Origin of the sequence: Streptomyces kanamyceticus (assembly GCF_008704495.1) — a bacterium.
GTDB classification, from domain to species: domain Bacteria; phylum Actinomycetota; class Actinomycetes; order Streptomycetales; family Streptomycetaceae; genus Streptomyces; species Streptomyces kanamyceticus.
The window spans coordinates 3,385,962-3,501,304 of the sequence record NZ_CP023699.1 but is presented as its reverse complement, the minus strand read 5'-3'; the positions used below and the strand labels follow the sequence as shown (position 1 = coordinate 3,501,304).

96 protein-coding genes, 1 tRNA gene and 1 pseudogene (2 of these 98 cut by a window edge) are annotated in these 115,343 nt (G+C 71.2%); 36 read left to right on the top strand and 62 right to left on the bottom strand.

Going from position 1 to position 115,343, the window contains the following annotated elements; translation table 11 throughout:
* Nucleotides 1-134: the final stretch of a hypothetical protein gene (locus tag CP970_RS14115; RefSeq protein ID WP_157877798.1), read on the top strand. It extends 709 nt beyond the left edge of the window; the window shows 134 of its 843 coding nt (coding positions 710-843); the start codon falls outside the window, past its left edge; the stop codon is at nt 132-134.
* A gap of 91 nt (nt 135-225) precedes the next feature.
* Here the strand turns inward: CP970_RS14115 and CP970_RS14110 are convergent, their stop codons facing one another.
* Nucleotides 226-753, bottom strand: coding sequence for a CGNR zinc finger domain-containing protein (locus CP970_RS14110; protein ID WP_150493358.1), 528 nt, complete (start codon nt 751-753; stop codon nt 226-228).
* Between the two features lie 632 nt (nt 754-1,385).
* Here CP970_RS14110 and CP970_RS14105 point away from each other — a divergent pair.
* On the top strand, nt 1,386-2,189 hold the full coding sequence (locus CP970_RS14105) for an EamA family transporter (RefSeq protein WP_063806225.1): 804 nt from the start codon (nt 1,386-1,388) through the stop codon (nt 2,187-2,189).
* A 471-nt stretch (nt 2,190-2,660) separates the two neighbouring features.
* Here CP970_RS14105 and CP970_RS14100 read toward each other — a convergent pair whose 3' ends face one another.
* Nucleotides 2,661-3,473: a tyrosine-protein phosphatase gene (locus CP970_RS14100; protein ID WP_055554620.1), complete on the bottom strand. Its 813-nt coding sequence runs from the start codon at nt 3,471-3,473 to the stop codon at nt 2,661-2,663.
* Between the two features lie 118 nt (nt 3,474-3,591).
* On the opposite strand from CP970_RS14100, the gene CP970_RS14095 reads away from it, so the two are divergent.
* On the top strand, nt 3,592-4,227 hold the full coding sequence (locus CP970_RS14095; protein ID WP_055554622.1) for an HAD-IA family hydrolase: 636 nt from the start codon (nt 3,592-3,594) through the stop codon (nt 4,225-4,227).
* Nucleotides 4,228-4,269: 42 nt separating this feature from the next.
* Here the strand turns inward: CP970_RS14095 and CP970_RS14090 are convergent, their stop codons facing one another.
* Complete coding sequence (locus CP970_RS14090) at nt 4,270-5,244, bottom strand: aminoglycoside phosphotransferase family protein (protein WP_224058430.1); 975 nt, start codon at nt 5,242-5,244, stop codon at nt 4,270-4,272.
* A gap of 95 nt (nt 5,245-5,339) precedes the next feature.
* Between CP970_RS14090 and CP970_RS14085 the strand changes: the two genes are divergently transcribed.
* Entirely contained in the window at nt 5,340-6,266 is a 927-nt protein-coding gene (locus tag CP970_RS14085) for a sigma-70 family RNA polymerase sigma factor (protein WP_055554624.1), read from the top strand.
* A gap of 32 nt (nt 6,267-6,298) precedes the next feature.
* On the opposite strand, the gene CP970_RS14080 is transcribed toward CP970_RS14085, so the two are convergent.
* Together CP970_RS14080 and CP970_RS14075 are read right to left on the bottom strand one after the other, a co-directional pair.
* Nucleotides 6,299-8,413, bottom strand: coding sequence for an elongation factor G (locus tag CP970_RS14080; RefSeq protein ID WP_055554626.1), 2,115 nt, complete (start codon nt 8,411-8,413; stop codon nt 6,299-6,301).
* Nucleotides 8,414-8,579: 166 nt separating this feature from the next.
* A complete protein-coding gene (locus tag CP970_RS14075; protein WP_150493354.1) occupies nt 8,580-9,620 on the bottom strand; it encodes a CPBP family intramembrane glutamic endopeptidase in 1,041 nt (346 codons plus the stop codon).
* Between the two features lie 102 nt (nt 9,621-9,722).
* Between CP970_RS14075 and CP970_RS14070 the strand changes: the two genes are divergently transcribed.
* On the top strand, nt 9,723-11,858 hold the full coding sequence (locus tag CP970_RS14070; RefSeq protein ID WP_150493352.1) for a sensor histidine kinase: 2,136 nt from the start codon (nt 9,723-9,725) through the stop codon (nt 11,856-11,858).
* A complete protein-coding gene (locus CP970_RS14065) occupies nt 11,858-12,508 on the top strand; it encodes a response regulator (RefSeq protein ID WP_150493350.1) in 651 nt (216 codons plus the stop codon). Before CP970_RS14070 ends, CP970_RS14065 begins: the two co-directional genes overlap by 1 nt.
* A 177-nt stretch (nt 12,509-12,685) precedes the next feature.
* Here the strand turns inward: CP970_RS14065 and CP970_RS14060 are convergent, their stop codons facing one another.
* Both CP970_RS14060 and sodN read right to left on the bottom strand, forming a co-directional pair.
* Nucleotides 12,686-13,273 (bottom strand): DUF2867 domain-containing protein, encoded by a 588-nt coding sequence (locus tag CP970_RS14060; protein WP_055546682.1) that lies wholly within the window; start codon nt 13,271-13,273, stop codon nt 12,686-12,688.
* Between the two features lie 172 nt (nt 13,274-13,445).
* On the bottom strand, nt 13,446-13,841 hold the full coding sequence (sodN, locus tag CP970_RS14050; RefSeq protein WP_055546684.1) for a superoxide dismutase, Ni: 396 nt from the start codon (nt 13,839-13,841) through the stop codon (nt 13,446-13,448).
* A gap of 144 nt (nt 13,842-13,985) precedes the next feature.
* Here sodN and sodX point away from each other — a divergent pair, with 144 nt between their 5' ends.
* Nucleotides 13,986-14,420 carry a nickel-type superoxide dismutase maturation protease gene (gene sodX / locus CP970_RS14045; RefSeq protein ID WP_079043440.1) on the top strand — a complete coding sequence of 145 codons (435 nt, stop codon included), beginning with the start codon at nt 13,986-13,988 and terminating at the stop codon, nt 14,418-14,420.
* Here the strand turns inward: sodX and CP970_RS14040 are convergent.
* Nucleotides 14,303-14,953, bottom strand: a complete 651-nt coding sequence (locus tag CP970_RS14040; protein ID WP_055546686.1) for a CGNR zinc finger domain-containing protein — start codon at nt 14,951-14,953, stop codon at nt 14,303-14,305. The two genes, sodX and CP970_RS14040, sit on opposite strands and share 118 nt — an antisense overlap.
* A 91-nt stretch (nt 14,954-15,044) precedes the next feature.
* Between CP970_RS14040 and CP970_RS14035 the strand changes: the two genes are divergently transcribed.
* Nucleotides 15,045-15,830 carry a class I SAM-dependent methyltransferase gene (locus CP970_RS14035; protein ID WP_055546687.1) on the top strand — a complete coding sequence of 262 codons (786 nt, stop codon included), beginning with the start codon at nt 15,045-15,047 and terminating at the stop codon, nt 15,828-15,830.
* 109 nt (nt 15,831-15,939) lie between these two features.
* Here CP970_RS14035 and CP970_RS14030 read toward each other — a convergent pair whose 3' ends face one another.
* From CP970_RS14030 to CP970_RS14020, 3 genes are read right to left on the bottom strand one after another with little or no spacing between them, the layout of a single operon-like run.
* Entirely contained in the window at nt 15,940-16,701 is a 762-nt protein-coding gene (locus tag CP970_RS14030; protein WP_055546689.1) for an amino acid ABC transporter ATP-binding protein, read from the bottom strand.
* The gene (locus tag CP970_RS14025; protein WP_055546691.1) at nt 16,701-17,642 is read right to left on the bottom strand and encodes an amino acid ABC transporter permease; all 942 of its coding nucleotides are present in this window, start codon (nt 17,640-17,642) and stop codon (nt 16,701-16,703) included. Before CP970_RS14025 ends, CP970_RS14030 begins: the two co-directional genes overlap by 1 nt.
* A 34-nt stretch (nt 17,643-17,676) precedes the next feature.
* Entirely contained in the window at nt 17,677-18,633 is a 957-nt protein-coding gene (locus CP970_RS14020) for an ABC transporter substrate-binding protein (RefSeq protein ID WP_055546693.1), read from the bottom strand.
* Between the two features lie 493 nt (nt 18,634-19,126).
* On the opposite strand from CP970_RS14020, the gene CP970_RS14015 reads away from it, so the two are divergent.
* The 4 genes from CP970_RS14015 (at nt 19,127) to CP970_RS14000 (ending at nt 22,349) form a co-directional block, all read left to right on the top strand.
* Nucleotides 19,127-20,350, top strand: a complete 1,224-nt coding sequence (locus tag CP970_RS14015; protein ID WP_055546695.1) for an NAD(P)-dependent malic enzyme — start codon at nt 19,127-19,129, stop codon at nt 20,348-20,350.
* Nucleotides 20,351-20,537: 187 nt separating this feature from the next.
* Nucleotides 20,538-21,500: a zinc-binding dehydrogenase gene (locus CP970_RS14010; protein WP_150493348.1), complete on the top strand. Its 963-nt coding sequence runs from the start codon at nt 20,538-20,540 to the stop codon at nt 21,498-21,500.
* 61 nt (nt 21,501-21,561) lie between these two features.
* Nucleotides 21,562-21,771, top strand: a complete 210-nt coding sequence (locus CP970_RS14005) for a helix-turn-helix domain-containing protein (protein WP_150493346.1) — start codon at nt 21,562-21,564, stop codon at nt 21,769-21,771.
* Nucleotides 21,771-22,349 carry a Clp protease N-terminal domain-containing protein gene (locus CP970_RS14000; RefSeq protein ID WP_150493344.1) on the top strand — a complete coding sequence of 193 codons (579 nt, stop codon included), beginning with the start codon at nt 21,771-21,773 and terminating at the stop codon, nt 22,347-22,349. The genes CP970_RS14005 and CP970_RS14000 overlap by 1 nt, the downstream gene beginning before the upstream one ends.
* A 204-nt stretch (nt 22,350-22,553) precedes the next feature.
* Here CP970_RS14000 and CP970_RS13995 read toward each other — a convergent pair whose 3' ends face one another.
* The gene (locus CP970_RS13995; RefSeq protein WP_150493342.1) at nt 22,554-23,630 is read right to left on the bottom strand and encodes a PadR family transcriptional regulator; all 1,077 of its coding nucleotides are present in this window, start codon (nt 23,628-23,630) and stop codon (nt 22,554-22,556) included.
* Between the two features lies 1 nt (nt 23,631).
* Nucleotides 23,632-24,543: a DUF4097 family beta strand repeat-containing protein gene (locus CP970_RS13990; protein ID WP_055554436.1), complete on the bottom strand. Its 912-nt coding sequence runs from the start codon at nt 24,541-24,543 to the stop codon at nt 23,632-23,634.
* Between the two features lie 168 nt (nt 24,544-24,711).
* Between CP970_RS13990 and CP970_RS13985 the strand changes: the two genes are divergently transcribed.
* Nucleotides 24,712-25,536 (top strand): hypothetical protein, encoded by an 825-nt coding sequence (locus CP970_RS13985; protein WP_055554434.1) that lies wholly within the window; start codon nt 24,712-24,714, stop codon nt 25,534-25,536.
* Between the two features lie 396 nt (nt 25,537-25,932).
* Here the strand turns inward: CP970_RS13985 and CP970_RS13980 are convergent, their stop codons facing one another.
* The gene (locus CP970_RS13980) at nt 25,933-26,529 is read right to left on the bottom strand and encodes a TetR/AcrR family transcriptional regulator (protein ID WP_150493340.1); all 597 of its coding nucleotides are present in this window, start codon (nt 26,527-26,529) and stop codon (nt 25,933-25,935) included.
* 116 nt (nt 26,530-26,645) lie between these two features.
* Here CP970_RS13980 and CP970_RS13975 point away from each other — a divergent pair, with 116 nt between their 5' ends.
* Nucleotides 26,646-27,569 (top strand): TIGR03620 family F420-dependent LLM class oxidoreductase, encoded by a 924-nt coding sequence (locus CP970_RS13975; protein ID WP_055556624.1) that lies wholly within the window; start codon nt 26,646-26,648, stop codon nt 27,567-27,569.
* On the opposite strand, the gene CP970_RS13970 is transcribed toward CP970_RS13975, so the two are convergent.
* The 5 genes from CP970_RS13970 to CP970_RS13950 form a co-directional block, all read right to left on the bottom strand.
* The gene (locus tag CP970_RS13970) at nt 27,570-27,752 is read right to left on the bottom strand and encodes a DUF6104 family protein (RefSeq protein WP_055509879.1); all 183 of its coding nucleotides are present in this window, start codon (nt 27,750-27,752) and stop codon (nt 27,570-27,572) included.
* A gap of 138 nt (nt 27,753-27,890) precedes the next feature.
* On the bottom strand, nt 27,891-31,727 hold the full coding sequence (locus CP970_RS13965; protein ID WP_191094913.1) for a multifunctional oxoglutarate decarboxylase/oxoglutarate dehydrogenase thiamine pyrophosphate-binding subunit/dihydrolipoyllysine-residue succinyltransferase subunit: 3,837 nt from the start codon (nt 31,725-31,727) through the stop codon (nt 27,891-27,893).
* 276 nt (nt 31,728-32,003) lie between these two features.
* Nucleotides 32,004-33,083: a HAMP domain-containing sensor histidine kinase gene (locus CP970_RS13960; RefSeq protein WP_055555158.1), complete on the bottom strand. Its 1,080-nt coding sequence runs from the start codon at nt 33,081-33,083 to the stop codon at nt 32,004-32,006.
* Nucleotides 33,084-33,096: 13 nt separating this feature from the next.
* Nucleotides 33,097-33,837 (bottom strand): response regulator transcription factor, encoded by a 741-nt coding sequence (locus tag CP970_RS13955; protein ID WP_055555160.1) that lies wholly within the window; start codon nt 33,835-33,837, stop codon nt 33,097-33,099.
* A 66-nt stretch (nt 33,838-33,903) separates the two neighbouring features.
* Nucleotides 33,904-34,581 carry a spermidine synthase family protein gene (locus CP970_RS13950; RefSeq protein ID WP_055555163.1) on the bottom strand — a complete coding sequence of 226 codons (678 nt, stop codon included), beginning with the start codon at nt 34,579-34,581 and terminating at the stop codon, nt 33,904-33,906.
* Nucleotides 34,582-34,908: 327 nt separating this feature from the next.
* Here CP970_RS13950 and CP970_RS13945 point away from each other — a divergent pair, with 327 nt between their 5' ends.
* A complete protein-coding gene (locus CP970_RS13945) occupies nt 34,909-35,790 on the top strand; it encodes a rhomboid-like protein (RefSeq protein ID WP_224058428.1) in 882 nt (293 codons plus the stop codon).
* Here the strand turns inward: CP970_RS13945 and CP970_RS13940 are convergent.
* Both CP970_RS13940 and CP970_RS45960 read right to left on the bottom strand, forming a co-directional pair.
* Nucleotides 35,748-36,158, bottom strand: a complete 411-nt coding sequence (locus CP970_RS13940) for a hypothetical protein (RefSeq protein WP_224058426.1) — start codon at nt 36,156-36,158, stop codon at nt 35,748-35,750. The genes CP970_RS13945 and CP970_RS13940 overlap by 43 nt on opposite strands.
* On the bottom strand, nt 36,155-37,084 hold the full coding sequence (locus tag CP970_RS45960; protein ID WP_191094912.1) for an RNA polymerase sigma factor: 930 nt from the start codon (nt 37,082-37,084) through the stop codon (nt 36,155-36,157). The genes CP970_RS13940 and CP970_RS45960 overlap by 4 nt, the downstream gene beginning before the upstream one ends.
* Before the next feature lie 129 nt (nt 37,085-37,213).
* Here CP970_RS45960 and lon point away from each other — a divergent pair, with 129 nt between their 5' ends.
* Nucleotides 37,214-39,658 carry an endopeptidase La gene (gene lon, locus CP970_RS13930; RefSeq protein ID WP_055554955.1) on the top strand — a complete coding sequence of 815 codons (2,445 nt, stop codon included), beginning with the start codon at nt 37,214-37,216 and terminating at the stop codon, nt 39,656-39,658.
* A gap of 57 nt (nt 39,659-39,715) precedes the next feature.
* Here lon and CP970_RS13925 read toward each other — a convergent pair whose 3' ends face one another.
* Entirely contained in the window at nt 39,716-40,549 is an 834-nt protein-coding gene (locus tag CP970_RS13925; RefSeq protein ID WP_055554953.1) for a lysozyme, read from the bottom strand.
* A 258-nt stretch (nt 40,550-40,807) separates the two neighbouring features.
* Here CP970_RS13925 and CP970_RS13920 point away from each other — a divergent pair, with 258 nt between their 5' ends.
* Entirely contained in the window at nt 40,808-41,296 is a 489-nt protein-coding gene (locus tag CP970_RS13920; RefSeq protein ID WP_055554950.1) for a MarR family winged helix-turn-helix transcriptional regulator, read from the top strand.
* Nucleotides 41,297-41,345: 49 nt separating this feature from the next.
* Here the strand turns inward: CP970_RS13920 and CP970_RS13915 are convergent, their stop codons facing one another.
* Nucleotides 41,346-42,710 carry a hypothetical protein gene (locus CP970_RS13915; protein ID WP_063806231.1) on the bottom strand — a complete coding sequence of 455 codons (1,365 nt, stop codon included), beginning with the start codon at nt 42,708-42,710 and terminating at the stop codon, nt 41,346-41,348.
* 203 nt (nt 42,711-42,913) lie between these two features.
* Nucleotides 42,914-43,759 (bottom strand): protein phosphatase 2C domain-containing protein, encoded by an 846-nt coding sequence (locus CP970_RS13910; protein WP_055554947.1) that lies wholly within the window; start codon nt 43,757-43,759, stop codon nt 42,914-42,916.
* Between the two features lie 359 nt (nt 43,760-44,118).
* On the opposite strand from CP970_RS13910, the gene CP970_RS13900 reads away from it, so the two are divergent.
* From CP970_RS13900 to CP970_RS13880, 5 genes are read left to right on the top strand one after another with little or no spacing between them, the layout of a single operon-like run.
* Complete coding sequence (locus CP970_RS13900) at nt 44,119-47,058, top strand: sensor histidine kinase (protein WP_398655063.1); 2,940 nt, start codon at nt 44,119-44,121, stop codon at nt 47,056-47,058.
* 8 nt (nt 47,059-47,066) lie between these two features.
* Complete coding sequence (locus CP970_RS13895; protein WP_055547356.1) at nt 47,067-47,600, top strand: roadblock/LC7 domain-containing protein; 534 nt, start codon at nt 47,067-47,069, stop codon at nt 47,598-47,600.
* 11 nt (nt 47,601-47,611) lie between these two features.
* On the top strand, nt 47,612-48,028 hold the full coding sequence (locus CP970_RS13890) for a DUF742 domain-containing protein (RefSeq protein ID WP_055547357.1): 417 nt from the start codon (nt 47,612-47,614) through the stop codon (nt 48,026-48,028).
* Nucleotides 48,009-48,626 (top strand): GTP-binding protein, encoded by a 618-nt coding sequence (locus CP970_RS13885; RefSeq protein WP_055547358.1) that lies wholly within the window; start codon nt 48,009-48,011, stop codon nt 48,624-48,626. The genes CP970_RS13890 and CP970_RS13885 overlap by 20 nt, the downstream gene beginning before the upstream one ends.
* A 44-nt stretch (nt 48,627-48,670) precedes the next feature.
* Entirely contained in the window at nt 48,671-49,909 is a 1,239-nt protein-coding gene (locus tag CP970_RS13880; protein WP_055547359.1) for a styrene monooxygenase/indole monooxygenase family protein, read from the top strand.
* Here the strand turns inward: CP970_RS13880 and CP970_RS13875 are convergent.
* From CP970_RS13875 to CP970_RS13860, 4 genes are all read right to left on the bottom strand, one after another.
* The gene (locus tag CP970_RS13875) at nt 49,879-51,036 is read right to left on the bottom strand and encodes a C40 family peptidase (RefSeq protein ID WP_055547360.1); all 1,158 of its coding nucleotides are present in this window, start codon (nt 51,034-51,036) and stop codon (nt 49,879-49,881) included. The two genes, CP970_RS13880 and CP970_RS13875, sit on opposite strands and share 31 nt — an antisense overlap.
* Before the next feature lie 285 nt (nt 51,037-51,321).
* Nucleotides 51,322-51,594, bottom strand: coding sequence for a hypothetical protein (locus CP970_RS13870; RefSeq protein WP_055547362.1), 273 nt, complete (start codon nt 51,592-51,594; stop codon nt 51,322-51,324).
* A 22-nt stretch (nt 51,595-51,616) separates the two neighbouring features.
* On the bottom strand, nt 51,617-52,342 hold the full coding sequence (locus CP970_RS13865) for a TetR/AcrR family transcriptional regulator (RefSeq protein WP_055547364.1): 726 nt from the start codon (nt 52,340-52,342) through the stop codon (nt 51,617-51,619).
* 88 nt (nt 52,343-52,430) lie between these two features.
* Complete coding sequence (locus tag CP970_RS13860) at nt 52,431-53,369, bottom strand: AurF N-oxygenase family protein (protein ID WP_055547366.1); 939 nt, start codon at nt 53,367-53,369, stop codon at nt 52,431-52,433.
* 133 nt (nt 53,370-53,502) lie between these two features.
* Between CP970_RS13860 and CP970_RS13855 the strand changes: the two genes are divergently transcribed.
* The gene (locus CP970_RS13855) at nt 53,503-54,609 is read left to right on the top strand and encodes a ferritin-like domain-containing protein (RefSeq protein WP_055547367.1); all 1,107 of its coding nucleotides are present in this window, start codon (nt 53,503-53,505) and stop codon (nt 54,607-54,609) included.
* A gap of 24 nt (nt 54,610-54,633) precedes the next feature.
* On the opposite strand, the gene CP970_RS13850 is transcribed toward CP970_RS13855, so the two are convergent.
* From CP970_RS13850 to CP970_RS13820, 7 genes are all read right to left on the bottom strand, one after another.
* Nucleotides 54,634-56,091: a peptidoglycan D,D-transpeptidase FtsI family protein gene (locus tag CP970_RS13850; protein ID WP_055547369.1), complete on the bottom strand. Its 1,458-nt coding sequence runs from the start codon at nt 56,089-56,091 to the stop codon at nt 54,634-54,636.
* On the bottom strand, nt 56,088-57,479 hold the full coding sequence (locus tag CP970_RS13845) for an FtsW/RodA/SpoVE family cell cycle protein (protein WP_055547372.1): 1,392 nt from the start codon (nt 57,477-57,479) through the stop codon (nt 56,088-56,090). The genes CP970_RS13850 and CP970_RS13845 overlap by 4 nt, the downstream gene beginning before the upstream one ends.
* A gap of 75 nt (nt 57,480-57,554) precedes the next feature.
* Nucleotides 57,555-57,914, bottom strand: a complete 360-nt coding sequence (locus tag CP970_RS13840) for an SH3 domain-containing protein (RefSeq protein ID WP_055547374.1) — start codon at nt 57,912-57,914, stop codon at nt 57,555-57,557.
* Nucleotides 57,915-58,137: 223 nt separating this feature from the next.
* Entirely contained in the window at nt 58,138-59,451 is a 1,314-nt protein-coding gene (locus CP970_RS13835; protein WP_055547376.1) for a HAMP domain-containing histidine kinase, read from the bottom strand.
* Nucleotides 59,448-60,218, bottom strand: a complete 771-nt coding sequence (locus tag CP970_RS13830; protein ID WP_055547378.1) for a hypothetical protein — start codon at nt 60,216-60,218, stop codon at nt 59,448-59,450. The genes CP970_RS13835 and CP970_RS13830 overlap by 4 nt, the downstream gene beginning before the upstream one ends.
* A 51-nt stretch (nt 60,219-60,269) precedes the next feature.
* Entirely contained in the window at nt 60,270-60,929 is a 660-nt protein-coding gene (locus tag CP970_RS13825) for a class F sortase (protein WP_079043500.1), read from the bottom strand.
* A 37-nt stretch (nt 60,930-60,966) separates the two neighbouring features.
* Complete coding sequence (locus CP970_RS13820; protein WP_055547380.1) at nt 60,967-61,536, bottom strand: hypothetical protein; 570 nt, start codon at nt 61,534-61,536, stop codon at nt 60,967-60,969.
* 265 nt (nt 61,537-61,801) lie between these two features.
* On the opposite strand from CP970_RS13820, the gene CP970_RS13815 reads away from it, so the two are divergent.
* Nucleotides 61,802-62,611, top strand: a complete 810-nt coding sequence (locus CP970_RS13815; protein WP_055547382.1) for a nuclease-related domain-containing protein — start codon at nt 61,802-61,804, stop codon at nt 62,609-62,611.
* A gap of 22 nt (nt 62,612-62,633) precedes the next feature.
* Here CP970_RS13815 and CP970_RS13810 read toward each other — a convergent pair whose 3' ends face one another.
* The 3 genes from CP970_RS13810 to ligD form a co-directional block, all read right to left on the bottom strand.
* A complete protein-coding gene (locus CP970_RS13810; protein WP_055547384.1) occupies nt 62,634-63,062 on the bottom strand; it encodes a DUF4440 domain-containing protein in 429 nt (142 codons plus the stop codon).
* A gap of 104 nt (nt 63,063-63,166) precedes the next feature.
* A complete protein-coding gene (locus CP970_RS13805) occupies nt 63,167-64,060 on the bottom strand; it encodes an ATP-dependent DNA ligase (protein WP_191094911.1) in 894 nt (297 codons plus the stop codon).
* Entirely contained in the window at nt 64,057-64,953 is an 897-nt protein-coding gene (gene ligD / locus CP970_RS13800; protein WP_055547388.1) for a non-homologous end-joining DNA ligase, read from the bottom strand. The genes CP970_RS13805 and ligD overlap by 4 nt, the downstream gene beginning before the upstream one ends.
* Before the next feature lie 61 nt (nt 64,954-65,014).
* Between ligD and ku the strand changes: the two genes are divergently transcribed.
* Nucleotides 65,015-66,055 (top strand): non-homologous end joining protein Ku, encoded by a 1,041-nt coding sequence (ku, locus tag CP970_RS13795; protein WP_055547397.1) that lies wholly within the window; start codon nt 65,015-65,017, stop codon nt 66,053-66,055.
* Between the two features lie 34 nt (nt 66,056-66,089).
* Here ku and CP970_RS13790 read toward each other — a convergent pair whose 3' ends face one another.
* The 14 genes from CP970_RS13790 to CP970_RS13725 form a co-directional block, all read right to left on the bottom strand.
* Entirely contained in the window at nt 66,090-66,860 is a 771-nt protein-coding gene (locus tag CP970_RS13790; protein ID WP_055547389.1) for a thioesterase II family protein, read from the bottom strand.
* Between the two features lie 88 nt (nt 66,861-66,948).
* On the bottom strand, nt 66,949-72,054 hold the full coding sequence (locus CP970_RS13785) for a hypothetical protein (RefSeq protein WP_055547391.1): 5,106 nt from the start codon (nt 72,052-72,054) through the stop codon (nt 66,949-66,951).
* 113 nt (nt 72,055-72,167) lie between these two features.
* Nucleotides 72,168-73,427, bottom strand: coding sequence for a discoidin domain-containing protein (locus CP970_RS13780; RefSeq protein WP_150493336.1), 1,260 nt, complete (start codon nt 73,425-73,427; stop codon nt 72,168-72,170).
* Nucleotides 73,411-73,998 (bottom strand): phage tail protein, encoded by a 588-nt coding sequence (locus tag CP970_RS13775; protein ID WP_224059219.1) that lies wholly within the window; start codon nt 73,996-73,998, stop codon nt 73,411-73,413. The genes CP970_RS13780 and CP970_RS13775 overlap by 17 nt, the downstream gene beginning before the upstream one ends.
* Nucleotides 73,999-74,144: 146 nt before the next feature.
* Entirely contained in the window at nt 74,145-76,136 is a 1,992-nt protein-coding gene (locus tag CP970_RS13770; RefSeq protein WP_055546147.1) for a putative baseplate assembly protein, read from the bottom strand.
* A 6-nt stretch (nt 76,137-76,142) separates the two neighbouring features.
* On the bottom strand, nt 76,143-76,556 hold the full coding sequence (locus tag CP970_RS13765; protein WP_055546149.1) for a GPW/gp25 family protein: 414 nt from the start codon (nt 76,554-76,556) through the stop codon (nt 76,143-76,145).
* Nucleotides 76,557-76,613: 57 nt separating this feature from the next.
* A complete protein-coding gene (locus CP970_RS13760) occupies nt 76,614-78,533 on the bottom strand; it encodes a VgrG-related protein (RefSeq protein ID WP_055546151.1) in 1,920 nt (639 codons plus the stop codon).
* Entirely contained in the window at nt 78,530-79,279 is a 750-nt protein-coding gene (locus CP970_RS13755; RefSeq protein ID WP_055546153.1) for a CIS tube protein, read from the bottom strand. The genes CP970_RS13760 and CP970_RS13755 overlap by 4 nt, the downstream gene beginning before the upstream one ends.
* A gap of 1 nt (nt 79,280) precedes the next feature.
* Nucleotides 79,281-79,718, bottom strand: coding sequence for a phage tail protein (locus CP970_RS13750; protein ID WP_055546155.1), 438 nt, complete (start codon nt 79,716-79,718; stop codon nt 79,281-79,283).
* A gap of 65 nt (nt 79,719-79,783) precedes the next feature.
* Entirely contained in the window at nt 79,784-81,322 is a 1,539-nt protein-coding gene (locus CP970_RS13745) for a hypothetical protein (protein WP_150493334.1), read from the bottom strand.
* A gap of 2,077 nt (nt 81,323-83,399) precedes the next feature.
* Nucleotides 83,400-83,561, bottom strand: a complete 162-nt coding sequence (locus CP970_RS44185; RefSeq protein WP_098244778.1) for a DUF6760 family protein — start codon at nt 83,559-83,561, stop codon at nt 83,400-83,402.
* Nucleotides 83,558-84,022 (bottom strand): hypothetical protein, encoded by a 465-nt coding sequence (locus tag CP970_RS13735; RefSeq protein WP_055548984.1) that lies wholly within the window; start codon nt 84,020-84,022, stop codon nt 83,558-83,560. Before CP970_RS13735 ends, CP970_RS44185 begins: the two co-directional genes overlap by 4 nt.
* Nucleotides 84,022-84,465, bottom strand: a complete 444-nt coding sequence (locus CP970_RS13730; RefSeq protein ID WP_055548986.1) for a phage tail protein — start codon at nt 84,463-84,465, stop codon at nt 84,022-84,024. Before CP970_RS13730 ends, CP970_RS13735 begins: the two co-directional genes overlap by 1 nt.
* 86 nt (nt 84,466-84,551) lie before the next feature.
* Nucleotides 84,552-86,141: a phage tail sheath family protein gene (locus CP970_RS13725; protein ID WP_150493332.1), complete on the bottom strand. Its 1,590-nt coding sequence runs from the start codon at nt 86,139-86,141 to the stop codon at nt 84,552-84,554.
* A 1,369-nt stretch (nt 86,142-87,510) separates the two neighbouring features.
* Here CP970_RS13725 and CP970_RS13720 point away from each other — a divergent pair.
* Genes CP970_RS13720 through CP970_RS13710 form a run of 3 tightly spaced genes read left to right on the top strand, consistent with a single transcriptional unit; the run spans nt 87,511 to nt 93,865 of the window.
* A complete protein-coding gene (locus CP970_RS13720) occupies nt 87,511-90,825 on the top strand; it encodes an AfsR/SARP family transcriptional regulator (RefSeq protein ID WP_191094910.1) in 3,315 nt (1,104 codons plus the stop codon).
* A 53-nt stretch (nt 90,826-90,878) separates the two neighbouring features.
* Nucleotides 90,879-92,480, top strand: coding sequence for a peptidoglycan-binding domain-containing protein (locus CP970_RS13715; protein WP_055543655.1), 1,602 nt, complete (start codon nt 90,879-90,881; stop codon nt 92,478-92,480).
* Between the two features lie 53 nt (nt 92,481-92,533).
* Nucleotides 92,534-93,865 carry a hypothetical protein gene (locus CP970_RS13710; RefSeq protein WP_150493328.1) on the top strand — a complete coding sequence of 444 codons (1,332 nt, stop codon included), beginning with the start codon at nt 92,534-92,536 and terminating at the stop codon, nt 93,863-93,865.
* 66 nt (nt 93,866-93,931) lie between these two features.
* Here the strand turns inward: CP970_RS13710 and CP970_RS13705 are convergent, their stop codons facing one another.
* From CP970_RS13705 to CP970_RS13695, 3 genes are read right to left on the bottom strand one after another with little or no spacing between them, the layout of a single operon-like run.
* A complete protein-coding gene (locus CP970_RS13705) occupies nt 93,932-96,022 on the bottom strand; it encodes an ATP-binding protein (RefSeq protein WP_150493326.1) in 2,091 nt (696 codons plus the stop codon).
* Nucleotides 96,019-96,663 (bottom strand): DUF4255 domain-containing protein, encoded by a 645-nt coding sequence (locus CP970_RS13700; RefSeq protein ID WP_055551418.1) that lies wholly within the window; start codon nt 96,661-96,663, stop codon nt 96,019-96,021. The genes CP970_RS13705 and CP970_RS13700 overlap by 4 nt, the downstream gene beginning before the upstream one ends.
* The gene (locus CP970_RS13695) at nt 96,663-97,355 is read right to left on the bottom strand and encodes a response regulator transcription factor (protein WP_055551416.1); all 693 of its coding nucleotides are present in this window, start codon (nt 97,353-97,355) and stop codon (nt 96,663-96,665) included. The genes CP970_RS13700 and CP970_RS13695 overlap by 1 nt, the downstream gene beginning before the upstream one ends.
* 159 nt (nt 97,356-97,514) lie before the next feature.
* Between CP970_RS13695 and CP970_RS13690 the strand changes: the two genes are divergently transcribed.
* Nucleotides 97,515-98,276, top strand: coding sequence for an endonuclease domain-containing protein (locus tag CP970_RS13690; RefSeq protein ID WP_079043772.1), 762 nt, complete (start codon nt 97,515-97,517; stop codon nt 98,274-98,276).
* 298 nt (nt 98,277-98,574) lie between these two features.
* On the opposite strand, the gene CP970_RS13685 is transcribed toward CP970_RS13690, so the two are convergent.
* The 5 genes from CP970_RS13685 to CP970_RS13665 form a co-directional block, all read right to left on the bottom strand.
* Complete coding sequence (locus CP970_RS13685; RefSeq protein WP_079043771.1) at nt 98,575-99,744, bottom strand: DNA cytosine methyltransferase; 1,170 nt, start codon at nt 99,742-99,744, stop codon at nt 98,575-98,577.
* The gene (locus CP970_RS45955) at nt 99,729-100,220 is read right to left on the bottom strand and encodes a very short patch repair endonuclease (protein ID WP_079043770.1); all 492 of its coding nucleotides are present in this window, start codon (nt 100,218-100,220) and stop codon (nt 99,729-99,731) included. Before CP970_RS45955 ends, CP970_RS13685 begins: the two co-directional genes overlap by 16 nt.
* Before the next feature lie 646 nt (nt 100,221-100,866).
* Nucleotides 100,867-102,546, bottom strand: a complete 1,680-nt coding sequence (locus CP970_RS13675; protein WP_055551412.1) for a DEAD/DEAH box helicase family protein — start codon at nt 102,544-102,546, stop codon at nt 100,867-100,869.
* Nucleotides 102,543-104,972, bottom strand: coding sequence for an ATP-binding protein (locus CP970_RS13670; RefSeq protein WP_079043769.1), 2,430 nt, complete (start codon nt 104,970-104,972; stop codon nt 102,543-102,545). The genes CP970_RS13675 and CP970_RS13670 overlap by 4 nt, the downstream gene beginning before the upstream one ends.
* Before the next feature lie 169 nt (nt 104,973-105,141).
* Nucleotides 105,142-105,789: a hypothetical protein gene (locus CP970_RS13665; RefSeq protein WP_150493324.1), complete on the bottom strand. Its 648-nt coding sequence runs from the start codon at nt 105,787-105,789 to the stop codon at nt 105,142-105,144.
* 837 nt (nt 105,790-106,626) lie between these two features.
* On the opposite strand from CP970_RS13665, the pseudogene CP970_RS13655 reads away from it, so the two are divergent.
* Nucleotides 106,627-107,628: pseudogene (locus CP970_RS13655) on the top strand (tyrosine-type recombinase/integrase); the annotation flags it as partial.
* Nucleotides 107,629-107,725: 97 nt separating this feature from the next.
* On the opposite strand, the gene CP970_RS13650 reads toward CP970_RS13655, so the two are convergent.
* Together CP970_RS13650 and CP970_RS13645 are read right to left on the bottom strand one after the other, a co-directional pair.
* Entirely contained in the window at nt 107,726-108,355 is a 630-nt protein-coding gene (locus CP970_RS13650) for a hypothetical protein (protein WP_055551408.1), read from the bottom strand.
* A 252-nt stretch (nt 108,356-108,607) separates the two neighbouring features.
* Nucleotides 108,608-108,679 (bottom strand) — tRNA-Arg (locus tag CP970_RS13645).
* A 181-nt stretch (nt 108,680-108,860) separates the two neighbouring features.
* Here CP970_RS13645 and CP970_RS13640 point away from each other — a divergent pair.
* The 6 genes from CP970_RS13640 to thrB all read left to right on the top strand — a co-directional run.
* On the top strand, nt 108,861-109,424 hold the full coding sequence (locus CP970_RS13640; RefSeq protein ID WP_398655048.1) for a response regulator: 564 nt from the start codon (nt 108,861-108,863) through the stop codon (nt 109,422-109,424).
* A gap of 478 nt (nt 109,425-109,902) precedes the next feature.
* Complete coding sequence (gene nrtL, locus CP970_RS13635) at nt 109,903-110,952, top strand: ArgS-related anticodon-binding protein NrtL (RefSeq protein ID WP_150493320.1); 1,050 nt, start codon at nt 109,903-109,905, stop codon at nt 110,950-110,952.
* A gap of 19 nt (nt 110,953-110,971) precedes the next feature.
* Complete coding sequence (lysA, locus tag CP970_RS13630; protein WP_055543572.1) at nt 110,972-112,363, top strand: diaminopimelate decarboxylase; 1,392 nt, start codon at nt 110,972-110,974, stop codon at nt 112,361-112,363.
* A 94-nt stretch (nt 112,364-112,457) separates the two neighbouring features.
* Entirely contained in the window at nt 112,458-113,750 is a 1,293-nt protein-coding gene (locus tag CP970_RS13625) for a homoserine dehydrogenase (RefSeq protein WP_055543571.1), read from the top strand.
* 6 nt (nt 113,751-113,756) lie between these two features.
* Nucleotides 113,757-114,815 carry a threonine synthase gene (thrC, locus tag CP970_RS13620; protein WP_055543570.1) on the top strand — a complete coding sequence of 353 codons (1,059 nt, stop codon included), beginning with the start codon at nt 113,757-113,759 and terminating at the stop codon, nt 114,813-114,815.
* Between the two features lie 269 nt (nt 114,816-115,084).
* On the top strand, nt 115,085-115,343 hold the start of the coding sequence (gene thrB / locus CP970_RS13615) for a homoserine kinase (RefSeq protein WP_055543569.1). 659 nt of this gene lie beyond the right edge of the window; 259 of the gene's 918 nt are visible here — the first part of the coding sequence; it begins with the start codon at nt 115,085-115,087; the stop codon falls past the right edge of the window.

Here is a 115,343-nt window from a genome sequence, read left to right as displayed (position 1 = left end):
CCGGGGTGTGGTGGGTCGTCAGCGACGAGAAGCAGCGTGCCGACATCCGCCGCCACGCGGCGCGGTACGAGGCGGTGCGCGCGGACCAGGAGCGGCTGCGGGGGCGCGTCCGCGAGGTGCTCGGGGAGAAGTGAGGGGGGCGCGCCGTGCCCCGCGTGTGACGTGAGCCCAGTGACATGGGCGTGGTGACGTGAGCACGGTGGCATGGGCTCGGTGGCGGGTGGCTCAGCGGCGTCGTCTTTCGCGGTGGCGGGCGACCGCGTCGTTGTTCGCGCAGCGCACCGAGCAGTACGCGCGGCGGCCGTTGCGGGACGTGTCCACGAAGGCGATGCCGCAGGGCGTGCGGGCGCAGCGGCCCAGGCGGTGGGCCTCGGCGAAACAGACGACGTAGGCCAGGCCAGCCGCCGTGAGGGCGCGGACGTGGGCGGCCGGATCCGCGGCGGGGGCGCTGTAGTGGAAGTGCGGGTGGCCGTCGTGCAGGGAGATGCGGGGGCTGCTGGAGGCGCCTGCCAGCAGGGCGTTGACGCGGGCGCAGCGGTGCGGGAGGTCTTGCGGTCCGAAGCATTCCGCCAGCCGTACGGACCAGGCGCGGAGGTCGTCCTCCTGGGCGGTGGTGAGGTCGTGGTCCGTGATGCCGCGCGCGGCGAGGAGTGGGGCCAGTGGGGCCAGTGGGGCCACGGGGGTGGGGGAGTGGGAGTTGGCCAGGTCGGCGGCGAGCAGGGCCGCCTCGCCTCCGTAATGGTTGAAATGCATAAGGGCATGACATCACGCTGACGGGCGTGAGAGATGCGGCGCGGGACTTGGGGAGAAGCGGGGCGGCGGAGGGGCCGGGGAGGAGGGGAGCTGCGAGGGGCTCCGGGAAGAGAGGTGCTGCGGAGGAGCCGGGTGGGAGGGGTGTTGCGGGGGACTCCGGGAGGAGAGGCGCGGCAGGGGGCTTGGGGACGAGAGGCGCTGCGGAGGGCTCGGGGAGGAGAGGCGGGGCGGGGGGCTCGGGTAAGGGAGGCGCGGCGCGGGGTTCTGGGGGGAGAGGTGCTGCGGAGGGCTCGGGCGGGAGAGGCGGGGCGGAGGGCTCGGGTGGGAGAAGCGCGGCGTGGGGTTCGGGCAGGAGAAGCGCGGTGCGGGGTTCCGGGAGGAGAAGCGCTGAGGAGGGCTCGGGCGGGAGAGGCGGGGCGGGGGACTCGGGGAGGAGGGGCGCGGCGTGGGGTTCGGGCAGGAGGGGCGCGGTGCGGGGTTCCGGGGGGAGAGGCGCTGAGGAGGGCTCGGGTAGGAGAGGCGGGGCGGAGGGCTCGGGTGGGAGAAGCGCGGCGCCGGGTTCCGGGGGGAGAGGTGATGCGCAGGGGCCAGGGAAGAGTGACGGGCGGGCCGCTCGCGTCGCCGCCGGGCTCGTGCTCGCGCAGATCGTCAGCCTGCAGTTCGGTTCCGCGCTGGCCAAGGGAACGTACGGCCAGGTCGGGCCCACGGCGCTCGCCGGGATGCGGCTCGGGTTCGCCGCGCTCGTCCTGTGGGTCGTGGTCCGGCCGCGGCTCGCGCGTCTGACGGCCGCGCAGTGGTGGGCCGCGGCCGGGCTCGGTGTCGTCTTCGCCGGGATGAACGCCGCGTACTTCCAGGCGATCCGCCACCTTCCGCTGGGCGTCGCGGCGACCCTCGAACTCCTCGGCCCGCTGGCCCTCGCGCTCGCGCTGTCCCGCAGGGCCGCGCACCTCCTTTCCGGGCTGCTCGCGCTCGCCGGGGTACTGCTGCTCGCCGTGCCGGGCGGCGCGTTGCCCGGCGTCGGGGTCGTGGCGGGGGCGGCGGCCGCGCTCTGCAGGGCCGGTTACGTGGTCCTCAACCAGCGCGTGGGGCGGCTCTTTCCGGGCTGGGACGGGCTCACCGTGGCGCTCGGGATCGGGGCCTGCCTGCTGGTGCCGGTCGCGGCGGCCGTCGACGGGCGGTCCGTCGTCGCGCATCCGGCGCTGCTCGGCACGGGATTCCTGGTCGCGCTGCTCTCGTCGCTGATCCCGTACTCCCTGGACATGCTCGCCCTGCGCCGCATCGGCGCGCGGACCTTCGGCGTGCTGCTCGCGCTGGGGCCCGCGGTGGGCGCGGGCGTGGGTTTCGTCGTCCTCGGCGAACGGCTCGGGCTCCGGGAGTACGGGGCGATGGCTCTGGTGGTCGCGGCGGGGGCGTGGTCCGTGCGGACGGCAGAGTGAACCGGGTGGCTCAAGCCCGCCGGGCTCCAGGGGCCCGGCGGGCTTGAGCCTCTCGACTCCAGGGGGGCAGCTTCCCGGCCTTCCCGGCCTTCCCGGCCTTCCCGGCCTTCCCGGCCTCCCCGGTTTCCCGGGTTTTCGGCCTCCGGGCTCCCCGGAGCGCTGGCTCCGGGGCTTTTCCCTGCTTGCAGCGTTGATCGGCCTGGCCTCCGGGCCCTCGGCCCCGGATTCCGGGCCTCCCGACTTCCGGTTTCCCGGCTCCCGGCTCCCGGCTCCCGGCCTCCGGCTTCCGGGGCTCCGGGCTTCCGGGTTGTGGAGGTGGATCGGAGGGTGTTCTGTACGAGGGCGGGAAGCGGGGAAGCCGGGAAACCGGAAGTCGGGAGCTGGGAAGCCGGGAAGCCGGGAAGCCCAGAATCCCGGAGCTGGGAGTCCAGGAGGCGGGGCCGGGCGTCAAGGGCCCAGAAGTGCCGAAGCTCAGGCGCGGGGATCCTGAGGTTCGAACCCCGGAGCCCCCAGCAACGCCCCCCGCAGCACCTCCACGAACTCCCCATCCGTACCGAGGAGTTCATCGGCGTACCCCCGTACGGACCCGTACCGCTCCGCCAGTGCCCTGAGGAACAGCGTCATGACCTCCGCGGGCGCCTTGCCGTAGCCCGGCCAGAGGTTGGGGGCGTCGGGGTGTGCGGCCCGCCAGTCCGCGCGTAGGCGGGGCGACGCGTGGTCGGTGAGGGCGAAGTCTTCGATGATCACGTCGTCGGGGACGCCCAGCAGTGCCAGGACCAGGGCGGCGATCAGCCCGGTGCGGTCCTTGCCGGACGCGCAGTGGAACACGAGGGGCTCATCGGCCGCCGCCGATGCCGCGATGACGTCGAGGACGCCCCTGATCTCCTTGACGCCGTCGTGCGCCACCTCCAAGTACCGCTCGGCGAGATACGGTCCGGGATCGACGTCCGGGCCGAGCGCCGCCTGGTCGTAGGGCCGGTGCTCGATGCTCAGCTGGTGGTACGCGAGGTCGGGCAGCTCCGGCACCCGGCCCTTGGCGTCGATCTCCCAGTCGTAGCGCAGATCGACGACGGTACGTGGGCCGAGCGCGCGGAAGCGTGCCCAGTCCGCGCGCTCGGCCTCGTCCGCCCCCTCGTCGGCCCGCAGCTTGCCGAGCGAGTCGGCGCGGTACAGAAGCCCCCACCGCACCGCACGTCCGTCGGCGGTGCGCAGGCCCCCCAGGTCACGGACGTTGTGCAGGCGCGCGAACGGTATGTGTCTGTCGAGACTGTCGTGTCGGTTCACGTAACGGGACCTTAGACGGGACCTTGGACGGGACCTTGGACGGGACCTTGGACGGGACCTTGGACGGGTCCTTAGAGGGCGGGCCGCCCGGACCTCGCCCCCGTGATAGACACATGCGATGACGATCTCCGGCCGCGCGTTCGACGCCGTACTCAGCGACCTCGACGGCGTGATCCGCTTCTACGACATGGCGGAACTGGAGCAGTTGGAGCGTGAGGCGGGGCTCGCCGCGGGCAGTACCGCCGAGATCGCCTTCGCGCCCGAGACCGACCTGCCGCTGATGCGCGGCGAGATCACCAAGGACCAGTGGATCGACGCGATCGCGCGCGGGCTCGCCGACCGGGTGTCCCACGCGCGCGGCCGGGAGCTCGCCAGCACGCTCGCCGAGGCGAAGTTCCGCGCCGACGAGGTGGTCGTGGGAATGCTGCGGCGGGCCCGCGCCGCCGGTCTGCCCGTGCTGCTCGTCACCAACGCGACGCCGTGGTTGGCCGACGATCTCGCGCTGCTCGGGCTCACCGGGCCCAGCGGGCTCGTGGACGACGTGATCAGCAGCGCCGACCTCGGCATCGTCAAGCCGGACCGCCGCATCTACGAGACGGCGGCGGAGCGGGCCGGGGTCGCCCCGGCCCGCTGCCTCTTCGTCGACGACCGCCAGGAGAACGTGGACGCGGCCGCCGCGCTCGGCATGACCGGGCTGCTGTACCGCGAACACGCGGACCTGCGCGCGGTGTTGGAGCCGGCGCTCCAGGTCTGACTGACCCCGTGTGACAGCGAGAGACAGGGCAGCAGCTCGGAACTACCCCCCGTACGCCCGGAAATCCTCAAGCACCGCGTCCAGGTGCCGCAGCGACGCCGTCACCCGCGCGGGAACCGCGAAGAACGGGTCGTCGGGGACCGGCAGCGATCCGGCGAGCGCCAGGCCGCGGGCCCGTGCCCACGTCGCGTCGTCCTGGTCCACCGCCTCGCGGAACGTGTCCCGCGCCGCGGCGGGCAGGAACATCCAGGCCGGGATCAGATCGCAGGCCGGGTCGCCCACCGCGAGCGTCCCGAAGTCGATGACGGCGCTCAAGTGGCCCTCCACGGCGAGGAGGTTGCCGGTCGCGAGGTCGCCGTGCAGCCACACCGGGGGACGGTCCCACGCGGGCGCGGCGAGTGCCGCCTCCCACACCGCCGTCACGGCGTCCGTGTCGACGATCCCGGCCAGCTTGGCGATCTTCGCGCGTACGAGGGAGTCGGCGGCCAGCGAGTCGCACTCCGTGCCCACGCGCTCGCCCCGGAAGGCGTTGCTCAGGCAGGGGGCCGGGCCGCCGGTCGCGTCGATCCTCTGCAACGCCCTGATGAATCCGGCCAGTTCGGTGGCCGTGCGCACCGGGTCGGCGAGGCTTTCGGTGGTCGCCGCCTCGCCCTCCTGCCAGCGGCAGACCGACCACGGGAAGGGGTAGCCCCGGCCGGGCCGCCCCGACGCGAGCGGTGCGGAGATGGCGATGGGCAGTTGCGGGGCGAGCCACGGCAGCCAGCGCTGTTCGCGTTCGACCTGCCCGATCCAGCGCTCGTAGCGGGGCAGCCGGACCGAGAGGTCGTCGCCGAGCCGGAAGGTCGCGTTGTCCATGCCGGGCAGCGGCACGGACGAGACGGGCAGCTCCGCCCACCGCGGGAACTGCTCGGCGAGCAGCCCCCGGACGAGATCGTCGTCGATCAGCAAGTCGTCGTCGATCAGCAGGTCGTCGTCGATCAGCAAGTCGTCATCGGACGGCGAATCGTCATCGGTCAACAAGAGGAACTCCTGGTGAGAGCAGGGGGAAACGTCACACCGGAACGGTCCGATCCGTCATTGTCATGACGGACCGCGACGGGAGAATGTGACGCATGGACCAGAACGAAGCCGCTGCCGCTGCCGCCCTCGCGGCCCGGTTCGAGGAGCACAGGCCCCGCCTGAACGCCGTCGCGTACCGCATGCTCGGCTCCCTGAGCGAGTCCGAGGACGCCGTCCAGGAGACGTGGCTGCGGCTCAGCCGCTCCGACTCCGGCGCGGTGGAGAACCTCGGCGGCTGGCTGACGACCGTCGTGGGGCGGATGTGTCTCGACATGCTGCGCTCGCGGCAGTCCCGGCGCGAGGACTCCTTGGACGTGTCCCTGGGCGCCTCCTTGGACACGCACGTGCCGGACCCGGTGGTCGGCCGCATGGACGCGGTCGCCGACCCCGAGCAGGAGGTGCTGCTCGCCGACTCGGTCGGCCTCGCCCTCCTCGTCGTACTGGAGACCCTCGCGCCCGCCGAGCGCCTCGCGTTCGTGCTGCACGACATGTTCGCCGTGCCCTTCGACGAGATCGCGCCCGTGGTGGAGCGCTCGGCGGCCGCGACCCGGCAGCTGGCGAGCAGGGCCCGGCGCCGCGTGCAGGGCTCGGCGCCCGCCCCTGACACCGACCTCGCCAAGCAGCGCGAGGTCGTCGAGGCCTGGATGGCCGCGACGAAGGCGGGCGACTTCGAGGCACTGCTCGAACTCCTCGACCCGGACGTCGTGTTGCGCGCGGACACCGGCGAACTGTCGTCGGGCCTGTCGAAGCTGGTGCGGGGCGCGGCGACGGTGGCCGGGCAGGCGGCGATGTTCGCGCGGTTCGCGCCGGTCTCGCGCCTGGTCCTGGTCAACGGGGTGCCGGGGCTCGTCGCCGTCCCGGACGGCGAGCCGTTCTCCCTCGCGTCGTTCACGGTCGTGGGCGGCCGGATCGTGGAGATCAACATCATCGCGGACCGGGAGCGGCTCGCGGGGCTCGGCATTCCGTCGTTCGACGACTGAGTGGGACCCGCTCCGCGGGCGTGCGGACGGTGTCACGTGACCGGCTCCTCCCGGCTCGCGCCGGACGTGCGGCGCACCACCCGCAGCAGGTACTCCTTGCGGCTCAGCGGGTCGTGATCCGTCCGGCCGCGGGTGGGCGGGGCGCCCCGCACGGGCTCGTAGTGGTCGAAGGCGGACTCCAACTCGCCCTCGCCGCGCGTGAGTCCGGGCAGGAGCTGCTCCAGGGCGTGCACCTGCTTCGCGGGGATGTCCCCCTCGACGTGGTACGACGCTCCGCTCGTGGTCGGCGTGTGCGGTACCGCCCGCAGCCGCCCGAGCGCGGGCAGGACCGCGCCGAACGTGTCGCCCGGCACGTCGATCCTGAAGCGGTGCATCGGCTCGTGCACCACTGTGCCCGCCCGGCGCAGCGCGTCCATCAGGACCAGCGGCGTGAGGTTCCTGAAGTCGCCCGCGGTGCTCGACATGCTCTTGTCGAAGGTGCCGTGCGCGTGGCTCTGCCGGGGCCAGTAGCCGGAGTGCGTCATCGTGACCGTGCAGTCGGGGACGCGCCAGCCGTACAGGCCCTGGTGCAGGGTCTCCCTGACGGTCTCCTCGACCGCCCGGAAGAACGCGTACGGCATCGAACCGAGCTCGACCCCGAGCCGGAAATCCACCCCGGCGCCGAGCGGCGCGGGCGCCACCCGCAGGCCGACCGTGGCGAGGAACGGGTTGGGGTCCTTGTCGATGATCTCGAACGCCGCGCCCGTGCCGACGACCCGCTCCACACAGATCGTCGTGGTCTCGCGGAAGGAGACGTCGAGCCCGAAGTCCTCGGCGAGCGTCGCCTGGACGACCTCCTTCTGCACCTCTCCGTAGAGCGAGACCGACACTTCCTGGCGGACGGCGTCCTGCCGCAGGCCGATCAGCGGGTCCTGCTCGGCGAGCTGGGTGAGCGCGACGTGCAGGGCGCCCCGGTCGGACGGGCGGACCGGGGCGACGACCGTCTCCAGGGTCGGCGGCGCGAAGTGGTGCGCGCCGGGCTCGACTCCCTTGCGCGGTACGCCGATCACGTCGCCGATGCGGACGTCGCCGAGCCCCCAGAGCTTGCCGATCCACCCCGCGCCGACCTCCGCGTGCCGCACGTCCTTGCCCTGGTCGAAGACGGTGACGGCGGTGACCTTGCCCGCGCGGCCGCTGTCGGTGTCCTCGGCCGTCACGATGTCGACGAGGTCGCGCGTGCGGACCGTGCCGGAGAACATCCGTACGTAGGCGATCTTCTCCCCGGCCGCCCCGCGCTCCACCTTGAAGACGCTGCCGGAGACGGGGCCTTCGTGGTCACCGGCGTCCGAGGGCAGGAACTCCCTGATACCGGCCGCCAGTTCGGCGACTCCGACGCCCGTCACGGCCGAGCCGAAGAAGACGGGATGCACGAGCGCGCGGTGGGTCGCCCGGGCCAGTTCGGCGCGCAGTCGGTCGTACGAAAGGGATGCCGCGTCCTCGACGTACGCGGCGAGAACCGCGTCGTCGTGCGAGGCGAGCAGCTCGGTCAGGCGGGCGGTGAAGCCGCTGTCAGCGGCGCCGTCGGCGGTGAACGGGACGAAGCGCGCCTCGCGCGTGCCGAGGCCGGGGACCGTGCCCATCGGGACGATGTCCGGGGTGAGGCGCGCGGCGATGTGGTCGAGCACGCCCTCGTACCGGGCGCCGCGACGGTCCGTCTTGTTCACGAAGATCAGCGTGGGGATGCGCAGTCGGCGCAGGGTGCGCAGCAGGACGCGGGTCTGCGCCTGCACGCCCTCCACGGCGGAGATCACGAGCACCGCGCCGTCGAGCACGCTCAGGACCCGCTCCACCTCGGCGATGAAGTCCGGGTGGCCGGGGGTGTCGATGAGGTTGACCTTGACGCCGCCGCTCGCGTTGTCGCCCGCGCCGCCGCCCGCGTCGTCGCCTTCCGGGGCGTCGATCACGAAGGAGACGACCGCGGACTTGATCGTGATGCCGCGCTGTCGCTCCAGGGCGAGCGAATCGGTCTGCGTGCTGCCGTCGTCGACGCGTCCTGGCTCGTCGATGACACCGGCGGCGTGCAGGAGCCGCTCGGTCAGGCTGGTCTTACCGGCGTCGATGTGGGCGAGAATGCCCAGGTTCAGGGTGTGCGGAGCAGATGAATGCACGTACCGTCATGTCCTTAGAAGAGGGGTGACTTCCTTCCGGGATGGACATGCACGAACGCCGCATTTTCTCTCCTGACTCGGGCCTGGTTCGGGCCTGACGTAGTGGTGCCGGGCTCTCGCCGACTTGCCCCAGTGCAGCAGGCGGCCCGCGCGTGCGGCAACCGATTTACCGCGCGGTCCCCGGGGACACCGACCGGACCTCCCGTCGCCGCGCCAGCCACAGCACGACCGCCGCGTACGCGCAGAGCATCACGACGTCGACGGCCACCGCCGTCCAGTCCATGTCGGCCGCCGTCTCGTCGGAGGCGAGCGCCCCCGCGATCGCCGCCGAGACACCCATCGCGAGCAGGTTGTTGAGCACGTGCAGGCCGATCGCGGCCTCAAGTCCGCCCGTACGCACCGTCAGGACGCCCGCGACGAGGCCGAACACCACGAGGTCCGCGAACCCCCACGGCGTGCCCCACCCGTGGGCCGCGGCGAACAGCAGCGCCTGCGGCAGGATCGCCACCCACGGCGACCGGCACCAGGCGCCGACCGCCTGGGTGAGCCAGCCCCGGAACGCGTACTCCTCCGCCGCCGCCTGGAACGGCACGAGGACGCACACCATCGCGAGCCCGAGCAGGAAGTTCCCGAGCCCCGCCCACTCCGTGCCCTCCGGTCCCGCACCGCCCGTCTCGGGCAGCAGCAGCATGACCCCGAACGACCCCGCGACCAGCGGGAGTCCCACCAGCGCGCACCGTCCGAGCCAGCCCCACCGCAGCCGCCCGGTCACCGACGACAGCGTCCCCGCCGGACGCCGCTGCGCCCAGTGCGCGGCGGCCAGCACCACGGGAAGCAGCAGCGCCAGCGAGAGCAGGGCCTGCCCCGTCTCGCCGACGCCGCCCCACACCCGGAACCCGTCCTTGCCGGTGGGCCGGTTCAGGGCCGCGCCCACGATCTCGCCGCCGAGCAGCACCACGAGCGAGACGGCCACGGCCCCCGCGAGCACCAGACCGGTCCCGGCGAGCGGCCGCCACCACTGGTGGCGGCCCGTGATCAGGGCGAGGCGGTGGTAGGGGAGGGGCGGAGGGACGTAGGGGGTGTAGGGGACGTAGGGGGCGTGCGGCGGGTACTGGGCGTACGGCGGGTACTCGGCGTGCGGCGCGTAGGCGTACGGATCTGCCGGGTGTCGCTGCGGCGGACCGGCCGGCGGGGGCGTCGTCGTCATGCTTCTCAGCATTCCGGATCACCGCGCGCGCAAGCGTCGCCCGTCGGCACGATCAGGCTCTCTAACCAGGGATAGACGCCGCTCCGTATCCTTGGGGCCGATATGGAGCGGATACGGAACTGGCTGCTGCCCGTCCTCCTCGTGATGCTGCAGCTGGCCTACTGGCCGGGCCGCCTGCTGCGGGACGGCGATCCCGTCGGCGCCGACGGGCTGTTGGCGGGGCTCGGCGCGGCGGTCGCGGTCACCGTCGCGCTCGGCGTACGCCGAAGGCACCCCGTCGTCGCCGCGCTCGCCACCGAGGCCGTCCTGCTCGCGTGCCTGCCGCTGCCCGAGGACGCGTCGCTGCTGCACTCGGTGAGCCTGCTCGTGGCCCTGTACTCGGTCGCCGTGCGCTGCCCGGCACGGCGGGCCGCCCTCGTCGGGGCGGTGCTCGCCGGGTGCGAGACCGTCCGTGCGATGGTGCAGCTCGACTCCGCGGCCGCCGTCGGCGGCGAGATCCTGGTGAGCGGCGCGCTCGTCCTGACGGTCCTCGGCCTGGGCCGCGGCCGCCGCCGCAGGCACGCGGGACACCGGGCCGCCGCCAGGGACCTCGCGCGGGCCGAGGCGGACCGGGGCAGGGCCGCCACCACCGAACGGCAGCGCCTGGCCCGTGAACTGCACGACGTCAGCGCCCACCACCTCACCTCGGTGGTGGTCACCGCGGACGCCGCCCTGCGGCTCGGCGGGAGCAGGCCGGAACTGACCGCGCAGGCCCTGGAGCTCGCGGCGGACAGCGGCCGCGAGACGCTGGCCGCCCTGCACCGCCTGGTGGCGATGATGCGGACGTCGGCGGCGGACGAGGACAGCGCCCTCGCGGAACGCGTCGACGAACTGGCCGCCGGATTCGCCCGCCTGGGAGCGCGTCCGGCCGTCGACGTCGATCAGGACCTCGCGGCGCTGACGGGGCCGGTGGCGGACGCGGCGTTCGGCATCGTGCGCGAGGCCCTCACCAACGCGCTGCGGTACGCGCCGGGGGCCGCCGTCCGCGTACGCGTGGAGGTGGCGGACCGCGACGGGGCGGTGGACCTGACGGTCGAGGACGACGGGGCGCCCGAGGCGCACGGGGGCGCGGCAGGACCTGGGGCCGGTCAGCGGCTCGGCTCGGGGCGCGGCACGCTCGGCATGCGGGAACGGGCCGTCGCGCTGGACGGAACCCTGGAGGCGGGGCCGCGCGAGGACGGACCCGGCTGGGCCGTGCGCGCGCGGCTGCCGCTCGGCACGGGGGGTCCGCACGGCCGGATGGCGCGCCACCCGGCCGTGCGCGGCCTCGACGTGACCGACGGGGCGACCGTGCTCGCGGTCGCCGCGTTCCCCGTCTTCGCGGTGCTCGTCGAACGCCCCGCGGACTTCTGGACGGCCATCGGCCCCGTGCTCGCGCAGACCCTGCCGCTGCTGTGGCGGCGCAGGGCGCCCTGGGCGGTCCTGTGCGCGGCGCTCGCGGCGACCTGGTGCGCGCCGCTCGGCATCGCCTTCGGCGTGCTGGACCCCGACGTGGCGCTGTGCCTGATGGCGTCCGGGGGCGCGGCGGCGTGCGTGGGCGTGTACGCGGTGGCGGAGTACGCGGGTCCGGCCCGCTTCACCTGGCCCGTACCCGCGGTGGGCGCGGCCGGTCTCACGCTCGCCTCGCTCGCCCTGGCGACGGCCGACGGCATGCCGGAACTCGCGGCGGACGGCGACGGCCTCGGTCTCCTCCTCTTCCTGGCCTGCGCGATCGGCACGGTCTTCCTGTTCCCGCTGGCCGCGCTCTGGGGCATCGGCGCGGTGGTCCGTACCCGCCGCGAACGCATCAGGGCGTACGAGGACCACGCCCTCGCGGCGACGGTGCACTCGGCGGTCGTCGAGGCGTACGAGGAGCGCCGCCGCATCGCCGTGGAACTGCGCGGCGAGGTCCTGCGACACGCATCCGACGTCATCACCCGCGCCGAGGCCGGTGACCTGCGGTCCGTCGCGGACGCGGCGAGGGCGGCCCTGTCGGCGATGCGGGACCTCCTGAGCACCTTGAGGGAGACCACGGCGTCGGCTACGGGCCGTGCGGCGCACCAGGGCGCCGGGCGCCCGGGGGGCCCGGGTCCACCCCCGGTCCCCACACCCCCCACCACTACTCCGAAGGAGGCACCACCATCACCCCCCTCATTGCCGAGAGCGCGGACGGCGAAGACCGGACCGGCGGCGCGGACCGTGCTGGAACCGTCCGAGTGATGGTCGTCGACGACCAGGCGGTGGTCCGTGCGGGATTCGCGGCGATCGTCGACGCGGAGCCGGACCTGGACGTGGTGGGCGAGGCGGAGGACGGGGCGGCTGCCGTGCGGCTCGCGGGCGAACTCGCGCCGGACGTCGTCCTGATGGACATCCGCATGCCGGGCATGGACGGCCTGACCGCGACCCGCCTGCTCACCGAGGGACGGGGCGCGCAGGCCCCGCGCGTCCTGGTCCTGACCACCTTCGACCAGGACGCCTACGTCCACGACGCCCTGCGCGCCGGAGCGTCCGGCTTCCTGCTCAAGGACGCGCTGCCCGAGGAACTCCTCGCGGGGATCCGCGTGGTCGCATCGGGCGAGGCCATGCTCGCGCCCACCGTCACGCGCCGCCTGATCGCCGCTTTCGCCGACACGGCCCCCGCCCCGGACCCCGAACTCCTGGAGTCCCTCACGCCCCGCGAACGCGAGGTCCTGACCCTGGTGGCCGCGGGCCACACCAACGCGGAGATCGCCGAGGCGCTCGGCGTGACGACCGGCACGGTGAAGTCCCACGTCAACGCCCTGCTCGGCAAGTTGGGCCTGCGCGACCGGGTCCAGGCGACGATCCTCGCGTACGACCTGGGCCTCGCCAGACCTCGGCGTACGCCCTAGGGCCCTTCTGACGGATCTCCGCGGCGTCGCGACGCCCGGCACGCACCCTCGCCGCACGGCGCAAAGGGACAGGTGGCTCCGCCACATGACCCTTCACACCGCACGCCGAGGGCACGCACCGAACGCCGCTCCTTCTCCCACGGAGATCCGTCAGAAGGGCCCTAGCGCGCCGCGAGGTCACGGCCGGGGCGCCGACTCGTGCCAATCGCGCGCGATGCCGCGCATCATCGCCGGGTAGACGAGCAGGTACCTGAAGGGTGCGATCGCCGCCATGTACGCCTTGCCGAACAGGCCGTTGGGCTTCACGAGGACGGCCATCTGGCCGCGGAAGCCACCGGACCCGTCCGGGACCCAGCCCAGGTGCAGCACCGCGTGCACGGTGGAGTTGGCCACCTCCGCCGCCCACTCGTCGTCGGTCAGATAGACCGAGGTGAAGGGCAGCCGGTCGAACTCGGGTCCGGTCGGGCCTTCGCGCAGATCCCGCGGCAGCCGGTCGCGCAGGGTCGGGACCCGGGAGCCGAGGCCCGCCTTCGGGTCGTCCCAGCCGAACAGCTTCCCGAGCTTCCAGCGGATCGCGAAGAGCGTGCGGGCGATCCAGGAGGGGTTGCCCGTCGTGTCGCCCGCGGCCGTGTTCCGCACCAGGCGCGGGAAGTCGTCGGGGCCGCCGGGCGTCGGCAGCGCCCAGACGTCGTAGAGGCGGAAGTCGTGCGCGATCTCGTGGATCCGCCAAGGGCGGGACGTGTGCGCGGTGTCGGGCAGCTTCATGCTGACGTCGTCTCCTTCAGTGCGGGGAGCTACGAGGAGTACGGGGGAAGCCGGGGAAACGAGAACCGCACCCCGTCCGTCATGGACGCCGTGCTCGGCGACCCGCGGACCGGGTGCGGTCAAGTAGGCGATGCGACCCGCGCAACCACGGGTCGGACGGCCTGGCCGGAGATCAGGCCTTCTTGGTCTCCCAGAAGATCTTGTCGATCTGGGCGATGTAGTCCAGCGCCTTCTGGCCCGTGGCCGGGTCCTTCGAGGCCTTGGCGGCCGAGAGGGCCTTGAGGGCGTCGTTGACCAGCTGGTGCAGCTCCGGGTACTTCTCGAAGTGCGGGGGCTTGAAGTAGTCGCTCCAGAGCACCGAGACGTGGTGCTTGGCGAGCTCGGCGCGCTGCTCCTTGATGACCGTGGCGCGTGCCTGGAAGTGCACGTCGTCGTTGCCGGCCATCTTTTCCTGGACGGCCTTGACCGACTCCGCCTCGATGCGGGCCTGGGCCGGGTCGTACACGCCGCAGGGCAGGTCGCAGTGGGCGCTGACCTTCACCTTGGGGGCAAACAGGCGGGAAAGCATGTTGCTGTCCTTCCTCGTGATCGTCTTCTCAGGTGGGACATTACTCCGTGAGAGGCGGGTTTTTGCGGGTGCCCCCATGGGCTTAGGACAAAAGTCCAGGGTCAGACTGGGACTGGTGGAGGATAGGACCGGGGAGGTGCGGTGATGCCGGAGCTGTCACAGGAGACCGAGCGCGGAAGGGCCGTCTTGCCGTTTGGCGCGGCGGAGGTGACGGGGCCTTCGATGGTGCCCACGCTGCGCCACGGGGACCGGCTGCTCGTGCACTGGGGCGCGCGCGTGCGCCCGGGGGACGTGGTGGTGCTGCGCCATCCGTTCCAGCAGGACCTGTTGGTCGTCAAGCGCGCCACCGAGCGCCGTGACGGCGGCTGGTGGGTGCTCGGCGACAACGCGTTCGCGGGCGGCGACAGCACGGACTACGGAGTCGTTCCCGAGGACCTCGTCCTGGGGAAGGTGCGGTTCCGCTACCGCCCGCCCGCGCCGGGGCGGCGTTCGCCGTTCGCGGCGGTGCGCTGGGCGCTGTCCGCCGCGCGGCCCGTACCGGCCGACCGCTCCGTCTCCAAGCGCTTGCGGGCGCGGTAGGCGGCGACGTTGGCGCGGGTCGCGCAGCGGTCCGAGCAGTAGCGCCGGGAGCGGTTCGTCGAGGTGTCGAGGTAGGCGTTGCGGCACGGCGCCGCCTCGCACAGGCCGAAGCGGTCCACGCCGTGCTCGGTGAGGTGGAAGGCGAGGCCCATCGCGGCGATCGCGGCGTACCCCGCGGTCGCGTTCGACGAGTGGTCCGCCAGGTGCATGTGCCACAGCGGGCGGCCGTCCTCGTCCCGGTGGTCGTGGCCCGAGATCTGCGGGCTGACCGGGAACTCCAGGAGCAGCGAGTTCAGCAGGTCGACGGCGAGCGTCTCGTCGCCCTCGTCGGCCGCCTCGAAGACTGCCCTGAGCCTGGCCCGCACCGAACGGAAGCGCGTGAGGTCGGAGTCCGTGGCGCGGCGGGCCATCTGCGTGCTCGGCCCGAACAGCTCCTTGATGACCTCGACGGAGGTCAGCATGTCCTTGTCGCGGCCCGGCTCCTCACTGTTGACCAGGCGTACGGCGAAGTCTGAGTAATGGGCCAGTTCCACTTGTAGTCCTTACGGGCGCGGGCTATCGTCGAGTCGTCGGCCGGTAATGACCGATGGCGGTACCAGGGTATTACGAAGCGGAGGGGTTCTGATGGCTGGAACGGGGACCGGAACTGAGACCGGCGCCGAGGCGGGGACCAACTGGGGCGCCTGGCAGGACAGTTGGGACCGGCAGCAGCAGTGGTATCTGCCCGACCGTGAGGAGCGGTTCCAGATCATGCTCGACATGGTCGAGGCCGTCGTCGGCCCCGCGCCGCGCGTGCTCGACCTGGCGTGCGGTACGGGAAGTATTACGGACCGGCTGCTCCAGAGGTTCCCGGACGCCACCAGTGTCGGCGTCGACCTGGACCCGGCGCTGCTCACCATCGCCGAGGGCACCTTCGCCGGGGACGACCGGGTCACCTTCGTCACCGCGGACCTGAAGGACCCCGAGTGGACCGCCGCGCTGCCGTACGACTCGTACGACGCGGTACTCACGGCGACGGCGCTGCACTGGCTCTACAGCGAACCGCTCGCCACGCTCTACGGGCAGGTCGCCGGGCTCGTCCGCGAGGGCGGTGTCTTCATGAACGCGGATCACATGCCTGATCCGGCGACGCCGGGCATCAACGCGGCGGAGCGGGCGTTGCGCCACCGGCGGATGGACCGGGCCAAGGCCGAGGGCGTCCTCGACTGGAAGGAGTGGTGGCAGCTCGCCGCCGCGGATCCGGCCCTCGCGGCGCCCACCGCCAAGCGGTTCGAGATCTACGGGGAGCACGCGGACGGGGACATGCCTTCGGCCGAGTGGCACGCTCAGTCCCTCCGCGACGGGGGCTTCTCCGAGGCCCGTGTCGTGTGGGCCTCGCCGTCCGACTCGCTGGTGCTGGGCCTGAAGTAGCAGTGCTGAAGGGGCGGTACGGATCTGGATCCGTACCGCCCCTTCGCGTAGTTCTTCGAGTGCGGGCGCGTCGTGGTTGCTCGCGCAGTTCCCCGCGCCCCTTACGGGGCTAGAGAACCTTCGACAGGAACGACTGCGTCCGCTCGTGCTGCGGGTTCGTCAGGACGTCACGCGGGTGGCCCGACTCGACCACCACTCCCTCGTCCATGAAGACGAGACTGTCGCCGACCTCGCGGGCGAAACCCATCTCGTGCGTGACGACGATCATCGTCATGCCGGATTCCGCGAGGTCACGCATCACGTCGAGTACGTCGCCGACCAGCTCGGGGTCGAGTGCCGACGTCGGCTCGTCGAAGAGCATCAGCTTCGGGTCCATCGCGAGCGCGCGGGCGATCGCCACGCGCTGCTGCTGGCCGCCGGAGAGCTGCGAGGGGTAGTTGCCCGCCTTGTCGGCGAGGCCGACCCGTTCGAGCAGCTGCCCGGCGCGCTCCCGCGCCTGCGCTTTGGGGACGCCCTTGACCTGGACCGGCGCCTCCATGACGTTCTCGATGGCGGTCATGTGCGGGAAGAGGTTGAAGCGCTGGAAGACCATGCCGATGTCCCGGCGCTTCAGGGCGACTTCGCTGTCCTTGAGCTCGTACAGCTTGTCCCCCTTCTGCCGGTAGCCGACCAGCTCGCCGTCGACGTAGAGACGGCCCGCGTTGATCTTCTCCAGGTGGTTGATGCAGCGCAGGAACGTCGACTTGCCGGAGCCGGAAGGGCCGATGAGGCAGAACACCTCGCCCTGCTCGACCTGGAGGTCGATGCCCTTGAGGACCTCTACGTTGCCGAAGGACTTGTGGACGCCCTCGGACTTCACCATGGCGGTCATCAGCTCACCCCTCCGCCGCGGTTGCTCAGCGACAACATGTTGGCCTTGATCTTCTGGAACGGGGTGGCCGGCAGGGTGCGGGACGAGCCGCGCGCGTAGTAGCGCTCCAGGTAGTACTGACCGACGCTGAGGATCGACGTCATGATCAGGTACCAGCAGGCGGCGAGCAGCAGCGTCTCCACCGTCGCGCCCGACGAGGTGCCGATGTCCTGGGCGTACTTGAGGAGTTCGTAGTACTGGACGGCCGCGACCAGCGAGGTCGTCTTCAGCATGTTGATGAACTCGTTGCCCGTCGGCGGCACGACCACGCGCATCGCCTGCGGGAGCACCACGCGGCGCAGCGTCTTGCCGTGGCTCATGCCGAGCGCGTGCGACGCCTCGGTCTGGCCCTCGTCGACCGAGAGCAGACCGGCGCGGCAGATCTCCGCCATGTACGCGGCCTCGTTGAGGCCGAGGCCGAGCAGCGCCGTCAGGAACGGCGTCATGAAGTCCGACCACTCGTCCTTGTAGATCGGACCGAGGTTCACGTAGTCGAAGACGAAGCCGAGGTTGAACCAGACGAAGAGCTGGACCAGGACCGGCGTACCGCGGAAGAACCAGATGTAGAACCAGGCGATCGACGAGGTCACCGGGTTCTTCGACAGGCGCATCACCGACAGGATGACGCCGCCGACGACGCCGATGAGCATCGAGAGGAACGTCAGGATCAACGTCTCGCGGACACCCTTGAGGATGCGCTCGTCGAAGAAGTTGTCGGGGATCGCGCCCCAGTTGATGTCGCCCTGCGAGAAGGCGTAGACGATGGCGGCGAGGACGCCGATCGCGAGGACCGCGGCGACGTAGCGGCCGAAGTGGCGGACCGGGATGGCCTTGATGGCCTCCGCGGGGCGCGCCTTCGGGACGTCGTCCTCGGGGCCCTTCTTGGAGATGTCGGTGGTCACGGGAGTGGCCTTTCAGCGACTAGGAGGGACGCGGTCACTTGCCGCCGTTGACCTTGGCTTCCTTGACCGCGCCGGCCTCGACGCCCCACTTCTTGATGATCTTCTCGTACTCGCCGTTCTTGATGATCGCGTCGAGCGCGGCCTTGATCGCGTCGCGCAGCTCCGGGTTCTTCTTGGAGACCGCGATGCCGTACGGGGCGGCCTGGACCTGCTCGCCGACCAGCTGGAAGTCCTTGCCGCCGCCCGAGGTCTTCACCGCGTACGCGGCCACGGGGAAGTCGGAGGAACCCGCGTCCGCGCCGCCGGAGCGCAGTCGGGTCTGGGCCTGCTGGTCGTTGTCGAACTGCTCGATGGCGATCTTCTTGCCGCCCCCGCACTTCTTCGACTCGGCCTTGGCCAGGTCGTGCGAGACGGTGCCGCGCTGGACGACGATCTTCTTGCCGCAGAGGTCGGCCCAGGTCTTGATCCCCTGGTCCTCGCCCTTCTTGGTGTAGATCGAGACGCCCGCCGTGAAGTAGTCGACGAAGTCGACGCCGGTGCCGACCTTCTTGCCGGTGTCCTCGTCGACGCCCTCCTGACGGTTCTTGGTGTCCGTCATGGCCGACATGGCGATCTGGTAGCGCTTGGAGCGCAGGCCGCCGAGGAGGGTGTCGAAGGTGCCGTTCTCGAACTCGAAGTCCACGCCGAGCTGCTTGCCGAGCGCTTCGCCCAGGTCCGGGTCGATGCCGACGGTGTTGCCTGACTTGTCCTTGAACTCGACCGGCGGGTAGGCGATGTCCGACCCGACCTTGATGACGCCCTTGTCGCGGATGTCCTTGGGGAGCTTGTCGGCGAGCGGGGCGTTGCTGACCGAGTCGGACCCCTTGTCCTTGGTCTGGTCGCCGCAGCCGGACAGCAGCAGCGTGCCGGCGACCGCGAGCGCGCCGACCGCGACGATCCGGGACTTCGCGGACTTCGCTGCGGTCTTACGACAAAGGGAGCTTGCGGTCATGGTGGGTCCTCCGGCGGATGAGGGAGTTGCCGATGGGTCGGGCACACACCTTCGGGTGTCGCGACCTCGTGTGATGACGGCATCTTGCCATTCGGACCGTCCGATTCTGGGTGCCTGAGATGTCAAAATCGGATAACGGGAGGGCCTCGAATGGGAACAGCCCGGTACAGCAAGGGCTTATCGGTACGGGAGCGAATCGCCGTTAACCAAGTGAAAGACGATCTATCTCGCGATGCGGACAATGCAAATGCACTTTTCGGTAAAATCGGTCAAATGACCTAGGGTCGAAACAAATACAGCTCGTCGGCGGTCGGACCTATCCGGTAGAAAAGACGGTTACACCCCTCATCCGGGGCTCAGGGCGCGTGTGCGGCGCGCCCGCGTGTTCGTACCTCCCCCCGCCGACAGGCGGGGAACGGACGCGGTGCCCGCCCACTTCTCAACCAGGAGTGGACACCCTCAACTGATGAATAAGACTTAAGGGGTCAGACAAGTGGCAGCGGAGATCGTCAATCCTCGCAGCGACAGCGATACGGATCACGTGGGCCCTGCGGGTGCAGATGAGCCCTTCGATCCGGCATTCGCGCTGCATCGTGGCGGCAAGATGGCCGTGCAGGCCACCGTGCCGGTCCGCGACAAGGACGACCTGTCCCTCGCGTACACACCCGGCGTCGCGAAGGTGTGCAGCGCCATCGCCGAGCAGCCGGAGCTCGTGCACGACTACACATGGAAATCCAATGTCGTCGCCGTGGTGACCGACGGGACCGCGGTGCTCGGTCTCGGCGACATCGGCGCCGAGGCCTCCCTCCCCGTGATGGAGGGCAAGGCCATTCTCTTCAAGCAGTTCGGCGGCGTGGACGCGGTGCCGATCGCGCTCGCGACCACGGACGCGGACGAGATCGTCGAGACCGTGGTGCGGCTCGCCCCGTCCTTCGGCGGCGTGAACCTCGAGGACATCTCGGCCCCGCGCTGCTTCGAGATCGAGCGCAAGCTCCAGGAGCGGCTCGACATTCCCGTCTTCCACGACGACCAGCACGGCACGGCCGTCGTGACGCTCGCCGCCCTGCGGAACGCGGCCAAGCTCACCGGGCGCACGCTCGGCGACCTGCGCGCCGTGATCTCCGGTGCGGGCGCGGCCGGTGTGGCCATCGCCAAGTTCCTGCTCGAAGCGGGACTCGGGGACGTGGCCGTGGCCGACCGCAAGGGCATCGTGAGCCGGGACAGGGACGACCTGACGCCGGTCAAGCGGGAGCTCGCGGAGCTCACCAACAAGGCCGGTCTGAGCGGCTCGCTCGAGGCCGCGCTCGCCGGTGCCGACGTGTTCATCGGCGTCTCGGGCGGCACCGTCCCGGAGCCCGCGGTGGCCTCCATGGCGCCCGACTCCTTCGTGTTCGCCATGGCCAACCCGAACCCAGAGGTCCACCCGGACGTCGCGCACAAGTACGCGGCCGTGGTGGCGACCGGCCGCTCGGACTACCCGAACCAGATCAACAACGTCCTCGCCTTCCCCGGCATCTTCGCCGGTGCGCTGCAGGTCAGGGCATCGCGGATCACCGAGGGCATGAAGATCGCCGCCGCCGACGCCCTCGCGGGCGTCGTCGGTGACGAGCTCTCGGCGGACTACGTGATCCCCTCGCCGTTCGACGAGCGGGTCGCCCCGGCCGTCACGGCGGCCGTCGCGGCCGCGGCGCGCGCCGAGGGCGTGGCTCGCCGCTGACGTCCCGGCTCCGCCGTTCGTCAGGCGCCCATCCGTTTCCGGCTTTCAGCCGGACAACGGGTGGGCGTTTTCCGTGGGGCCCTCCGGGGCGGACGCGGGACGCGGGAGGCCGGACTCGGGGCGCGGGACGCGTGTCACAGTGGCGCATGGTTCCGTCGGGCCGCCCGGCCTGCCTATCGTCTGCGGCATGTTCGCTGCCTATGCCGCCCGAATCGACCGTGACCAGCCGCTCGAAGGACTTGAGTTGGGGGAGCGGCCAGCCCCCGGCGCGCGCCCCGGCTGGTCGACCGTGAACGTCCGCGCCGCCTCCCTCAACCACCACGACCTGTGGTCGCTGCGCGGGGTCGGCCTGGCCGAGGACAAGCTGCCGATGATCCTCGGCTGCGACGCCGCGGGCATCGACGAGGAGGGCAACGAGGTCGTCCTGCACTCCGTCATCGGCCAGTCCGGATACGGCGTCGGGCCCCGCGAGGGCCGGTCCATCCTGACCGAGAAGTACCAGGGGACCTTCGCCGAGCAGGTTTCCGTGCCCACCTGGAACGTACTGCCCAAGCCGAAGGAGCTCTCCTTCGCCGAGGCCGCCTGCCTGCCGACCGCATGGCTCACCGCCTACCGGATGCTCTTCACCAACGCCGGTGTGCGCCCCGGGGATTCGGTGCTCGTGCAGGGCGCGGGCGGCGGCGTCGCCACGGCCGCGATCGTCCTCGGCAAGGCCGCGGGCCTGCGGGTCTTCGCCACGAGCCGGGACGAGGCCAAGCGGAAGCGGGCCCTTGAGCTCGGCGCCGTCGAGGCCGTCGAGCCGGGCGCGCGGCTGCCGCAGCGGGTGGACGCGGTGATCGAGACGGTGGGCGCGGCGACCTGGTCCCACTCGGTCAAGTCGCTGAAGCCGGGCGGCTCGCTGGTGATCTCCGGGGCGACGAGCGGCGACAGGCCCTCGCACGCCGAGCTCACCCGGATCTTCTTCCTGGAACTGAAGGTCGTCGGCTCGACCATGGGCACCAAGGACGAGCTGGAGGACCTGCTCGCCTTCTGCGCCGCCACGGGCGTGCGTCCCGTCATCGACGAGGTGCTGCCGCTCGACCGGGCGCGGGAGGGCTTCGAACGGCTGGAGTCCGGCGGGCAGTTCGGGAAGATCGTGCTGGAGGTCTGAGGGGCCGCCCTGATGTCAACTCTGGTTGACGCGGAGTGCTTGTCAATGTAAGTTGACATGCATGAGCGAAGCAACGGACCTCGCCGAGCGTGCGGGTGATCGCGATCCACGGATCGGGCTGCGAGCCGTGTCCGCGCTGCGGAAGCTGGTGGAGCAGTTGGAGGCCGTGCAGGTGCGCAGTGCGCGCGTGCGGGGCTGGTCGTGGCAGGAGATCGCCGCGGAGCTCGGAGTGAGCAGGCAGGCCGTGCACAAGAAGTACGGGAGGCAGTGATGTTCGAACGGTTCACGCGCAGCGCCAGGGACGTCGTCAAGGGCGCGGTCGTCCACTGCGAACGGGCGGGGCACGACAGCGTCGAGGAAGGCCATCTCCTCCTCTCGCTCCTCGACCGCGAGGGCAGCCGGGCGTCCTTCGTCCTGGCCGCGCTCGGCGCGAAGGGGCGGCGGGACTCGATCGCCGCCGCCCTCGAAGAGGTACGACGCAGGGGCGGGATGAGCCGGGCGGACGTCGATGCCCTGGCGGGTCTCGGCATCGACCTCGGCGAAGTCGTCTCCCGGGTCGAACAGGCTCATGGCGCGGGGGCGTTGTCGGACGCGCGCCCCCGGCGCGGCCTCCTTGGCGTCGCGCGGTCCGGCCACCGCCCTTTCACGCCCGAGGCCAAGGACGTACTCGTCCGGGCGCTGCGCATCGTCACCGGTGAACGGGGGCGCCAACTCGGCGACGAGCACCTGCTCCTCGCGCTCACCCTGGGCCGCGGCGCCATCGCCGATGTCCTGGCGGACCACGGGGTGACGGAGGGGTCGGTCAGGAGGGTTCTTCAGGGCGGGGGCGGGGAGGCGATGGCCGGGTAACGCTGCGCGGCGCTGCGCTGTGCTGGGGCGGTGGCTTTTCCGCCCTGCGGGCGGCCCCCTTACCCGCCCGCTCCACCCGTGCTCCTACCCGAAGGGCTGGAGTCTCTTGTGGGGGCTGGGCGCCGTTGGCGGCTGGTAGGTGGTAGGTGGTAGGTGGCGGGGGGAGGTGTCCCCCCGCCATCCCGGTTCTCGGCTCGCCCCCTCTCAGGGGCGCGGTGACCGCAGCGTCGCTCCGATGTGTGCCGCCGCTGTGGACAAGTGGCGGCGGGCATCGCTGAGTTGGTCGGGGGACACCCCGTGGTCCCTGGCCGCGTCGCGGATGTCGTCGCGGAAGCGGTCGAGGAGGCGGTCGAGGTCACGGGCCGGGTCGTCGGTCGGGTCCTCCTTCGCCCAGTCCGGTGCGTAGTCCACGGCCAGCCCCTCGGGGCCGCCCTTGCTGAACTTCGGTTCCTCGGCGGCCGGTTCGGGCTTCGTCCCCGGCTCCGTCCCCCCGCGGCCGAAGCTCTTGCCGAAGTCCTTCCCGAACTCGCCGAACTCCTTGGCCAGTTCCGTCAGGCCCTCCCGTACGCCCGTCGGCCAGTCGCCCCGGGTGAAGTGGTCCTGCACCTGCTCCTGGACGTGCCGGGCGATGCGCTCGAACTCCTGCTGGGCCTGTGTCTGCGCCTGCTCCTGCGCCTCCTTGGCCTGGCGGCGCGCCCGCTGGGCCTCCTCGCGGGCCCGGCGGCTCTCGTCCTTCGCCCGTCGCGCCTGCTCCTTCCACTCCTGCTTGGCGCGCTTGAACTCCTCCTTCGCCTGGCGCCAGCCCTCCTTGTCGCCGGACGCCCAGTCGAAGAAGTCCGACGGGTCGGGGTAGCCGTGGCCCTGCCCCTTGCGGCCGCCGGAGGCACCGGAAGCACGGGCCTCCTCCGCGGCCGCCCGCATCTCACGGCGCAGCTCGCCCGCCGCACCCTGCACGCCGTCACGGATCTCGGCGGCGAGCTCGGCGACCGACTCGCGGATCTCCAGCTCCAGGTCGGCCAGTTCGCCGCTGCGGTCGGCCAGCTCGGCGCGGCCCGCGTCCGTGATCGAGTACACCTTCCTGCCGCCCTCCGTGGTGTGCGTGACCAGGCCCTCGGCCTCCAGCTTCGCCAGGCGCGGGTAGACCGTGCCCGCCGAAGGCGCGTACAGGCCCTGGAAGCGCTCTTCGAGGAGACGGATCACCTCGTACCCATGGCGGGGCGCCTCGTCGAGCAGCTTCAGCAGGTACAGGCGCAGGCGGCCGTGGGCGAACACGGGGGGCATTTCAGAGCACCTTCTTGTCGGTCGGGCCGTCGGTCGGGCCGTCGGTCGGCTCGGCGGTGTCCTCCGGGGGGATCTCCAGGGGGACCTCGTCGTAAGGATCTTCCTCCATCGGTGGCCTGCGCAGCAGCGCGATGGAGCCGGAGACCGTCGTCGCCTTGAGCCTGCCCCGGCCGCTGCCGAGCCGTCCGGTGATCTTCTTCGCGCCCCACTGGCCGCTCACGCGCAGATCCTCGAAGGCGTTCGACACCGAGCCGCTCGCGGTGTCCACCTCCACCTCCGCGTCCGCCGGGTGCGGCAGCCGGATCGCGATCTCGCCCGAGACGCTCGTCAGGGCGACATCGGTCGCGCCGCCCGCCGGGTCCAGGTCCACGATCATCGAGCCGCTCACCGAATCCGCCCGGACGGAGGAACCCGCCGCCTCCACGACGGTGAGGTCGCCGGAGACGGAGGAGAACCGCAGGCTGCCGGTGACGTCCTGCGCCTCGACGCTGCCCGAGACCGTCTCCGCGCGGGCCGGGCCCGAGAGTCCCACGAGGGTCGTCGGGCCCGTGACGCCGCGCACCTCCGTGCGGCCCTCGATGCCGGAGACCATGGCGCCCGCGCCGACCGTGCCCACCTCGACGCGCGCCCCCGAGGGCACGGCGAGCGAGACCACCGCGCTGCGGCGCCAGCCCTTGCGGTCCAGCCACTTCAGGAAGCCCTTCCAGGGCAGGTCGTCATAGGCGACGGTGAGGGCGCCGCCCTTGTGGGTCACCGTCAGGGGCGGGCCCTCGATCTCGGAGACCTCCAGGCGGGCGGAACCTTCGTCCGTGCCCACGACGTTCACCGTGCCGTTGACGACGCGTACGTGGAGTGTCGTCACGGGGGCGTCGAACGTGAGCTTCCGGGGCTCGGCGACGGACCACTCGGACATGGGTGACCTCCTTGGCGGAACGGACGCGACGCGCCATATCGCGTCTCTGATACTCACGATATATCGCGGATACGGAAAGTCAAGACATAAACGCGGTCGGGCGAGAGAGGGCCGCCACCCGGCTGTGGCATTTATGCACCTCATTCCGATCTGTCCTAGCGTGGGGCCATGTCGTCCGATGTCTCCGAGCGCGCCAGATCCGCCGGTGCGCTGCTGCTCTGCCGGGCCGAGCCCGACACCGTCGATGCCGTGGCCCAGCTCTTGCGCGAGCGGATGCTGCTCGCGCCCGCCGGTCCCGGGTGGAGCGTGCTCGTGCCCGAGGGCAAGCCCTGGCTGCACGGCGAGGAGCCGGTCGACCGGGTGCTCACCGGCTGGGCCACCGCGCTCGCCGTCGGGTCGACCTGGCCGGTCCTCGCCCTGTGGTGGGACTCGGACCGCTCCGGATACACCCTCGCCGCGGGCTTCCGGCGCACGGTCGGCTACGTGTGGCTGGCCAACGGGACGCCCGTCGGCGAGGACGAGGCCATGCGGACGTTCGCCGCGCGCCTCGGCCTCGACCCCGTCCTCGACATGCAGTCCCTGGAGGCGCTCGCCCGCCCCGACAGCGAGGCCGACGCCCGCGCCAGGATGCTCGGCCTCCTCGCGGTGCTCACCCGCACCGGACTCACGCTCCCCACGGGCCTCACCCCCGGCGAACCGGCCGACCGCCTGCGCGAGGTCGCGCGGGTGCAGCGGGGTGCGCGCCAGGTCGAGTGGTCCGGCTGGCGGGACGCGGTGCGGGCGGAGTTCGACGTGGTCGAGAAGGGCCCGCTGGGCCCCTGGGTGCGCGGCCCGCGCGCCCGCGCGCTGGCCGCGGCACAGGTGGCGGCGGGACTCCCGCTGGCCGCGTGGGCGGTGCGGCGACGCAGCGGCGGCTGGGCGGCGGCGGCCGCGCTGCTCCTGGTGCAGGGCGCGCTGGGCCTCGCGTACGACAGGCTGCGCGCCCGCGATTGAGGGGCTGGCGCCGGTGCGGGTGCGGGTGCCGGTGCCGGTGCTGGTCCGGGTCCTGGTGGTCCCGGCCCAGGGGTCGGCCCTGGTACCGGTGGCAGGCTGCGCCGCCGGTCGACGGCGTGGGGGCTCGGGTCTGCCTTCGGCTGGTGGTGCGGGATCTTGGGTCTGCCTTCGGCCGGTGGCGTGGGGGCTCGGGTCTGCCTTCGGCTGGTGGTGCGGGATCTTGGGTCTGCCTTCGGCCGGTGGCGTGGCGTCTCGGGCCGCTCTTGGCCGGTGGTGCGGGATCTCGGGCCGCCCTTGGTCGGTGGCCTGGGGTCTCAGGCCCCCTCGCCCGGCGGTACGGAGCCCCAGGCTCGCCCCCTCCCGACGGCGCGGCCCCTCACGCCCACCGCCGACCCCCTACGCCCCAGCCCCCTCCGCCCGCCGCCCCATCACCGCGTCGAGCACCAGCGCGAGGAGGCGGTCCGGCTGGGACGGGTCCGTGGCGCGGTGGGTGGTGGAGAGGGCTATGCCGACCACCAGTTGGATCAGGTCCGTGGCGGTGAGGTCGGGGCGGGCCGTGCCGTTGTGCTGGGAGCGGGTCAGGAGTCGCTCCGCGGTGTCCCGGATGCGTTGGTGGCAGTCGAAGCCGAGGGCGTCGGGCCTGCTGAGTTCCTCGAGCATCGCGGCGCCGCCCAGGCCCTGGTTGGCGCGGGCGTGGGTGAGCAGGACGTGCAGCCACTCGGCGAGCGCGTCGTCGGGGGAGTCCGTCGCGAGGAGTTCGTCGGCGCGGCCGCACAGCGTGTCGATGCGGTCCTTCAGAACCGCCGTCAGCAGGGCCGTCCGCACCGGGAAGTGCCGGTAGAGCGTGCCGGGGCCGACCCCCGCCCTGCGGGCGATGTCGTTCAGGGAGGCGTCAGGACCCGACTCGGCGAACGCTTCGCGCGCGGCGGCGACGATGCGCTCGCGATTGCGTCGGGCATCGGCGCGCGGCTGTCGTTCGTGGGCCGTCGTCATGGGGCCATCCTTCCGTTCCCCCGCGCCGGGGGCTAGCCAGGCGGAGAGGTTCTCCGTATGGTCTCACTCGTTAAGCGGAGAGGTTCTCCGCATTGCCTGTGGCGCAAGGAGGGGCGATGAGTGACGCCTTGGCACGGACCGGGCTCGGCGAGACCGGGATCTGGACGCTCGCCTTCGAGGGACAGCCCGCGGGGCGGGTGCGTGAAGCGGCGGCGGAGATCGAGGAGTTGGGGTACGGGGCGCTCTGGTACGGGGAGGCGTTCGGCCGGGACTCCGTAGGACAGGCCTGGCTGCTGCTGTCCTCGACCCGTCGCGTCGTCGTCGCTTCGGGCATCGCCAACATCGCCTTCAGGGACCCGCTCACCATGGCCGCCGCGGAGCGCACCCTCGGCGAGGCCTTCCCCGGGCGCTACCTGCTCGGACTCGGCGGCCACCGGGTCGACGACACCGTCAGCGAGGTCGACGGATACCCGGTCCCCGCGCGCGGGAAGGCGCTGTCGACGATGCGCCGCTACCTGGACTCCATGGACGCGGCCCCGGCCCAGGGCCCGGTCCCCGACCCGGCACCGCGCCGTGTCCTGGCCGCGCTCGGCCCGAAGATGCTGGGGCTCGCCGCCGAGCGGACCTGGGGCGCCCACCCGTACTTCGTACCCGTCGAGCACACCGCAGTGGCCCGCGAGGCGATGGGGCCCGACGCGTTCCTCGGCGTCGAGCAGGCCGTCGTCCTCGGCACGGACGTCGACCGGGCCCGCGAGGTGGCCGTCGCGCACGTCGCGAGCTACGTCACGAGAGCGCCCCATCAGGCGGCGAACATGCGCCGCCTGGGATTCGGCGACCAGGACATGGCGGGAGGGCGTCCGAGCCGCCGTCTGGTCGACGCGATCGTCGCCTACGGAGACGTGGACGTGCTCCACGCGCGCGTGCGGGAGCATCTCGACGCGGGCGCCGACCACGTCTGCGTACAGGTGCTCACCGAGGACCCGGCCGAACTGCCGCTGCCGCAGTGGCGCGAGCTGGCCCCCGCTCTGCTCGGCAGGTGACTACTCGTCCTCGTCCTCGTCGTCCAGCCGCGCCAGCCACGTGGCCAGGCGCTCCACCGGCACCTCGAAGTCCGGGTTGAGGTCCACGAAGGTGCGGAGCTGCTCGGCGAGCCACTCGAAGGTGACCTCCTCCTGGCCGCGCCGCTTCTCCAGTTCCTCGATGCCACGGTCGGTGAAGTACAAAACAGGCTCCGCGTTCGGACGATGTGCTCGGGGCGTCCAGCATAGGCAGTGTTCCGATTCCCCCGTGTACGCCGGTGGGCCCGGCCCCGGGCGACAAGCGCTCGGGACCGGGCCCACCGTACGGAGAACCGTCGAGGCCTAGGCCTCGAACACCTCGCGTACGAGCTGCTCCTGCTCCTGCTCGTGACGCTTCTTCGAGCCGACCGCGGGGGACGAGCCGTGCGGGCGCGAGATGCGGCGCAGGCGCTCGCCGTGCGGGATGTCGGCGCCGACCGCCAGGTCCAGGTGGTCGATGAGGTTGAGGGCGATGAAGGGCCACGCGCCCTGGTTCGCCGGCTCCTCCTGCGCCCACAGGTACTTCTCGGCGTTCGGGAACTTGGCGATCTCCGCCTGGAGCTCGGCACCCGGCAGCGGGTACAGGCGCTCGATGCGGATGATGGCCGTGTCCGTCGCGCCGCGCTTGGTGCGCTCCGCCTCGAGGTCGTAGTAGAGCTTGCCCGCGCAGAACACCACCTTGCGCACCGCGGCCGGGTCGACCGTCGCGTCGCCGATCACCGGGCGGAAGCCACCGCTGGTGAACTCCTCCGTCTTCGACGCGGCGGCCTTCAGGCGCAGCATCGACTTCGGGGTGAAGACGACCAGCGGCTTGTGGTGCGGGTTGTGCACCTGCCACCGCAGGAGGTGGAAGTAGTTCGAAGGGAGCGTCGGCATCGCGACGGTCATGTTGTTCTGCGCGCACAGCTGGAGGAACCGCTCGATGCGGGCGGACGAGTGGTCCGGGCCCTGGCCCTCGTAGCCGTGGGGCAGCAGCAGCGTGACGCCGGAGTGCTGGTTCCACTTCTGCTCGGCGGCCGAGATGTACTCGTCCACCACCGTCTGCGCGCCGTTGACGAAGTCGCCGAACTGCGCCTCCCACATCACCAGAGCCTCGGGGCGGGCCAGCGAGTAGCCGTACTCGAAGCCCATCACCGCGTACTCGGAGAGCAGCGAGTCGTACACGTTGTAACGCGCCTGGTCCTCGGAGAGGTACAGGAGCGGCGTGAAGTCCTCGCCCGTCGCACGGTCGATGAGGACCGCGTGGCGCTGACCGAACGTGCCGCGGCGCGAGTCCTGGCCCGACAGGCGGACCGGGGTGCCCTCCAGGAGCAGCGAGCCGATGGCGAGGGTCTCGCCCATGCCCCAGTCGATCGTGCCCTCTTCGACCATCGTCGCGCGGCGCTGCAGCTGCGGCAGCAGGCGCGGGTGGACGGTGACCCGGTCGGGGATGTTGACCTGGGACTCGGCGATCCGCTTCACGATCTCACGGGAGATCGCGGTGTCGATCTTGACCGGGAACTCGGCCTCCGGCGCGGACACCTCGGCCTCGCCGGGCTGCGCGGTGGCCTCGCGGACCTCCGTGAAGACCTTCTCCAGCTGGCCCTGGAAGTCCTGCAGCGCCTGCTCGGCCTCTTCCAGGGTGATGTCGCCGCGACCGATGAGGGACTCGGTGTAGAGCTTGCGCACCGAGCGCTTCTTGTCGATCAGGTCGTACATCAGCGGCTGCGTGAACGCCGGGTTGTCCGACTCGTTGTGACCGCGGCGGCGGTAGCAGATGAGGTCGATGACGACGTCCTTGTTGAACGCCTGGCGGAACTCGAAGGCCAGACGGGCAACGCGGACGACGGCCTCGGGGTCGTCGCCGTTCACGTGGAAGATCGGCGCCTCGATCATGCGGGCCACGTCCGTGGCGTACATGGAGGAGCGCGACGACTCCGGGGCGGCGGTGAAGCCGACCTGGTTGTTGATGACGATGTGGACCGTGCCGCCGGTGCGGTAGCCGCGCAGCTGCGACATGTTCAGCGTCTCGGCGACCACGCCCTGGCCCGCGAAGGCCGCGTCACCGTGCAGGGCGACGGGCAGGACCGTGAAGTCCGTGCCGCCCTTGTTGATGACGTCCTGCTTGGCGCGGGCGATGCCCTCGATGATCGGGTCGACCGTCTCCAGGTGGGACGGGTTCGCCGCGAGGGAGACCTTGATCTGCTCGCCGTCCAGGCCGGTGAAGGTGCCCTCGGCGCCCAGGTGGTACTTCACGTCGCCGGAGCCGTGCATGGACTTGGGGTCCATGTTGCCCTCGAACTCGCGGAAGATCTGGGCGTACGACTTGCCGACGATGTTGGCGAGGACGTTCAGGCGGCCGCGGTGGGCCATGCCGATGACGACCTCGTCCAGACGCGACTCGGCGGCGCTGTCGATGACGGCGTCGAGCAGCGGGATGACCGACTCGCCGCCCTCCAGGGAGAAGCGCTTCTGGCCGACGTACTTCGTCTGCAGGAAGGTCTCGAAGGCCTCCGCGGAGTTCAGGCGGCGCAGGATGCGCAGCTGCTCCTCGCGCTCCGGCTTCGTGGCGTGCTGGCGCTCGATGCGGTCCTGCAGCCACTTGCGCTGCTTCGGGTCCTGGATGTGCATGAACTCGACGCCGGTGGTGCGGCAGTACGAGTCGCGCAGGACGCCGAGGACGTCGCGCAGCTTCATCATCGACTTGCCGGCGAAGCCGCCGACCGCGAACTCCCGCTCCAGGTCCCACAGGGTGAGGCCGTGCTCGGTGATGTCCAGGTCGGGGTGCTTGCGCTGCTTGTACTCCAGCGGGTCCGTGTCGGCCATGACGTGGCCGCGGACGCGGTAGGAGTGGATCAGCTCGAAGACGCGGGCGGCCTTCGTGACGTCGTCGTCGTGCGAGGCGTCGATGTCCTTGAGCCAGCGGACCGGCTCGTAGGGGATCCGGAGAGCCTTGAAGATCTCGTCGTAGAACTCGCCCTCGCCGAGGAGGAGGTTCGCGACGATGCGCAGGAACTCGCCGGAGGCGGCGCCCTGGATGACCCGGTGGTCGTAGGTCGACGTGAGCGTCATGACCTTCGAGATGCCGAGCTTGTTCAGGGTGTCCTGGGAGGTGCCCTGGAACTCCGCGGGGTAGTCCATGGCGCCGACGCCCATGATGACCGACTGTCCGGGCATCAGGCGCGGGACCGAGTGGACGGTGCCGAGGCCGCCGGGGTTGGTCAGCGAGACCGTGACGCCGGTGAAGTCGTCCATGCCGAGCTTGCCGTCGCGGGCGCGCCGGACGATGTCCTCGTAGGCCTGCCAGAACTCGAAGAAGTTCAGGGTCTCGGCCTTCTTGATGCCCGCGACCACGAGCTGGCGGTCGCCGTTGGGCTTGACCAGGTCGATGGCGAGGCCGAAGTTGATGTGCTCCGGCTTGACCAGGGTCGGCTTGCCGTCCTTCTCCACGAAGGAGTAGTTCATCGACGGCATGGTCTTGATGGCCTGCACCATCGCGTACCCGATGAGGTGCGTGAAGGAGATCTTCCCGCCGCGGGCGCGCTTGAGGTGGTTGTTGATGACGATGCGGTTGTCGAAGAGCAGCTTCACCGGGACCGCGCGGACCGACGTCGCCGTCGGGACCTCGATCGAGGCGTTCATGTTCTTCGCGACGGCGGCCGAAGGGCCACGCAGCGTCACGTACTCGGGCCCCTGGGCCTCGGCGGGCTTGGCCGGCTCAGCTGCCTTGGCGGCAGCGGCCGCCGGCTTGGAGGCGGGGGCGCCTGCGGCGCTGCTTGCCGCCGCGGGCTTCGCCGCGGCGGGCGTGGCCTTCGGAGCGGCCGAGCTGCTCGTGGCCGGAGCCGCGGGCGCGGCGGGCGCGGCCGGAGCCGCGGACTTCGCCGGGGCAGCGGGCGCGGCGGGAGTGGTGGTGGGCGCAGCCCCCGCGGCCGCGTCACCCGCCGGCTTCGCCGGGGCGGCGGCTACGGAAGCGCCCACCCCTGGCTTGTAGTCGGCAAAGAAGTCCCACCAGGCTCGGTCGACCGAATTCGGGTCCTGGAGGTACTGCTGATAGATCTCGTCGACGAGCCACTCATTGGGACCGAAGGCAGCAGCAGGGTCCTTGCCCTGACCGTCTTGGTCGGTCGAGATGCTCGAACTACTGGGGGACTGTGACGACACGGCGGTAACCGCCCTCTTCCGCTTCACAAGGTGATGGACAGCGGGAATTAAGGCTACGCCTCCATTGCCACGAGGTGCAGACCGGGCCCGTCATCCGTCGCGTAAGTCACACCGGAACGAGGGTTTCAGGGCCGTAAATGGCGGGAAACAAGCGAGGTTCTGCAACGCCAGATGGCCGCGCGGGTACGCCGATGAGGCGTCTACGCGCGGCGGCGGCGCCCGGGCGGGGCTGAGATCCGCCCGCGGTCCGCTTCCGTCTCGAACCCTACGTCAACTTCACACTTCGGGCAGGCCCGGAAGAGTGACCTGGATCCGGCAGCCCCGAGGGGATTCGGCCACTCCGATGTGGCCGCCGTGCAGATCGACCGCCCAGCGGGCGATGGCGAGGCCGAGGCCCGTGCCGCCGTCGTTGCCCTGGCCGTGGGCGGGGGCGCCCGCGTGGCTGCCGCGGTTGAAGCGCTCGAAGACGCGGTGCCACTCGGACTCCGGGATTCCGGGGCCCTCGTCGAGCACCTCCAGGTCCAGGGACTCCGGAGAGAAACCGCGCCGGGCCCGCACCGTCACCCGGCCGTGCGGCGGGCTGTGCTTGACGGCGTTGTCGATGAGGTTCGCCACGACCTGGTGCAGCCGCTCCTGGTCCGCGTGGGCGGTCAGCTCGGGCGGCGACACGTCGAGGTGCAGATGGACGTCCGTACGCGTATGGCTGCCGGAGCCCGACGCGATGCCCCCGCGCGCGGAGGCGACCATGTTGGCCTCCTTCAGGACGCCCGACAGATAGGGCCACACCTCGAAGCGGCGGGCCTTGAGCGGGACGACGCCGTTGTCCAGGCGGGACAGGTCCAGGAGGGTGTCCACGAGCCTGCCGAGGCGCTCCGTCTGCTTCAGGGCGGTGCGCATGGTCTCCGGGTCGGCGGCGGAGACGCCGTCGACGACGTTCTCCAGGACCGCGCGCAGCCCGGCGATGGGGGTGCGCAGCTCGTGCGAGACGTTGGCGACGAGTTCCTTGCGCTGCCGGTCCTGGGCCTCCAGGTCGTCGGCCATGCGGTTGATGGTGGAGGCCACGTCGCCCAGCTCGTCGCGCCGGTCGGCGCCGCGCACCCGGCGCGTGTAGTCGCCGTGCGAGACGGCGCGGGCCACCGCGTTCATCTCGTCAAGGGGCGCGGTGAGGCTGTGCGCCACGAACTGGGTGATCAGCAGTGTGGCGATCACCGAGAAGACGGTGATGAAGCGCAGCTCGGTCTCGGTCTTCATGGCGACCAGGAGCAGTCCGGTGGTGATGAACACCGAGACGACCACCAGGGCGCCGAGCTTCGTCTTGATGGAGAACGGCTGCAGCCCTCCGAAGGGCCCGCTCATCGCAGGGCCCGCCTCACGGTGTGGGCGTCTCGAGGGCGTACCCGACGCCGTGCACCGTACGGATCCGCTCCGCGCCGATCTTCCGGCGCAGCGCCTTGATGTGGCTGTCGACGGTGCGGGTCCCCGACGCGTCGGCCCAGTCCCACACCTCGGCGAGCAGCTGCTCGCGCGAGAGCACCGCACGCGGCGTATTGGCCAGGCAGACGAGCAGGTCGAACTCGGTGGGCGTCAGATGGACGTCCTCGCTGCGCACCCGCACTCGCCGCTGGGCGTGGTCGATCTCCAGCTCGCCCAGGCGCAGGATGCCGCTGCGGGGCGTGGTCGCGGCGAGCGCGGCCCGCTCGACCCTGCGCAGCAGGACGTGCACGCGCGCCGCCAGCTCCCGCATGGAGAACGGCTTGGTCATGTAGTCGTCCGCGCCGACGCCGAGCCCGACCAGCATGTCCGTCTCGTCATCACGCGCGGTGAGCATGAGGACGGGGACGGGCCGCTGGGCCTGCACCCGGCGGCACACCTCCAGGCCGTCGAAGCCCGGCAGCATGATGTCGAGAATCAGCAGATCGGGCTGCCACGCCTGGGCGGTGTCGACCGCCGAGGGCCCGTCGCCCGCCGTTTGCACGACAAAACCCTCGGCGCGCAGCCGGGCGGCGATGGCGTCGACGATCGTCGGGTCGTCCTCGACCACCAGCACCCGGCGCTGAGCGCCGGGCATCGCCGCCGTAGCGCCGTTGTGGGAGGTGTGTGTCTGCTCCATCGCCCCGCCCCTGACACTGATCGCTTGTGTTCGGTCAGCAGGGTACGGGTCGCGAAGGCACCTCGGCTACGCAGCCCTTACGCCGAGGTGCACCACGTCGGGGACGCCTCGGGCAACGGGGATCTCTTTGGTGCGTACCCCACAGAATCCGGCATTCCGTAGAGCGTCGTCGAAAGCGGACGAGGGCTGGGCGGACCAGACGGCGAGTACTCCGCCGGGGTTGAGGCGTGCTTTGCAGGAGGCCAGACCGGTAGGCGAGTAAAGGGAGTTGTTGTCCTCCGTCACGGTCCAGTCGGGTCCGTTGTCGATGTCGAGACAGAGGGCGTCGTACGTGTCCCGCGTCCTGACCAGGTGGGCGACCAGGTCTGTGTGCAGGATCTCGGTGCGGGAATCGGCGAGTGCCGCGCCGGAGAGCTCGGCGAGGGGCCCTTCGCGGTGCCAGTCGATGATCGCCTGCTCGCGCTCGACCACGGCGATGCGCCCCCAGCGGGGATCCGCGGCGGCGTGGGCGAGGGAGAAGCCGACGCCGAGTCCGCCGATCAGGACATCGGGCGCGGGCCTGTCGTCGAGGGCGTCGCGCGCCGCGTCGACGAGCAATCGCTCCGAACGTCCGTTCGAGGTGTCCATCAGGAAGCAGCCGTTGGCGATGATCTGCAGCAGCTCACCGTGGCGCCGCAGTACGACTTCGCCGTACGGCCCCTCGCGCCGGTCGAGGACGACGGGGGCGGTGGTGTGGGTGTGCATGGGCGCCAGCGTAGAAGCTACTGCCGCGAGCCGTAAGCGAGTTATGCGGCCGCACCCCGCAACGCGAAATGAACCCAAGAGGTTGCTGTGAATCGCCCCTCACGTGGCGTCGGTCATAGACAACGCCGGAAAAAGAGGCAAAGGGTGGGCGAAGACGGAAGGAGCGCCTCACCCGTGAACCACAGCGTGAAGTCCCCCGAGGTCATGCCCGGACCCCAGGAGGACCCGGAGCCGCCCCTGAACGGAATCCCCGCGCAGCAGCCCCCACCGGCGGACGGTCGCGCTCGAAACGGGAGGGGACGTACCGGTATTCCCGCCCGGAGCACAGTGGCGCAGGCTCCAGGGGCGAGCTCGGAGGCGCCGGCGCAAGGATGGCGAGGACGGGTATACCGGGACGGCCCCGCCCCTGAACAGACGGAGCGCACCCAGCAGCGGACTGGCACCCGGCAGCGGACTGGCACCCAGCAGCGGACCGGAACCCCGCAGCGAATCGGAACCCCGCAGCGGACCGGAACCCCGCAGCGGACCGGAGCCCCGCAGCGGACCAGCGCCCCCCTCCGCCACCCCCTCCACCCGTGGCACCTCCTCCCCACCCCCAAGGGTGCCCCCTTCACCTTCGTCTACGCCCTGGTCCTCGCGGCCACGTCCCTCCTCACCGAGTACGCCGCCCCGAGCCTCGTCGACTCCCTGCTCCAGAGCTCCAGCACGGACGTGACCAACCTCGCCCACGCCCCCGGCCTGGTCCTGGTGGCCAGCGCCCTGTGGATCGCGGGCGGCATCACCTCGCCGTACGCGATCGGCTTCCTGCTCGTCCTGACCGCACTGGAACGCCGCATCGGCGCCTGGCGCACCGCGGGCGTCTTCCTGCTCGGGCACGGCGTCGCCACGCTCGCCACCGAGGTCCCCGTCGGCCTCTCGGTCCTCGCGGGGCACCTGCCCGACAGCTCCCTGCACCGCCTCGACTACGGCATCAGCTTCGGCGTGGCGGCCAGCGTCGGCGCGCTGGCGGGCCTGCTCGCGCCGTGGCTGCGCTGGACCGTCCTGGCGGGCTTCGGCCTGATGCTGGTCGAGGACCTGATCGAGTTCGCCGACCCGATGACGAACTGGGGCCACCTCCTGGCGCTCCTGATCGGCGTGGCCACCTGGCCGCTGCTCGGCCGCGGGCGTCAGTCCCGGGGTCCTTCGGGCCGCGCCCCGCACCGGACGTAGAGCGCACCGCCGCAGACGAAGAGGCCGCAGGCCACCGCCCACGACGCGCCCTGCGGCCCCGGCTGCATCAGCCAGGCCCAGAGCGCGGCGGCACCCCCGGGGTCGGGCGCCGCGAGGTAGACCGCACTGCCGTACGCCAGCACCGGTAGCCAGCTCAGCCGCGCCCCGATCAGCGCGGCGGCCCCGGCCACGAGCCCCACGTCCCCGAGCACGTTCCGCAGCCCGACGCCGATCGCCGAGGCGGCGAGGAGCGGGCCGAGCACGACGACGGGGACCCGGACGGTGCCGCCGTGGCTCGCGAGGGTGAGGGGCAGGGTCCGCGCCCTGGCGTGCAGGAGGCTGCCGGAACGGTTCAGGAGGAGATTCACGGGGACGGGACCTCCTTCGGGGCGCAGGGACCGGCAGCGAAGTACTCCGTCAGGTACGCGGTGCGCTCCGCTGTCGTCAGGGCCTCGATCCGCCGAAACCGCCGCTCCGCTCGCGGCCCGTAGTACGCGAAGGACGGCGACGGCGCGAGCCACTGGAGCACCGCGTCGTTGACGGCGGTCGCCCGCTCCGCGTCCGCGCCCTCGGTGGCGCGGGCCGGACAGTCCGCGGCCAGCAGCTCACCGGCCACCGCGTTCGCGTACGAGGCGGGGTCGACGAGCCGGTCGCGCACGACGGCGGGCTCCAGGTCCGCGAGGCGCCCCGTGGTGCCGGGCCCACCGCCGGGGCCGGGCTCCCACCGACTGTCTTCCCCCTGCCGCGAGGGCCCGCCGACCAGCCGCTCCGGCACCCCGCGCAGCTTCGTCCGCAGATCCGTCAGCGCCGCGCTCACCTGCGGGGTGCCGTCGTCGCAGACGAGGGCGGCCGCGCCGGATCGGGGCGCCACACGCCGTCGCCGGTGTGCACCAGGAGCGCCGCCGCGCAGGCCGCCGCCGCGAACGGGGCGAGGGCCAGGGCCACGTCCGCGTACTCCAGCCCGACGTGTTCCTCCGCGGACGGGGCGGTCTCCGTCAGGGGGCCGGTGGCGATCACGGGCGTCCTCGGCTGTGCGCGCCGCGATCACCCACAGCCAGCCGCCCGCCTCGCGGCCCCGGTGCGAACCGGCCGAGCGCCACACGGTCATGAAGGTGTCCTGCAGTACTTCGCGTACGACGTCGGGGTCGCCGCAGCGCCGTGCGAGCCGCGCGTGCAGCCAGCCGGCGTGCCGGTCGTACAGCGCGGCCAGCGCATCCGCGTCCTCGTCGGCGACGGACCGCAGCAGCGCCCCGTCGTCGTCCGGGGCGGCCCCCATGGGGCGGAACAGTCTCACGCCCTCTCTATCGGGCGTACGCCGCTCACCGGTTTCCTGATCGCTCAGAGCGAACACGCCCCGGGGAACATCCCGAAGCTCATAAGCATTGAGTCGATACAGCTCAACTTGAGTGCCGAAGGGGAGATCATGGCTTCGACGTCCACACCGCTCACTCTGCCCGTGCTTCCGCTGGACGACGAGGTCGTCCTGCCCGGCATGGTGGTGCCGTTCGACCTGTCCGACGCCGACGTACGAGCCGCCGTGGAGGCGGCCCAGGCGGCCGCGAGGTCCAGTGGCGACAGCAAGCCGAAGGTGCTGCTTGTTCCGCGCATCGACGGCACGTACGCGTCGACCGGCGTGCTCGGCACCGTCGAGCAGGTGGGCAGGCTCTCGGACGGTGACCCGGGCGCCCTCATCCGCGGCCGCGGCCGCGTCCGCATCGGCGCGGGTACGACGGGGCCCGGCGCGGCCCTCTGGGTGGAGGGCCTGCGGCTCGACGACTCGGTCCCCGAGCCTTCCCCAAGCTCTCAACTCCGTTCGAGCAGGGGAGGCCCCACCCCCGGCGCCGTCACCGAACTCGTCACGGAGTACAAGGCGCTCGCCACCAGCTGGCTGAAGAAGCGCGGCGCCTGGCAGGTCGTCGACCGCGTCACGCAGATCGACGACGTCTCCGCGCTCGCCGACAACTCCGGCTACTCGCCGTTCCTGACCACGCAGCAGAAGATCGAACTCCTGGAGACCGAGGACGCGGTCGCCCGGCTCAAGCTCGCCACCGCGCAGCTGCGCGAGCACCTCGCCGAGCAGGACGTCGCCGAGACCATCGCCAAGGACGTCCAGGAGGGCGTGGACAAGCAGCAGCGCGAGTTCCTGCTCCGTCGCCAGCTGGACGCCGTGCGCAAGGAACTGCGCGAGATCAACGGCGAGCAGGAGGGTGAGGAGTCCGACGACTACCGCGCCCGCGTCGAGGCCGCGGACCTGCCCGAGAAGGTCCGCGAGGCCGCCCTCAAGGAGGTCGACAAGCTGGAGCGCTCCAGCGACCAGTCGCCCGAGGGCTCCTGGATCAGGACCTGGCTGGACACCGTCCTGGAACTGCCCTGGAACGAGCGCACCGAGGACGAGTACGACATCAAGGGCGCCCAGGAGATCCTCGACGCCGAGCACTCCGGGCTTCAGGACGTGAAGGAGCGCATCACCGAGTACCTCGCGGTGCGCAAGCGCCGCTCCGATCGCGGCCTCGGCGTCGTCGGCGGCCGCCGCGGCGGCGCGGTGCTCGCCCTGGTGGGCCCGCCCGGCGTCGGCAAGACCTCGCTCGGCGAGTCCGTGGCGCACGCCATGGGCCGCAAGTTCGTGCGGGTCGCGCTCGGCGGCGTACGCGACGAGGCGGAGATCCGCGGCCACCGCCGTACGTACGTCGGGGCGCTGCCCGGGCGCATCGTGCGGGCCATCAAGGAGGCCGGGTCGATGAACCCGGTCGTGCTCCTGGACGAGATCGACAAGGTGGGCTCCGACTTCCGGGGCGACCCGGCCGCCGCCCTCCTCGAAGTGCTCGACCCGGCGCAGAACCACACGTTCCGCGACCACTACCTGGAGGTCGAACTCGACCTCAGCGACGTCGTCTTCCTCGCCACGGCGAATGTCCTGGAGGCCATCCCCGAGGCTCTGCTCGACCGCATGGAGCTGGTCAGGCTCGACGGCTACACCGAGGACGAGAAGGTCGTCATCGCCCGCGACCACCTGCTCACGCGCCAGCTGGAGCGGGCGGGCCTGGACAAGGACGAGGTGGTCCTCGACGAGGGCGCGCTGCGCAAGCTCGCCGGTGAGTACACGCGCGAAGCGGGCGTACGCAACCTGGAGCGGTCCATCGCGCGGCTGCTGCGCAAGGTCGCGGCCCAGCACGAACTCGGCGAGCGGGAGCTGCCGTTCACGGTGAAGGACGAGGACCTGCGCGGGCTCATCGGGCGGCCGCACCACGTACCCGAGTCCGCCCAGGACCCGGCCGAGCGCCGCACCGCGGTGCCCGGCGTGGCCACCGGGCTCGCGGTCACCGGGGCGGGCGGCGACGTCCTCTTCGTGGAGGCGTCCCTCGCGGACCCGGAGACCGGTGCGTCGGGGCTCACGCTCACCGGTCAGCTCGGCGACGTGATGAAGGAGTCGGCGCAGATCGCGCTGAGCTTCCTGCGCTCGCACGGCGCCGAACTGGAGCTGCCGGTCGGCGACCTGAAGGACCGGGGCGTGCACATCCACTTCCCGGCGGGCGCGGTGCCCAAGGACGGGCCGAGCGCGGGCGTCACGCTGACGACCGCCCTCGCGTCGCTGCTCAGCGGGCGGCTCGTCCGCACGGACGTGGCGATGACCGGTGAGATCTCGCTGACCGGGCGTGTCCTGCCGATCGGCGGCGTCAAGCAGAAGCTGCTGGCCGCGCACCGCGCCGGGATCACCACGGTGATCATCCCCAAGCGGAACGAGGCGGACCTCGACGATGTCCCCGCCGAGGTCCTGGAGAAGCTCGACGTGCACCCGGTCACGGATGTCCGCCAGGTGCTCGAACTGGCCCTGACGGAGGCCGAGGTGAGGATCCCGGCCGCCGCGTAGGCGACGCGGAGGGAAGCGGCCGCCCCCGGTACCGGGGGCGGCCGCTCCGTCGCACGCTCAGCCGTTGGCGAGCGCGACCACCCTGTCCAGGGCGCCGTTGAACTTGTTGTGGTCACCGACCGTCGGGCCCGACGAGGTGTACTGCCACATCGTGTGGAAGCCCCAGCCCGCCGGGAGTTCACCCGGGCTGGTGTTGTAGCGGGGGATCCACAGCGGGTTGGTGGAGCCGAAGCCGCCGTAGTTGCCGGTGCACTGCTTCCACCAGCTGGTGGCGGTGTAGATCACCGCGTCGCGCCCGGTGCGCGCCTTGTACGTGGTCAGGAAGTCCCGGATCCAGCTGACCATCGCGGACTGGGACTTGCCGAAGCAGGCGGCGCCGTACGGGTTCCACTCGATGTCGAGCGCGCCGGGCAGCGTCCTGCCGTCGCGCGACCAGCCGCCGCCGTTGCTCGCGAAGTAGTTGGCCTGGGCGGCGCCGGAGGAGGTGTCGGGCGTCGCGAAGTGGTACGCGCCGCGGATCATGCCCACGCCGTACGAACCGTTGTACTGCTGGGCGAAGTAGGGGTTCTTGTACGAGGTGCTCTCGGTGGCCTTGACGTAGGCCCACTTCACGCCGCTGTTCCACAGCGTCTGCCAGGCGACGTTGCCCTGGTGGCTGCTGACGTCGACGCCCTCGGTCTGGGCGGCGTCACCGCCGGTGGGCCGACCGCCCTGGCCGTCGTGTTCGATGACGCCCTGGCCGAGCCGCGCGGTGCCGCGGTCGGGGACGTCGTCCGCCTGGGCCGCCGTGGGGAGCGTCAGGAGGAGGGAGAGAGCGGACAGTACTGCGAGGAGAACCCCCGCCGGCGACAAGCGCGAGCGGCGGGCCGGTCCGGGTCTGTGCACGGGCATCTTCGTGCCTCCGAAGGCCTCGGTGGTGCTCGGTGGGGACCTGTCGACATGCTGTGGTGTGAACATGTCACTTGAAAAGCTACGCACGTAGACCCGGGTGAGGGAAGAGGGCGCGGGTTGTGCCGTTGGTCCACTCCTGTGACGGTGCCATCGGGGCGGCACCGTCCCGACCTTGCGAAATACTGGTCAGGCCGCTGCCACGACGGGCACGGCGAGCGGGCCATCCGGCGATAACTTTCAGAATCGGGAAAGCGGGACATGGGTGCTGCAGAAGAGGGCGTGACGGGCGGGGCGCACGACGGCGTCGAACAAGGGGTGGACAGCGAGTTCCTCTCCCTCGAACGGGAGTTGTCGCTCCTGATGCGCCGCGCGCGGGCCTCGTCCGGCGAGATGGCGCGCCAGGTCCACCCCGACCTGGAGCCCGCCGCGTACGGCCTGCTCGTCTGTCTGGACGACTCGGGCCCGCAGCGGGCCACCGACCTCGCCGCGTACATCGGCGTCGGCAAGGCCACGATGAGCCGTCAACTGCGTGCCCTCGAAGAACTCGGCCTGGTGGCCCGCGAACCCGACCCCGCCGACGGCCGCGCCTGGCTGATCCAGCTGACACCGGACGGCCGCACCCGCTTCCGCACGGTGCGCGCGGGCCGCCGCGCCCAGTACGTACGCCGCCTCGCGGGCTGGGACCGGGCGGAGGTCGCCGAACTCGCCCGCCTCCTCGGTCAGCTGAACGAGAGCGCGGACACCTGAGGGGTGCGGGCGCCCGGGCGATTTCCGACCGGGCGCCCGCGGAACAGGCCTACTTCGCGCCGAAGACGACCGCCAGCGGCTGCTTCTTCTTGTAGACCTCGGAGGGCTCGCTGACGTGGTCGGCGCCCAGGTAGAGGCGCTCACCGGCGAAGAGGGTGCGCCGGTCCGTCTCGAAGCGGCTCTCCATCTCGTAGCTCGCGCCCGGGTTCTGCATGACCTTCGTCTTCTTGTACGAGGCCGGGTCGATCCGCCAGACCGCGCCGCCCGTCTCGCCGACGATGTCCGCGTCCTGGTACACCACGACCTTGCCGCCGCCGTCCACGCCGACCGGGGTCATGGCGCCCGCGGCGGTGCCGGGGACCGTGCCCTTCTTCTTGCCGGTCTTCAGGTCGAAGGCGACGACGTCGTTGTCGGCGGCGGAACCGGGCCCTGGATCGCGGGTGGGCAGGAAGAGCGTCCCCGACTTCTCGTCGACCGCGAGCTGCCTGCAGTCCGTGACGTTCGTGCTGGGGCATTCGGCGTCGTACTTGCCGTACTTGCCGCCCTTCGTGCCGATCGTGGCGAGCGGCTTGCCGCGCGCCGCGCCGTCGTCGATCGTCAGGAACGCGGTGATGCCGGAGCCGCCGGGGGAGTCCCCGTCGTCGACGGCGACCACCAGCGGCTCGGCGGAGACCACGTGGGCGTGCTCGATGCCCTGCTCGAACGCGTACGCCGACTTCACCGCGCGCGTCGCCGGGTCGATGGTCTGCAGGGTCAGCTTCGGGTGGTCGGTGTCGCCGCAGTCGCGCACCGCGACCAGCTTCTCGCCCTCGCCCGCGAAGCCCTCCGCGGGGCACTTCTCGTCGTCGGTGCTCGCGGGCGACCACAGGGGCTTGCCGCCCGTCGTCCAGCCCGCGCTGCCGCCGGTGCCCGCCGCGGCGACCGTGCCGCCGCCGATGGTCACCTCGTCGAACATCTGGCGGCCGCCGTAGGTGTCGAGGCCCTGTTTCCGCCAGAGCAGCTTGCCCTTGTCCAGGTCGACGAGGCCGACTTCGGTGCAGACCGCGGGGTCGTCCTTGTCGTCGCGGAAGAGGACCGCGATCAGCCCTTCGGAGGTGGCCTGCGGCGAGGACCAGCAGACCTCGCCGCCGAGCGGTATCTCCCACTCTGCTTTTCCGCCGGACAGCGGATATCCGGAAATCTTCTTCAGGTCGGTCTTCACGAAGTTCTTTTCCGTGGTCCACATTCCCATCGCGCCCGCCAGTTCGCTCACCTTGGCGGTGGGCACCTGGCCGAGCAGCGCGGCGTCGACGGCCGATGACTCCGCGCCGCCGTCACCGCCTTCGCCCCCGCTGTCCGACTCGCCCGGTCCGCAGCCGGTGACGGCCAGCGCGGCGGCGAGCACCGCGCCGAAAATGACTGCCCTGCGCGACATTCAATTCCCTCTCGTGCGTGGGCGCATGGCCGGACGCGGCCAGGCGGCTCCCTCGGCTGCCGATCCTTCCCTTTCGCGGTTCGGAATTTCAACACCGAATCCCTTATCTCTGCTTCAGTTGAAATGATCCCGAGATGGGAAAGGGGAAGAAAGAGAAAGAGAGTGAAAGAGAGTGAAAGGGTGGGAGAGGGTGGGGAGCTGGATCAGAATTCCGCGTACACCACCGCCGCGTCGTCGTGCCGCTTCCCGCGCGGGAAGGCGAGACCCTGCGGGTCAGCCGTCTCCAACTCGCGCACCCGGTCGATCAGATGCTGCGGACCCTCCTTGCGCAGGAGCGCGAAGCACTCGGTCCAGTCGCCCTCGTGGAACGTGTCGGTCCAGCGGCCCGCGCCGTCGGTGAGCGCCGCCACCGCCGTCATCTCGGCCCGCGCGCTCTCGCCGACGACCGCGCGCAGGGCGGCCGTGGGGTCGGCCGCGGCGGTGAAGAAGCCGTCCTCCGCGTTGCGCAGGGCCTCGACCTTCGCCGCGTAGGCGCGGCCCGCCACCTCGCGCTCGGCCGAGCCGCGCGGCAGGGCGCGCACCTGGTCGCGCATGGTGCGGACCGCGGGCGGCAGCTCGGCCAGGCGCCGGTCGAGGATCGCGGTCACCGCGCCGCGGGGTCCCGCGAGGAGCAGCGCCGAGTCGGAGAGGACGAGGTGCTCGACGCGCTCCTCGTCCCAGCGCACCAGGACCACGGTGGCCTGCGGGGTACGCGGGTGAGAAAGGTCACAGGTTGAACTATGGGCGTCGGCGGTACGCGAGATGGACTCCGCCAGGATCTCAGGCAGCGTCATATCCCGCCGTGAAACGGACAGTTCACTCAATGCGCCGCCGAGTCGCGCGGTGAACCAGGGGACGGAATGCAGACAGCCCACCGCCCCCTCGGGCGGCGTGACGCCGTCGAGGAGGACGAGCGATCCGCCCTGTCCGGAAGCGGGTAGCGCGACCGACGCGTAGTCCTCGTTGGGGCGCGTGGGGTCGCCGGGTTCGGTGGCGAGTTCGATACGCATCCGGCCAGTCTGCACGACCCCTTCACAAGGCCCACCAGAAGCCGCAAAGGGGTGGATGAATGGCCCGTACCAGCGGAAGGCGCGCCTGAATTCGGCCGGAATGATCACCTCCGCCGGGGTGTGGCGGCGCATCCTGCCAAAGCCTGTGGGAGACGTCCAACCGGCACACCGCGCGGGCCCGCGACCCCGCCGACCGGGACTTGCCCGCCAACTCCCCGCCGATGTTCACTCCTTCGGGTGGCCGGGCAGGCGATGCCCGACCGCCACTCACCGGCACTGGAAGGGTCGGGAGCCGTACCGGGGGCGCGCTCGTGTTGACAGATCGTCACCCGGGCCCGAGGGCAGACGAAAAACCAAGAATGCGAGCACCGGTGCAGAAGATGCGGCCTGGGCGCAAAGGCAAGCAGTCGGCCTCCCAAGGGGCCACGCCGGGCGCGACCACCCCGACCGAGCGTGCGCCGGAGCGCACCGCCACGGATCCGTCAGCGGCGCCGCCCGCGGCCTCCTCGACCCCGGGACCTGCCTCGCCCGCCCCCGGAGACCCGTCTGCCGCCGGAGACCCGTCCACCTCCACCGCCCCGTCCGCCCCGGGCGACTCAGGGCCCGCGCCGTCATCGAGCACCCCCACCGATCACGCCGCCGCGCCCGAGCCGTCCCCCGTGGCGGCCTCCTTCGCCCCCGCGCCGCACGTCACCAAGGCGCCCACCGCGCGCGTACGCAATCGGCTGATGGTCGCCGTGGCCGTGGTGGCCGCCGCCATCGTCGGAGCGGGCGCACCCGCCATCGTCGCCGCCTCCGGTCAACTGAACGACGCGCAGAGCCTGGTGACGCTCGCCGAGCGGACCCAGCAGGCGGTCTCCCTCGGCCATTCGCTGGCCGACGAGCGCGACGAGGTCACCTCCTTCATCGCCGCGGGCCGCTCCCAGGGCAAGGGCCTCTCCAAGAGCCGCAGCGCCCGCGTCGACCGGCAGATCGACGAGCTGCGCGACGCCGACGCGCCCGCCGGGCTGCGCGCCGACCTCGCCGACATCGGGGCCGTCCGGAGAGAGGCGCTCACCGGCAAGAGCACCGCTCTCGAAACGCACGAGGCGTACACGAAGGTCATCGCCGAACTCCACGGACTCACCCGCGAACTGGCCGAGCGGCTGCCCCCCGAGGCCAACAAGGGCGCCCTCGCCCTCGCCGACCTCGACCACGCCGTCGAGCAGGCCGCCGCCGCCCGCGGCCTGCTGCTCGCCGCGCTCGCCGTGCCCGGCACCACGTCCACGTCGTCCGTCGACCCGGTCACAGGACTGCCCACCACCGGCACCGAGGACTCCCCGGCCGACGGCAAGCGCCGCGACGAGCTCAGCGCCGCCGCCCAGCAGGCCCACGTCCGCGAGCTGGCCGCGCTCGCCGACTTCAGCGACACGGCGGGCGACTCCGCCCGCGCGACGTACGAATCGACGGTCACCGGCTCCGAGGTCGGCACCGCGGAGAAGTACCTGGCCCGCCTCACCGACGAGCCCACGCTCTCCACCGCCGAGCGGGGCTACGACCGCAAGAAGGTCGACGCCGCGCTCTCCGCCCGGATCGAGACGATGCGCGGCACCGAGTCAGCCCTCGGCGTCGCGCGCACCAAGCAGCTCGCCCAGCTGCGCGACGACGAGGTCACCGAGCTGGAGATCCGCGTCGCGCTCGTCGGCGTCTGCCTCCTCGTCGCGGTCGGCGTCTCGATGGCGGCGGCCCGCTCGCTGACCCGCCCGCTCGCCGTGCTGCGCCTGGGCTCCGCCCGCCTCGCCACCGAGCCCGCGCCGCAGGAGCCGATCCGCTTCACCGGCCGCGACGACGAGTTCGCCCAGGTCGTACGCTCCGTCAACGCCCTGCACGGGCACGCGGCCGCGCTGCACGAGCGCGTCACCACGCTCGAAGCCGACCGCAAGCACCTCATCGGCAGGCGCGAGTCCATGGCCGACGAGCGCGAGGCCCTGCGGGCCGAACTCGCCGAGGCCTCCGTCCACTTGCAGCGGGTGCGCCAGTCCATCCACGGCACGTTCGTGAACCTGGCGCTGCGCACGCTCGGTCTGGTGGAGCGCCAGCTCGCCGTCATCGAGAACCTGGAGGACCGCGAGCAGGACCCCGACCGGCTCGCCACGCTCTTCAAGCTCGACCACTTCGCCACGGTCATGCGCAGGCACAGCGAGAACCTCCTGGTCCTCGCCGGTGCCGACCACGGACACCAGCACCCGGGCGCGGTCCCGCTGGTCGACGTGGTGCGCGCCGCCGTCTCCGAGATCGAGCGGTACGAGCGCGTCCGCATCGCCACGCTGCCGCCGCACGCGCACGTCGCGGGCTTCGCGGCGGACGACATCAGCCACCTCACCGCCGAACTCCTGGAGAACGCGACGTCGTTCTCGCCGCCCGACGCCTCCGTCGAGGTCTCCGGCTGGCTCCTGGAGAGCGGCGAGGTCATGCTCTCCGTCCAGGACGAGGGCATCGGCGTCACCCAGGACCGGATGCGCGAACTGAACGCGCGCCTGGCCGACTTCGACCCGGACGCCGCGTACGACCAGGAGGGCGGGGACGGCCTCGGCCTCGGCCTCTACGTGGTCGCCAGGCTCGCGGCGCGGCACGGGGCGCGGGTGCGGCTGCGGGACCAGAAGCAGGGGGGCGTCGCGGCGGTCGTGGTGCTGCCCAAGGCGATCCTCGCGCCCGCTCCGTCGCCCGCCGTGGTCGCGGCGCCGCGTGCGGGCGAGTCCCTGACGCACCTGCCCGGCTCCGCGGCCGAGGCCAACTCCAATGTCCTGCCCGGGCGGTTGACCACCGGCGGGGAGGATCCGCTGATCGCCGCGGCGGAGCGGACGGTGCAGTCGGCGCTGCCTGAGCTGGCTCCGGAGCCTGCGCCGTCGCCTGATCCCGAGCCTGCTCCTACGTCGGAAACGACCATGGAGCTCGTGCCTCCGCCGTCGTCCGCTGAGCCGGAACCGGGGGCTGTGCCCGCCCGCCCACGGCAGGAGCCCGAGGAGGAGTCTCCCAAGTGGGAGCGCGTCACCGACAAGGGGCTGCCCAAGCGGACGCCGAAGATCACCGCGCCCGCGCCCGCCGCGCCCAAGGTGCGGGGATCCGTGGACGCGGAGGCGCTCCGCCGCAGGCTCGGCGGCTTCCACCAGGGCGCGCTGAGCGGCCGGCGGGACGTGGAGGCCGAGATCGCGGGACAAGGCGACGAAGCGCCGCAAGGTGACGAAGCGCCGCAAGGTAACGAAAAGAACGCAGAAGCCGCAGACGTAATGGGGGATTCAGTCGAGGAGGCAAGCAGTTGACTGCGCCCATGCGCACGCCCAGTTCTTCCGCCGAAGCCGGTGCCACCGGCGCATCCACCACGAAGGACCCGTCCGCGTACGGACTCAGCAGCGAAGCCCGCAACCTGCACTGGCTGCTCACCAACCTCGTCGAGGAGGTGCCGGGCCTGCTCTCCGTCGCGGTGGTCTCCTCCGACGGTCTCCTGCTGCTGTCCTCCGACCCCGAGCGCAACGCCGAGGGGCGCCCCGCGGCGAACCCCAAAGGCCCCAAGGGTTCGAGCGCCGACCTGGCCACCATCGTGTCGGGCCTCGGTTCGCTCACCATCGGCGCCGCCAAGCTGATGGACGGCGGCGCGGTCAAGCAGACCGTCGTCGCGATGGAGGAGGGCAGCCTCTTCGTCATGTCGATCAGTGACGGCTCGCTGCTCGGTGTGCACGCCACCCCGGACTGCGACATGAGCGTCGTGGCGTACCACATGGCGCTGTTCGTCGGCCGCGCCGGGCACGTCCTCACTCCCGAACTCCGCAGCGAACTGCGCCAGTCGATGGAGAGCGCCCGATGAGCGGTAGCAGGATGAGCAGCCGTACGACGCCGAAGCTGCCGCAGCGCGGCGGTGACCGAAAACCCGCCCGGGTGCGTCCCTACTCGCTCACCGGCGGGCGGACCAGGTTCGGGCACGTGCTGCTCGTCGAGACGTTCGTCGCGAGCAACGCCGCGATCGAGGCGCCCGAGGAGCGCCTCGAACTGCCCAAGGGCAACCTCTCCACCCGTGTGATGCCGGAGATGCGGGCGATCGTCGAGATCTGCCGCCGGATGCGCACGGTCGCGGAGATCGCGGCCCTCCTCAAGATGCCGCTCGGCGTGGTCCGCGTCCTGCTGAGCGACCTCGCCGACCAGGGAAAGATCCGCGTGTACGGAACGGGCCACGGCCCGGGTCAGCCCGACCGCGCACTGCTGGAAAGGGTGCTGAGTGGACTCCGCCGTCTCTGAACTCCTCGAGGACGAGGAGCAGTTGCAGCCCTGGCAGACGGACAGGTCGCGCGCCCCGATCGCCACGAAGATCGTGGTGGCGGGCGGCTTCGGCGTCGGCAAGACGACACTGGTCACGGCCGTCTCCGAGATCCAGCCCCTCCAGACGGAGGCGCTGATGACCCAGGCCAGCGCCGAGACCGACGACCTCAGCGGCACGCCGGGCAAGACCACCACCACGGTGGCGATGGACTTCGGCCGGATCACGCTCGACGACGACCTGGTCCTCTACCTCTTCGGTACGCCGGGCCAGCAGCGCTTCTGGTTCATGTGGGACGACCTGGTGCGCGGCGCGATCGGCGCCGTCGTGCTCGCCGACACCCGGCGCCTCTCCGACTGCTTCCCCGCGCTCGACTACTTCGAGAGCTGCGGCCTGCCGTACATCGTGGCCGTCAACCACTTCGACGGCAGCGAGGAGTTCGCGGTGGCCGATGTGCGCGAGGCCCTGACGGTTCCGTCGCACATACCCGTGCTGATCATGGACGCCCGGCAGCGCATCTCGGCGATCGAGTCGCTCCTCGCCCTGGTCGGCCACGCGCTCGACGCGACCCCTGAGTAGACGCGACCCCCGAGTAAGAGCCCCGAGGAAGAAGAAGGACCCGCATGCGGAAGATACTTGTCGTGGGAGCCGGTCAGTCCGGGCTCCAGATCGCCCTCGGGCTCCAGGCGCAGGGGTACGAGGTCACCCTGATGTCCAACCGCACGGCGGACGAGATCCGGGCGGGCCGGGTCATGTCCACGCAGTGCATGTTCCACACGGCGCTCCAGAACGAGCGCGACATCCAGGCGAACTTCTGGGAGTCGCAGGCCCCGAAGATCGAGGGCGTCGGCGTCTCGGTGGCAGGCCCGGACTCCTCCCGCGTCATCGACTGGGTCGGCAAGCTCGACGGGTACGCCCAGTCCGTCGACCAGCGCGTGAAGATGGCGGGCTGGATGGAGACGTTCGCCCAGCGCGGCGGCCAGCTGGTCATCCACGGCGCCGCCGTCGGCGACCTCGACTACTTCTCGCGCGCCTACGACCTGGTGCTCGTCTCGGCGGGCAAGGGCGAGCTCGTCTCGATGTTCGAGCGCGACGCGTCCCGCTCGCCGTTCACCGAGCCGCAGCGCGCGCTCTCCGTCGCGTACGTGCACGGGCTCGGCCCGCGGCCCGAGCACCCCGAGTTCGACGCGGTCCGCTGCAACCTGGTGCCCGGCGTCGGCGAGCTCTTCGTCATGCCGACGCTCACCACGTCGGGACGCGCCGACATCCTTTTCTGGGAGGGCGTCCCCGGCGGCCCGCTCGACGTCTTCCAGGGCGTCAAGGACCCGAGCGAGCACCTGGCCCTGACCCTCGAACTCCTGGAGAAGTTCCTGCCCTGGGAGTACGCGCGCGCCACGAAGGTCGAACTGACCGACGCGGGCGGCACGCTGGCCGGGCGCTACGCCCCCACCGTGCGCAAGCCCATCGGTCACCTGCCCGGCGGCGGCCTGGTCCTGGGCGTCGCCGACGTCGTCGTCGCCAACGACCCGATCACCGGGCAGGGCTCCAACTCGGCGTCCAAGTGCGCCGCTTCGTACATCTCCTCCATCGTCGAGCACGGCGACAAGCCCTTCGACGAGGCGTGGATGCAATCGGCGTTCGACCGCTACTGGGACACCGCGCAGTGGGTCACCAAGTGGACCAACGCGATGCTGGGCGCGCCGCCCGAGCACGTCCTGAACATCCTCGGCGCGGCGGGCCAGCTGCAGCCGGTCGCCGACCGGTTCGCCAACGGCTTCAACGACCCGGCCGACTTCGAGAACTACTTCTACGACCCGGAGAAGGCCGCCGCCTACCTGGAGTCGGTCGCGCCGGGCGCCTGACCGGCGCCGTAGCCCAGGTCGCTGCCCGAGGTGGCTCCCTCGGGCAGCACCGGCGGGGTGTAGTCGCGCACGGCCCGGCCCTCGGGGTCGGGCCGTACCGCCCCGAGCACGGGGTTCGCCGCGATCGGGGAGACCTTGACCCGCGCGCCGGGCCGCGGCGCCTGGACGACCTTGCCCTCGCCCAGGTACATCGCCACGTGCGTGGCCTTCGGGAAGTAGACGACGAGGTCGCCGGGGCGCAGCTCGGACAGCGGGATGCGCCGCAGCTCGGCCCACTGCTCCTGACTCGTCCGGGGAATCTCCCGGCCCGCCCGCGCCCAGGCCCGCTGGGTCAGCCCCGAGCAGTCGTACGCCTCCGGGCCCTCGGCGCCCCACTCGTAGGGCAGCCCGATCTGCCGTACGGCGAAGTCGAGCGCACGGCCGCCCTGCGATGAGGGTGCCCGCGCGGCCTGTCCACCGCCGAGCGCGCCGGAGTCCAGGAACTGGCGCTGGGCGTCGGCCGCACCCGAGTCCTCCGCCTGCCGCAGGGCGGCCAGCTGGTCCGCGGTGAGCGCGGCGAGCAGCTCCTCGACCTCCCTGAGCTGTCCGCGTACGGTGTCCCGCTGCTTCTTCTGCCGCCCGGCGAGGGCGAGTTGGGTGTCCAGGGCCTTCTTCGCCGCGGCCGCGAGGTCGTCCGCCTTCTTCTCGCCGCCGACCAGGCGCTCCACGGCGGCGGCCCGGCCCGCGGCCACCCGGCCGATCACATGGCCCTGGTCGAGCGCGTGCTGCGGGTCGCGGGCGAGCAGCAGCCGCAGGTAGGGGGAGAGGTCGGACGAGCCCTGGTACTGCTGGCGGGCGAGGCGGCCCGCGTCGCCCTTGCTGTCGTGCACCGAGGCGCGCGCCTCGATCAGCTTCTCGTGGAGGTCAGCCGCCGTCCTGCGCTGCTTCTTGAGCTTCTCCTCGGTCGCGTTGTACGTCTCCGATGCCTCTTCGGTCGACTGGTAGAGGCGCTGGAGGTCCGTGAGCAGTTCGGCGACGGGGCGGGCGCCTGGGCCTGGGGCGGGGTCGGCTCCCGCCGGGGGAGTGGTGGTGAGCAGTCCTCCGAGCGCGGCCCCGGTGCAGGCCCATCGCAGCAGCCTTCCTGACACCTCATCACCTCCGGTGCGGGCCAGGACCTCCGGCGCGCACCGTGAGCATCGGGCCGGGTGCCGTGGTCCGCCTCCGGGCGGTGGGCGGGTGGCGCAATGAGGTCACTCGTCCAGTGAACGTCGGCGTGGGGTGTTGCCTCGGGGCGTACGTGCGTTTCCGCGGGCCGCATGTGGCTGGTCGCGCAGTTCCCCGCGCCCCTTACAGGGGCCCGGTAGCCTCGCGCCCGCGCGGCGGAGCCGCACATGTCGCAGCCCCGCGCCCCTTACGGGGCGCCTCCGTGCCGGTCAGTCCTTGTTCGGCTTCGACCACGGCCACTTCAGGCCCGTGTTCTTGTCGCCGTCGGCGTCGTACTCGTACCGCCACTTCGGAGTCAGCGCGAGCCGCCTTCCGGTCTCCGCCGCCACCCGGCGGTAGACGAGCACCGTCGGCGGGCCGCCCGCGTCGTCGGGGACGGGGACGCGGTACACCTTCGGCGGGTGCCCGGTCTGTCCGAGCAGGACGGGCAGCACGCGGCCGTCCAGCGGGCCGCCGACAAAGGGGGTGTCTTCGCTCTTCACGGCACCAGTGTCACACCGCGGGTCACAGCAGGTGCGCCGCGTCGCTGACCACGGGCAGCACGCGCCGCGCGAGGCCGCCCACGGGTCCCTCCGGCGTCTCCAGGGCCAGCGCCCACCGCACGACCCCCGCGGTCTGCTCGTCGCGGCCCGCCGTCGTCACGAGCACCGCCATGAACTGCTCGACGAGCATGTCCCGCAGCTCGTCGAGCGGCGGCTGCTTGTCCTCGTCCAGCCAGATCAGCGAGGCCGCCTCGACCGCGGTGATCCACATCCGCACGGTCATCCGCAGCCGGGGCCCGGGCTCGGGCACGTCCAGGTGGGCCAGGATGTTCTCGGCCGCGGCCCTGCGCACCCCGTCCACGATGGCGGTGGTCCGCGAGGTCTCCACGACGCTGCCGCCCTGGAGGAGTGCGCTGAACCCCGTGTCGTGCTGGTCGACGAAGGCCAGGTACCGGTCGAGCGCGCGGGAGAGGCGCTGGGTGAGCGGTCCCTGCGGGGGCTCCGCGAAGCACTGCTCCAGCTCGTCCGCCGCGGACCGCAGCGCCGCCTCGTACAACTGCTGCTTGCCGCCGGGGAAGTAGCGGTAGACGAGCGGCCGCGAGACCCCGGCCGCCTCGGCGACGTCGTCGAGATTGACCTCCTCGGGCGCGCGGTGCGCGAAGAGACCAAGCGCGGACTCCAGCAACTGCCTCCGCCGCGCTTCGACGCTGAGGCGGCGGTACGCACGGGTGGTTGCTGTCGGGGTCATGCCCGCAGCGTAACTCGGGGTGGGCCCCTTTAGGGGCGCGGGGAACTGCGCGAGCAACCAGGAGCAACCCGCAGCCGAGCGCCGAGCTCTAGGCGAGAAGCCCGGACGACTTCCACAGTCGTCGCCCTGCACCCCGCATGACCCCGATGTCGTCCAAGAAGTCGGTGAGCCGCTTCGCGCCCGTCTGCATGACCTCCCGACGGTGCCCGCTCGCCTTCACCTGCGCCACCGCCTCCCGCCGGTCGAGGCCGACGTTCGTGTACACCTCGGGGTTCACGAAGGCGATGGAGAAGACCCGGGCCGCCTCACCGCAGCTGACCCGCGTCAGCGCCCGCTCCCAGCGGGGCGCGGTCACCATCTGGCGCCGCAACTCCTCCCGGGCGTACCGCACGTGGCGGGCCTCCTCCACGACGTGGATGCGGGTCACGCCGCGCACCAGCGTCTGGACGCGCTCGTCCGGGAACGTGAGGCGCTGCATCCAGTCGAGGATCTCCTCGCCGAGCAGCGTGCAGGCGAAGGAACCGGGGGTCGTGGAGACGGTCTTGAGGACGCGCGCGAGGTTGTGGTTGAGGCGCGTGACGGGGTACGTCGGGGCGCCGCCCTTCTGGATCATCCGCGCGAACATCATCGAGTGCCTGCACTCGTCGGCGATCTCGGTCAGCGCGTACCGCACGTGCGAGCTGGTCAGCGACTTGTCGTAGATGTGCCGGACGAGCAGCTGCATCAGGATGATCTCGAACCAGATGCCGAGCGAGGCGAGCGAGGCGGCCTCGTGCCGGGCGAGGTCGAGGCGCTGCTCCTCGGACATCCGCTTCCACATCGGGGTGTCGTAGAGGGAGACGAGCTCGGGCGGCCAGAACCACTTGCCCTCCTCGACCGGTGCGTCCCAGTTGAGTTCCTCGTCGGGGTCGAAGGAGTGTTTGGCGGAGGATTCGAGGAGGCGGACGGCGACCTGTTCCCGGTCTTTGAGCAGGCCGAGCGCGTCTCGCAGGCCGTCGAGCGAAACGTCTTCCGTCACGGTCGTCATGGCTGTTCCTGCCTTCACATACAGAGGCGCGTTACCGGCGGTCACCACTTATGAGACTGCTTGTCAGCAAGGGCGTCAATCCCTCGCGCACGACTTGTTGACCCTTGGTATAGCAGCGTGTGAGCCTGCCCGTATGTCGACGCACGAGCTCTACACCACAACAACCGGAGGGCTCAACTGGCAGGTTCCATCGGCCAGTTCGGCCCGCTTCAGCTGGGAGTACGACGAAGGGCGCGACCGCCTCCTTGCCCTCTACCAGAAGGGCAAGGACAAGCAGTGGGACGGCAACAAGCGCATCGACTGGGGCCTGGAGGTCGATCCGCTCGACCCCCTCGGCAGCCCCGACGAGTCGATGTCGCTCTACGGCACGCCCTACTGGGCGAAGATGACCGACAAGGACAAGGGCGAGCTGCGTAAGCACTACACCTCCTGGCAGTTCAGCCAGTTCCTGCACGGCGAGCAGGGCGCGATGGTGTGCGCCGCGCGCATCGTGGAGTCCGTCCCCGACCTGGACGCGAAGTTCTACTCCGCCACCCAGACCATGGACGAGGCCCGGCACGCCGAGATCTACGGACGCTTCCTGCACGAGAAGATCGGGATGCTCTACCCGATCAACGACAACCTCCAGTCGCTGCTCGGCGACACCCTGCGCGACTCCCGCTGGGACATGCCCTACCTCGGCATGCAGGTTCTCATCGAGGGCCTCGCGCTCGCCGCCTTCGGCATGATCCGCGACACCACCGACAAGCCGCTGCCCAAGCAGATCCTGGCGTACGTCATGCAGGACGAGGCCCGGCACGTGGCCTTCGGGCGGATGGCCCTGCGCGACTACTACCAGCAGCTCACCGACGCGGAGCTGCGCGAGCGCGAGGAATTCGTCATCGAGGGCTGCTACCTGATGCGCGACCGGCTGCGCGGCGTGGAGGTCCTGGAGAACTTCGGCATCCCCGCGGCGCAGGCGGCGGAGTACAGCGAACAGTCCGAATTCCTGGCGCTCTTCCGCCAGTTGCTGTTCTCCCGCATCGTGCCGTGCGTCAAGGACATCGGCCTGTGGGGCAAGCGCCTGCAGCAGGCGTACGTCGACATGGGCGTCTTCGAGATGGGCAACGCCAACCTCGACCAGCTCATGGCCCAGGACGAGGAGATCGCCGAGAAGCTCGACGCGGAGCGTTTCGCCGCCGAGGAGCACGCGCGCGTGGCGGAGGTGTCGGACGCGATCGCGTCCGGTGAGGCGGTCTGACCACGGAGGTCGCGCGCCAGCGCGTCAGGGCTTCAGTGCCGCCTCCATCACCGCCTTCGCGATCGGCGCCGCGCTGCCGCCCCCGCTGATGTCCCCGCGGTCCGCCGACGCGTCCTCGACGACGACCGCGACGGCCACCGCGGGCTCACCGGCGTCGGCGGCCTGCGCCCAGGAGACGAACCAGGCGTACGGCGTGCCGGAGTTGTCGATGCCGTGCTGGGCGGTGCCGGTCTTGCCGCCCACCGTCGCGCCGGGGATCGCCGCGTTCTTCCCGGTGCCCTCCTCGACGACGTCCGTCATCATCTCGCGCAGCTGCATCGCGGTCGCCGGATTCATCGCCTGGCGCAGGGACTTGGTGCCGGTCGTGTCGACGACGTCGCCGTCCCGCGTGGTCGTACGGTCCACCAGATAGGGGGACTTGACCGAGCCGCCGTTCGCGACGGCCGCCGAGACCATCGCCATCTGCAGCGGCGTGGCCCGGGTGTCGTACTGCCCGATGGCGGAGAGCGCCAGCTGGGCCTTGTCCATCGAGGTGTCGAAGTTGCTGGCCGCGACGGACGAGGGGATCTTCAGGCCGCTGTCGTTGAACCCGAAGTTCCGCGCCGTGCCCGCCATGTCGCTCAGTCCGGTGTCGACACCGAGCTTGGCGAACACCGTGTTGCACGACCACTGGAAGGCGTAGCGCAGGCTCGCGTTGGTGCAGCCGTCCACCTCGTTGGTCAGCTGGGTGCTGGTGCCGGGCAGCGTGTACGGGTTCGGGGACCTGGTCGCCGCGTCCAGGTCCGTCACCACGCCCGCGTCGAGCGCCGCGGCCGCCGTCACCACCTTGAACGTCGAACCGGGCGGATAGGTCTGGCGGATCGCCCGGTTCAGCATCGGCTTGGCCGCGCTGGAATTCAGCTCGGCCCAGGAGTCCGCCACCGACTTGCTCGTCCCGGAGAGCCGTTCGGGATCGTACGAAGGGGTGCTCACCAGCGCGAGGATCTTCCCGGTGGAAGGCTCGATCGCGGCGACCGCGCCCTTCTTGCCGCCGAGCCCCGCGTAAGCGGCCTGCTGCGCGGCCGACTTGATGGTGGTGACGACCTTGCCGCCGGGGTTCTGCGCGCGCGTGATGTCGTTCCACAGGGGGAGCGGGGCGAGCATCGGGTCGGTGCCGGAGAGGATGTCGTCCTCGGCGTTCTCCAGGAACGTCGTGCCGTACACCTGCGAGGCGAAGCCGGTCACCGGCGCGTACAACGGGCCGTTCTTGTAGGTGCGTTCATAGCGGAGCTGCTCCCCGGTGTCCTTGGAGCCGGTGACCGCGCGGCCGTCGACGACGATGTCGCCGCGCGGTTGGTCGAAGCGGACGATGGCGCCCCGGCGGTTGGCCGGGTTGTCGTCGAGCGCGTCGGACTGGACGACCTGCACGCGGGTGGCGTTGACGAGCAGCGCGATCAGGAGCAGCGCGCAGAACGCGGCGGCGTGCCGGATGTATCGGGTCACCTGGCCTCCTTGTCCGCCCTGTCCGCCCTGTCCGCGTTGCCGACGGGCTGGGCGCGCGCCGAGTCGCTGACCCGGATGAGCAGCGCCACGATGATCCAGTTGGTGACGACCGACGAACCGCCCTGCGCGAGGAACGGCATCGCCATGCCGGTGAGCGGGATGAGCCCCATCACGCCGCCCGCGATCACGAACACCTGGAGCGCGACGATCGAGGCGAGCCCGATGGCGAGCAGCCGCCCGAAGGAGTCGCGCAGGGCGAGCCCCGCGCGGTAGCCGCGCTCCACGAGCAGGGCGTAGAGCAGGAAGATCGCGCAGAGCCCCGTGAGGCCCAGTTCCTCGCCCGCCGTCGCCAGGATGAAGTCGGACTTGGCGGCGAAGCCGATGAGGATGGAGTGGCCCGCGCCGAGCCCGGTGCCGAGCATCCCGCCCGCCGCGAAGGCGAAGAGGGACTGGGCGAGCTGGTTGGGGCCCTGCCCCGCGTCGATGGAGGCGAAGGGGTGCAGCCAGTCGGTGACGCGGCTGTGCACGTGCGGTTCGAGGGAGCCGACCGCGAACGCGCCGAGCGCGGCGAGCAGCAGGCCCACCGCGATCCAGCCGGTGCGCCCCGTGGCGACGTACAGCAGGATCACGAAGAGCCCGAAGAAGAGCAGCGAGGTGCCGAGGTCGCGTTCGAGGACCAGGACTCCCACGCTGAGCAGCCAGATGGCGACGATGGGGCCGAGGACGCGTCCGGTGGGCAGCTGGAGCCGCTTGAACCGCCAGATGGTGCGGCCGGTGTAGGCGAGCGCGTTGCGGTTGGCCGCCAGATAGCTGGCGAAGAAGACCGCGAGCAGGATCTTGGCGAACTCGCCGGGCTGGATGGAGAAGCCGCCGATCCTGATCCAGATCCGGGCGCCGTTCACGGCGGGGAAGAAGATCGGCACGATCATCAGGACCAGTGCGGTGACGACGGAGAGATAGGCGTAGCGCTGCAGTACGCGGTGGTCGCGCAGGACGAGCACGACGGCGATGAAGAGCCCGACGCCGATGGTCGACCAGATCAGCTGGGTGGGCGCCGCCTCGTCGCTGGGGGTCTCCAGGTCGAGCCGGTAGATGAGGACGAGCCCGAGGCCGTTGAGGAGCACCGCGATCGGCAGGAGCAGCGGATCGGCGTACGGGGCGCGGAAGCGGACGGCGAGGTGCGCGAGGAGCGCGAGCACGCCGAGCCCGGCGCCGTATCCGGCGGCGCCGGGCGGGACGGTGCCGTTCCTGGCGAGCCCGACGTCGCAGTAGCCGTACACGGAGAGCAGGACGGCGACGACGAGCAGGGCGAGTTCGGTGCCACGGCGCCGGGGGACGCGGACAGCGGGGACCACGGTGGATGCCGTGCCCGCTCTTGTTCCGGTCATGCCCGTGTTCCGGTCATGCCGGGAACGTAGCAAGTGACAGGACCTAAAGTCCGCTTATGTCGACTATGTCGACGTTCAGCACCAGCGCGGGGCCTGTCCGATGTTGGCGATGTAGTGCGCGGCGCCCCACGCCCAGGTCCCGTCCGTGAGGAGGTACCAGAGGTTGTTGCGGCCCACGGTGTCGCCGGTCGTCTTGCAGAAGATGGTGACGACCTTGCCGTACGGCTCGCTGCGGACCACGCGGCTGCCGCGGGTCGGGGCGTCGCGCAGCAGGAGCCCGGACTTGGCGGTGACGCGGCCCTTGTATACGGGCGGGTGGCCGTTGTTCGAGCCGTCCAGGGCGGCGGCGGGACCGGCGACGGTCAGCGCGGCGAGGGCGCCGCCGGCGGCGAGTATGCCTAGCCGGGTGGCGGTGCGTGTGCTCCGCAGGGACATGGGGCCTCCTCGGGGGTGTTGCGGCGTCGCTTAAGCCGCAATTCACCGTAAAAGTGGCGCATGGTGCATGCAACGCCACATGCTGTGCCGCGCGGAGGTGCCCCGTAAGGGGCACGGGGAGCTGCGCGAGCAACCACAGAAAAGCCGCAGTCGCGTCTGCCGGGTTGCTCGGCAGACGCGACTGCGGCCCTTCGCGCGCTGAGCGCGCAGTTCCCCGCGCCCCTTACGGGGCGCCCCTGTTCTCGTTCGCGTCCGGCTCGGGCGGTTCCTCGTGCGGCAGTCGCAAAGAGGCGACCGCGCCCCCGTCGGGGGCGTTGGCGAACGTCAGCCGGGCGCCCAGCACCCGCGTCTGACCCAGCGCGATGGTGAGGCCAAGACCGTGCCCCTTGGTCGTGCCCTCCGTGCGGAACCGCTGAGGGCCGTGCTCCAGGAGGTAGTCCGGGTAACCGTCCCCGTGGTCCCGCACGGTGACCACGGGCCCGTCGACGGTCACGAGCACCGGCTCCCGCCCGTGCTTGAGCGCGTTGGCGACCAGGTTCCCGAGCACCCGCTCCAGGCGCCGCCGGTCGGTCTCCACGCACACGTCGCGTACGACGACGAGCTCCGTGCCGGGTCCCGAAGAGCGCACCACCCGTTCCGCCAGTGGAGCGAGCCGGTGGGCGTCGAGGTCCACCCGCTCGCTCTTCGCGTCGAGCCGCGAGATCTCCAGGAGGTCCTCGGTCAGCGTGCGCAGCGCGGCGACCCGGTCGCGCACCAGCTCGGTCGGCCGCCCCGGCGGCAGCAGCTCGGCCGCCGCGTGCAGCCCGGTCAGCGGGGTGCGCAGCTCGTGCGCCACGTCCGCGGTGAACCGCTGCTCGCTCAGGAGCTTGCCCTGCAGCGAGGACGCCATGGTGTCCAGGGCCCCGGCCACCGCGGCGACCTCGTCCTGGTGGCGCGGCGTGCCCTGGGCGGAGGGGCCCGAGTGCGGGTCGTTGACGCGCGCGTCGAGGTCGCCCGCGCTGATCTTCCTGGCCACCTGCGCCGTCAGGTGCAGGCGCCGCGTCACGCGGGTCACCGCGAACGCGCCGACGAGCAGCGTCGCGCCGATCGCCAGGACGGAGGAGCCGAGGATGGCCCGGTCGAGGCCGTCGATGGTGCGGGCGCCCTGCGCGTAGTCGACCTGGACGGCGATGGCGCGGCCGCCGTCGGCGGGTCCGGCGGCCCACATGGTGGGCCGGGACTCGTGCGCCGCGACCATCGTGGCGCGCTGCCCGCTCACCGCGAGGTCGCGCAGGCTTTCGGGCAGGCCCTTCGGGTCGACGCCCGCGCCGGGGCCGAGCCGGTCGCCCGCCTCGTACCGCTCGGTGACGTCCTTGAGGCGGATGAGCGCGCGTTCGCGGGCCTGGCCCACGGTCTGGTTGGTCACCGAGACGTGCACGAGTGCGCCGAGCATCGCGGCGAGCCCGCAGCACATCACCGTGATGAAGACGGCGGCCTTCCAGGTGAGCGTCGCCGTCCAGGCGGGCAGCCGCGGCCCGCGCGGCGGTCGGCGGCTCATCGGCCGTCGTCCGGGGCGGACGCGGAGGGGGACTGCCGGGGACTCCGGGAGGAAGGCGCATCGGAAGCCTTTGACGGAAGCGACTTGGGGCGAGACGCGTTCGCGGAGCGAACGATCTCGTCGCTGGTCGGCAGCATCGTCTTCTGGTGCGAGTCCCAGGACCAGACGGTGTGGTACTCGTACCCCGGCAGGCTGGAGATGGCCCGGATGATCAGGTCGCGCCCGGCCAGTTCGACGCCGAGCACGGCGTCGCTCATCTCCATGATCTGGGTGAGCCGCCGGTCCTCCTCGGCGTACACACGGATGTCGAGGTTGTCGTCGGGCGTCGAGATGCCGACGATCAGATCGTCCTTGCCGTCGCCGGTCAGATCGCGGTAGTACGCCTTGAGGACCGGGCAGCGCCCCGTCCCGCCCGAGTTGTCGGCGGCGCAGTCCTTGAGCCGCTCGACGGTCTTCTTGTAGGCGGTGTCGGAGGGTTCGTACGTCCCCGGGTTCTGGATGAAGTCCACGCGCACGACGTCGGCCGGGTCGACCTTGTGCAGATCGCCGCCGGGCACCTTGACGCCCGTGACCTTCACGGCCTCTATCGCGCCGTAGTCCTCGGCGGGCGCGGACGGCGGCGGCAGGTCGGGCCAGAGGTGGGTGGGGCCCTCGGCGGTCGGTGTCGCCCCGGCCCCGCGCGGTCCGCCCGGGTCGCCGCAGCCGCCGACGAGGAGCGCGGCGGCCGCGGTGAGGGCCGCGGCGAGCGCGAGCCGACTGCGGTTCACTGCACTCCTGCCTGCCGCGGGGCGCGGCCTGTCGTGGCACCGGTCCCGGTGTCACGCCACCAGGTCGGCGTAGAGAATGATGTTGTCCGAGCGGTGACCGTCCACGATGGGTCCGCCGCAGGTCAGCAGGCGGAGCTCGGGCCGGTCGGTCGCTCCGTACACCTTATTGGTGGGGAAGTCCTTCTTGTCGACCTGCTGGATCTCGCGGACCTTGAACGTCGCCGTCGAGCCGTCCGCGCGGGGCACCTCGACAGTGTCGCCGACCTTGACCTTCGCGACGTTCTTCATCAGCGCGGGACCCTTCGCCGTGTCGTAGTGCGCGACGATCACGGCCGCGCCCTTCTCGCCGGGCGTGACGCCGCCGGTCCACCAACCGGGCTCGTCGGCCTTGTCCACCGGCGGTACGTCGAGTTCCTTGTCCGCGCCCACGCCCAGGTCGAGCATCGACGTGGCGTCGACGCCCGCCGAGGGGATCCGCAGGCCGGTCGGCTTGGCCGCCGTCAGCGGCTCGGGCGCCCGCTTGGCCTGCGCGGCGGCCGCGTTGTTGACCTTCACGTCGGGTGCCGGGTCGCCCTTGCCGCCCTGGCCGCAGGCGATCAGGCCGATGCCGAGGGTCGCGAGGAGCGCCGCGGACGCGGCGATGCGGAAGGTGTGACGGCGCTGCCGGGCTTCGGGGGTCTCGGCGGGCTCGTAGTCGGTGGGGGTGCTCACGAGGGCTCCTGGGAGAAGGGGGGAGGGGGACGGGGGTTCAGGAGTCCGTGCGGCCGCGGCGCAGCATCGCGAAGCCGAGGCCCGCCGCGCCCGCCGCCGCCATGCCGCCACCGGCCACCAGGAAGGCGGGGTCGCTCGCGCTGTGCACGCCCTCGGCACCGGCCTTGACGCCGCCCCTCGGGGTGACCTTCTGGTCGTGCTTGCCGTCCTTGCCGTCCTTGCCGTCCTTGCCCTTCAGGTAGGTGATGCCGATGTGCCCGTTGGAGGAGTAGAGCTCGTACCGCACGCCGCCCTGGGTGACGGTCGAGTGGGTGGAGGAGAGGGTCGCGATCTGCTTGCCGTCGACGGAGATCGTCGCGACGTACGCGCCGCCGCGGTTCTGCACCTTGGCCTTGGCGCCGTTGCCGAGGGTGACCTCGAAGACGGGCCCCCGCTTGTCGCTCGGCTTGTCGGTCTTGTCGGGCGACTGTGAGGCGGTCGGCGAGGCGGTCGGCTCGGCCGAGGGCGAGTCCGCGAAGGCGCCCGCCACCGGTATGAGCAGTGCGCCACCGGCGAGGGCGGAGACGGCGGCGGTACGGAGGAGGGTGTGGCGGCGGTGGGTGCTCACGGGACGTTCCTTACGGTCTGTCGGCTGGTCGCTCCGGTGCGATCGGGTGGACAGCTACGAAGTTAGATGTCAGCCATTGCGGCAATTCACCGGCTACGTAACAGCCCGCCATAGCTGTGCAGGCAGTGCCGTTACGGGACCGGAGGGACATCGCAGAGGGACCGGTCGAAGTCGGCGCAAAAACGCCCCAACTTCTCTTTGCCCCCAACGGGTTCTTGCCCCCGGGCGGTCCGGCCTGCTCCCATGGTCGAGGGGGTGGTGGTGCATGAGCGGACTGCGCGTCGTACCGGCTTGGCGGCATGGTCAGGAGCGGCTGTACGTCTGCCTCGCCGACGGCAGGAACGTGGCGTGGTACGACCGGGAGGCGTCCCGGGTGAACCTGCTGAGCGAGGACCGCGAGGTGGAGGTGCTCGACGCCCTCGGACCCTTCCTCACCGGCCAGGTCACGGTGGGTCCGCCACCGGTGCCGACCCCCGTCGAGATGGCCCGCCTGGCGCTGCACCCCGACGACGACCTCGCGCCGAACCGCCCCGGCGAGGCCCTGCGGGTCGCCCTGGAGCGCGATCCTGTGGTGCCCCGCAGGATGCGTGCCGACGCCAGGTACCGCGCGCTCGTCGGCGAGAAGGCCGTCGGTGACGCCCTGGACGGGCTCGAAGGCGCGGGCTGGCGCGTGCTCCACTCGATCCCGCTGCCCGGCGGCGCCCGCGTCCACCATCTGCTTATCGGCCCCGGCGGCCTGTTCTGCGTGGGCACCCTCGCCGTCCGCAAGCAGCGGGTGCGCATCGCGGACCCGCTGGTGACGGTCGGCCGCGGCGACCCCGTACCGCTGCTTCGCGGGCTGCGCTCCGACGCGGGCCGCGCCTCCTTCGCGCTGACGGCGGAGGTCCGCCCCGTCCTCGCCATCGCCGGGACCGGCGCGGTGGACCTGCACCTCGCGGCGCCGCCGCGCGACGTGCGGGTCCTGCGCGAGCCGGACCTGCCGGGCCTCGCGCACCTGGGCGGTGTGCTGAAACCGGCCGACGTGGAGGCGCTGCACGCACTGGCCAGGGACCGCCGCACCTGGCGGCGGGTCTGACCGCTCGTGGTACCGGTGGCGGCTACAAGTTGTCCCCCCAGCCGCCCTGGATCATGGTCTGGAAGGCCCAGGACCCACCGCGCCTGATCAGGATGTCGGCGTACCGCAGCTGCTGCTTCTCGCCGTTCGCCGTCATCACCGAGTCGGTGAAGACGACGGCCATCGCCGGGGAGAGGAAGACGGGCGTGCGCGTGGACTCGAAGGTGATGTCCTCGCCGCCCTCTCCCATCACGTGCGTCATGGTGCCCACGAACTGCTCCCGGTCCCACTGTGCGGACCGCCCGTCGCCCGCGGAGTCGTCGCTGACCAGGTTGAGCGGGAAGACGGCCAGGTCGGCCATGCGCTCCACGTCGCGCCGCGCGCTGTGCGCGTCGTAGGCGGCGAACCAGGCGTCCAGGCTCGCGCGGTCCTCGTCGGTCGGCACGTATCCGGTCTCGGGAAGAAAGGTCACGCGGTCTCCTCTTCGGTGATTCAGCGATTCATCAAGTTTGACTACTGACGGAGAAGATATGCCACGAAGTCGATCTGGTCAAACTTGATTAGTAGTGATGCCGGTCACGCGTCACGGAACCGCACCACGACCGCCGTAGCGTGCCGCGTCGTGTTCCGCCGCACCTCGACGAGGACCACCGGCTCCGCGGGCAGCGCCGCGTACGTCACGTCGCCGATGCCGATCGCCGTCGCGACGCCCTCGCCCGCCGGTGCGGGCAGCGCCCGGGCCGCGGCCGTCCGTACCGCGGGGGAGAGCGGGGACGACACCACCGGGGTGCCGTCGCCGGGCAGGACGAGGACCAGGGCGCGGGGGTGCGCGGGGTTTCCGGTGCAGCCGACGACCACCGCGTCGCGGGTGTCGCTGTGCCGCAGCTTCAGCCACGCGCGCGTGCCGCCCCGGTACGCGCCGTCGAGCCGCTTGATCACCAGACCCTCGACGCCGGTCGCGGGCAGTGTCTCGTACCAGGTCAGGGCCAGTGCGCGGTCGGTCGTCGAGGGGACCGCCTGGAGGGGAGGCCCGAGCGGTTCGAGCAGTCGTACGAGACGGGCACGGCGTTCCTCGTAGGGCATGCCCCGGCGGTCCTCGCCGTCCTCGGTGAGCAGGTCGAAGGCGGCGTACGAGGCGGGCAGGGTCCTGGCGAGCTGGGCGGCGCGCGACTGGGTCGCCGCGGCCCGCCGCTGTACGGCGGCGAAGTCGATGCGCCCCTCGGTCCACACCACGACCTCGCCGTCCAGGACCGTGCCCGCGGGCAGCGCGGCCGCCGCCTCCACGAGGTCGGGGAAGGCGGTCGTGACCAGGCGCCCGGAGCGCGCCTGGAGCGTCACCTGGCCGTCCGCCGCGCGGTGCACGACCAGGCGGTGCCCGTCGAACTTCGGCTCGTAGGCCCAGCCGCCGCCCTCCGGCAGCGCGCTCACCGTCTGGGCGAGGGCCACCCGCACCGGCGCGGCCGGAGTCATCGCGGCGACCGCGCGGGCAGCGGTCTGGCCCGGTTGAGGTTGATGAGCGGGCCGAGCAGGTCCCCGTACCTGCGCAGGCGGGGCGCGATGTCGTCCGCGCGGAAGACCAGCTGGTCCCGCTCGTCGCACTGCTCGATCTCCGCCCAGGTCACGGGGGTGGAGACGGTCGGCTCGGGGCGGGCCCGCAGGGTGTAGGGCGTGGCGGTCGTCTTCGCGGCGGCGTTCTGGCTGAAGTCGACGAAGACCTTGCCGGGGCGCAGGCTCCGCGTCATCCGGTGCACGACGAGCGCGGGCAGCTCCCGCTCGGCCTCGACGGCCAGCTCCTTCGCGTACGCCGTGACCCGTTCGGCGGGGGTCGGCTCCAGCGGTACGAGCAGGTGCAGGCCCTTGCTGCCCGAGGTCTTCGCGTACACGTGGAAGCCGTCGGCCATCAGCCGCTCCCGCAGCCAGAGCGCGGCCCCGCAGCACTCCACGATGGTGGCGGGGGCGCCGGGGTCCAGGTCCAGGACCAGGCGGTCGGCCTGCCCCGGGGCGTCCGCCTGCCATTGCGGGGTGTGGAACTCGGTGACCAGATTGGCCGCCCACATCAGCGTGGCCAGGTCCTGTACGAGGATCTGGCGCGCGGTGCCGTCGGAGCGCGGCACGTCGGCGGTGCGCACCCAGGAGGGGGTGCCGGGGGGCACGTTCTTGGCGAAGAAGCGCTGGCCTTCGGGTCCGTCCGGGTAGCGCAGGAACGAGACGGGCCGGTTGTGGAGGTGCGCGAGGAGGGCGCCCGCCGTGCTGGCGTAGTAGTGCAGCATCTCGCCCTTGGTGAAGCCGCCCGCCGGGTACAGCACCTTCTCCAGATTGCTGAGCGCGAGCCGCCGCCCCTCCACCTCGGTGATCGGCGTCATACGATGAGAGTCCCATAAATCACCACAAATCGACCCCCCGTCCTAGCGAGAGGTGCCGGACGTGCGATCCATATGGAACGGTGCGATCTCCTTCGGTCTGGTCAGCATTCCGATCAAGCTCGTGAACGCCACCGAGAACCACTCGATCTCCTTCCGCCAGATCCACACCGAGGACGGCGGCCGGATCCGCTACCGCAAGGTGTGCGAGCTGGAGGACCGCGAGGTGACGTCCGCGGAGATCGGCAAGGGGTACGAGGACGCGGATGGCTCGGTCATCCCCATCACGGACGAGGACCTGGCCGCGCTGCCGATCCCGACCGCCAAGACGATCGAGATCGTCGCCTTCGTCCCCGCGGACCGCATCGACCCGCTCCAGATGGACGCGGCGTACTACCTCTCGGCGAACGGCGTCCCCGCCGCCAAGCCCTACACGCTGCTGCGCGAGGCGCTCAAGCGCAGCAAGAAGGTGGCCATCGCGAAGTTCGCGCTGCGGGGCAAGGAGCGGCTCGGCATGCTGCGCGTGGTCGACGACGTGATCGCCATGCACGGGCTGCTCTGGCCGGACGAGATCCGGGTCCCCGAAGGCGTCGCGCCCGACTCGCACGTCACCGTCCGCGACGCCGAGCTCGACCTGGCGGACGCCCTGATGGACACGCTCGGCGAGGTCGACATCTCCACGCTCCACGACGACTACCGCGACGCGGTCGAGGAACTCATCGCCGCGAAGGTCGGGGGCACGGCCCCCACGGAGCAGGCGCCCGCCGCCGAGGCGGGCGGCGGCAAGGTCATCGACCTGATGGCCGCCCTGGAGAACAGCGTCCGCGCGGCCCGCTCGGCGCGTGGCGAGGCCGCGGACGACGACGCGGTGGCGGACGTGACGCCGCTGCCCGCGCGCCGCGCCAAGTCGGCCCCCGCCGCGCCGAAGCAGGTGGGCGGCAAGAAGTCGACTGCCACCAAGAAGAAGGCGACCGCGACCGCGAAGAAGTCCGCGTCGAAGTCGGCGCAGACGGGCCGCAAGACGGCCACGGCGGCGAAGAAGACGACGCGGAAGAAGTCGGCCGCGGCGAAGAAGACGACGGCCAAGAGGCGCGCGTCGGCGTGAGGGGACGGCATGCGGGGACGGGTCGGGCGCGGTGTCACCCCACCCGGGTGCCCTCGCTCTCGCGGTGGCGCAGTGCGGAGGCGATGACCTCCGCGACGTACGGCAAGTGGGCGTCGAGGAAGAAGTGGCCGCCCGCCAGCACGTGGCAGTCGAAGGCGGCGTCGGTCTCGTCCGCCCAGAGCCGTACGCCGTCGGGCGTGACGCGCGGGTCGCTCTCGCCGGTCAGGGCGACGATCGGGCAGCCGAGGCGGGGCCCCGCGCGGTGGACGTGGTCGTCGAGCAGCTGATAGTCGGCGCGCATCGGCGGCAGGATGAGCGGCAGCAGCTCGGGTTCGGTGAGCACCTCGTCGTCCGTGCCGGACAACTCCCGCATGTCCTGAAGGAGTTCGGCGTCGCTCAGCTCGCGCGCCGGGCGCGGCCCGGTGGACCGGCGCGGCACCGAGGGCGCCTGCCGTCCGGAGAGGAACAGGGCCACGGGCGGCCGCCCTCGGTCCGTCAGGCGCCGGGCCGTCTCGTAGGCCATGACCGCGCCCATGCTGTGCCCGAACAGGGCGAGCGGAGCGTCTCCCGGGTGCTGCGCGAGCGCGGCGAGCACCGCGTCGACGACCTCGTCCGTCCGCTCGGCGAACGGCTCGCCGTGCCGGTCCTGCCTCCCCGGGTACTGCACGATCAGCGGCTCCACCGCGCCGCTGACGGCGGCCGACAGCGGGTGGTAGGCGCTGGCCGAGCCGCCCGCGTGCGGGAAGCAGAGCAGCCGGGCCGGGGCCTCGGGTGCGGGGTGGAAGCACCGTATCCAGTCGCTCACTGACCGCGTCCTCTCGTGATGGGGTCGCCTGCTCGGGACGGCCGCCTGCCGTCCGTGGCTCGCGGCGCCGTCCGTCCCGGACAGGATGTCATTCCCCGGTCCTGGCCCAGGCGCGGGCGAACAACTCGTGCGGCGGGACGGGCGGGAACAGCCGCAGGAAGGGGCCCGTGAGCTCCCCGGACGCGTCCGACTCGGCCAGGTGCGGGTCCAGCTTGGCCGTCTCCAGGGGCAGGTGCGGCGCCTTGGCCTCGGTCCAGCCGCCCGGCACGAACGCCGTGCGGCCCGCGCGGGAACGCTTGCCCGTCTCCACGGCGCCCGCCGCGGCCAGCTCCGCCTGAACGGCCTTGTGGCGGGCGGCGGTCCACCCGTTCCAACGGCGTACGTCGCGGTCGGCGGGGCGGGGCAGGGCGAGCAGCTGCAGCTGGAGCGCCGCCGCGTCCGTGCCGACGCCCAGCGACTCGGCGGCCTCGGCGACCAGGCCGGGGGCGCTCAGCCGCGGGTCGAGCTCGTAACCGCCCGCGGGGACGGGGGAGTCGGCGGCGCGCTCGACCATGCGGGCCAGGCCGCCGCCGTCGTACAGCGTCTGGACCCGGCGTACGCCCAGGAGCAGGTCCGGCAGGTCGAGCTCGGCGCAGAGCCGCTCCACGCGCCGGAGCTTGGCCGTGTCGTCGAGGCCGCGGGGGCGGATGAAGACGTCGCCGTAGCGCCCGCCGACGACGAGCAGCCCGTCGTCGTACGCCACGACGGGCTCGCCGCCCGTGCCCCCGCTGCCGTCGCCGTACGCCCGGGCGCGGGCCTCGTCGGAAAGCCGCAGGGGGTGGCGGGTGGGACCGAAGAGGCGCTCGAACTCGGCGGCGCCGCCGGGGATCCGGTGGCGGCCGAGCGGCAGCAGCAGGTCGGGTGAGCGCAGCCAGTCGAGCAGCGCGCCGTACAGCCCGGCCGCCCGGCCCGCGGCGATGTCGCCGACGGGGCGCTCGGTCAGCGCCCACGCGAGGACGGACGGCAGCTGGAGATGGGTGAGGTCCCAGCTGTAGGCGGGCCGGAAGGGCGAGCCGTCTTGGCGGGCGTGGTGGAGGGCGAGGCCGCCGTATCCGTCGTCGAGCAGGACGCGGGCGCGGGGCTCCGTCGGTACGTCGCCGGGGGCGGCGCCCGCGAGCACCTGCGCCCAGACGGGGCCGAGGCCGAGGGCGCCGTCGAGCGCGTCGGCCAGGTCCTCGTCGACGTACGGCCGCGCGCCGATCCGGTCGTTCCACACCTCGGCCATGCGCCGGGCCGCGGCGCGGGCGCCGGGCTCCGTCCACAGCTCCGCCAACTCCTCGGTGGCGTCCGGGAGTCCGGCGGCGAGGATCTCCCTGCGTCCTTCGAGGCCCAGCTTCGAGAACGCGTCGTCGTACTCCCGCTGGAGGTCCTTGCCCGCGCGGTAGGGCGCGGCGCGCAGCAGCTTGCGGTGCTCGTCGGAGCCGTCCCTGCCGGGCAGCCCGTCGAGCACGAGCCGCCCGACGGCGCGCCGGACGCCGGTGATCCTGCAGAACTCCTCGACCGCCTCGGCGCCGGGGCTGAACGGGCCGTGCGCGCCGAGCAGTTCGAGCAGCCGCCCGATGCGCCCGGCCTCGTCCCGCCCGACCACCACGGTCACGCACTCCTCGGCCCCTTCGGGCGCGGGCTCGGCCGCGCGCTGCACGAAGCGCAGGACGGGGTCGGGCCGGCTCGCGAACCGGCGATCGTCGAGCGCGGAGGCGACCACGAGCCCACCGGCGGCCCGCCGCGCGGCGATGGCGCCCGCGCGGGCACGGCCGGTACGCCAGCCGTGGGTTTGCCGACTGGCCAGGGTGGGGTCGGTGGAGTCGGCAGGGTCGGTCGCGGCTCCGGCTCCGGCTCCGGTCGCGGCTCGGGTTCCGGCCTCGGCTCCGGTGCTGGTTCCGGGCCGGGCTCCGGTATCGGTGCCGGTTCCCGTTCCGGGCCGGGCCCCGGCGTCGGTCGTAGCTGGCGTTCCGGCCTCGGAGGCAGCCCCGGCCCCGGCTCCGGCCCCGGTGTCGGTTCCTGTCCCGGCCCTGGCCCGGGCCCGCATGTCGGCCTCGGCTCCGGTCCCGGTGTCGGTTCCTGTCCCGGCCCTGGCCCGGGCCCGCATGTCGGCCTCGGCTCCGGTCCCGATCTCGCCTTCACCCTCGCCCCCGCCCTCCGCCTCCGCGAACGGCTGCTCGGCCCACACCCTCAACAGCTCCGCCAGCGCCGCCCGTTCGGCGTCCGGCGTGGCCTCGGTCGCCGCGCGCCAGGAGACGGCGTCGGTGTGGCCGAGCAGGGGGGTCCAGTCGGCCGGGGGAGCGGGGGTGCTCAGGCGGCGGGTGTCGTCGTCGATCTCGCCGCGCAGGTAGCGGCCGTCCGCGGCGAGTGCCGTGAGCGTCGCGGCGGTCGGTCCCGTGGGGGCCGGTGCGTGGCCCCACGGCTCGGTGATGACGGCGCGCAGGGCCGCCTTCAGGTCGGAGTCGGGGACCTGGACCCGCAGCGCGACCGGCGACGGCGCCCGCATGATGTCGACGAGCCGGGAGAGTTCCGCGCGGCGCCGCAGGATGTCCGCGGCCCGCAGCGCGGTACGGACGACCGCGTCGGCGATGCGCGCCTCGGTCACCCCGGGCAGCACCCGCGCGAGCTCGGCGCGCACGGCGCACTCCGCTTCCTCGCGCCGCGCCGCGTCGAGCAGCGCCCGCGCCGTGTCCTCGGTGGCCGCGCGCAGCGCCTTGGAGGACGCCGGGTCGCGCGGGGAGAGGAAGTGCCAGAAGGCGGGCGGCGGCGCGGGCAGCCGCTCTGCCGTGTGCAGCCGGTCCTGCTTCTCCAGGCCGGGCGCCGCCCTGCGCATCCGCAGCCAGTCCTTGTCGGGGAATCCTGGCAGCTCCCACAGCAGCGAACCGTCGTCGGCGGAGTGGCAGCGCACCCGGTCGGTCTCGGCGAGCACGCCGTCCTCGCCGCCCTCGGGCATGCGCAGGATGCCCCAGGGGGTCTGCCCCTGCCGCGTGATGCGGAACCGGGCCCGGCGGCCGTCGATGCCCTCCACGACGTACCGCCGGGTCTTCTCCGGGTCGCCGGTGTGGAACAGGACGCGGCAGCCCACCAGTCGGCCCGCCTGGCCCAGCGGCGACGCACCTGCCCCCGGGGGCAGGGCGGCGAGCGAGATCTCGTCCGGGTCGAGCGCCAGGCCCTTCTCGGTGGCGGGAGCGGCGGGGGCGCCGGGGAAGTCGGGCAGGCCGCCCTGTTCGCCGCGCTCGCCGGTGGCGGGGTCGAAGCGCGCCCAGGCGTCGCGCCCGCCGCGCCGGTGGCCCTCGTTGCCGAAGATGCTCGAACCCCAGTACCGGCTGCCGTCGCTCAGCTGCTGCTCGTGGTCGGCGATGCCGCAGCGGTCGCCGGGGCGCATGATCCGCTGCCCGTCGTACCGCCCCTGCCCGTCCGCGCTCTCGAACTGGAAGCCGAGCGCGCCGTCGATGGACCCGCCGAACGGCACCATGCCCAGCGGGTCTTCTGGGCGGAACACGTCCTGCGGCCTGTCCGTCCAGAACGCCTGACTGACCAGCGGCATGACGTCCTTGACGCTCCAGCCCACCAGGAACCGCCCGCCCGCGTAGTGCACGGAGTGCATCGTGGCGTCCTCGGGCAGCGTGAACTCGCCGGCGGCGCGCCGTCGTTCGTGGTCGACGGCGATGGCGCGCTCGCGGGAGTACACCGTGAGGACCGGCCACGTGGAGGTGACGGACAGCGCCTCCCCCTCGGGGAACTCGGCGAGCGCCTCTTCGAGGGCGGGCCAGCCGAACTCCTCCACCAGGCCGCCCCGCAGCGCCCTGGCGAGCGGTCCGACCAGGTCGAGTCCGGCCAGCGCCTCCTCAAGACCGCCGAGCGCCGCCACGGTGGGCCTGTCGAGCACCTCGCCGAGCTCGCGCAACGCCTCGTCGGCCCCGGCGACGCCGCCCCCGCGCACCTCCTTGAGCAGCCGCTCGACGCGCTCGTGGACCTCGGCGCTGATGCCCTCGTTGTCCGGCAGGAGGGCAACGGCGGTGCCGCGCCGCACACGCGCGTGGACGGTGCCTTCGAGCCGAGGACCGAAGACGGGGTCCCCCGCGAGGGCCTTCAGATCGCGGTGCGAGCGCTCGCCCCAGTAGGTGAGCCTGACCCGCTCGCCCGGGTCGTGCACGGGCACCCCGGCCGCCAGGCACGCGTCCAGGAGGTCGGCGTCCAGGCCCGTGTAGGAGGACCACTTGGTCCGGTGCAGCCGCACGTCCCGCGACTCGCCGCGCAGCCGCGGCGCGATCCGGTCCACCAGGTGGAGGACCTCGACGGGCATCTGCTGCCGCCGGATCCCGCCGCCGCCCGCGCGCCGGTAGGCGTACGCCGCGGCGAACCGCTCCAGCCAGCCCGCGAGACCGCCCACCGGCACTGCGCGCCCCGCGGTCACCGCGTCGACGGCGCCGCACGCGTCCAGCATCCGCAGCCAGGCGGCGCCGTCGGTGTCGTTGCCCGGGAAGATTCCCCACAGCTCGCCGCTCAAGGAGTCGTCGAGGGGCTCTCCGGAGGCGGCGAACACCCGCGCCGCGGCGTCGAAGAGGGCGTCAGGGACGGACTTCCCCGCGGCCCGGCGCAGCACGTCGCCGAGCACCCGGGCCTCCTCGGCCACACCGAGTCCCGCGCCCCGCGCGGACGCCCGCAATCGGGTCACCAGATCCGCGCCGAGCCCGGCCGACGAGCCGGACCAGGCGTCCAGGAAGCGCACGAACTCCTGATGGGCCGAGGCCCCGGGCAGCGCGGCGGCAAGGGCGCGCTGATGAGCGCCCATCTCCTTGCTGGGCAGGGCTCCTTCGCGCGCGTAGAGCAGCGCGTTCGCCACCTGGTAGGTGGTGTCGAGGGGCAGCCGGTGCTCCTTCTCGGCCCGCCGCGCCAGGCCGTACGCCTTCCCGGCATACCGGGCCGACGTGCCGCAGAACCGGTGCCCCACCATGTCCCAGAACCACGGCAGATGGGCGGACGGCAGCCGTCCGGCCCGCAGTTCGAGCACGCCCATGGCCTGCCCGGGCTTCTCGTACGCCCCGCGCAGGTCGTCCCGCACCTTGTCGGCGAGGTCCTCGGCGGCGCTCAACGCGGCCGGGTCGTGGGCGCGGACCCAATCGACGTACACGGTCGAGGAGTTCGCCTGGTGGGGGAGTGCGACGGTCATACGAGCGATCATGGCACGCACCACTGACAAGGCGGGGCGGCCCGGATGGCAAGGCCGGATGACAAGGCGGGGGCGGCCCGGAACCGGACCGCCCCCGCCTGCTGTCCACCGGCTCACTGACCGCCGGTCGACCTGCCGAAGTACTCCAGCTCGGCGATGGCCAGCTGACGCTTGTCCCCCGCGCCGTACGCGGAGCGGACCACCAGGCGGACGGAGACCGCGTCGCGCACCCGCACGTCGACCTTCTGCGCGCCGCCGTCGTTGATCCGGCGCTTGAAGGTGCGCTCCTTGCCCGCCGAGTCCGTCACCACGAGGTCGAACTCCATGGGCCGCGCCTGCTCGGCGGCCTGCGCGGTGCGCGGCGACGTGCCCGGCGTGATCAGCAGGTTGAGCAGGTCGGTGGGCTGGCCGAAGTCGGCCTGCAGCCACTGGCCCGCCGAGTCGCCCGAATAGCCCGTACCCCACCAGGTGTTGGAGTAGCCGTCGAAGGCCACCTGGGGGCCGTGCTTGGGCGAGGAGTGCGAGGCGCTGAAGTCCGTCGGGCGGACCGGGACCCGCTTGGCGAAGTGGTCCTGCACGGCGCGCGCGGCGGGCGGCCCGCCGAAGATCCCGCCGACCACCACGCCGACGACGATGACGGCCACCACGGCGCGGTAGATCCACCGGGTGCGGTCGCGGTTCAGGCGCGGCCGCTGTCCGGCGTACGGGCCTTCGGCGGCCGGGCCGGAGTGGTCCTTCAGCGGCGTCGCGCAGCTGCGGCAGAAGTGCCTGCGCGGCGCGTTGGGCACCCCGCAGCCGGGGCACGGCATGCCCGACTCGGGCTCGGCGGGCACGGCGGCCTGGCGCACCCGCGGGCGGGCGGCCTCGGGCCTGCCGGGCAGCACGCCGCCGGGCGCCTCGGGCGGGCCGACGGGCTCGGAGTCGGGCACCGGCACGAGCAGCGACCTGATCGCGGTGTCGGAGTGCCCGGCGGACGGCCGCTGGTCGTCCTGACGGGCGTAACCGCCGTCGGGGTGGGCCCCGGCCTGCTGCTGCGGGGGCTGCGGGGCCTGCGGCGGGTGCGGGGGCTGCGCGGGCTGGTAGGCGGGCTCGCCGGGCGGGGTCGTCGGCAGCGGCACGGTCGTCGCCGCCGCACCGGGCACGGAGCCCTCGCGCGCGTGGTCCCGCGCCGGGCCCGGCGGCAGGTCGGGCACGGCGTCGTCGGCGGGGGACGCGCCGGGTCCTGTGCCCGCGGGGGCGGCCGGGGTGTCCCAGCGCAGGAAGGCGCCGCACGAGTCGCAGAAGGACTGGCCGTGCTTGCGGGCCGGGGTGCCGCACTCGGGGCAGGGAGCGGTACTGGAAGGGGAGTCTGACATCTCAGGCTTCTCGGTCATGGGTGGGTTCCCTCAGGGACGGTGTGGTGGTCACCTCGGCCGTGAAGGGGAGGTGGGCGGGGCGGGCCGCGGCGACGACGGCGTGCAGGCGGTGCCCGTCCACCGACGCCGGGTCGCGGACCGGCAGAGCGATGTGCAGGCCGGGGCGCGGGTTGCCGGGAAAGGAGCCGAGCGGCCGCGCGGACCAGGTGGCGCCGCCGCTCTCGGTGATCTCGGGCCGTACGCCGAAGGCGAGTTCGACGGCGGCTGCCAGACCGCGCCGGGTGCCGCGCACCCGGTGCAGGGCGACCGCGGAGGCCACCGCGTGCCGGCGGAGCACCAGCGGCTCCGTGCCGTCGAGCTCCGTGCCGACCCAGTCGGTCAGCCACTCGAGGAAGTCCTCGGGTGCCAGGGAGGGCATGAAGTACGCCTCCAGACAGTCCAGGACGGTGAAGACGGGGGCGAGCACGACGTCGAGACCGGAGACGAAGCGCAGCGCGAAGTCGTCGTCGGCGAAGACGGCGGGGAGCTGCTCGTCGAGCGGATGCGCGGAGCCGAGCGAGTCGACGCTGCCCCGGTGCGACACGCTCACGTGCCCGGCGCCGTGCCCGCCGCCGGGTCCGCTGCCGTTCCCCGTCCCCTGCCCGGCGGACGGGGAGCCCTTGGACATGTACGCGGAGGACGACCCCGCGCCCTTGGACATGGACGCGGCGCCTGCCCCGTCGCCGTTCTGCCCGCTCATCGGGCCTCGATGACGCGGACGCGGTGGTCGAAGGGGAAGAGGAGCGCGGACGGCGCGAGATCGATGCGGTCGGTGGCGTCGCCGCGCCGCCCGGTCAGCGGGTCGGCGGGGTGCAGGAGCACCTCGTCGACCAGCTCGACGCCGGGCACGCGCTGCAGCGCGGCGAAGATCTCACCGGCGCGCAGCGGACGCCCGAACGGCCAGCCGTCGCCGTGCGCGCCGCCGGTCAGCGGGTCCAGATAGGCGTACAGCGCGTCGAGCGCCTCGGTGCGCACCTTCTCCGACTGGGCGGCGCGGAAGGAGTGCAGCGTGGCGACGACCGTGACGCCCTGGTAGAACGGCGGCCCGACCGCGAGCCGGGTGCCGATCGGGCGCCGGTCGTCGAGGAACTGGGTGACGCGCGAGAGGAGTTCCTCGCCCGGCACCAGCTGCTCGAAGCGGAGCCGCCCGCCCCGGTCGGACACGGCCTGCGGGACGACGAGGACCCGGACCGCGTTCTCGCCCGCCTCCGCGGTGTCCGCGGCCAGACAGTGGATGCGGGCCGTCTCGGGCGCCGCGCGCCGCGCGAGCTCCTCGTAGTCGCGCGCGGTCACCGCGCGCTCCTGGGCGCGCAGCGCGATCGGCGCGCGCACCTTGGCCTCCTGCACGGTCTCGCCGTCCACCCCGCCGCGCGCCGCCTCGCGGTTCTCCACCCGGGCGACGTACGGGATGGAGCTGCGGAGCACCTGGATGGCGCCGCGCGCCACGTTGCCCGCGCGGCCGCCGCCGGTGCGGTAGCGGGTCGCGCGGATCGCCGCGCCCTTGGCGGGCACCGCGCCGAACTGCCGCAGGGAGCCGTCCGGTTCGCGTACCGCGGGCCCGAAGGCGATCTCGCCGGTCGCCGCGTCGAGCGTCACGTGCGGGTCCAGCGGGCCCGATGAGGCGAAGTCGGAGACGACCTGCCACTGGTGCCAGCCCGCCCCGTCGTTGTCGCCGTCTCCGGAGTCGTCCGCGGAGTGCTCGGAGACCTCCAGGACCAGCGGCGGCCGGTCGGCGACGACCGGCGCCTGGGCCAGGCGGAGGCGCTGTCCCGGTACGCCGGAGGAGTCGCCGAGCGATTCGTCGCGCACCACGTCGGCGTGCGCCACCGTCGTCGTACCGCCGATGGTGAACGCGGACGCGGCGCGCACGGTCGGCGAGGCGCTGTAGAACGGCTGGCCCTGCACGGCCTCGGTCACCCGGCAGCGCAGCCAGCCCGCGTCCTGTCTGCCGATCCGCGAGACGGTGTGCCCCGCGGGAATGTGCAGGACCACGTCGCCCGGCCGGTTGAGGCCACCGGTGGAGTCCTCCTCCACCTCGCACTCCGTCCAGCCGTCCGCGGTCCACGCCTCCCACACCAGGGGCGGCTGGCGCGGGTCGACGCCGACGCCGTCGACGCGGCTGTCGAGCTGGAGCACGGCGGCGCAGCGCGGCACCGGGGAGCTGAGCCCGAACAGCAGGGTGTCGCCGGGCTGCGGCGAGGCCGAGAAGGCGGCCACGTCGCGGCCGCCGAAGACGTCCTGCCCGCAGTCCTGCGGGGTGCCGCCCGACTCCTGGCGAAGGACCGACTCCAGCTCGCAGGGCACCACCGTCAGGTCGCCCTCGGTCGCGAAGGCCACCGCCTCCTCGGTCTCGGTGCGGCTGGTGGCCACCTCCGTACCCGCGGGCAGGACCACCGGCTCGGTCTGCGGCGCGGAGAGCCAGAAGGTGACGTCGGCGCGGGCCGCGGCGGGCGGGAAGAGGGTGACGCCGAGCAGGTCGAGGAAGGCCAGGTGGTTCTTCTCCGGCACCCGGTTGAGGCGGTAGACGACCTGGTCGGCCATGTGCGCGACCGCCTCGATGAGGGTGACGCCCGGGTCGGAGACGTTGTGGTCGGTCCACTCCGGGCAGCGCTGCTGAATGTAGCGCTTGGCGTCGTCGACGAACTGCTGGAAGCGCCGGTCGTCGAGGTGGGGTGCGGGCAGGGCCATCGGACTTCAGACTCCGCTTTCGGTTTCCGTGGAAGGGATCACGTAGAAGGGGAAGACGAGGCTGCGCGGGTTGTTGGTGCCGCGCACGCTGTAGCTCACGTCGATGAACAGGACGGACGGGTCGTCGGGGGCGGGGCTGACCTCGACGTCGATGACCTCGATCCGTGGCTCCCAGCGGTCCAGCGAGGACCGCACCTCGTACCTGATCCGGCCCGCCGTCGCCTCGTTGACCGGCGCGAAGACCATGTCGTGGACGGCGCAGCCGAATTCGGGCCGCATCGGCCGCTCGCCCGGCGCGGTGGCGAGCACCAGCCGGATCGACTCCTCGATCTCGCGTTCGCGGCGGGCCAGCGCGATGCCGCCGCCCGCGTCGGTACGCAGCGGGAAGGTCCAGCCCGCGCCGACGAACTGTTCACTCATGTCCGGTGACCCCCTTGCGTCGCATGTCCCTCAATTTCCTCGAGCCGCCCAGACCGTCTAGAAGGGAATGCCGTTGCGCAGGACGGCCGGTGCGCTCAGCGCGACCGTGGCGGGCGAGCTGATCGCCGCCGCCGCGCCCGCCGAGACGGCCACCGCGCCGACCGCCGTGACGGAGACCGCGCCGACCGAGTTCACGGCCACCGCGCCCGCCGACTTGAGGCTGATGGCGCCGGTCGCGTTGATGTCCGCGGCGGCGCCCGCCATCACGCCGAACTTGGCGCCCGCCTTGATGTCGACGGCCCCGCCCGCGCTCATCGTCAGCGAACCGCCCGCGGTCAGCGACAGGTTGCCGCCCGCCTTGATGCTGACGTTCCGGGTGCCGGTGATGGAGACGGAACCGTCGCTCTTGATGGTCACGCTGGTCTTCGTCTCGTCCATGTGGACGGTGAGGCGGCCGTTGCCCGTCTGCAGCCTGATGCCGCTCTTCATGCGGGACTTGGCGTCGACGAGCTCCATGGTGTGGCCGCTGCGCGAGGAGATGGAGCGCCAGTTGACCCGGCCGCTCGTCGGGTCGATCGGCTGCAGACCGTCCGTGTTCGGCGTCGGCTTGTCCCTGCCGTTGTACAGCCCGGCGAGCACATAGGGATGTTCGAGAGAGCCCCGGTCGAAGGCCACGAGCACCTCGTCGCCCACCTCCGGCATCATCAGCCCGCCACCGCGTACGCCGCCCAGCTGGGCGATCCGGCACCAGTCGCTCTCGTAGGTGTCCGAGAGCCACGGGAAGCGCAGCTTGACCCGGTTCATCTTCATCGGGTCCTTGGCGTTGCTGACCAGCGCCATGGCCACGCCCGGCATCGGCGGCGCGGCGTCCGCGCCGCCCGAGGCGAGCCCGTACAGCGAACGGAACTGCCGCCCCGACACGGTCAGCCAGGTGGTGAAGGGACGCCCGGACTCGAAGACGTGGCGCACGCCGGTCGCCGTGTACTTCCCCTCGAAGGGGAAGCCCGCGCCCTTGAGCGCCACCGGCCTGCCCGGCTGCAGGTCGGGGTTGCCGGTGACCGCGACCTCCAGCTCCGCGAAGGAGCCCGACACGTCGTCGGCGAGCGACTTGGCGGCGTGCCGCACCTGCGCCTGGGTGGTGTACGGCGTCTGCGTGCTGGTGAGTTCGGACTTGCCGAACGGCTGGGACAGCTGCGCCGGGGTGATGTCGGCGTCGATGTCCTTGCTGACCGTGGCCGGGGACGTCGAGGAAAGGGCGCGCTTGGACCGCACGTCCCAGCCGCGCGCACCCGCGGTGGAGACCTGCCCCGACGCGGTCACCGCGACCCGGCTGTGCAGCGCGTTGTGCCCGAACTCCAGGACGTACGGGCTCTGCGCGGACGGAGTGGTGTCGGCGGGCGCCCCCGCGGCGGGCTTGAGGCCCGCGAAGTTCAGCTTGCCGTCCTCGTCGAAGGAGAGCCTGCTGTCGTTCTCCTGGGCGAGGCGGGACAGGAAGTCCCAGTCCGTGATGTTGGGCTGGGTCGCCAGCTCGTACACGGTCGGAGTGGATTCGATCTTGCCGATCTTGAGGCGGTTGAGACCTGCGACGCGGCGCACGATGTCGGAGGCCGTCATGTTCGGATAGCCCTGCACCCGGCGGTTGCGAAGGAGGCGGTGCCCCGGGTCGTAGCCGCGCACCACGAGGGTCTTGCCGCTCGCGTCCGAGTCCACCTCAAGGGCGGTGACCTCGCCGGTCAGCATGGGCTTGCCGCGCACGCCGTCGGTGAACGGGCAGAGCACCGCCTCCGCGCCCACCTTGATCTGCCGGAACTTCTGCAGGATGTCGCCGCCGCTGTCGACGAAGGTCAGCTGGAAGGCGGACGGCACGTTCACGCTGGAGTCCACCCAGCCCTCCACGAGCAGCACGGCCAGCTTGTCGGGCAGCCGGGCGCCGCCGATCTCGGCGTGCAGGACACTCGTGTACGTCTTCTCGCTCATGCGGACTCCGGGTGAACGGGGGCGATGCGGGGCTCGTCGGCGGCGGGCAGGAGCAGTTCCGTGCCCGGCCGCAGCCGCATCGGGTCGTCGATCTCGTTGGCCTCGGCGATCAGCCGCCAGCGCGTCGCGTCGCCGTACTCGCGCCAGGCCAGCGAGGCCAGCGAGTCACCGGCGACGGTGCGGTGCACGCGCCGCGCGGACAGCGCGCCCGACGTCGGGTTCTGCCCCTTGGTGGGCATGGCCACCTCGGTCAGCGACAGCGAACAGGTCGCGCGCAGCGGCTCGCCGGTCGGGTTGAACAGGGTGTACGTCGCGCTGACGCTGGTCACGTACGCGACGAACTGCACCGTGTTGAACGACCCCCACGAGAACCGCACCCACGGCGGCGAAGGACGCTTGGTCGACACGCTCTGCGGCGTCACCTCGCAGCAGGAGAGCAACAGCTCCACCTGCTTCTGCACCTTGCCGCCGTTCGGCGTGCCCGAGGAGTCGAGGAACACCTCGAGCTGCAGCGTGGCGGGCTGGGCGCCGGTGAACTTCGGCGGCGCGCCCCGCGTGTAGGCGACCGCGGGCTGCGTGCGCCACTCCGCGGTGCGGCCCATCTGGAGCTGCGTCGGATTGAACTGGAACTCCACCTCACCGATGCGCCCGCCCATCGATCCGCCGAGATCGGTGGGCGGCTGGTGGATGGCGAGCGCGGCGCGGACCAGGCTCGCGCCCGCCTTGCCGCCGGACGGCGCGGCCATCTCAGGCACCTCCCGCGTCGGTGAAGCCGTGGTGGGCGATCTCCAGCGTCTCGGTCGCCACGCTCGGACTGTCCGGGCTCAGGCTCGGCCCCTGCCAGCTCACCGGGAGCACCTCGACGAGCCCCCACTGGGCGACGATCGAGCCGTCCGCGCGCAGCGCGGCGATCTGCGCGGTGGGCCGCGAGATCCCCGTCGCGATGGACGAGATCCAGGCGGCGACGCGGGAGGTGTCGGCGGTCAGCGGCCGGGTCAGGCGGATCGTCGAGAACGTCACGCGGGTCGGCAGCTGCCAGACGAACCCGTTGTTGCCGCCCTCCTGCCGCTGCTCCACCTCCACCTGGGAGGACAGGCCGTCACACCCGTTGAACAGGCCGAGGTCCTGACCGTCGATGGTCAGTTTGAAGAAGACGGTGGAACCGGGGTCCAGGGTCGAGGGCATCGGGCTGTTCTTTCCTGTGGCGGACGGAGGGGAGACCGGATGGTCGCAGGCGGCGGGCGGACGGGTCAGCGGCCGTGGTCACGCAGCCGCCCGAGCCGCTCGCGGTCACCGCGCAACTCGGCCCGGAGCAGCCGGGACAGGGGCGCCACGAGCCGCCGGGCGAGCTCGTCGATCTCGGCGGGCGCGGACGGCCCCGAGGCGGCGGGCTCGGACTCGGACGCGGCGGCGGGTGCCGCTGCCGGTGCGGGTGCCGGTGCCGCTGTCTTGGGGGCGGCGTCGGTGCGCTGGACGGGTGCGGGGCGCCGGGGCGCCGGGGCGGGTGCGGGTGCGGGTGCCGGGGGCGGCGGAGGAGCGGGGGCCGGGGTGGGAGCCGCCGCGCGCCGCTGGACGGTGGGGCGCACGGGGGCCGGTACCGGCGGGGTGGGCACGGCGGCGCGCGCGGGAGCCTGGGCGGAGTGCTTGGCCAGCGGTACGACGACGGGGGCCGCGGCGTGGAAGGCGTCGGCGGGGCCGCCGCTCGCGGCGGAGGATCGCTGGAGCGGAGCTGGGGCGGGCGTGGGTGCGGGGCCCTTCGGCGGTACGGAGGGGCCGGGGGCGGAGTCGTCCGGCGCCGTCTGGACCGCGAGTCCCCGGGAGGAACTCAGCGGCAGGGGGCGCGGCCCGCCGAGGCCGCCGGGCCGGTAACTCCCGGGGGCGATCCGGCGGTTGACGGGGACGACGGGGAGGGGAAGAGGGCGAGGGAGGGACTTGGGCGCGGGTGTCTCTGCCGGTGTGGGTGCGGGTGAGGGCGTCGGCGTAGTCACAGGCTTGGGCGCGTGCGCGGCTGGGGGCACCGGCGGGGTTGTGGGCGCGGGTGCTTCGGCCTTCTGTACGGGGGTGGCGGGGGCGGCAGGCATGGCAGGCGCGGCGGGCGTGGTGGCTTCCGGAGGCGTGACGGGCGCGCCGATCGGGCTCCGGCGGGAGCTTCCCTTGCTGCCGGGGGCGGTCGCGGGCGCGGGCGTGGGTGCTGGCGCTGGCGCGGGGCCGCTGGTGGGCACCTCGCCGAGCGGCGAGCCGAGTCCCGTACGAGGACGTCCCTTCGGCGCGGCGGAGGGGCCGCTGCCGCCGTCGGGCTTGCGCTGTATCCGGCGTACCGGGGCCCGACGCTGCACGGACGGGACGGGGGTAGTACCCGCCCGTGCAGCGACGGGACCCGCCGCCTCGGACGCGCTCGCGGACGTGCGAGCGGTCCGGGCCTGCGTCCCCGGACCGGCCGGGGGAACCGGCCCGGGGACTTCGGTCGGCCCGGAGGGGGCCGAGTCTGTGGTGGCCTTCGCGGGGGCGGAGCTCCCGGTGGGCCCGGCAGCGGGCACCGTGGGCACCGTGGGCACCGACCCGACGGGGAACAGCCGCCGCTGAGGCTCCGCGGGCGGCGTCGCCGAGACCAGAGGGGACCGCTTCACGGGCATCCGCTGCACGACGGGAACGGCCGGGCTCAGGGCCTGGACGTCCGCGTCCGACATCGGAGTCAGCCGGGGCCCGGGGCCGTCGCCCGTGGGGGCGTCGTCCGCGCCGGGCACGGAGAGGGACCGGTCACCGGCGAGAGGCGCGGTGCGCCGCTGCACGGCGGGGCCGGAAGCGGACGGGGCTGAGGCCTGCGGCCCCGACGAGGCCCGCGGCCCGGATGTGGCAGGAGCCCCGGAAGGACCGGGAGTTCCGGACGGACCGGAGGCACCGGGCGTACGGCCGGGAGCGCGTGCACCGGAGTCCGGCGACGCCGCGGTGCGCGACTTGTCGTCCCTGCGGGAGGCGGCGGCGCGCTGCACGGCGGGGCCGGAGGCGGAGGCGGCCGACGGGGTGGCCGGGGACGGGGCTGAGGTCTGCGGGCCCGACGCGGCCCGTGACCTGGGTGTGGCGGGAGCCCCGGAAGGACCGGGAGTTCCGGACGGGCCGGAGGCAACGGGCGTACGCGGTGCGGACGGGCCGGGGGCCCCGGACGGACCCGAAGTCCTGGAAGCACCGGGAGTCCGGGCGGGACCCGAAGACCCGGACGAACCAGGGGTCTTGGCCGGTCCGGAAGCCCCGGACGGGCCCGAGGTACCGGGCGTACGGGAAGCCCCACCGGGCCCAGGAGCCGTGGACGGACCCGGGGCCGTGGGCGAGCCCGGCGTCACGGACGGGCCGGAAGTGGGGGACGGCGCGCTGGTCGCGGCCGGGCCGAGAGGCACGACCGGTCCCGAAGCCCCGGAAGGACCAGGAGTCCTGGACGAGTGGGAGGTGCTGGACGGGCCCCCGGGCCTGGCCGACCTGGCAACGGTGGTCGGGTCGGATGCCGCAGACGAGCCAGCGGCCCCGGTCGGCCCCGAAGTCCCGGACGGGCCGGGCCCCTTGGCCGTAGCGGAGCTCCTGGAGGGGTCGGAAGTCAAGGGCCGGTGGGACGTCCCGGAAGGGCCAGGAGCCACGGGCTGTCCCGAGGTTCCGGACGGACCGGGCCTGTTGGCGGGACTGGCGGCCGAGCCGGGACCGGAGCTCCTGGACGGCCGCTGGGGCGTCCCGGACGGGCCAGCGGCCACGGGCTGTCCCGAGGTCCCGGACGGGCTGGGCCCCTTGGCAGGACCGGAGGCCGAGGCCGGAGCGGAGCTCTTGGACGGGTCGGAAGCCGAGGGCCGCTGGGAAGACGCGGATGGGCCAGGAGTCGCAGGCAACCCCGGGACCCCGGCCGGACCGGACCCCTGGGCAGGACCGGAAGCCGAGACTGGACCGGAACTCCTGGACGGGTCGGAAGCCAGGGGCCGCTGGGACGTCTCAGACGCACCTGGAGCCGCGGGCAGCCCCGAGGTCCCGGACGAACCAGGCCTCTTGGACGAACCGGAAGCGGCGGACCGATCGGCGGACCCGGACGGACCGGGAGTCACGGCCGGTCCAGAAGCCCCACCCGGTGCCGAACCCCCGCTCGCCCCCGAAGCGGCCCGCTGCACCGGAGCAGCAGCGCCACCCGGAGCAGCGGCCCCACCCGAAGACGCGGCAGCCGAAGCCGCACCCGCCGCCGGAGAAGACGTGCCTCCAGCCGAAGCCGCCCGCGCCACCGGCGTGGGCGTGGATCCCGGCCCCTTGCGCGCCGCGGCAGACCCACGCCCCCGAGGCGCCGCCTGCCCGCCGCCCCCAGAAGCGGCAGCCGACGCGGAAGACGCGGAAGACGCAGCAGAAGCGCCGAAGGGACCGGCGGGCGTACCCGAGCCCCCGTCACCCGCCTCCGCGGCCCCACCCTCCTGCCGCACCGGCAACCGCAGCGACGGCAGGTCGAGGCTGCCCGGCGTGCCCACGACGGGTGTGAGGACGTCGCGGAGCAGGCCGCCGGGGGCCGATGAGCGTACGGCGTGGCCCAACTGGCCGCCGAAGGACGGGTTCTGGTGGGTGGCGAGCATCGAGGCGAAGCCCGGCTCGGAGACCGGGCGCGGTGCGGCGAGGACCCGCTGGACCGGCGGCGCGGTGGCCCAGCCACCGTCACCGCCACGGGGCGCACCGGCAACCGCCCCGTCCGCACCCGCGTCCGGAGCGGTCGCCTCCGGCTCGACCGGCGCACCCGGCGTCACCGCGGCATCCCGCTGCCCCCGGGACCGATCCCCCCGGCCCCACCTGAACAAGCCCATCACTTACCTCGACTCACCGGCCACCGACCACCGACACCACACTGTTGTCCCGTCACTGCCGTGCTGCTTCGGCCTGTTCCACCAGCGAGGCCGTCCGCGACACGTACCCGCGCCGGTCGGCGTGCTCGAGGTCGAGGATGTCGTCCAGGCCCCAGTGGAAGTGATAGGCGAGGTACGCGACTTCCTCCTCGATGCGGTCGGCCGCGTACGTCACGATTCCCCCAGGCGGCTCCCGGCCAGCTCGACCTCGAAGGACTCCGAGCAGTGCGGGCAGGCCACGGCCGCGCGGGTGTGTCCTTCCGCGTTGATCTGCCGGTAGAAGTCCTGGAGGAAGGCGAGGTCGGAGGCGAACATGTTCTCCACCGTGCCGTCGTGGACGGAGCCGAGCGTGCCGAGCCGGGTGATGACCCGGCCGAGCAGCACGACGGAGAGGTAGGCGGGGTTCTCGCGGACGCGCACGTCCCGCAGCGGGACGAGTTCGTCGCGCGCCGTCGCGAGCCGCATCGCGCCGTTGCGGTGCACGGTGCCGGACTCGTCGACGTACCCGCGCGGAAGCTCGAACTCGAACTCCGTACGCAGGGATTCACGAGCCCCCGCTACCGCGCCTGCCGCGGCGGGTCCCGCCGGACCCGCCGTACCCGCTGCCATGCCCGCCGCCGGGCCATCACGCCGCATTACTCGATGACCAGCTCTTCGAAGACGATGGTGACCTGCTCGGTCAGCGCGGCGGCGTCGCCGGCCTTGACCCCGCTGGTCTCCACCTTGCTGCACCAGGCGTTGCGGAGGTTGTACCGCTTCACCGGGGAGTTCTGGTAGTCCATCATCATGATCGTGGCGTTCTTGCGCGCCGAACCCATGTCACCGGCGATGGACTTGTTGATCCACTCGCTGAAGACGGGGCTCTGCGTCATGCCGCGCGTGACGGTGCACTCACCGGCCTTCTTGACACCGGGCATCTTCTTGACGACGGGCTTGCCGTCCGCCGAGACCTGCTGGTACTCGATGACTTCCTGCTCCATCGACAGGCCGCTGACCTCCTGGAGGTACTCGACCATGACGCCGTCGATCTGGAGGCCGAAGTTGTGGGTAGTGAGCGCATCACCGGGCTGAAGGGACAAGGGGGTTCACTCCTGTTGCGGTTCTTGCCGATACGTATGTGGGGACCGGAAGCGCGCGGGCCTGCCCGGCCCGCGCGCGGGGCGGGCTACTCCTCCAGCTCGCCGCCACCGCCGGAGAACTGCGCGAGGCGGAACACCACGAACTCGGCGGGCTTGACCGGCGCGATGCCGATCTCGCAGACGACGCGGCCGAGGTCGACCGACTCCGGCGGGTTCGTCTCCTCGTCACACTTCACGTAGAAGGCGTCCTCGGGGCGCTGGCCGAACAGGGCGCCCGAGCGCCACTCGTTGACCAGGAACGCCGACACGTTGCGGCGGATGCGCGCCCACAGGGCGTGGTCGTTCGGCTCGAACACGACCCACTGGGTGCCGATGAGGATCGACTCTTCGAGGTAGTTGAAGTAGCGGCGCACGTTCAGGTAGCGCCAGGCCGGGTCGGAGGCCATCGTGCGCGCGCCCCACACGCGGATGCCGCGGCCGGGGAAGGCGCGGATGCAGTTCACGCCGATGGGGTTGAGCAGGTCCTGCTCACCGCGGGTGATCTGCAGCTCCAGGTCGATCGCGCCGCGCACGATCTCGTTGGCGGGAGCCTTGTGCACACCGCGCTCGGCGTCGTTGCGCGCCCACACACCGGCCATGTGGCCGGACGGGGGCACGACCACCGACTGGCCGCTGGCCGGGTCGAAGGACTTGATCCACGGGTAGTAGAGCGCGGCGTAGCGCGAGTCGTAACCCGCGAGCTCCTGGCGCCACTGGCGGACCTGGCGGGCGTTGAGGTTCGGCGGCGGGTCGATGATCGCCATGCGGTCGCCCATGAGCTCGCAGTGCGAGATGAGGCCGAGCTGGACGGCCTTGACCTGCTCCTCGTCGATCAGGCCCTGCTGGTAGGCGGCCATCAGGTCCGGCACCGCGACCATGTTGATCTCGTCGAGGGCCTCCAGGCCGCCGAAGCCGGTGCGGTCGGCGGAGTCGCCGATGAACTGGCCGGTCTGGACCGGGGCGGCCGCGCCGTTCGAGGCGGGCACGGCGGGGGCGGGCGCGGCGGCGGGCGGCGCGAGCGTGACGGACTGCGCGTCCGGCTTGGCCACCTGGCCACCGGCCGCGGCCTCTTCCAGGACGATCGTCTTGGAGCGCTGCTTGACCTGCGTGACGACGTAGTTGCGGGCCGTCTTCTTGGAGCTGACGTCGAAGCTCTCGACGACCTTCTCGCCGTCCTTGACGACCAGCTTGAAGCGGTCGGCGGCGCTCTCGCCCTCGCTGTCCTGCACCTCGACGGTGAGCGCGCCACCGGCGGCGGACCCTGCGGTGATCGCCGCGACCGAGAAGCCGCCGAGCGCCACGGGGGTGCCCGCGGTCAGCTCCTTGGGGGCCTGCGCGGTGGCGGTGGCGGGCTGCTGCGGCTCGTCGGCGCTGCTGCCGCCGACGCGCACGACGTAGGCCGCGGAGCCGCCGTTGTTGAAGAAGCCGTAGACGGAGTGCGCCAGGTAGTACCCGTCCGTGAACTCGCCGAACGCGGCCACGTACTGCGACCAGTTGGTCACCAGCGTCGGCTCGTTGAGCGGGCCGTGCGGCGCGAGACCGACGAAGGCCGCCACCGAGGTACCGACTCCCTCGATGGGTCGCGAGCCGCTGGCGACTTCCTCGATGTAGACACCGGGGGACAGGTAGTTGGGCATGTTTCCGTTCTCTCCTCGCGATGACGGGATCCTGCGCCGGCACGTCGGCCCGGGTGTGCCGGTTCCCCGTGGCCGCGGTCTGCTCCCGCTGGTCGTACGGTCTTCTACGACGATGTCCCAGGACGCGGCCGGGCAGTAGAGACGGACGGACGTCACCGAGGGCAGAGGCCACTGCCCGTTCGGCCACCGCACGGGTCGGCGGGTGGCTGGCGGCAGCTGGCGCGGCTCCTCGCGCGGGATCGGTCCGATCGCGGTCCGGACGCCCGTCCCGATGGTGCGGGGTGCGCGCGGCTGGCCACAGAGGCGGACGGACGTCCTCGGGGGCAGGACAGACTGCCCGTTCGATCATGGACGGAGGCGGAATGCGGGGTTCGGCCGAATGTGACTCCTCGATGGCGCATTTCCCTTGCCCTGTGGCTTGTTCCGCGTCAATTGCTGGTCAACAAGGTGGGCAAGGTTCCTACGGGGTCCGGGTGACCCGGGGTACTGACGTAACGTTTGGTTCGTATGGCCAACCGCGGCCAGTACGAACGGGCACATTCGCGGTGCGTCACGGGGCAAGGGGTGCGGGCTGACAATGCTGGGCGACGCGGACGGCGACCCGGGCCGGAACACGGAAACCGAAGCGGGATGGAACGGTCCAGGCCACCCGGGGGATCCGGGCGGCCTGGGTGACGCGGGTGACCCGAGCGGTGTGGGTGACCTGGGTGACCTGGGTGGGCCGGGCGGCGTGAGCGGTGTGGGTGATCAGGCTGGCCACGGTGACCCGAGGGTTCTGGGTGTTCCGAGCGGCCCAGGCGCTCCGAGCGGCCTAGTCGCTCTGGGTGACCTGAGTAATCCGGCTGGGCCGGGTGTTCCGGGCGGCGTCGGCGACCCGGGCGGCCTTGGCGACCCGGGCGGCCTTGGCGGTCCGGCGGACCCCGGTGACGCAGCAGGCCTCAGTCGACCCACAGGCCCCAGTCGACCCACAGACCCCAGCCACCCGGCGAGCCCTAACAACTCCGCAAGCCCTAGCCACCCGGCGAGCCCTAACAACTCCGCAAGCCCTAGCCACCGGGCGAGCCCTAACAACTCCGCAAGCCCTAGCCACCGGGCGAGCCCTAACAACTCCGCAAGCCCTAGCCACCGGGCGAGCCCTAACAACTCCGCAAGCCCTAGCCACCCGGCGAGCCCCAACAACTCCGCAAGCCCTAGCCACCCGGCGAGCCCTAACAACCCCGCAAGCCCTAGCCACCCCGCAAGCCCCCACACCCCCGCAAGCCCCCACACCCCCGCAAGCCCCCACACCCCCGCAAGCCCCACCGACCCCAGCCGCGCCCTGACCTTCCAGCTGCTCGGCCCCGTTCGCGCCTGGCGCGGCGGGCGGCAGTTGGCGCTCGGGTCGCCGCAGCAGCGTGCCACCCTCGCGGTGCTGCTCCTGAGCCACGGCCGCCCCGTGTCCGTGTCGGAGCTGGTGGACGCCCTGTGGGGCGAGGAGCCGCCGCCTCGCGCGGTCGGCACCCTGCGTACGTACGTATCCCGACTGCGCGCCCTCCTCGAACCCGACCGGCAGGCCAGGGGGCGCGCCAGCCTCCTCGTCTCGGCGGGCGGTGGCTACGCCCTGCGCGTGCCGCGCGGCGCGCTCGACGCGACCGGGCTCGAAGACCGCCTCACCGCCGCACGCCGACTGCGCGGGGCCCGCCAGCACGCGGGCGCGTACGGCGAGCTGACCGCCGCCCTCGCCCTGTCGAACGGCACGCCGCTCGCCGGACTCCCCGGCCCCTACGCCGAGCGCCAGCGCGACCGGCTCACCGAACTCTCCGTCACGGCCCAGGAGGAACTCTTCGCCTGCGCCCTGGAACTGGGCAGGTACGCGGAGGCCACCCCGCCGCTGCGCGCCTTCGCCGCCGAACACCCGCTGCGCGAACGCGCCCAGGCCCTGCTGATGCTGGCCCTGCGCCGCGGCGGCCGCCAGGCGGACGCCCTCGCGGTCTACGAGGCCACCCGCCACACCCTGGCCACGGAGCTCGGCGTCGACCCCGGCGCGGAACTCGCGACGCTCCACGAGGACCTCCTGAAGGGCGACGCCTTCCCGGCGCCGACGGCATCCGGGCAGAACACCGGAACGGCGCGCCAGGCCCCGGCCCAGCGCGTCGGCGCGCAGCGCGCCGCCAGCTCCGTACGCCGTCTCTCCGAGGCCGCCCGGGAGCGCGGCGGCGCCCGCGCCCCCGACGACGCGGACGGCAACGCCCAGGCGCGCACCCGCGACCGGCGCCCCGCGGCCGGTGTCGCCGTCCGGCGCCCGATGTGCACCGAGGCCCCCGAACCCACCACCGCACCGGACGGCGGGGCATCCCTGGCCGTGGCCCCCGAACGCGCCGCGGCCAGGCCCCGTACCCCCGCGCGGCCCGCCCCGCTCGCCCCGGGCCAGCCCGCGACCCCGCCCCGCCGCCGTACCGCCCCCGCACCGGCGGGCACGCAGCAGCAGCCCGGCGCCACAGGCCCCACCCGCATGATCCCCGTACCCGCCCAACTGCCCCCGGACGTACCGGACTTCGCAGGCCGCCAGCGGGAGTCGGGCGTACTGCGCGAGGTGCTGCGCACGGCCGTCGACGGCAGCGCGATGGCCATGGCCGCGCTCACCGGACTCGGCGGCGTCGGCAAGACCGCCCTCGCGGTACACGTCGCCCACGCCGTACGGGCGGAGTTCCCCGACGGACAGCTCTATGTGGACCTGAGCGCCCCCGACCCCTCGCCGGACGGCAGCAGCGGCAGCGCCCTGGTCGGTTTCCTGCGCGCCCTCGGCGTACCCGAGAGCGCCGTCCCCGACGGTCTCGACCAGCAGACCGCGCTGTACCGCTCGCTGCTCGCGGGCCGCCGGGTCCTCGTGCTCCTGGACAACGCGCGCGACACCGCGCAGGTGCGCCCGCTGCTGCCCGGCGCCCCGGGCTGCGCGGTCCTGGTCACCAGCCGCTCGCGCACCATCGCCCTGCCGGGCGTCCGCCTCGTCGACGTCGACGTCATGGACGAGGCGGAGGCGCTCGGCCTGCTCGCCGCGATCGTCGGCCCCGAGCGGGTCTCCGCCGAACCGGCGGCCGCCGGTGAACTGGTCGCCGCCTGCGGCGGCCTCCCGCTCGCCGTCCGGATCGCCGCCGCCAGGCTCGCCGCGCGGCCCGGCCGCTCCGTCGCCGACCTGGCGGCCCGGCTGCGCGACGAACGCCGCAGGCTGGACGAGCTGCGGGTGGCCGACCTCGGCGTCGAGGCCACCTTCCGGCTCGGCTACGAGGCGCTCGCCCCCGAACTCGCCCGCGCCTTCCGCGTCCTGTCGCTCTGTTACATGCCGTCGTTCTGCAGGGGCGCCGCGGCCGCCCTCCTCGACGTCAGCGAGGAGGAGGCCGAGACGACCGTGGAACGCCTGGTCGACGCGGGGCTCATGGAGCTGCACGACGACGACCGCTACCGGTACCACGACCTGGTCAGGCTCTTCGCCGCCCGCCAGTGCGAGCGCCAGGAGAGCGCCACGGAGCGCGCCGCCGCCCGGCTCCGCTTCCTCGACTACGTTCTGGCCACCGTCGTCACCGCGATCCGCCGTACGAAACCGCACAGCGTGCTGCCCGCCCTGCTGCACCAGCCCGCGTCCGAGGGAAAGCACCTGCCCGACGCGGCCGCCGCGCACGACTGGCTGGTGGTGGCCCACACCCGCCTGTACGCGGCCGCGGAGAACGCCCTGCGCCACATACCCGACGCGATACCCGACGACGCCACGCCGCCGCCAGGCCTGCGCCCCACCGTCGACCTGCTCACCGCCTGGTCCCACCTGGTCGCGGGCACCGCCCGCCACCGCGACCTCGAACCGCTCGCCGAACTGGCCCTGGAGACCGCGCGCCGCCACGGCGACGACCTCTCCGCAGGCCGCGCCCTGCGCCTCCTCGGCACCCTCCACTACGGCACCGAGACCTACGCCCGCGCCGAACGCCTCCTGCGCGAGAGCCTGCGCCTCGCCGAGTCCGCGGGCGACGCCCTCGTCGGCGCCGAGAGCAGCCACGAACTGGGCATCGTGCTCATGGGAATGGGCCGCGCCGAGGAAGCACTCGAACAACTCACCCACGCCTACGACAGGTTCGGCGCGCTCGACGGGCGCGGCGACCGGATCCAGATCCTGGCCCACCTGGTCCGCGCGTACGCCGCGCTCGGACGGCACGCGGAAGCGGACACCGCGCGGGCCGAGGCCCTTGGCCAGGCCCGCGCGTCGGGCAGCACGGGCACTCTCGCGCACGCCCTCTACCAAATAGGCTGCGCGCTGCTCGCCGAAGGACGCGCGGCCGAGGCCGCCGACCGGCTGCGCGAGGCGCAGCGGCTGCACCGCTGGTCGCGGTCCCCGCGCTGGGAGGCCCTGTGCTGGGCCCGCCTCGCCTACTGCGAACTGGCCAAGGGCAGGCTCGAGGAGGCCCTGACCTGCGCGGACCAGGCCCTGACCATCGAGAGCGAACTCGGCGACGTGTTCTGCCGCGCCCTGGCGAAGGCCGCGCGCGGCAGGGCACTGCTCGCGCGGGGCGACCTGGAGGGCGCCCGCACCGCCCTGCGCGGCGCACACCGCGTCATGGACCGGCGCGGCGCCGTGGAGGCCACCGAAATCGCCACCGTGCTCGCCGAGTTGGACGCCACGCGGGCACAGGGCCGCAAGGGCAGCGCGGTCTGCCCCTGAGGCGGCCCTTTCGTACAGGAGGTCAGGGCACGTCACCCTCTACCGTGCCCCATATGACGTGGTGGAACTCCCTGGACCCGGCCGCGGTGACCGTTGATCCTGGTGGCCGCGTCGCCGCGCGGCTTCGCGTACGCAATACGGGAGACACGGTCGAGGAGTACCGCTTGTCGGTGCTCGGCGCACCCGCGGGCTGGTCCCGCGTCGAACCCGAGGTCCTGCGCCTGTACCCGGGCAGCGAGGGCACCGCCGAGATCTCCTTCGCACCGCCCCGCTCGCCCGACGCCCCCGCGGGCCCCACGCCGTTCGGCATCCGTGTCGAACCCAGGCAACACCCCGAGGCGCGCGACGTCGTCGAGGGCCAGGTCACCATCACGCCGTTCGCCGAGGTGCGGGCCGAACTCCTGCCGCCCACCATCGTCGGACGTTTCCGCGGCCGGGCCTCCATCGCCGTCGACAACCTCGGCAACTCCCCGCTCACCGCGGCGCTCAACGTCCGCGACGACGCGGGACGGCTCTCCTTCGACCTCGATGCCCCGAGCGTCCAGATCGCCCCGGGCCGCGCCGCGTTCGCCCGCCTCACGGTGCGCCCCCAGCGGGTGCAGTGGACGGGCTCGGCCCAGCCGCACCCGCTGACCGTCTCCGTGCGCCGCTCGGGCGACGAGACCTCCTACGACCTGCCGGGCAGCTTCGACCAGCGCCCGGTCCTGCCGCGCTGGCTGCTCACCGCGGGCAGCATCCTCGCGGCGCTCGCCGTCACCTTCGTCGTGTGCTGGTTCTCCTTCTCGCCCAAGATCACGGGCGGGGCCAGGGAGAACCAGGCCGCGGCCCCGCCGAACTCGGCACCGCAGGGCGGCGAGAAGGAGAAGCTCGACGACGCGCCGCCGCCCCCGAAGGACCTGGACACCGGCGGCGACGAGGGCGGCGACGAGGCACCCGACGGCTCCGGGGGCGGCTCGGGCTCGTCCTCCGGAGGCGGGGGCGGCGGTGGCGGCGGCGGAAGCGATGACGGCGGTGGCTCCGACGCGAAGAAGACGAAGCGCGGCAGCGGCGGCGCCGCCAAGGTGGGCCCCGCGTGGGGACGCGGCTACCAGAAGGACGTCGTCGTCGAGTACGCCCAGCGCCGCCTGGAAGCGCTCGGCTCGAAGAACAAGTGCCAGCTCACCGGCGACTGGTCGCCCGGCGTCATCGACGCCAACACCCAGGCCAGCCTGATCTGCTACCAGCGGGCCGTGATCAGCTCCGGCGAGAGCACCGGGCACAACACGGCGCAGATCTTCGCCACCGACGACGAGGGCACGCTCGGCCGGGCCACCCTCACCTCGCTGTGGGCGCAGGGCATCCGCGCCGACGACGTCCGCGCGGGAGCCGACAACTGGCAGGTCATGCAGTTGCAGGCGGCGTTCTGGTGGGCCTCGCAGGCCGGTATCAGCGACGCGGACCTGGACCGCGACCGGGCCTACGCCCAGTACGGCGTCAGCTACTTCGAGAACGGCCGCAAGGCCCCGAAGACCGCCAGGTACGACAGCGGGACGGCCCAGCACATCAAGGATTACCAGAAGGCGGTAGGCCTGCCCGCCAGCGGTGTCGCGGACAGCGCCACCCTGCAGGCCATGGTCGGCGGAAGTGTGAAGAACCCCGGAGTAGTAGGGCGTTGAGCTATATGTGGAGCGCACTGGAACCTACGGCGACCACCGTGGAGCCCGGCTCCGTGGCGAAGGTACGCCTGCGGATCCGCAACACAGGTGACACGGTCGAGGAGTACCGGCTGCACATGGTCGGAGCGGTGGCCGGCTGGTCCCGCATCCAGCCTGATGTGCTGCGCCTGTACCCCGGCGCCGAGGGCACCGCCGAGATCGAGATCGCCCCGCCCAGGACCTCGGACGCGCAGGCGGGACCGACGCCGTTCGGCGTCCGGGTGCAGCCGCGCGAGGCGCCCGAGACCGCCAACGTGGTCGAGGGCCAGGTGACGGTGGGCCCGTTCACCGAACTCCGTTCGGAGCTCGTGCCCTCGGTCGTCCGGGGCCGGATACGCGCCAAGGCCGCGATCGCCGTGGACAACCTCGGCAACCAGCCGCTGACCGCCTCCTTCTCGGGACGCGAGAACGGCGAGGAACTGGAGGTCGTCTCCGAGCCCGGCTCGGTCCAGGTCTCCCCGGGCCGGGCCGCCTTCGCGGACCTCGGGATCAAGCCCGGCGCGGTGAGCTGGATCGGCGGCACCCGCAAGCACCCCTTCACCGTCTCCGTGCTGCGGGCCGGTGTGCCCGAGCCGGTCGAGCTGCGCGGCACCTACGTCCAGCCGTCGGTGATCCCGCGCTGGGTGGCGGCCGTCGGCTCGATCATCCTGGCGCTCGCCATCGCGTTCGCGGTGGTGTGGTTCCAGCACAAGCCCTCCCTCGCCACACAGGCCAAGGAGAAGGTCGAGCAGCAGAAGCCGCTGCCGCAGAACGACGAGATGAAGCCCGCGCCCAAGCCCAAGCCCTCCGAGAAGGAGGAGGAGAAGGAGCCCGAGAAACCGGCCACCGGCGGTGGCGGCGGGGGAGACTCCAAGCCGGGCGGCGGCGGTGGCGGCGGCGGGGACGAGAAGCCCAAGGGCCCCAAGACGCACACCATCCGCAGCGTCGAGGGCAGCGGCTGGTACCTGGAGGTCGTGAAGGGGGAGCAGGCCGACGGCACGTACGTCGGACAGAACCCCGACCTCACGGACAAGTTCGGCAAGAACCAGGACTGGATCCTGCACCACTACCCCGAGTCCGACACCTACGCCCTGGAGCCCGCGAGCGCCCCGGGCACGGTGATGGACCAGAAGGTCAACACCAACATCGTCCAGATCGTCCACGCGACGCCGGAGAACATCAAGACCGGCCGCCTCGGCGACAACCAGAAGTGGAAGCTGGAGAAGCGCCCGGACGGCAAGACGCGGATCGTCGCCGTCGGCTCCGGTGAGTGCCTGGTCGACATGCAGAACGACACCAGCGCGGTCACGTGGAAGTGCGACGACCGCAACAGCATGGGCTGGACGATCGAGGGCTGGCCGGAGTAGCGCGTACAGCGGATGGAGAAGAGGGCGGCACGCCGAGGCGTGCCGCCCTCTCCCGTTCCTGGCGGTTCACCGCCAGGGCAGCGAGACCCCCGGTTCCAGGCGGCCCATCTTGCGGTACTCGCGCCGCGCACCGGCCCGTACGTCCGCGCCCGACACCGGCCCGCCGTGCCCCGCCGCGAGATAACCGGCGGTCACCGCGGCCGACCGGATCGCGCCGCCCGCCAGCTCGAAGTCCTTGGCGCAGCGCGTGATCTCGTCCCCGATGTCCGCCGCGCGCGGTGTGCCCGCGAGGCAGGTGTGCCACAGGGCGACCCGCTGCTCGACGTCGGGGAACGGGAAGTCGACCACCAGGTCGAGCCGCCGGGTGAACGCGTCGTCGATGTTCGCCCGCAGATTGGTGGTCAGTACGGCGATCCCGTCGAAGGCCTCCAGACGCTGCAGGAGGTAGGCGCTCTCCAGGTTGGCGTACCTGTCGTGCGAGCTCTTGACCTCGGAACGCTTGCCGAAGACGGCGTCGGCCTCGTCGAAGAGCAGCACCGAGTCGGTGCGGTCCGCCTCGGCGAAGATCCGCTCCAGGTTCTTCTCCGTCTCGCCGATGTACTTGTCGACCACGGCCGACAGGTCCACCACATAGAGGTCCAGGCCGAGTTCACCGGCCACCACCTCGGCGGAGAGCGTCTTGCCGGTCCCGGAGTCGCCCGCGAACAGCGCGATCACCCCGCGCCCGCGGCCGCCCCCGGTGCGCAGCCGCCACTCGCCGAGCACCTGATCGCGGTGCCGGGCGCGCAGCGCGAGCTCTCGCAGCAGGCCGAGCGGTTCATCGGGCAGTACGAGATCGCCGAAGCCGACCGCGGGCCGGATCCGCCGGGCGTGCCGGTCGAGGAGCGGCGCCGACTGCTGCCGGGCGCTGAGCTGGACGTGCGCTGCGGTAAGCCCGGTGCCCTCGAAGGCGGCGAGCCCGACGGCGGCGCGGGCGGCCCGCCTGATCTGGGCCTCGCCGAGCCGGTAGGGCGCGATGGCCTCGGGCAGATCGAACCCCAGGTCGTCGTCCTGGCCGAGCCCCGCACGCCAGGCGCGCGGCGCGTCGGTCTGTTCCTGGGGCGCGTCCAGGGCGAGGATCCCGGCGTCCGGAGCCCACCCCGGGTCGTACGCGTCACCGCCGAAGAACACCACGGGTACGTCGCCGGTGGCCAGCTGCCGTACGAGGGCGCCGGGTTCGGCGGAGAGCGGCCCCACGAGGAGCGCGGCGCCGCGCAGCCGGGCCTCGCGGAGGAGGGCGGTACAGGTGCGGGTCCGCAGGGCGGCGGCCTGCTCGGACTCGCCGGTCCTGCCGGGTACGTCACCGCCCCCGGGGACGTCCGCGAGCGCGGGCCGGTACAGGAGTACGGGCAGTCCCGCGGCCCGCAGCGCGTCGGCCACCGGCTCGGCGGCGGTGCCTTCCCTGCGCTCGCGCAGATGGAGGAGGAGGGGCCCGGCGGCGGCGACGGCGGCGAGCCGCGCGGCGACGCCATCGGCGACGGGCACGGCGCCCTCGTCCGACGGCAGCAACTCGACGCCCCCACCCACGAGTTCGGGATCCACGGCATCATCACCGAGGAGCCACGCCACCACCCGCTCGGGCACCCGCAGCGCCTGCCCGGGCAACGGCCGGTCCTCGTCGTCGAGTTGGACGAGCCCACCGGCACGCAGCGGCGCCAGCGGATGGAAACGGCCGCGGGCGACGGGGTCGTGCGGCCCGGTGCCGAGGAGGTCGAGGGCCAGCGCCATGGTGGCCCGCCGCCGTCCGACGTCGTCGTTGAGATACCCGTACAAGGGCTCGAAACGACGGTCCACGTCGGGGGCGAGGGCGGCGAGGAGGATGTGCTGGTCGAGGGAGGTGAGGGAGAAGCGCAGAGCCAACTCGTGGAAGGAGTCGGGAAGATGCCCGCCCCCCTCCACGGACTCCTCAAGGGCCGACGGAACGCCCCCCGGCCCCTCTCCCCGCCCTTCTCCCTGCCCTTGGTGGGCGATGCGAAGGGCGCTCTCGGCCGTCAGATACAGCCCGCGGAGCGGATCGCCCGCGGTGGGATCGTCGCCGCTGCGCCGCTCGACGAGCCCGGCAACGCGGTCGCGCAGCGCGTCGAGCCGGGCGAGCAGGGCGTCGGGCCCGCTGCTCACGGACCCTCCGGACGGTCGGCGCGGTCGGCGGCCGACGTACGCAGCACGCGGGGCCGCGCGTCGGAGTTGAGCCCGTCGAAGCCGCGGACGACGACCGCGCTCTCGGTGACCGGCGGCGCCACGTCGTAGGTGGGCGAGACCGGGAACGGCACGGTGATCACGACGTCGAGGGACGGCTTGAGCTCGCCGCCGAGCGCGGACCAGATGTCGGCGATGGACCGCGACTCGGGCGGCGGCACGGCGACGGTGAGCGGCATCGAGACGCCCAGCGCGGCGAGCGACTCGGGCAGGGCGTCCGGCGGCAGCAGCTCGTGCCCGAGGAGGGTGCCGAGACCGGCGGAGAGCAGCCGGTGCTCGTCCTCGGGCCGGTTGGTCCAGGCGGTGAGCAGGTACGAGAGCCGGAACCAGCGGGGCGGCTGCCGCCTGCGCAGCACCGTGCCGTCGGCCCCGCGCTCGGCGTAGGCGCCGCGCTCGCGCCGGGCCACGTCCTCGCGGATGTCGTAGAGGTAGGCGTTGAGCGTGGGCGCGTTCCGCCGGGCGGCCCAGTCCCGGGTGGGCGCCTCGAAGACGACGTCACCGGCCGCGTCGGGAAGGGCCCCGCGCAGCAATCCGCGCAGGACCTCGTCGACGTCGTGAATCACTAGATGTACCCCTCCCGCAGCGCGTACGCGACGGCATGCGCGCGGTTCTGCAGCTGCAGGCGCGTCATCAGCGCGTGCAGAACGTTCTTGACGGTCCGTTCGGAGTAGGCGAGCTTCTCCGAGATCTGCTTGGTGTCGAGCCCCTCGGCGATGAGCCGGACGACGTCCACCTCGCGGGGGGCCATGCCGAGCGTCGGCACGAGCGTCCCGCCGCCACCGGGCGAGGAGTCGAGCGCGGACCGCCGCAGCTGTCCGAGCTGGGTCATGAGCCGGTTGATCAGATCCGGCGGCAGCTCCCCTTCCCCGCGCGCGGCACTGTGCACCGCGTGCAACAGCTTCTGCGGGGTGGCCTGATGGCGCCAGAGTATGGCCTGCACGCCGTATTCGACGACGGCCATCAACTCGGGCTCGCGCAGTTCGCTGGCGATCAGCACGACGCGCTGCTCCCCGCACCTGACGAGCCGGCGCAGCTCGGCCCCGGCGACGTCGTCGAGCCGGTCGACGAGCATGACGGCGACCTGCTCCGTGTCATCGGCGCCCGCCTCCGCACCACCGAGGCGATCCACCAGCTCGACACTGGGCTGTTGCCGAAGGTGGCTGATGACCCCGGCCCGGCCCAAGGGATCCGCGGCATGGACAGCCACAGAGATACGTGTATCTGGCACTGGCTTTCCCTGTCTTCCCCCGAGCATCAATAGACACAGGGTGCGCACCGCGAATCAACATTCGATTGCCGATGTATCAACGGGGCTTACGCGGGGACGTCAGCGGACGGACCCGGGGCCATCGGTATCCTCGCGAGTCTGACGGGGTTGACGGGGCTGATGGCGGGCACGGGGCGACGGACGAACATGGCGATGGCCAAAGACTGCGAACAGTGCGGAACCCCCTTCGTCCCGACGGGACCGGCCCGCTACTGCGGCGACGACTGCCGCACGGAGGTGCAGGCGGTCCAGCTGACGGCCAGCACGTACGCCCTGACGCTGGAACAGACGAGGGCGGTCCGCGCCGTCGAAGCATGCATGATCTGCCGCTCGACCATCTCCGGATTCGAGTCCGGCATCTTCGCCGTGGACCACTGCCACGACACCGGCGTCGTCCGCGGCGCGCTCTGCCAGTCCTGCAACTTCCTCCTGGGCAACGCGCGCGACGACGTCGACGTACTCTTCTCGGCCATCAAGTACCTGGTCAAGGACCACTCGACCGAACCATGGAACCAGGGCAGGTCGAGACAGGACGAAACCGCGCAACGCCAGGAGACCCGCCTGACGGCCCGACTTGAGCGAGCGGAGCGAACGCTCTCCGCATCCGAGTCCCGGGTACGCGAACTGGAGGCGATCCTGGCCGAGGTGTCCGCCGACACGGCACTGGCGGCCCGCCGCAGAGCGAGGGACGCCGAAGCCCTGGACGATTTCCTCAAGGAAATGGTGACCCCGGCCCCACCCGACAGCCCCCGCATCCCGGCAAGCACGGTACGCGCGGCCTGGTCCACGTGGTCCTCCGGCGCCACCTGCCCGGTCCAGAGCCTCCACGACGCCCTGCACAAACTGGGCGGCACGCTGCGCAGGACGAATACGGGGCGGTATTGGGAGGGGATAGCGCTGCGCGACTGAGTGGGGGCGGGGGCGGGGGCGGACCGGTCCCGACGCAGCGCGTCTGCGGATACGCCAAGACCCCGTCCTCAGCGAAAGCGCTGCTGGCGGGGTCTTCGGACACCTACTACGAGGTGCCCCCGGCAGGATTCGAACCTGCGCACGCGGCTCCGGAGAGGGCTTCGCAGGACGGTGCTCCCCCTGGCCAGGGACGTGGCGTCGGGCTGGATTTGGCAACCGGTCCACGAATAGTCCACAGGCCTTGAGGGCACGTCTCGTCCGCTGAGGGGTTGGCAGAGTTCGGGCGCTGGGCGAGACGTCAGAGATCCAACGTCTTGCGCAGCTGCTGGCCGATGAGAGCGGCAACTTCAACCGCTACAGCGTTACCAATAGCTCTCATCATGGCCGTGCGGCTTCCTGGCATCTCGTAGTTGTCAGGGAATGTCTGAATTCGAGCCGACTCTCTAACGGTAAGGTATCGAACCGAATTATCACTGAAACGGATCATTGCCTCGCCACCAGCGACCCCATGCACTCCGGCTTTCAGGGTTTTCGCTGGCCAATCGATCCAGCCTCCTTGGTGGCGAGTGTAAGTACGAGCGCCTGGAATTCCCTTGTGGTTCAGAACCCCGACAGCTTCCGCCGCCTCTAGAGGATCAGGCAACCCCACCAACGCATCTCGTGTAGTCCGCCAGGGCAGGGACGATTCGAACAGTGCGTCCTCACGGCGCAGTAGTTCTACGCGGGCCTTAACGTTCTCGGGCATTGGAGGCTTTGGTAGATTCCGCGTCTCCCAATAGGCTCCAGTAACCCACTGGTCTCGAAGCAGAGTGTCTTTGCTATGTGTCGTGGGGACATCGACCCAATGGTCGGCAGATGAAATATCTGCACGAGTGCCGATCAAGAACACACGCTTGCGTGTCTGGGGAACCCCGACATCGGCCGCCTCAATTATCTGTCTGTGAACGCGGTAGCTGAGGCTAGGGCGCTTGGTTTCCTTGATCCTGGCCTGATGCTGAGACCAGTGTTCGTCGCCCTTCCGAGGGCGGACTGACGGCTTGGTCAGCTGATCTATTACGTACTGGTAGTAGGGTTCGAACGATGGCCGGAGCAATCCAGGGACATTTTCGAAGACGAAGCACTTGGGTCGTAGAATCCGGACAGTCTCGACTGCCGCAGGAAACATGTTCCGCTCGTCGTTCTCGCCCGCGTGAGCTCCACTTATCGAGAATGGCTGGCAAGGGGGGCCGCCAGCGATTAGGTCGATATCTTGAAGTCCTGAATCCCGCATCGACTTGAGCCAATGGACCACGTCCATCTCTCGGATGCTGTCCTCGCTCCAGAGCGTAGGTGAAGTGGCAGCGTTCTGGCGCAAGATTGAGCAGGCACGCGGATCTCTCTCAACGAGCTGCTCATGCTCAAATCCGGCTTTTAGCATACCGAGCGCCATGCCGCCTCCGCCGGCGAAGAGTTCTACCGACCTTGGCATAGATTCCCCTTCGTGCGACCGTTTTCGTCGCTTTGTACTGTGCTGACTTTACGTCTAGACCTGACGAGAGCCGAGATCTCGCTGATCACGCTCACGAGGTCTTCTTTGAGACGAGATTCGAATACTCTGTACACGACCCATCCGTCACCAGAAAGCGTATTGCTGACGATGAGATCGCGCTCCATGTTTCTACAAATCTTCGCTTTCCAACGTTCTCCGTTATTTATGTGTTCGAATTGAGCGTCAAAAGATGCCATGCCGCGAATGCGCCAAGCGTTTCCATGCCAGAAATCGCCGTCGACGAAGACTGCCACTTTCGGCCCCGGGAAAACGATATCGGGTTTCCCGAACAGCGCGGACTTGACTCGAAATCGAAGTCCTTCTTTCCAGAGTGCGCTCCGAAGTGTGATCTCGGGGGCGGTATTCCGATTGCCCACCGCTGACATGATTCGACTGGTAACTTCTGGATCCCGCATACTTCTACTGCCGATCGACAATGCCTAACATTCTTAGGCAGCCAAAATCCGCCCTGCGCTGCTCCAGGTCCTCACCGTACGGTGACGTGGCGTACTTCAAGGCCGGCGCGGTGACACAGTTTCTGATGCCTCCCTATTTCGCTATCTGACAACTTCTCGCCCCGCAAAAGTGTCAGTACCAAGATGGGCGGAGATCCGCCGTCTACAAGGGTGTTCAAGCCCGCCCAAACTAGGTTCTGAAGGTTCCGTACCTTGTCCCAGAACATAAGGATTTCCGAGGGCCCGAGGAGAACTCGGCATCGGTTGGGTTTTTCTCGAACCGATCCGTCGATTACTAGTGCTTCCTGGCCCAGGGCCTGAGCCGCAATCTGCCCGGCGCTGGGCAAGGGAGTCCGAACCAAATCAGCATATGGACCGATGCCACTGCGGGCTCGGTTGTAGTGTTTCATTGGCACGTCCTTCAGCCACATGCGAGTGCGTTCACGTGGCATGAACCGGGTGAGGACGACACCGACTTGATCGTCGTCTAACCACAGGTTGTATTGCGCGGTTCGTTCTACCATGCTGAGCGAATCCCAACCGAGCGTGTCAGCTTGGCGGTAGACCTCGCCAATGACCTGGCGTCTAATCAGGTCAGGGATATCGCTCACGCTCCCTCCTGAAGTCCGTCAGGGTCAGGGAACTGAAGGCGGTGTTCGTCGAGTGCCGTCTCCAGGCTCGCAGCATCTTTGATCCATTCCCGCATCAAAGACTCCGCTTGGGCGTCAGTGAACTCAAAACGTGTTCCCATGGTTCTGAGTCGAAGTGTCTCGATCTCGTCGGCAGAGACCTTCTCTCTAAGGCGCATGATTGCAGCAACGCGCCTGATGTCGCTGACAAAGTCCAGAGCCTCGACATGACTCTTACCGGAGCGCAGACGGAGTCCGCGGCCCAACTGCTGCACGAAGATGCGCCGGCTGTGCGTGACCCGTGCGAAGCAGATGATGTTGACGTCTGGAATATCCACACCTTCGTTCAGCACATCGACGGCTGTGATGATGGGGATCTCGCCCTGGCGAAAGGCCATAAGGCGTAGTTGACGTTCGCGCCGGTTCAGCCCCGCATGAACGGATTTTACATTTTTCCATTGAGGAACTTGATTCAAGAGTGACGCGATACGCTCAGCGTGCTCTACAGTTCGACAAAAGACCACTGCTTTGGGCTCACGAGTGCGTGACCAGGCCTCAATCAGACGATCTCTAATGGCTTCATCACGTTCAGGCAAGAAAAGACGAGAGTTTAGATCTCGTACACTGTAACTATGCTTGCTGGCTTGCCGGACGAAGTCCCAGTCGATGTTGTCGGAGAACAGCTTGTAGTGGACCTCTGCCAGGTACCCAAGGCGCATACCATCGTCGATCCCCAGAGTAAAACTTGGATCGCCGAACCGATTGCGAATGTCAAATCTGTCGCCGCGCCAAGGGGTAGCAGTTACCCCGAACCGCGGCACCTCGGAAAGTATGTCTAGCAGTTCCGCAAAATTGCCATTCTTCGATACGTGATGAGCTTCGTCAACCATTACGATTCCGGGGCGATAGCCACTCCGGATGTAGTTTAAGGCGCTTGCAACTGTGGCGCACGTAATTCCGCGTAGGTCGTCCGGCTTATGATCGCCAGTTAGAAGCTGTGTGCGAACGGTCTTGGGAATGTGAAACCAGAGTGCTCGCTCCAGCTGTTCCACGAGATCTTTCGTGTGGGCGACGACCAGTACCTTGTCACCAGGATGTTGAGCAAGATGGCGCGCTATAACCTCGCCACCAATAACCGTTTTGCCAAGTCCTGTTGCCAAGATTAGGAGAGATTGGTTTTGCTCCTCAAGCTTTTGAACAACCTCCTCAAAAGCTTGAGCCTGGTATGCGCGTAAGTCCCTGGCCGGCAGACGCTTCGCGCATGCTTGATCGCTGTTGTACAGGTCAATCAGTTCACGGCCCGACCACAGCTCGATTGGGTGCCCAACCCGCCGAAGTTCAGCGCGTCGCTGTTCCATCTTCGGCCCGTAGCGAGCGTTGGTGACTATGGCGGACCGGTCGGCGCGGTAAAAAGATTTGGCGTTCAGGACTTCGTCGATAGCTGATGGCGGAACCGTTCCTCGCGACTTCCATTTCGCTTGGAACACCCACTTTTGTCTTTTGCGGTGGGCGATCAGGTCACCGCCTTGGTCATTGGATCCATCGACGTTTGTCACGTCGCTGAATCCAAGGTGCAGTAGGAGTCGCTCCACTTGCTTCGTAAAGGCTATAGGGCCGATATCTAGAAGGAATTCAGGCGCCACGAATGATTCGCTCATTCTGAGGCCTCCGCCATCTCCGTGGAGATTGCGTCAAGTGTCAGTCTCATCATCGCGAGATCTACTCTTGTATTGCCACTGGTATTGGCGAGGAAAGAGCCGATAACTTCAAGTAGGCGACTTAGACGACTCACTTGAGATGCGCGGGCCTCGGGGTCGTTCCAGGTCGACCACTTTGTCGCGAAGACTGCGTCGTCCAGTAGTAGTTCAGGATGAGCGCGGACCAGTGCGGCAATTCCGTCTGGAGTGAGGTGGGGTATGAACTCGCCGCTCAGCGTTGCGGCATCCCACACCAGTCTCGGTTCAGTACTCGCTGCGTGCTTTTCGGCTGCCTGCTTCTCGACCTGAGGCAGACTGTTCCATAGGAGTGGGGCGTGAGGCGAGCCGACTGTCTCTAGCTGATCGCGAACTCGATTAAGGATGACGGTTGCTCGTTCACGCATCGATGCATCGGTAAAGCGTTGGTCGGGGAATTGAGTGGTCACTTCAGCGGCCACTCGCGCGGTGCTATCGCTCGTGTTCGCTAGAGCCCGTAAAACCTCGGCGATCTCTATAAAGGCATAGTCACGAGGATCGCGCCCAAATTCTTTGAAAACCTCATGATCGCTATTTACGTATACCTCAACCGTGTTGCCTCGCCCCGTTCTAGAAACACATGGTGTTACTCGGCCTGAGTGGTCAATCAAGGGCTCGGTGGTGTCGTATACAGTGATATGACGCTTACCTAGATGAGCTACACTCACGGCGCCGCTTAGATCTGCCATTGAGCTTGCATGGTCGCGGTATCGAGTAAAACGCTGTTCCTCTGTCTCAACGGCGTCAAGGGTAGAGGGCTCTGATGCAATTGAGGCATCGGTAGTAGCGACGTCGTCTTCGAAATCGAGACCCGTTCGAATGAGTACATCACTTGTCGGCCGTGAACCAGCAGTGCCAGCACTCACTTGGCTGGTGCCATCGGCGCGAGTAGGTACTGGCCTCTCCTGGCTTTTTTCTGTCCTGTGCCTGTCTGCTTTTTGGGCAGCCTCGTACCACTTCTCGTCAGTCGAGAACTCGGGCAGACCTTGTCGGAAGAACGAAGCCCATTCCCGCGCCTTGTCGTGAAGGGCCTTACCGCCCTCACCAGGGATGAGGCATTTGGTACCTGGATCGTTCCGTCGGTACGCGTTGAAGAGCTTCCCGATTGGGGAGGTGTTGGGTTCGTATTTGAGGTTCGCAGCCTTGCGAGGTTGCACGGGCCCCTCACCTCTGACGAGCTGTACCGCCGTGATCCAGTCACGGGAATCTCTCTTAAAATCGTTCTTCTGATACGTGACGGGAACATGATCGAGGTGAATCTCACCTACGATTCGGCCGCCCTGTGTTGCGCCGAGTTCAATTGGATACTCGACTACACTCTCTCCGGTATCAGGGTTCTCCCAATTGAAAATATCCCGATCTGACACGAGAATTTTTCGACCGTTGCGCAGGAAGTCAACCCCAAAATCGCTGAGGTGTAGGTAACGCTGGATACCGACCCAGCCAACGATCTTTCGCTCGCGTAGGTCGAGGTTTTCGCTGCCGCACTCGACGCATTTTTCGGGGGAGACGCGGTGCCAGTGACCGCAGTCTTGGCACGCCCAAGCCGGAGTGAGATCGTGATCGATGTGCTGGACGGCATTGATCTCAGAACCTTGGTACGTGACCGTACGAGACGAGCTCCAGATGCAGGGCAGGCGTGGCTTGACGGCTGTCCCGTTTACGTAAAGATGGAAACCGCGTCCGGCCAAGGAGGTACCGGGAATCTCGGGTACCGCCTGCTTATCGCGCAGAAGATAGGAATAGACTCGGCCCAGCTGATCCCTGATGGTGCTGGCAACCTGCGATCGTCGTAGCGCGGAGCGCTTGTCGGGCCGCAGCTTGCTCACGGTGATCTCAGTTCCGTGATGCCCAGGATCGTCTTTTGGCTCCTGGCGCAGAGGTACGGCAAAGCTCTTGTTTTGCTGCATCTCTGGAAAGTTGATTTCGGCGACGAGCCAGGTTTCGTCGCCAGCGCGGGTGGTTCGAACTTCAGTTATCGCACCTAGGTTAGCGGTAGCGATATTGAACCCCATACCGAATAGACCAAGGTTGCCATATCTGCTGTTAGGACTGTATCCGGCGCGCAAGGCTAGTTCTAGCTGAGTGCGGCTCATCCCGCGCCCGTTGTCGGCGACGCACACGAAGGCGTCTCCCTCGGGGGATCCTTGCCGCGGGAGCGTGATGTGGACATCGCCGGGATTCTGCGGATCCCCGGAGGCGTCGGAAAGGAAATCGTCAAACGCGTTATCGATTAGCTCGGCTAAGCACTGCCACGGCTTGTACGGAATATCGCCCAACACCTCAAGGAGTCGAGGGGATGGCGTTAAGTCGAGAATTTCAGGTGATGTCTGGTTTGCCTCAGATGTCATTTTTCCCCCTGTCGCCGGTCCACGGGAGCTCTCCCCTGAGCAGTGGCACAGCGACCTAGCGCGACGGTGGCAAACAGATTACGCATGAGGATCGTAGAAATACATACGATCACTCAGCTCGATGATGCGGACCCCTAGTTGGAGGTCAGGCCCGGGAACGGCGGACTCGTTACGACGGCTTGGAGCTGTCCTGTCGTTCGGTCAGCCGGACGATGAGGTTGGCGAGTGTCATGAAGTTGGTGATCGATGGGGCTTCCACGATCAACAGCTTGTCGGCTCGCTCGCTGCCGTCTGCGAAACCGCACCCACTCTCGCGCACCATGGGTGTGAGCCATTGGACGGTGGATCTTTCCGCAGCAAAGAAGACCACTGGCCGGTCTGACCAAGAGCCGTCGGAACAGTGTCTACGGCAACTCGCTGCGGTGAAGCACCTGACGGAGGACAGGGCGAATGTGAGGCCAGCCACCCCGAGTTCGAGCGTGTCGAGTGGCGATCCCTCGTCCGCGAACACGGTTACGAGCTGGATGAGTTCGCTGTCGGCATACCGCGTGGCGTAGTCGTCAGGAAGGTAGTCAAGCTCGCCAGCTTCTACGGCCTTGGCGACAGCTTCGAATTCCGCATCGGTTCGGCTTGCTTGGTCAACAAGCCTTACGAGATGTTGCTCTTCCTCGATCATGGCGAGGGCTTCGCTGCGGGTGACATCCCCCATGGCCCAGACGTTATGGAAGTAGCCGTAGCCCTCCTCGCTCACGTCCTCCTCGTCCGGCCAGCCCATCGCCAAGTTCGCTGGAAACGATGGGTCAACGTCGATGTCCACGATCGGAATCAAAGCCAGCTCCTACGCAGTTGGGCGCCAAGTTCGACACGGTACTTGTATCCCCACAGCAACTACAGATCTCCTCCAGCTTCCATCCCGTCCGCCGTCGACCCACACACCGTGGAGCGGGCGTGGTTCATGGCGTCCAGGTGGAGCGCCCAACTGGACGAACGACCTGGACGCCATGGGCCGCGACTGCTCGGCTCTGCCTGGGTCGGCGGTGGACGCCACGCTCGCCACGATGTGCCCGCGGCCGGGAACGGCGCTTCCTCCCACCCGGTGCCGGCCGATCCCCCGCCGGAGGCATCGTCTGTGACCGGTGGCCGCGTACTCGTCGGGTGCTCGACTCATGACCTCCGGGCCTATCCACAGTGGGCGGGCGGCGGCGCAGCCCCGAGCGGAGCCGGGAAGCCCGCCCGGCGGAGCGGAGCGCAGCCGGGTGCTTGAACCAGTAGAGAAAGTTGTTACTCAGGCTTCGGCTGGGAGGTGCTAAAGCGGGGCTTGGTACTGCTCCGGACGGCTGTTGAGCAGGAGGGCTCTGAGGCCTTGGCGCTGAGCGCCGTGAAGTCCTAGGGCTTCGGTGATCCTGCGGAACGTCGTGTGGGTGACGCCTCGCCCGCGGGCATCCGTTTCGAACTCGCCGAGCTGGCGGAGTGTGGCCTCGGGGTCGAGCTCTTGGTCTGGCTGAGTACTGAGCCAACTGGCCTTGTTGCGCTCGTAATCGATCTCCGATTAGCCGCAGATCTCCCGGCTGTGCTGCTCCGCCTCGTCCAGGCTTCCCGTCGTCAGAATGGCGGGGGCGAGTTAGTTGCCCTGCAACGCATCGTCCAGACGGCCCTGCGTCGTGCGCTCAGGAACTGGGCCTTCCTCCTGCCCGGCCCCGACTCCCGCGAAGTCCCGGACGATGTTCTGAACGTGCTGCACTGGGTTGCCAAGGCATCCCGATCTCTGGCGGACCTGGCCGATCCTGCGGTGGCTCGGCAGGTTCTCTACTCACTCAAGCTGAAGCTCGACGGCACGGCCGCGGCTGCCGAAACGGTGCGGCGTAAGCGGCGGACCCTGGTGAATGCAGCGAACTATGCGGTCGACCTGGGGGAGTTGCAAGAGAACCCCATCACTGCCGTTCGCTGGCAGAAGCCCAAGGTGTCCAACCAGGTGGATCCGCGCGTGGTGGCCAATCCGGAGCAGGCGCGCAACCTGCTCACAGCCGTCTCCTACATCGGTGGCTACCGCCGCGCTCGTGGCCGGCGCCTCGTCGGCTTCTTCGCCTGCATGTACTTCGGCGGGTTCCTTCCTGCTGAGGCGGTCGGCCTTGCTGAGACAGATCTCGTCATGCCAGACGCGGGCTGGGGCTCTGCGCTCCTCCACCGAACGCGTCCCTCGGTCGGCAGACAGTGGACCGACACGGGGGAGACCCACGATGACCGTGGGCTCAAGAGCCGCCCCACAGAGGACGTCCGGCGCGTACCGATCCCGCCCCAGCTCGTGGGCATGCTTCGCGAGCATTTGGACACCTTTGGCACCGCTTCCGACGGGCGTCTCTTCTTCAGCGAGAAGGGGGCCGTCGTGCCCTCCTCGACCTATCTACCGCGTGTGGCAGGAGGCCCGCCTCTCGCGCTCCCCACCGCGGTGGCAGCCTCGCCGCTCGCCAGTCGGCCGTACGACCTCCGGCACTCCGCGCTCTCCACGTGGCTCAACGCCGGCGTCGACCCCACCGAGGTAGCTGAGCGCGCCGACAACAGCGTTGAGGTCCTGTTGACCCGCTACGCGAAGTGCCTCGACGGTCGTCACGAGGTGGCCAACCGGCGCATTGAGGACCTGCTGCGCGAGTACGAGTGACACCGGTTCCGTCAACTGAGGCCCCTGGTGTTCTGTCCAGGGGCTTCGTCATTCCTCGCCGGATTTAGCTCAGCCGGTAGCCGATCTCCGCGAGGTCCTAGGCGAGATCGGCCACGGTGATCTCTGGGTTCAACGCGTTGACGACTGAGTCGCTCAGAGGACGGGAAGCGAAGACGTGGACCACGGCCTCCACTGCGACCGGAGCCTCGTAGTAGTCCTCGGCCCACCGTTGGAACGCTTCCGGTGAGCGGTTCACGAGCAGCTGGAAGAGGTACTCCGCGCCGTCCGGGTCGTCCGGCTGCTCGTCGGGGTAGTCGATCCTCCCCGTCTTCCAAGCCACATCATCCGTCTCTCTCCACGTGCATGCTGTGACGACGGGCATATCGTCCTTGTCGCAGAACGCCGGCTCCTCGACACATGATCGGAAGGCATCGGGGACGTCGTCGAGCACCCCGTGCCAAGGTCCGTCCTCCGCGTAGGGGCTCATCGGTGATTCGTGGGCGAACCCGCGAACGTAGGCGCCGGCGAGGGAGAAGACGATCGAGAATTCGTCGCCCGCCCCGTTCATCGAGGCCATCGACGCCGTCTCGGACCATCGGTCGTTGAAGGAGTAGTACCGGGCCTCCCACTCAGGGCTCAGGATGGCCTCCAGTACTGCCAAGGAACGGCAGTGCTCGCGGAGCACGGATATCTCGGGCAGCTGCCGAGCAACGTCTTGAACGGCCACTCGCTCATCCAAGCGCACGCCTCTGACACGCCCAGTTGCTGTGACGGGCGGCCACGGCGCTCAGCGGGCCTGGGGCTGCGGATAGTTGATCCCACCTGCGGAAACGCTCCAAGATCCCGTCCACAGGTCGTCCACGAGCCCCGACATACGGCCGCTTTGGACGGCGCAGAGCTGCACATGCCTGCAAACGCAAAAAGACCCCGGCCTCAGCGTTTCCGCTGGTGACGGGGTCTTTGGGCACCTCATAAAGGGTGCCCCCGGCAGGATTCGAACCTGCGCACACGGCTCCGGAGGCCGTTGCTCTATCCCCTGAGCTACGGGGGCGTATCGGCGCTGGTTGAGCGGCGACGGGTTGAACACTACCAGCTCTCCGGGGCTCTCCATGAACGGGTTTTTCCGTGCTTCCGTGGTCAGCGGGGTGGTACCGCCGTCTCTGGTGTCACGGGTGCCCGCGTCGGCTCCCTCGCACGGGGCGGAAGTGGGGAAAACCCGGACGCGGTGGCCGGTGCGGACCTACTCTCGAGTTGTGTCAGGCGTGTCCGGCCGCGTGCTTGTTGTGGACGACAACAAGGTCATCCGGCAACTGATCAGGGTCAACCTCGAGCTGGAGGGCTTCGAGGTCGTGACCGCGGCCGATGGTGTCGAGTGCCTGGACGTCGTGCAGCAGGTCCAGCCCGATGTGGTCACCCTCGACGTCGTGATGCCCCGGCTCGACGGCCTGCGCACCGCGGCCCGGCTGCGGTCCGACGCGCGCACCCGGAATCTGCCCATCGTCATCGTCAGCGCGTGCACGCAGTACGAGGTCGAGAGCGGCCTGGAGGTCGGTGTCGACGCCTTCCTCGCCAAGCCCTTCGAGCCCAACGAACTGGTCGGGGTCGTCCGTCAGCTGATGGAGCGTGAAGGACGCGGCCCTGGGCATGAGCGGGGGCACGGGCACGAGTATGGGGCGGCGACCGGGGCTGATGAGGTCCGGGACGAGCCGCTCGGGGACATCCCCGGCAGCAGCCCCACCGGCCGCACCGGAGGCGGCACCGGCGAAGCCGAATGCGCCGGACACCCTGCCCCCTGATCCACGAGCAGCGTCTGACTCGCCTGCTCCACCCCGACCGCCCGTCGCGTCTGGCCCATCCTGGGCGCTAGGGACGCCCGCCCCATCACCAGACCCCCCGAGGCCCTGCCCCGCCCCGGACACTCGTGACGCCTGGCCCGCTCCGAACGCCCGTGGCGTCTGCCCCATCCCGGAGGCCGGTCGTGCCTGGTCCGCTCCGGTCGCCCGTGGCGCCTACCTCACCCTGGTCACCCGTCGCACCTGTCCCGCCCCGGTCGCCCCGTGGTGCCAGCCCCGCCCCAGACACCCGTGGCGTCTGACCCATCCCGGAGGCCCGGGAGGCCTGCCCCGCCCCGAACACCAGCAACGCCTGCCCACCCCGGGCGGCACCACGGACCCCGGCCACCCCCCAGTCGCAGAGACATCGCCCCGTCCACATCCCGGACCATCCCGTAAACCAAGTCGCCTACCCACCCCCCTCCTCCCCTACGCTTGACCCGTGACCCCCGTCGAGCTCTCCCGCACCGTGCTGCGCGCCATGCGTCGTGCCGTCGATGACGGGGAGCTCAGCGTGGAGGTGCCGGAGGTCGTTCGGGTGGAGCGGCCGCGGCCCGGTGGGTGTGGGGATTACGCGACGAACGTTGCCCTCCAGGTGGCCCGTGCCGCCGGGCGGTCGCCCAGGCAGGTTGCCGAGGTGTTGTCGCCGCGGCTCGCCCGCGAACCCGGCATCGCGGGGATCGACATCACCGGGCCCGGGTTCCTGAACATCACCCTGGCGGGGACGCGCGGCGCCGCTCTCGTACGTGACGTGATCGCGCGCGGGCGCTGTTACGGGCACGTCCACCCCGACACCGGGCAGCTCGCCCAGATCCACGTGCCGCACGAGGTCCGCGCCGTCGTCGTCGCCGACGCGCTGCGCCGGATCCTGCGCTCCCAGGGCGTCCTGGTCCGCACCACCTGCGACGAGGCTCCGGACGCCGACTGGGTGGCCGTTCTCGATGTGCGCGTCGACGCGTACGGGCGTCCGCCCAAGGACCTCCGCGCCCTGCGCCCCGTACCCGCCCCGGAAGACCCCCTCCGGCTCGGCCGCGACGCCGCCCGCTGGGCCCTGCTCCACCCGGCGGCGCACGACCGCCCCCGCATCGGCGACGAGCACCTCGCGCAGCGCGAGGGCAATCCGCTGTTCCGGGTGCGGTACGCCCACGCCCGCTCCCGCGCCCTCACGCGCAACGCCGCCGACCTCGGATTCACGAGCGACCCCGCCGACCAGCCGCAGGAAGTCCAGGACGCGCAGGAACTGCTCGACGTCCTCGCCGCCCACCCCCAAGCCCTCGCCTCCGCCGCCCGCCACCACGCGCCGGACCGCCTGGCCCGGCACCTCGTCACCGCCGCCGACGCCCTGCTCGGCTTCCAGCACACCGTGCTGCCGCTCGGTGACGAGAAACCCTCGGCCGCCCACCGCGCCCGGCTCGCGCTCGCCGAAGCCGCCGGGACGGTGCTTGCCGGTGGCCTGTCCCTGCTCGGCATCAGCGCCCCCGACCACCTGTGAAAGACGAGACGACAGAGCCATGAGCCGTTCCGCACACCCCGCCGGGCCCCGCCACGCGGACGTACTGCCCGAGGGGCACTACGCCGCTCCGCCGACCGACCTCAACGCCCTCGACGCCAAGGTCTGGTCCCGCACCGCCACCCGTACCGCCGAAGGCGTCGTCCGCATGGGCGGCATCGAAGTGACGCGGCTCGCCGAAGAGTTCGGCACCCCCGCGTACTTCGTCGACGAGGCCGACTTCCGTGCGCGCTGCCGGGCCTGGCGCGACGCGTTCGGCGCGGACGCCGACGTCTTCTACGCGGGCAAGGCGTTCCTCTCCCGCGCCGTCGTGCGGTGGCTGCACGAGGAGGGGCTGAACCTGGACGTGTGCAGCGGCGGGGAGCTGGCGACCGCGCTGGCCGCCGGGATGCCCGCCGAGCGCATCGCCTTCCACGGCAACAACAAGACCGAGGGCGAGATCGAGCGGGCCGTCGAGGTCGGCGTCGGACGGATCGTGCTCGACTCCTTCCAGGAGATCGTGCGCGTCGCGCACGTCGCCGAGCGGCTCGGCAAGCGCCAGCGCGTACAGATCCGCGTGACCGTGGGCGTGGAGGCGCACACCCACGAGTTCATCGCCACCGCGCACGAGGACCAGAAGTTCGGCATCGCGCTGGCCGGGGGACAGGCCGCCGAGGCCGTGCGCCGGGCGCTGAAGCTGGACGGGCTCGAGTTGATCGGGATCCACAGCCACATCGGGTCGCAGATCTTCGACATGGCGGGGTTCGAGGTCTCCGCCCGCCGCGTCGTGCAGCTGCTCGCCGAGGTGCGCGACGAGCACGGCGTGGAGCTGCCCGAGATCGACCTCGGCGGTGGCCTCGGCATCGCGTACACCTCCGACGACGACCCGCGCGAGCCGCACGAGATCGCCGCGGCGCTGAATGAGATCGTCGGGCGCGAGTGCGCGGCCGCGAAGCTCAGCACCCCCCGCATCTCCGTCGAGCCCGGGCGCGCCATCGTCGGCCCGACCGCCTTCACGCTCTACGAGGTCGGCACGATCAAGCCGCTCGACGGGCTGCGTACGTACGTCTCCGTGGACGGCGGCATGTCGGACAACATCCGCACCGCGCTCTACGACGCCGAGTACACGGTCGCGCTCGTCTCCCGCTCGTCCGACGCCGAGCCCATGCTGGTGCGGGTGGTCGGCAAGCACTGTGAGAGTGGTGACATCGTGGTGCGTGACGCGTTCCTGCCCGCGGACCTCGCACCCGGCGATCTGATCGCGGTGCCCGCGACCGGCGCGTACTGCCGTTCGATGGCGAGCAACTACAACCACGCTCTGCGCCCGCCCGTCGTGGCCGTCGACGACGGTGCGGCGCGGGTGATCGTCCGGCGCGAGACGGAGGAAGATCTCCTGCGTCTCGACGTCGGATGATGAAATTGGTGTCTCAGAATCCGGACAATGGATAGAAAGTCCGTTCCGGTGGGTGAGACTGGTCCCACCGTAGATGTAGGAGAAGTGAGGTCGGATGATGCGTACGCGTCCGCTGAAGGTGGCGCTGCTGGGCTGTGGGGTTGTCGGCTCAGAGGTGGCGCGCATCATGACGACGCACGCCGAGGACCTCACAGCCAGGATCGGCGCCCCGGTGGAGCTCGCCGGGGTCGCCGTCCGCCGCCCCTCCAAGGTGCGCGAGGGAATCGATCCCTCCCTGATCACCACCGACGCGACCGCCCTGGTCAAACGCGGTGACATTGACGTCATCGTCGAGGTGATCGGCGGCATCGAGCCCGCCCGCACCCTCATCACCACCGCCTTCGAGCACGGCGCGTCCGTCGTCTCCGCGAACAAGGCGCTCATCGCGCAGGACGGCGAGGCCCTGCACGCCGCCGCCGTCGAGCACGGCCGCGACCTGTACTACGAGGCCGCCGTCGCCGGCGCCATCCCGCTGATCCGGCCGCTGCGCGAGTCCCTCGCCGGTGACAAGGTCAACCGCGTCCTCGGCATCGTGAACGGGACGACGAACTTCATCCTCGACGCCATGGACACCACGGGGGCGGGCTACCAGGAGGCCCTCGACGAGGCCACCGCGCTCGGGTACGCCGAGGCGGACCCGACCGCCGACGTCGAGGGCTTCGACGCCGCCGCCAAGGCCGCGATCCTCGCCGGGATCGCCTTCCACACGCGCGTGCGGCTCGACGACGTGTACCGCGAGGGCATGACCGAGGTGACCGCCGCCGACTTCGCATCCGCGAAGCGCATGGGCTGCACCATCAAGCTCCTCGCGATCTGCGAGCGGGCCGCCGACGGCGAGTCCGTCACCGCGCGCGTGCACCCCGCGATGATCCCTCTCAGCCACCCCCTCGCCTCGGTCCGCGGCGCGTACAACGCCGTCTTCGTCGAGGCGGAGGCCGCGGGCCAGCTGATGTTCTACGGCCCCGGCGCGGGCGGCTCGCCCACCGCGTCCGCCGTCCTCGGCGACCTCGTCGCCGTGTGCCGCAACAAGCTCGCCGAGTCCACCGGGCCCGGCGACTCCGCGTACACCCAGCTGCCCGTGAGCTCCATGGGCGAGGTCGTCACGCGCTATCACATCAGCCTCGACGTGGCCGACAAGCCGGGCGTGCTCGCCCAGGTCGCGACGGTCTTCGCCGAGCACGGCGTGTCGATCGACACGGTCCGTCAGACGGGCAAGGACGGCGAGGCATCCCTCGTCGTCGTCACTCACCGCGCGCCCGACGCCGCCCTCACCGGCACCGTCGACGCGTTGCGCAAACTCGACACCGTGCGTGGTGTCGCCAGCATCATGCGGGTTGAAGGGGAGTAGGCAGCAATGACCCACCAGTGGCGCGGAATCATCGAGGAGTACCGGGACCGTCTTCCGGTCTCCGGCACGACGCCGGTCGTGACGCTTCGCGAGGGCGGTACGCCGCTCGTACCCGCGCAGGTGCTCTCCGAGCGCACGGGCTGCGAGGTCCACCTCAAGGTCGAGGGCGCCAACCCCACGGGGTCCTTCAAGGACCGCGGCATGACCATGGCCATCACCAAGGCCAAGGAGGAGGGCGCGCAGGCCGTCATCTGCGCCTCCACCGGCAACACGTCCGCCTCGGCCGCCGCCTACGCGGTCCGCGCCGGAATGGTCTGTGCCGTCCTGGTCCCGCAGGGCAAGATCGCGCTCGGCAAGATGGGCCAGGCGCTCGTCTACGGCTCGAAGATCCTCCAGGTCGACGGCAACTTCGACGACTGCCTGAACCTGGCCCGCGGCCTCTCCGAGAACTACCCGGTGGCGCTGGTCAATTCGGTCAACCCGTACCGCATCGAGGGCCAGAAGACCGCGTCCTTCGAGATCGTCGACGCGCTCGGCGACGCCCCCGACATCCACGTCCTCCCCGTCGGCAACGCGGGCAACATCACCGCCTACTGGAAGGGCTACAAGGAGTACGCCGCCGACTCGGTGTCGACGCGCACTCCCCGGATGTGGGGCTTCCAGGCCTCGGGCTCGGCGCCCATCGTGCGCGGCGAGATCGTCAAGGACCCCTCGACGATCGCCACCGCGATTCGCATCGGCAACCCCGCGTCCTGGGACTTCGCCCTCGCCGCGCGCGACGAGTCGGACGGCGTCATCGACGAGGTGACGGACCGTGAGATCCTGCGCGCCTACAAGCTGTTGGCGTCCCAGGAGGGTGTCTTCGTGGAGCCCGCGTCGGCCGCGTCGGTCGCCGGTCTGCTGAAGGCCGCCGAGCAGGGCAAGGTCGACAAGGGCCAGCGGATCGTCTGTACGGTCACGGGCAACGGCCTCAAGGACCCCGACTGGGCCGTCGCGGGCGCCCCGCAGCCGGTCACCGTCCCGGTCGACGCGGCCGCCGCCGCCGAACGCCTCGGCCTGGCGTAACCACAGGCACGACCCGCAACTCCGCACAGGGGGTGGCACAGGGGGCTTACGACACGCATCGTGCGCCTCCTGTGCGCCCTATGTCGCCACAGAACCTTCCTTCGATAGGCTGTACCGAACCCGCCCCGCCGCACATGCCGCGGTGCCGCCGTTGTTCGCGGCCTTCGGGTGTTCCGTACATGTGGCACATAGTGAAAATCCGTACATGTGGCGCGTAGTGAAAATACGCAGCCTCAAAAAACACGCAGCTCAAGGAGAGTCATCGAGCGATGGCCGGTCCCGCGTTCCGCGCCGCCGCCGTCCGGGTGCGCGTCCCCGCCACCAGCGCCAACCTCGGCCCGGGCTTCGACGCCCTCGGCCTGGCGCTCGGTCTGTACGACGACGTGGTCGTCCGGGTGGCCGACTCAGGCCTGAACATCGACATCGCGGGGGAGGGCAGCGAGACCCTTCCGCGCGACGAGTCGCATCTGCTCGTACGCTCCCTGCGCACCGCCTTCGACCTGCTGGGCGGACAGCCGCGCGGACTTG

What these genes read in the sequence shown, in the direction of transcription:
- CP970_RS13845 (WP_055547372.1), bottom strand. Translation starts at nt 57,479, where the DNA reads ATGACCGGAACAAGAGCGGGCACGGCATCCACCGTGGTCCCCGCTGTC.
- CP970_RS13675 (WP_055551412.1), bottom strand. Translation starts at nt 102,546, where the DNA reads ATGAGCGAATCATTCGTGGCGCCTGAATTCCTTCTAGATATCGGCCCT.
- CP970_RS13785 (WP_055547391.1), bottom strand. Translation starts at nt 72,054, where the DNA reads ATGACCGTCGCACTCCCCCACCAGGCGAACTCCTCGACCGTGTACGTC.
- CP970_RS14075 (WP_150493354.1), bottom strand. Translation starts at nt 9,620, where the DNA reads ATGACGACGACGCCCCCGCCGGCCGGTCCGCCGCAGCGACACCCGGCA.
- CP970_RS13950 (WP_055555163.1), bottom strand. Translation starts at nt 34,581, where the DNA reads ATGCACACCCACACCACCGCCCCCGTCGTCCTCGACCGGCGCGAGGGG.
- CP970_RS13995 (WP_150493342.1), bottom strand. Translation starts at nt 23,630, where the DNA reads ATGCCCCCCGTGTTCGCCCACGGCCGCCTGCGCCTGTACCTGCTGAAG.
- CP970_RS13625 (WP_055543571.1), top strand. Translation starts at nt 112,458, where the DNA reads ATGATGCGTACGCGTCCGCTGAAGGTGGCGCTGCTGGGCTGTGGGGTT.
- CP970_RS14110 (WP_150493358.1), bottom strand. Translation starts at nt 753, where the DNA reads ATGCATTTCAACCATTACGGAGGCGAGGCGGCCCTGCTCGCCGCCGAC.
- CP970_RS13805 (WP_191094911.1), bottom strand. Translation starts at nt 64,060, where the DNA reads ATGACTCCGGCCGCGCCGGTGCGGGTGGCCCTCGCCCAGACGGTGAGC.
- CP970_RS13835 (WP_055547376.1), bottom strand. Translation starts at nt 59,451, where the DNA reads ATGAGCCGCCGACCGCCGCGCGGGCCGCGGCTGCCCGCCTGGACGGCG.
- lon (WP_055554955.1), top strand. Translation starts at nt 37,214, where the DNA reads ATGGCTTCGACGTCCACACCGCTCACTCTGCCCGTGCTTCCGCTGGAC.
- lysA (WP_055543572.1), top strand. Translation starts at nt 110,972, where the DNA reads ATGAGCCGTTCCGCACACCCCGCCGGGCCCCGCCACGCGGACGTACTG.
- CP970_RS13690 (WP_079043772.1), top strand. Translation starts at nt 97,515, where the DNA reads ATGGCGATGGCCAAAGACTGCGAACAGTGCGGAACCCCCTTCGTCCCG.
- CP970_RS13725 (WP_150493332.1), bottom strand. Translation starts at nt 86,141, where the DNA reads ATGCCCAACTACCTGTCCCCCGGTGTCTACATCGAGGAAGTCGCCAGC.
- CP970_RS13975 (WP_055556624.1), top strand. Translation starts at nt 26,646, where the DNA reads ATGAGTGACGCCTTGGCACGGACCGGGCTCGGCGAGACCGGGATCTGG.
- CP970_RS13755 (WP_055546153.1), bottom strand. Translation starts at nt 79,279, where the DNA reads ATGGCCGCGCCGTCCGGCGGCAAGGCGGGCGCGAGCCTGGTCCGCGCC.
- CP970_RS13910 (WP_055554947.1), bottom strand. Translation starts at nt 43,759, where the DNA reads ATGCGTATCGAACTCGCCACCGAACCCGGCGACCCCACGCGCCCCAAC.
- CP970_RS13760 (WP_055546151.1), bottom strand. Translation starts at nt 78,533, where the DNA reads ATGAGCGAGAAGACGTACACGAGTGTCCTGCACGCCGAGATCGGCGGC.
- CP970_RS14000 (WP_150493344.1), top strand. Translation starts at nt 21,771, where the DNA reads ATGTTCGAACGGTTCACGCGCAGCGCCAGGGACGTCGTCAAGGGCGCG.
- sodX (WP_079043440.1), top strand. Translation starts at nt 13,986, where the DNA reads ATGCCGGAGCTGTCACAGGAGACCGAGCGCGGAAGGGCCGTCTTGCCG.
- CP970_RS13840 (WP_055547374.1), bottom strand. Translation starts at nt 57,914, where the DNA reads ATGTCCCTGCGGAGCACACGCACCGCCACCCGGCTAGGCATACTCGCC.
- CP970_RS14060 (WP_055546682.1), bottom strand. Translation starts at nt 13,273, where the DNA reads ATGAAGCTGCCCGACACCGCGCACACGTCCCGCCCTTGGCGGATCCAC.
- CP970_RS13915 (WP_063806231.1), bottom strand. Translation starts at nt 42,710, where the DNA reads ATGTCGCGCAGGGCAGTCATTTTCGGCGCGGTGCTCGCCGCCGCGCTG.
- CP970_RS13925 (WP_055554953.1), bottom strand. Translation starts at nt 40,549, where the DNA reads ATGCCCGTGCACAGACCCGGACCGGCCCGCCGCTCGCGCTTGTCGCCG.
- CP970_RS14085 (WP_055554624.1), top strand. Translation starts at nt 5,340, where the DNA reads ATGGACCAGAACGAAGCCGCTGCCGCTGCCGCCCTCGCGGCCCGGTTC.
- CP970_RS13890 (WP_055547357.1), top strand. Translation starts at nt 47,612, where the DNA reads ATGAGCAGCCGTACGACGCCGAAGCTGCCGCAGCGCGGCGGTGACCGA.
- CP970_RS13670 (WP_079043769.1), bottom strand. Translation starts at nt 104,972, where the DNA reads ATGACATCTGAGGCAAACCAGACATCACCTGAAATTCTCGACTTAACG.
- CP970_RS13765 (WP_055546149.1), bottom strand. Translation starts at nt 76,556, where the DNA reads ATGAGTGAACAGTTCGTCGGCGCGGGCTGGACCTTCCCGCTGCGTACC.
- CP970_RS13855 (WP_055547367.1), top strand. Translation starts at nt 53,503, where the DNA reads ATGTCGACGCACGAGCTCTACACCACAACAACCGGAGGGCTCAACTGG.
- CP970_RS14005 (WP_150493346.1), top strand. Translation starts at nt 21,562, where the DNA reads ATGAGCGAAGCAACGGACCTCGCCGAGCGTGCGGGTGATCGCGATCCA.
- CP970_RS13815 (WP_055547382.1), top strand. Translation starts at nt 61,802, where the DNA reads ATGAGCGGACTGCGCGTCGTACCGGCTTGGCGGCATGGTCAGGAGCGG.
- CP970_RS14035 (WP_055546687.1), top strand. Translation starts at nt 15,045, where the DNA reads ATGGCTGGAACGGGGACCGGAACTGAGACCGGCGCCGAGGCGGGGACC.
- CP970_RS14010 (WP_150493348.1), top strand. Translation starts at nt 20,538, where the DNA reads ATGTTCGCTGCCTATGCCGCCCGAATCGACCGTGACCAGCCGCTCGAA.
- CP970_RS13780 (WP_150493336.1), bottom strand. Translation starts at nt 73,427, where the DNA reads ATGACCGAGAAGCCTGAGATGTCAGACTCCCCTTCCAGTACCGCTCCC.
- CP970_RS13685 (WP_079043771.1), bottom strand. Translation starts at nt 99,744, where the DNA reads ATGCCAAGGTCGGTAGAACTCTTCGCCGGCGGAGGCGGCATGGCGCTC.
- CP970_RS45955 (WP_079043770.1), bottom strand. Translation starts at nt 100,220, where the DNA reads ATGCGGGATCCAGAAGTTACCAGTCGAATCATGTCAGCGGTGGGCAAT.
- CP970_RS13865 (WP_055547364.1), bottom strand. Translation starts at nt 52,342, where the DNA reads ATGACCCCGACAGCAACCACCCGTGCGTACCGCCGCCTCAGCGTCGAA.
- CP970_RS14070 (WP_150493352.1), top strand. Translation starts at nt 9,723, where the DNA reads ATGGAGCGGATACGGAACTGGCTGCTGCCCGTCCTCCTCGTGATGCTG.
- CP970_RS14065 (WP_150493350.1), top strand. Translation starts at nt 11,858, where the DNA reads ATGGTCGTCGACGACCAGGCGGTGGTCCGTGCGGGATTCGCGGCGATC.
- CP970_RS13895 (WP_055547356.1), top strand. Translation starts at nt 47,067, where the DNA reads ATGCGCACGCCCAGTTCTTCCGCCGAAGCCGGTGCCACCGGCGCATCC.
- CP970_RS14030 (WP_055546689.1), bottom strand. Translation starts at nt 16,701, where the DNA reads ATGACCGCCATGGTGAAGTCCGAGGGCGTCCACAAGTCCTTCGGCAAC.
- CP970_RS13770 (WP_055546147.1), bottom strand. Translation starts at nt 76,136, where the DNA reads ATGGCCCTGCCCGCACCCCACCTCGACGACCGGCGCTTCCAGCAGTTC.
- CP970_RS13990 (WP_055554436.1), bottom strand. Translation starts at nt 24,543, where the DNA reads ATGTCCGAGTGGTCCGTCGCCGAGCCCCGGAAGCTCACGTTCGACGCC.
- CP970_RS13750 (WP_055546155.1), bottom strand. Translation starts at nt 79,718, where the DNA reads ATGCCCTCGACCCTGGACCCCGGTTCCACCGTCTTCTTCAAACTGACC.
- CP970_RS13860 (WP_055547366.1), bottom strand. Translation starts at nt 53,369, where the DNA reads ATGACGACCGTGACGGAAGACGTTTCGCTCGACGGCCTGCGAGACGCG.
- ligD (WP_055547388.1), bottom strand. Translation starts at nt 64,953, where the DNA reads ATGACGCCGATCACCGAGGTGGAGGGGCGGCGGCTCGCGCTCAGCAAT.
- CP970_RS13715 (WP_055543655.1), top strand. Translation starts at nt 90,879, where the DNA reads ATGACGTGGTGGAACTCCCTGGACCCGGCCGCGGTGACCGTTGATCCT.
- CP970_RS14095 (WP_055554622.1), top strand. Translation starts at nt 3,592, where the DNA reads ATGACGATCTCCGGCCGCGCGTTCGACGCCGTACTCAGCGACCTCGAC.
- CP970_RS13880 (WP_055547359.1), top strand. Translation starts at nt 48,671, where the DNA reads ATGCGGAAGATACTTGTCGTGGGAGCCGGTCAGTCCGGGCTCCAGATC.
- CP970_RS13735 (WP_055548984.1), bottom strand. Translation starts at nt 84,022, where the DNA reads ATGCGGCGTGATGGCCCGGCGGCGGGCATGGCAGCGGGTACGGCGGGT.
- CP970_RS13955 (WP_055555160.1), bottom strand. Translation starts at nt 33,837, where the DNA reads ATGGAGCAGACACACACCTCCCACAACGGCGCTACGGCGGCGATGCCC.
- CP970_RS13960 (WP_055555158.1), bottom strand. Translation starts at nt 33,083, where the DNA reads ATGAGCGGGCCCTTCGGAGGGCTGCAGCCGTTCTCCATCAAGACGAAG.
- CP970_RS14020 (WP_055546693.1), bottom strand. Translation starts at nt 18,633, where the DNA reads ATGACCGCAAGCTCCCTTTGTCGTAAGACCGCAGCGAAGTCCGCGAAG.
- CP970_RS13980 (WP_150493340.1), bottom strand. Translation starts at nt 26,529, where the DNA reads ATGACGACGGCCCACGAACGACAGCCGCGCGCCGATGCCCGACGCAAT.
- thrC (WP_055543570.1), top strand. Translation starts at nt 113,757, where the DNA reads ATGACCCACCAGTGGCGCGGAATCATCGAGGAGTACCGGGACCGTCTT.
- CP970_RS13900 (WP_398655063.1), top strand. Translation starts at nt 44,119, where the DNA reads ATGCGAGCACCGGTGCAGAAGATGCGGCCTGGGCGCAAAGGCAAGCAG.
- CP970_RS13695 (WP_055551416.1), bottom strand. Translation starts at nt 97,355, where the DNA reads ATGCTCGGGGGAAGACAGGGAAAGCCAGTGCCAGATACACGTATCTCT.
- CP970_RS13920 (WP_055554950.1), top strand. Translation starts at nt 40,808, where the DNA reads ATGGGTGCTGCAGAAGAGGGCGTGACGGGCGGGGCGCACGACGGCGTC.
- sodN (WP_055546684.1), bottom strand. Translation starts at nt 13,841, where the DNA reads ATGCTTTCCCGCCTGTTTGCCCCCAAGGTGAAGGTCAGCGCCCACTGC.
- CP970_RS13985 (WP_055554434.1), top strand. Translation starts at nt 24,712, where the DNA reads ATGTCGTCCGATGTCTCCGAGCGCGCCAGATCCGCCGGTGCGCTGCTG.